Annotated in this window: 88 protein-coding genes and 1 tRNA gene (1 of these 89 running past the window's edge); 40 read left to right on the plus strand and 49 right to left on the minus strand. The window is 73.5% G+C overall.

Annotation, left to right across the window (positions count from 1 at the left end; translation table 11 throughout):
* Positions 1 to 266: 266 nt before the first annotated feature.
* Positions 267 to 2,426 carry an MMPL family transporter gene (locus tag ACIA8O_RS04895; RefSeq protein ID WP_396292127.1) on the minus strand — a complete coding sequence of 720 codons (2,160 nt, stop codon included), beginning with the start codon at positions 2,424 to 2,426 and terminating at the stop codon, positions 267 to 269.
* 369 nt (positions 2,427 to 2,795) lie between these two features.
* Between ACIA8O_RS04895 and ACIA8O_RS04900 the strand changes: the two genes are divergently transcribed.
* Both ACIA8O_RS04900 and ACIA8O_RS04905 read left to right on the plus strand, forming a co-directional pair.
* A complete protein-coding gene (locus tag ACIA8O_RS04900; RefSeq protein WP_396292128.1) occupies positions 2,796 to 3,680 on the plus strand; it encodes a phosphotransferase enzyme family protein in 885 nt (294 codons plus the stop codon).
* Positions 3,681 to 4,166: 486 nt separating this feature from the next.
* Positions 4,167 to 4,751 carry a polysaccharide deacetylase family protein gene (locus tag ACIA8O_RS04905; RefSeq protein WP_396292129.1) on the plus strand — a complete coding sequence of 195 codons (585 nt, stop codon included), beginning with the start codon at positions 4,167 to 4,169 and terminating at the stop codon, positions 4,749 to 4,751.
* A 196-nt stretch (positions 4,752 to 4,947) separates the two neighbouring features.
* On the opposite strand, the gene ACIA8O_RS04910 is transcribed toward ACIA8O_RS04905, so the two are convergent.
* Both ACIA8O_RS04910 and ACIA8O_RS04915 read right to left on the minus strand, forming a co-directional pair.
* The gene (locus tag ACIA8O_RS04910) at positions 4,948 to 5,649 is read right to left on the minus strand and encodes an exonuclease domain-containing protein (RefSeq protein WP_396292130.1); all 702 of its coding nucleotides are present in this window, start codon (positions 5,647 to 5,649) and stop codon (positions 4,948 to 4,950) included.
* A gap of 121 nt (positions 5,650 to 5,770) precedes the next feature.
* A complete protein-coding gene (locus ACIA8O_RS04915) occupies positions 5,771 to 6,994 on the minus strand; it encodes an SAV2148 family HEPN domain-containing protein (RefSeq protein ID WP_396292131.1) in 1,224 nt (407 codons plus the stop codon).
* A 375-nt stretch (positions 6,995 to 7,369) separates the two neighbouring features.
* Between ACIA8O_RS04915 and glgX the strand changes: the two genes are divergently transcribed.
* On the plus strand, positions 7,370 to 9,487 hold the full coding sequence (gene glgX / locus ACIA8O_RS04920) for a glycogen debranching protein GlgX (RefSeq protein WP_396292132.1): 2,118 nt from the start codon (positions 7,370 to 7,372) through the stop codon (positions 9,485 to 9,487).
* Positions 9,488 to 9,494: 7 nt separating this feature from the next.
* On the opposite strand, the gene ACIA8O_RS04925 is transcribed toward glgX, so the two are convergent.
* On the minus strand, positions 9,495 to 10,322 hold the full coding sequence (locus ACIA8O_RS04925) for an SDR family NAD(P)-dependent oxidoreductase (protein WP_396292133.1): 828 nt from the start codon (positions 10,320 to 10,322) through the stop codon (positions 9,495 to 9,497).
* 142 nt (positions 10,323 to 10,464) lie between these two features.
* On the opposite strand from ACIA8O_RS04925, the gene ACIA8O_RS04930 reads away from it, so the two are divergent.
* The 3 genes from ACIA8O_RS04930 (at position 10,465) to treZ (ending at position 15,554) form a co-directional block, all read left to right on the plus strand.
* The gene (locus ACIA8O_RS04930; RefSeq protein WP_396292134.1) at positions 10,465 to 11,055 is read left to right on the plus strand and encodes a TetR/AcrR family transcriptional regulator; all 591 of its coding nucleotides are present in this window, start codon (positions 10,465 to 10,467) and stop codon (positions 11,053 to 11,055) included.
* 82 nt (positions 11,056 to 11,137) lie between these two features.
* Complete coding sequence (locus ACIA8O_RS04935; protein ID WP_396292135.1) at positions 11,138 to 13,801, plus strand: alpha-amylase family glycosyl hydrolase; 2,664 nt, start codon at positions 11,138 to 11,140, stop codon at positions 13,799 to 13,801.
* 28 nt (positions 13,802 to 13,829) lie between these two features.
* Positions 13,830 to 15,554 carry a malto-oligosyltrehalose trehalohydrolase gene (treZ, locus tag ACIA8O_RS04940; RefSeq protein WP_396292136.1) on the plus strand — a complete coding sequence of 575 codons (1,725 nt, stop codon included), beginning with the start codon at positions 13,830 to 13,832 and terminating at the stop codon, positions 15,552 to 15,554.
* Here the strand turns inward: treZ and ACIA8O_RS04945 are convergent, their stop codons facing one another.
* On the minus strand, positions 15,555 to 16,460 hold the full coding sequence (locus ACIA8O_RS04945; RefSeq protein WP_396292137.1) for a transketolase family protein: 906 nt from the start codon (positions 16,458 to 16,460) through the stop codon (positions 15,555 to 15,557).
* A 26-nt stretch (positions 16,461 to 16,486) separates the two neighbouring features.
* The gene (locus tag ACIA8O_RS04950) at positions 16,487 to 17,191 is read right to left on the minus strand and encodes a transketolase (RefSeq protein ID WP_396292138.1); all 705 of its coding nucleotides are present in this window, start codon (positions 17,189 to 17,191) and stop codon (positions 16,487 to 16,489) included.
* A gap of 81 nt (positions 17,192 to 17,272) precedes the next feature.
* Between ACIA8O_RS04950 and soxR the strand changes: the two genes are divergently transcribed.
* From soxR to ACIA8O_RS04975, 5 genes are all read left to right on the plus strand, one after another.
* Entirely contained in the window at positions 17,273 to 17,761 is a 489-nt protein-coding gene (gene soxR / locus ACIA8O_RS04955) for a redox-sensitive transcriptional activator SoxR (protein ID WP_396292139.1), read from the plus strand.
* A gap of 76 nt (positions 17,762 to 17,837) precedes the next feature.
* Positions 17,838 to 18,692, plus strand: a complete 855-nt coding sequence (locus ACIA8O_RS04960) for an SAM-dependent methyltransferase (RefSeq protein ID WP_396292140.1) — start codon at positions 17,838 to 17,840, stop codon at positions 18,690 to 18,692.
* A gap of 100 nt (positions 18,693 to 18,792) precedes the next feature.
* Positions 18,793 to 21,036 carry a hypothetical protein gene (locus ACIA8O_RS04965; RefSeq protein ID WP_396292141.1) on the plus strand — a complete coding sequence of 748 codons (2,244 nt, stop codon included), beginning with the start codon at positions 18,793 to 18,795 and terminating at the stop codon, positions 21,034 to 21,036.
* On the plus strand, positions 21,036 to 23,354 hold the full coding sequence (locus tag ACIA8O_RS04970) for a hypothetical protein (RefSeq protein ID WP_396292142.1): 2,319 nt from the start codon (positions 21,036 to 21,038) through the stop codon (positions 23,352 to 23,354). The genes ACIA8O_RS04965 and ACIA8O_RS04970 overlap by 1 nt, the downstream gene beginning before the upstream one ends.
* Positions 23,351 to 23,722, plus strand: coding sequence for a DUF5955 family protein (locus tag ACIA8O_RS04975; RefSeq protein WP_396292143.1), 372 nt, complete (start codon positions 23,351 to 23,353; stop codon positions 23,720 to 23,722). The genes ACIA8O_RS04970 and ACIA8O_RS04975 overlap by 4 nt, the downstream gene beginning before the upstream one ends.
* 9 nt (positions 23,723 to 23,731) lie before the next feature.
* Here the strand turns inward: ACIA8O_RS04975 and ACIA8O_RS04980 are convergent, their stop codons facing one another.
* On the minus strand, positions 23,732 to 24,436 hold the full coding sequence (locus ACIA8O_RS04980) for a hypothetical protein (RefSeq protein WP_396292144.1): 705 nt from the start codon (positions 24,434 to 24,436) through the stop codon (positions 23,732 to 23,734).
* Between the two features lie 159 nt (positions 24,437 to 24,595).
* Between ACIA8O_RS04980 and ACIA8O_RS04985 the strand changes: the two genes are divergently transcribed.
* Entirely contained in the window at positions 24,596 to 24,916 is a 321-nt protein-coding gene (locus ACIA8O_RS04985; RefSeq protein WP_396292145.1) for a hypothetical protein, read from the plus strand.
* A 15-nt stretch (positions 24,917 to 24,931) separates the two neighbouring features.
* On the opposite strand, the gene ACIA8O_RS04990 is transcribed toward ACIA8O_RS04985, so the two are convergent.
* Positions 24,932 to 25,531, minus strand: coding sequence for an NADPH-dependent FMN reductase (locus ACIA8O_RS04990; RefSeq protein WP_396292146.1), 600 nt, complete (start codon positions 25,529 to 25,531; stop codon positions 24,932 to 24,934).
* Positions 25,532 to 25,689: 158 nt separating this feature from the next.
* On the opposite strand from ACIA8O_RS04990, the gene ACIA8O_RS04995 reads away from it, so the two are divergent.
* On the plus strand, positions 25,690 to 26,541 hold the full coding sequence (locus ACIA8O_RS04995; protein WP_396292147.1) for a helix-turn-helix domain-containing protein: 852 nt from the start codon (positions 25,690 to 25,692) through the stop codon (positions 26,539 to 26,541).
* A 36-nt stretch (positions 26,542 to 26,577) separates the two neighbouring features.
* On the opposite strand, the gene ACIA8O_RS05000 is transcribed toward ACIA8O_RS04995, so the two are convergent.
* From ACIA8O_RS05000 to coaE, 4 genes are all read right to left on the minus strand, one after another.
* Positions 26,578 to 27,147 carry a TetR/AcrR family transcriptional regulator gene (locus ACIA8O_RS05000; RefSeq protein WP_396292148.1) on the minus strand — a complete coding sequence of 190 codons (570 nt, stop codon included), beginning with the start codon at positions 27,145 to 27,147 and terminating at the stop codon, positions 26,578 to 26,580.
* A complete protein-coding gene (locus tag ACIA8O_RS05005) occupies positions 27,144 to 28,232 on the minus strand; it encodes a saccharopine dehydrogenase (RefSeq protein WP_396292149.1) in 1,089 nt (362 codons plus the stop codon). Before ACIA8O_RS05005 ends, ACIA8O_RS05000 begins: the two co-directional genes overlap by 4 nt.
* A gap of 80 nt (positions 28,233 to 28,312) precedes the next feature.
* Positions 28,313 to 29,305: a septum formation family protein gene (locus ACIA8O_RS05010; protein ID WP_396292150.1), complete on the minus strand. Its 993-nt coding sequence runs from the start codon at positions 29,303 to 29,305 to the stop codon at positions 28,313 to 28,315.
* A 120-nt stretch (positions 29,306 to 29,425) separates the two neighbouring features.
* A complete protein-coding gene (gene coaE / locus ACIA8O_RS05015; protein WP_396292151.1) occupies positions 29,426 to 30,019 on the minus strand; it encodes a dephospho-CoA kinase in 594 nt (197 codons plus the stop codon).
* Between the two features lie 130 nt (positions 30,020 to 30,149).
* Between coaE and ACIA8O_RS05020 the strand changes: the two genes are divergently transcribed.
* Positions 30,150 to 30,299, plus strand: a complete 150-nt coding sequence (locus ACIA8O_RS05020; protein WP_396292152.1) for a hypothetical protein — start codon at positions 30,150 to 30,152, stop codon at positions 30,297 to 30,299.
* A 52-nt stretch (positions 30,300 to 30,351) separates the two neighbouring features.
* Here the strand turns inward: ACIA8O_RS05020 and ACIA8O_RS05025 are convergent, their stop codons facing one another.
* Positions 30,352 to 32,568 (minus strand): MMPL family transporter, encoded by a 2,217-nt coding sequence (locus ACIA8O_RS05025; RefSeq protein ID WP_396292153.1) that lies wholly within the window; start codon positions 32,566 to 32,568, stop codon positions 30,352 to 30,354.
* Positions 32,569 to 32,734: 166 nt separating this feature from the next.
* A complete protein-coding gene (gene rpsA / locus ACIA8O_RS05030) occupies positions 32,735 to 34,225 on the minus strand; it encodes a 30S ribosomal protein S1 (RefSeq protein ID WP_345284251.1) in 1,491 nt (496 codons plus the stop codon).
* Positions 34,226 to 34,646: 421 nt separating this feature from the next.
* Between rpsA and ACIA8O_RS05035 the strand changes: the two genes are divergently transcribed.
* The 3 genes from ACIA8O_RS05035 (at position 34,647) to ACIA8O_RS05045 (ending at position 39,059) form a co-directional block, all read left to right on the plus strand.
* A complete protein-coding gene (locus ACIA8O_RS05035; RefSeq protein WP_396292924.1) occupies positions 34,647 to 35,516 on the plus strand; it encodes a class I SAM-dependent methyltransferase in 870 nt (289 codons plus the stop codon).
* Positions 35,517 to 35,519: 3 nt separating this feature from the next.
* Positions 35,520 to 38,024, plus strand: coding sequence for an ATP-dependent helicase HrpB (gene hrpB / locus ACIA8O_RS05040; RefSeq protein ID WP_396292154.1), 2,505 nt, complete (start codon positions 35,520 to 35,522; stop codon positions 38,022 to 38,024).
* Between the two features lie 228 nt (positions 38,025 to 38,252).
* On the plus strand, positions 38,253 to 39,059 hold the full coding sequence (locus ACIA8O_RS05045; RefSeq protein WP_396292155.1) for a HEAT repeat domain-containing protein: 807 nt from the start codon (positions 38,253 to 38,255) through the stop codon (positions 39,057 to 39,059).
* A 158-nt stretch (positions 39,060 to 39,217) separates the two neighbouring features.
* Here the strand turns inward: ACIA8O_RS05045 and polA are convergent, their stop codons facing one another.
* Entirely contained in the window at positions 39,218 to 41,893 is a 2,676-nt protein-coding gene (gene polA, locus ACIA8O_RS05050) for a DNA polymerase I (RefSeq protein ID WP_396292925.1), read from the minus strand.
* A gap of 205 nt (positions 41,894 to 42,098) precedes the next feature.
* Between polA and ACIA8O_RS05055 the strand changes: the two genes are divergently transcribed.
* The 7 genes from ACIA8O_RS05055 to ACIA8O_RS05085 all read left to right on the plus strand — a co-directional run bounded on the left by ACIA8O_RS05055 (position 42,099) and on the right by ACIA8O_RS05085 (position 49,127).
* A complete protein-coding gene (locus tag ACIA8O_RS05055; protein WP_345284262.1) occupies positions 42,099 to 42,551 on the plus strand; it encodes a hotdog fold thioesterase in 453 nt (150 codons plus the stop codon).
* A 118-nt stretch (positions 42,552 to 42,669) separates the two neighbouring features.
* On the plus strand, positions 42,670 to 43,308 hold the full coding sequence (locus ACIA8O_RS05060) for a Tat pathway signal sequence domain protein (RefSeq protein ID WP_396292156.1): 639 nt from the start codon (positions 42,670 to 42,672) through the stop codon (positions 43,306 to 43,308).
* Positions 43,309 to 43,596: 288 nt separating this feature from the next.
* The gene (locus ACIA8O_RS05065) at positions 43,597 to 44,829 is read left to right on the plus strand and encodes an ABC transporter substrate-binding protein (RefSeq protein WP_396292157.1); all 1,233 of its coding nucleotides are present in this window, start codon (positions 43,597 to 43,599) and stop codon (positions 44,827 to 44,829) included.
* A gap of 126 nt (positions 44,830 to 44,955) precedes the next feature.
* Entirely contained in the window at positions 44,956 to 45,885 is a 930-nt protein-coding gene (locus tag ACIA8O_RS05070) for a branched-chain amino acid ABC transporter permease (protein WP_396292158.1), read from the plus strand.
* Positions 45,886 to 45,892: 7 nt separating this feature from the next.
* On the plus strand, positions 45,893 to 47,575 hold the full coding sequence (locus ACIA8O_RS05075) for a branched-chain amino acid ABC transporter permease (RefSeq protein WP_396292159.1): 1,683 nt from the start codon (positions 45,893 to 45,895) through the stop codon (positions 47,573 to 47,575).
* Between the two features lie 8 nt (positions 47,576 to 47,583).
* Complete coding sequence (locus ACIA8O_RS05080; protein WP_396292926.1) at positions 47,584 to 48,414, plus strand: ABC transporter ATP-binding protein; 831 nt, start codon at positions 47,584 to 47,586, stop codon at positions 48,412 to 48,414.
* Positions 48,411 to 49,127 (plus strand): ABC transporter ATP-binding protein, encoded by a 717-nt coding sequence (locus ACIA8O_RS05085; protein ID WP_396292160.1) that lies wholly within the window; start codon positions 48,411 to 48,413, stop codon positions 49,125 to 49,127. The genes ACIA8O_RS05080 and ACIA8O_RS05085 overlap by 4 nt, the downstream gene beginning before the upstream one ends.
* Positions 49,128 to 49,185: 58 nt before the next feature.
* On the opposite strand, the gene ACIA8O_RS05090 is transcribed toward ACIA8O_RS05085, so the two are convergent.
* On the minus strand, positions 49,186 to 49,839 hold the full coding sequence (locus ACIA8O_RS05090; protein WP_345284273.1) for a response regulator: 654 nt from the start codon (positions 49,837 to 49,839) through the stop codon (positions 49,186 to 49,188).
* A gap of 93 nt (positions 49,840 to 49,932) precedes the next feature.
* Between ACIA8O_RS05090 and ACIA8O_RS05095 the strand changes: the two genes are divergently transcribed.
* Positions 49,933 to 50,015 (plus strand) — tRNA-Leu (locus tag ACIA8O_RS05095).
* Positions 50,016 to 50,107: 92 nt separating this feature from the next.
* Here the strand turns inward: ACIA8O_RS05095 and pyk are convergent.
* Complete coding sequence (gene pyk, locus ACIA8O_RS05100; RefSeq protein WP_396292161.1) at positions 50,108 to 51,538, minus strand: pyruvate kinase; 1,431 nt, start codon at positions 51,536 to 51,538, stop codon at positions 50,108 to 50,110.
* Positions 51,539 to 51,811: 273 nt separating this feature from the next.
* Between pyk and ACIA8O_RS05105 the strand changes: the two genes are divergently transcribed.
* Genes ACIA8O_RS05105 through ACIA8O_RS05115 form a run of 3 tightly spaced genes read left to right on the plus strand, consistent with a single transcriptional unit; the run spans position 51,812 to position 55,123 of the window.
* Positions 51,812 to 52,891 carry a hypothetical protein gene (locus ACIA8O_RS05105; RefSeq protein WP_396292162.1) on the plus strand — a complete coding sequence of 360 codons (1,080 nt, stop codon included), beginning with the start codon at positions 51,812 to 51,814 and terminating at the stop codon, positions 52,889 to 52,891.
* A 14-nt stretch (positions 52,892 to 52,905) separates the two neighbouring features.
* Positions 52,906 to 54,537, plus strand: a complete 1,632-nt coding sequence (locus ACIA8O_RS05110; protein WP_396292163.1) for a VWA domain-containing protein — start codon at positions 52,906 to 52,908, stop codon at positions 54,535 to 54,537.
* Positions 54,524 to 55,123 carry a hypothetical protein gene (locus ACIA8O_RS05115; RefSeq protein ID WP_396292164.1) on the plus strand — a complete coding sequence of 200 codons (600 nt, stop codon included), beginning with the start codon at positions 54,524 to 54,526 and terminating at the stop codon, positions 55,121 to 55,123. Before ACIA8O_RS05110 ends, ACIA8O_RS05115 begins: the two co-directional genes overlap by 14 nt.
* A gap of 355 nt (positions 55,124 to 55,478) precedes the next feature.
* Here the strand turns inward: ACIA8O_RS05115 and ACIA8O_RS05120 are convergent, their stop codons facing one another.
* Complete coding sequence (locus ACIA8O_RS05120; protein WP_396292165.1) at positions 55,479 to 58,283, minus strand: LuxR C-terminal-related transcriptional regulator; 2,805 nt, start codon at positions 58,281 to 58,283, stop codon at positions 55,479 to 55,481.
* Between the two features lie 213 nt (positions 58,284 to 58,496).
* On the opposite strand from ACIA8O_RS05120, the gene ACIA8O_RS05125 reads away from it, so the two are divergent.
* The 5 genes from ACIA8O_RS05125 to ACIA8O_RS05145 all read left to right on the plus strand — a co-directional run bounded on the left by ACIA8O_RS05125 (position 58,497) and on the right by ACIA8O_RS05145 (position 63,926).
* Positions 58,497 to 59,165: a LuxR C-terminal-related transcriptional regulator gene (locus tag ACIA8O_RS05125; protein ID WP_396292166.1), complete on the plus strand. Its 669-nt coding sequence runs from the start codon at positions 58,497 to 58,499 to the stop codon at positions 59,163 to 59,165.
* 173 nt (positions 59,166 to 59,338) lie between these two features.
* Complete coding sequence (locus ACIA8O_RS05130) at positions 59,339 to 61,156, plus strand: bifunctional metallophosphatase/5'-nucleotidase (RefSeq protein WP_396292167.1); 1,818 nt, start codon at positions 59,339 to 59,341, stop codon at positions 61,154 to 61,156.
* Positions 61,157 to 61,237: 81 nt separating this feature from the next.
* Complete coding sequence (locus tag ACIA8O_RS05135) at positions 61,238 to 62,164, plus strand: hypothetical protein (protein WP_396292168.1); 927 nt, start codon at positions 61,238 to 61,240, stop codon at positions 62,162 to 62,164.
* Between the two features lie 53 nt (positions 62,165 to 62,217).
* Positions 62,218 to 63,060, plus strand: a complete 843-nt coding sequence (locus ACIA8O_RS05140; protein ID WP_396292169.1) for a hypothetical protein — start codon at positions 62,218 to 62,220, stop codon at positions 63,058 to 63,060.
* Positions 63,057 to 63,926 carry a hypothetical protein gene (locus ACIA8O_RS05145; RefSeq protein ID WP_396292170.1) on the plus strand — a complete coding sequence of 290 codons (870 nt, stop codon included), beginning with the start codon at positions 63,057 to 63,059 and terminating at the stop codon, positions 63,924 to 63,926. The genes ACIA8O_RS05140 and ACIA8O_RS05145 overlap by 4 nt, the downstream gene beginning before the upstream one ends.
* Positions 63,927 to 63,980: 54 nt before the next feature.
* Here the strand turns inward: ACIA8O_RS05145 and ACIA8O_RS05150 are convergent, their stop codons facing one another.
* Together ACIA8O_RS05150 and ACIA8O_RS05155 are read right to left on the minus strand one after the other, a co-directional pair.
* Positions 63,981 to 65,420 (minus strand): MFS transporter, encoded by a 1,440-nt coding sequence (locus ACIA8O_RS05150; RefSeq protein ID WP_396292171.1) that lies wholly within the window; start codon positions 65,418 to 65,420, stop codon positions 63,981 to 63,983.
* A 43-nt stretch (positions 65,421 to 65,463) separates the two neighbouring features.
* Complete coding sequence (locus ACIA8O_RS05155) at positions 65,464 to 65,871, minus strand: DUF3291 domain-containing protein (protein ID WP_396292172.1); 408 nt, start codon at positions 65,869 to 65,871, stop codon at positions 65,464 to 65,466.
* An 87-nt stretch (positions 65,872 to 65,958) separates the two neighbouring features.
* On the opposite strand from ACIA8O_RS05155, the gene ACIA8O_RS05160 reads away from it, so the two are divergent.
* Entirely contained in the window at positions 65,959 to 66,588 is a 630-nt protein-coding gene (locus ACIA8O_RS05160) for a MerR family transcriptional regulator (protein ID WP_396292173.1), read from the plus strand.
* A gap of 7 nt (positions 66,589 to 66,595) precedes the next feature.
* On the opposite strand, the gene ACIA8O_RS05165 is transcribed toward ACIA8O_RS05160, so the two are convergent.
* The 29 genes from ACIA8O_RS05165 to ACIA8O_RS05305 form a co-directional block, all read right to left on the minus strand.
* Positions 66,596 to 67,891 (minus strand): NAD(P)/FAD-dependent oxidoreductase, encoded by a 1,296-nt coding sequence (locus tag ACIA8O_RS05165; protein WP_396292174.1) that lies wholly within the window; start codon positions 67,889 to 67,891, stop codon positions 66,596 to 66,598.
* 16 nt (positions 67,892 to 67,907) lie between these two features.
* Positions 67,908 to 68,627: a 4'-phosphopantetheinyl transferase family protein gene (locus ACIA8O_RS05170; protein WP_396292175.1), complete on the minus strand. Its 720-nt coding sequence runs from the start codon at positions 68,625 to 68,627 to the stop codon at positions 67,908 to 67,910.
* Positions 68,624 to 68,848 carry a hypothetical protein gene (locus ACIA8O_RS05175; protein WP_396292176.1) on the minus strand — a complete coding sequence of 75 codons (225 nt, stop codon included), beginning with the start codon at positions 68,846 to 68,848 and terminating at the stop codon, positions 68,624 to 68,626. The genes ACIA8O_RS05170 and ACIA8O_RS05175 overlap by 4 nt, the downstream gene beginning before the upstream one ends.
* The gene (locus ACIA8O_RS05180; RefSeq protein ID WP_396292177.1) at positions 68,835 to 70,619 is read right to left on the minus strand and encodes an acyl-CoA dehydrogenase family protein; all 1,785 of its coding nucleotides are present in this window, start codon (positions 70,617 to 70,619) and stop codon (positions 68,835 to 68,837) included. Before ACIA8O_RS05180 ends, ACIA8O_RS05175 begins: the two co-directional genes overlap by 14 nt.
* Before the next feature lie 49 nt (positions 70,620 to 70,668).
* The gene (locus tag ACIA8O_RS05185) at positions 70,669 to 72,270 is read right to left on the minus strand and encodes an acyl-CoA dehydrogenase family protein (RefSeq protein ID WP_396292178.1); all 1,602 of its coding nucleotides are present in this window, start codon (positions 72,268 to 72,270) and stop codon (positions 70,669 to 70,671) included.
* Positions 72,267 to 73,874: a PfaD family polyunsaturated fatty acid/polyketide biosynthesis protein gene (locus tag ACIA8O_RS05190; protein WP_396292179.1), complete on the minus strand. Its 1,608-nt coding sequence runs from the start codon at positions 73,872 to 73,874 to the stop codon at positions 72,267 to 72,269. Before ACIA8O_RS05190 ends, ACIA8O_RS05185 begins: the two co-directional genes overlap by 4 nt.
* An 80-nt stretch (positions 73,875 to 73,954) precedes the next feature.
* On the minus strand, positions 73,955 to 81,454 hold the full coding sequence (locus ACIA8O_RS05195; protein ID WP_396292180.1) for a beta-ketoacyl synthase N-terminal-like domain-containing protein: 7,500 nt from the start codon (positions 81,452 to 81,454) through the stop codon (positions 73,955 to 73,957).
* 92 nt (positions 81,455 to 81,546) lie between these two features.
* On the minus strand, positions 81,547 to 88,752 hold the full coding sequence (locus ACIA8O_RS05200; protein WP_396292181.1) for an SDR family NAD(P)-dependent oxidoreductase: 7,206 nt from the start codon (positions 88,750 to 88,752) through the stop codon (positions 81,547 to 81,549).
* 137 nt (positions 88,753 to 88,889) lie between these two features.
* Positions 88,890 to 89,735 (minus strand): alpha/beta fold hydrolase, encoded by an 846-nt coding sequence (locus ACIA8O_RS05205; RefSeq protein WP_396292182.1) that lies wholly within the window; start codon positions 89,733 to 89,735, stop codon positions 88,890 to 88,892.
* Positions 89,722 to 89,976: an acyl carrier protein gene (locus ACIA8O_RS05210; protein ID WP_345284319.1), complete on the minus strand. Its 255-nt coding sequence runs from the start codon at positions 89,974 to 89,976 to the stop codon at positions 89,722 to 89,724. Before ACIA8O_RS05210 ends, ACIA8O_RS05205 begins: the two co-directional genes overlap by 14 nt.
* A 542-nt stretch (positions 89,977 to 90,518) precedes the next feature.
* Positions 90,519 to 91,979 (minus strand): glutamate synthase subunit beta, encoded by a 1,461-nt coding sequence (locus tag ACIA8O_RS05215; protein ID WP_396292183.1) that lies wholly within the window; start codon positions 91,977 to 91,979, stop codon positions 90,519 to 90,521.
* On the minus strand, positions 91,972 to 96,555 hold the full coding sequence (gene gltB, locus ACIA8O_RS05220; RefSeq protein ID WP_396292928.1) for a glutamate synthase large subunit: 4,584 nt from the start codon (positions 96,553 to 96,555) through the stop codon (positions 91,972 to 91,974). The genes ACIA8O_RS05215 and gltB overlap by 8 nt, the downstream gene beginning before the upstream one ends.
* A 417-nt stretch (positions 96,556 to 96,972) precedes the next feature.
* Positions 96,973 to 97,674, minus strand: a complete 702-nt coding sequence (locus ACIA8O_RS05225; protein ID WP_396292929.1) for a VIT1/CCC1 transporter family protein — start codon at positions 97,672 to 97,674, stop codon at positions 96,973 to 96,975.
* A gap of 204 nt (positions 97,675 to 97,878) precedes the next feature.
* On the minus strand, positions 97,879 to 98,814 hold the full coding sequence (gene lgt, locus ACIA8O_RS05230) for a prolipoprotein diacylglyceryl transferase (protein WP_396292184.1): 936 nt from the start codon (positions 98,812 to 98,814) through the stop codon (positions 97,879 to 97,881).
* Positions 98,815 to 98,886: 72 nt separating this feature from the next.
* A complete protein-coding gene (locus ACIA8O_RS05235; protein WP_396292185.1) occupies positions 98,887 to 99,708 on the minus strand; it encodes a DsbA family protein in 822 nt (273 codons plus the stop codon).
* Between the two features lie 82 nt (positions 99,709 to 99,790).
* The gene (locus ACIA8O_RS05240) at positions 99,791 to 100,309 is read right to left on the minus strand and encodes a MauE/DoxX family redox-associated membrane protein (protein WP_396292186.1); all 519 of its coding nucleotides are present in this window, start codon (positions 100,307 to 100,309) and stop codon (positions 99,791 to 99,793) included.
* Positions 100,310 to 100,460: 151 nt separating this feature from the next.
* On the minus strand, positions 100,461 to 100,718 hold the full coding sequence (locus ACIA8O_RS05245) for a hypothetical protein (protein ID WP_396292187.1): 258 nt from the start codon (positions 100,716 to 100,718) through the stop codon (positions 100,461 to 100,463).
* Between the two features lie 353 nt (positions 100,719 to 101,071).
* Positions 101,072 to 101,878 (minus strand): tryptophan synthase subunit alpha, encoded by an 807-nt coding sequence (gene trpA / locus ACIA8O_RS05250; RefSeq protein WP_396292188.1) that lies wholly within the window; start codon positions 101,876 to 101,878, stop codon positions 101,072 to 101,074.
* A gap of 2 nt (positions 101,879 to 101,880) precedes the next feature.
* A complete protein-coding gene (trpB, locus tag ACIA8O_RS05255) occupies positions 101,881 to 103,128 on the minus strand; it encodes a tryptophan synthase subunit beta (RefSeq protein WP_396292189.1) in 1,248 nt (415 codons plus the stop codon).
* Positions 103,129 to 103,188: 60 nt separating this feature from the next.
* Entirely contained in the window at positions 103,189 to 103,338 is a 150-nt protein-coding gene (trpM, locus tag ACIA8O_RS05260) for a tryptophan biosynthesis modulator TrpM (RefSeq protein ID WP_396292190.1), read from the minus strand.
* A gap of 7 nt (positions 103,339 to 103,345) precedes the next feature.
* On the minus strand, positions 103,346 to 104,158 hold the full coding sequence (gene trpC, locus ACIA8O_RS05265; protein ID WP_396292191.1) for an indole-3-glycerol phosphate synthase TrpC: 813 nt from the start codon (positions 104,156 to 104,158) through the stop codon (positions 103,346 to 103,348).
* Between the two features lie 215 nt (positions 104,159 to 104,373).
* Positions 104,374 to 104,823, minus strand: a complete 450-nt coding sequence (locus ACIA8O_RS05270) for a DUF2752 domain-containing protein (protein WP_396292192.1) — start codon at positions 104,821 to 104,823, stop codon at positions 104,374 to 104,376.
* Positions 104,824 to 104,939: 116 nt separating this feature from the next.
* The gene (locus ACIA8O_RS05275; RefSeq protein WP_396292193.1) at positions 104,940 to 105,206 is read right to left on the minus strand and encodes an HGxxPAAW family protein; all 267 of its coding nucleotides are present in this window, start codon (positions 105,204 to 105,206) and stop codon (positions 104,940 to 104,942) included.
* A gap of 244 nt (positions 105,207 to 105,450) precedes the next feature.
* Positions 105,451 to 106,077 carry a TIGR02234 family membrane protein gene (locus ACIA8O_RS05280; protein WP_396292194.1) on the minus strand — a complete coding sequence of 209 codons (627 nt, stop codon included), beginning with the start codon at positions 106,075 to 106,077 and terminating at the stop codon, positions 105,451 to 105,453.
* A gap of 43 nt (positions 106,078 to 106,120) precedes the next feature.
* Positions 106,121 to 107,632, minus strand: coding sequence for an anthranilate synthase component I (locus tag ACIA8O_RS05285; protein ID WP_396292195.1), 1,512 nt, complete (start codon positions 107,630 to 107,632; stop codon positions 106,121 to 106,123).
* 41 nt (positions 107,633 to 107,673) lie between these two features.
* Positions 107,674 to 108,045, minus strand: a complete 372-nt coding sequence (hisI, locus tag ACIA8O_RS05290) for a phosphoribosyl-AMP cyclohydrolase (RefSeq protein ID WP_396292196.1) — start codon at positions 108,043 to 108,045, stop codon at positions 107,674 to 107,676.
* Between the two features lie 59 nt (positions 108,046 to 108,104).
* Positions 108,105 to 108,581, minus strand: coding sequence for a hypothetical protein (locus ACIA8O_RS05295; protein ID WP_396292197.1), 477 nt, complete (start codon positions 108,579 to 108,581; stop codon positions 108,105 to 108,107).
* Between the two features lie 64 nt (positions 108,582 to 108,645).
* Complete coding sequence (locus ACIA8O_RS05300; RefSeq protein ID WP_396292198.1) at positions 108,646 to 109,329, minus strand: hypothetical protein; 684 nt, start codon at positions 109,327 to 109,329, stop codon at positions 108,646 to 108,648.
* A gap of 72 nt (positions 109,330 to 109,401) precedes the next feature.
* A complete protein-coding gene (locus tag ACIA8O_RS05305) occupies positions 109,402 to 110,403 on the minus strand; it encodes a hypothetical protein (protein ID WP_396292199.1) in 1,002 nt (333 codons plus the stop codon).
* A 143-nt stretch (positions 110,404 to 110,546) separates the two neighbouring features.
* On the opposite strand from ACIA8O_RS05305, the gene ACIA8O_RS05310 reads away from it, so the two are divergent.
* The 6 genes from ACIA8O_RS05310 to ACIA8O_RS05335 all read left to right on the plus strand — a co-directional run.
* A complete protein-coding gene (locus ACIA8O_RS05310) occupies positions 110,547 to 111,080 on the plus strand; it encodes a hypothetical protein (protein ID WP_396292200.1) in 534 nt (177 codons plus the stop codon).
* Positions 111,081 to 111,159: 79 nt separating this feature from the next.
* Positions 111,160 to 111,795, plus strand: a complete 636-nt coding sequence (locus ACIA8O_RS05315) for a TIGR03085 family metal-binding protein (RefSeq protein WP_396292201.1) — start codon at positions 111,160 to 111,162, stop codon at positions 111,793 to 111,795.
* Positions 111,796 to 111,884: 89 nt separating this feature from the next.
* The gene (locus ACIA8O_RS05320; protein WP_396292202.1) at positions 111,885 to 112,661 is read left to right on the plus strand and encodes a VOC family protein; all 777 of its coding nucleotides are present in this window, start codon (positions 111,885 to 111,887) and stop codon (positions 112,659 to 112,661) included.
* Positions 112,662 to 112,898: 237 nt separating this feature from the next.
* Complete coding sequence (locus tag ACIA8O_RS05325; protein ID WP_396292203.1) at positions 112,899 to 113,855, plus strand: DUF4129 domain-containing protein; 957 nt, start codon at positions 112,899 to 112,901, stop codon at positions 113,853 to 113,855.
* Positions 113,852 to 114,403 (plus strand): hypothetical protein, encoded by a 552-nt coding sequence (locus tag ACIA8O_RS05330; protein WP_396292204.1) that lies wholly within the window; start codon positions 113,852 to 113,854, stop codon positions 114,401 to 114,403. The genes ACIA8O_RS05325 and ACIA8O_RS05330 overlap by 4 nt, the downstream gene beginning before the upstream one ends.
* 52 nt (positions 114,404 to 114,455) lie before the next feature.
* Positions 114,456 to 115,343, plus strand: partial view of an AAA family ATPase gene (locus ACIA8O_RS05335; protein WP_396292930.1) — the 5' portion only. 165 nt of this gene lie beyond the right edge of the window; only the first 888 of its 1,053 coding nucleotides appear in the window; its start codon is at positions 114,456 to 114,458; the stop codon falls past the right edge of the window.

Genomic DNA, 115,343 nt, shown 5'->3' on the forward strand with positions numbered 1-115,343 from the left:
CCCCCGCAAGGGCTGAAGCAGGGCCGAGGCAGGACTGAGGCGGGACGGCAGGGCAGCGACCCAGGGGCGCGGGGGGGGGGGGGGGGGGGGGGGGGGGGGGGGGGGGGGGGGGGGGGGGGGGGGGGGGGGGGGGGGGGGTGGGGGGGGGGGGCGGGGGGGGGGGGGGGGGGGGGGGCGGCGCCCCCCCGGCGCGCGGGGGGGGGGGGGGGGGGGGGGGGGGGGGCGGGGCCGCCCCCCCCCCCCCCCCCCCCCCCCCCGTCGGTGCGTCAGTGACGCCCGGCCGGCTCCGGGGTCCGCACGGTCCCGGGCTCGGTGCCGTGCCCGGGCAGCTGGGCGTGGCCCGGCCACCAGGCCCACTTGCCGAGCAGCGCGGTCAGCGCCGGGGTGAAGAACAGCGACATCACGAAGGCCGAGACGATGATGCCGAAGGCCACCGAGAAGCCGATCTCGCTGAAGAAGATGTTCCCCGCCAGCAGCATGGTGCCGAAGGTGGCCGCCAGGATGAAGCCGGCCGCCGCGATGGTCGGGCCGCCGTGCCGGACCGCCAACGAGGCGGCGGTGCGCGGGTCGTGGCCCTCGGCCGCCTCCTCGCGCAGACGGGCGATCATCAGGATGTTGTAGTCGGTGCCGATGGCCACCACGAACAGGTAGATGAGCATCGGGAGCATGAACATCACGCCCGCCTCGCCCTGGAGGTGCTGGAACATCAGGCTGGTGGCGCCGATGGTGGCGGTGAAGCCGAGGCCGACGGCCGCCATCAGGTACCAGGGGGCGACCACGCTGCGCAGCAGCAGGCCGAGGATCAGCATGATCAGGACCGCCGCGACCGGGAAGACCAGCGAGTAGTCGCGGGCCATCGCGGAGTTGATGTCCTTGTAGATCGAGGTCACGCCGCCGACCACCGCGTCGGTGCCCGCCGGGGTCTTGGCGTGAGCGACCTCACGCAGGTCGGTCACCGTGTCGATGGCCTCGTTGGTGGCCGGTCCGTCCTTCAGCATGACGGTGAAGTCGGCGACCGTGCCGTCCTTGCTGAGCTCCGGCTTCGGGACGACCAGCGCCACACCGGGGACCTTGCCCAGCTCGGCGACGTACGCCGGGAAGGCGGCCTCGTCGAGCTTGGCGCCGTCCTTGCCCTTGACGAAGACGTGGCTCGGGTCGGCGGCACCGGCTGAGAAGGCCTTCATCATGGTGTCCTGGACGACCATCGACTCCTTGGTCTTCGGCATCGAGCCGGCCGCCAGGTCGAAGGTGCCCTTGTAGCCGAGGGCGGCGGCCGAGAAGGCCAGCAGCAGGGCGCCGGAGGCGACCGCGACGACCACCGGACGGCGCTGCACCAGGCGGCCGAGCGCGGCGAACTTGGCGCTCTCCGGCTCGCGCTGCCAGGCCTTGGACGGCCAGAACAGGACCTTCTCCGGGATCAGCGAGAGGATCGCCGGGACCAGGGTGACGGAGGCGACCGCGGTCACGCCGACCGCGATGGCCAGCGAGGGACCCATGGCCTTGAACATGCCGAGGCTGGAGAGCAGCAGCACGCTGAAGGCCACGATCACGGCACCGGCGGCGGAGGTGATCGCCTCGCCGACCCGGCCGACCGCGTTGACCACGGCCTCCTTCCGGTCGTCACCGGCCCGCAGGCGCTCGCGGTAACGGAACATCAGGAAGAGGAAGTAGTCGGTGCCGACGCCGAACAGCACGATGATCAGGATCGCCGAGACCGAGCTGTCCGCCTTGAGGCCGAAGGCCTTCACCGCGTAGCCGATCAGGCCGTTGGCCACCATCGAGTAGACGAAGACCGAGACCACCGGCAGGAAGGCGATGATCGGGCTGCGGAAGATGATGCCGAGCGTGAGCAGGATGATCACGATCGTGCCGAGGCCGATCAGCGCGTTGGCCAGCTCCGAGGAGTCCTTCTGGTCCAGGTTCTGCGCGACCTGGCCGCCCAGCTGCACCTTGAGCGCGCTGCCCTCGGCCAGCTTCTTGGCGGTCTCGCGCAGATCCTTCGCGGAGTCGGCGGCCTCGGGCGTGTAGGCCTTGTCCTTCTCCATGCCGACCGCCGACAGGGCGTACTTGCCGTCCTTGGACGTGGACTGGTCGCTCACCGGCAGCACGTGCTCGACGAACTTGACCTTCTTGTCCTCGAGACCCTTGACCACCCTGGCCATGGCCTCCTTGTCCGGCCCGGCGAGCGGAGCGCCGTCCTGGCGCTCGAACAGCACGAAGGCGGACGGGGTGAAGCTCGCCGGGAACGCCTCCTGCTGCACCACCGAGGCCCGGATGGACTCGTAGTGGCGCGGCAGGAAACTGCTCTGGTCGGTCTGCGCGGTCAGCTGCGGCGCGGTGCCGATGATGCCCACCGCGGCTACCACCCAGGCGACGATCACCCACCACGCGCGCTTGACGACGAATTGTCCGATCCGGTGGAACATGCTCGCTGAGCCTCCTGGGCATGGTTCACCGCAGCCCTTGGGGGACGGGACACGGGCGACGGCAGGACCGGCTGACGTTGTTAGCCGGTCGGCAGGTAAGTGAGTGTGAGCATCCTACGAGAACCCCCGCCCGACCGGACGGGCGGGTCCTGGTCGATGCACCCCCCGTGGAGACCGCGGCACGGCCCCCGGCCTCCATCCTGACCCCTGACCAGCACCCGTCACCTCCTGCTCCGGTCGGATACGCCTCCCCCTCAGGGTGGAGCTCCACCCTGAGATCGGCCCCCAGCCACCCGACGGACCGTCAGATCCGGAGTCAGGGGCCGGTGGTGCCCGGCGGCGGCGGGAGGGCTGGGCGATGATGCTCGGATGACCGTCTTCGACGCCCACCGTGCCGCCGCCCTGCTCACCCGCGCCTGTGCCGCCGCCGGCCTGCCCGAACCCTCGGGCGCCGAACTGCTCGCGCTCGCGGAGAACGCCGTCTTCGACCTGGGCTCCCCCGCCGTGGTCGCCAAGGTGGGCCGGGGCCCGGAGGTCGTGGGGCGGGCCCGGCGCGAACTGGAGGTCGCGGACTGGCTGGACTCCCGGGGCCTCCCGGTGGTCCGCCCCTGGGCACCCACCGCGTACGAGGTCGACGGACACCCCGTCACCTTCTGGCACCGGCTGGCACCGGCCGTCCGCCCGGCCCGTCCGGCCGACCTGGCCCCGCTGCTGCGGGCCCTGCACGCACTGCCCGCCGCGCCGTTCGACCTCCCCGCCCGCGACCTGCTCGCACCGGTCGACCGCTGGCTGGCCACCGCCGCCACGGCGGTCGACCCCGAGGACGTCGCCTTCCTGCGCGCCCGCCGGGCCGACCAGCAGGCCGCCCTCGCCGAGCTGGTGCCCGCGCTGCCCCCGGGCGTGATCCACGGCGACGCCCTCCCCCGCAACGTCCACGTCGGCGCGGACGGGCCCGTCCTGCTCGACCTGGAGACGGTCTCCGCCGACCTGCGCGAGCACGACCTGGTGGTGCTGGCCCTCAGTCACGACCGCTACGGCGTACCCGCCGAGGAGTACCTCGCCTTCACCGAGGCCTACGGACTGGACGTCCGGGACTGGCCCGGCTTCGCCGTGCTGCGCGGCGCCCGGGAGACCGCCAGCGCCTCCTGGGTGGCGCAGCAGGCAGCCGGGAACCCGGCGGCGCTCGCCGAGTTCACCCGCCGGGTGGCCTCGCTCCGGGAGGGGGCCGCCGAGGTGCGCTGGCATTCCTTCTGACCCCGGCCTTCCGGGCCAGGCCTTCTCAACTCGCCCTTCCGGGCCGGGCCTTCCGACCTTGGCCGGTTCGCGCCGGTGCGGCCCGCCCCACGGAACCCGGGCAGGTGTTCGCCTCGTCCTTCCTGGTGCCTCCCCGCCGGTCCGCGACCCCAGGAGCCACCCGCCATGTGGACACCCCGCCACCGGTTCCCCCTCGCCCTGCTCGTCGCCGTACTGGCCGGCTGCTCCGTCGCCCCGGTGGCCCCCGTGGCCCCGGACCGGCCGACCGGCACGGTGACGGCCCCGGCCCCGGTCTCCCCCGACGCCCCGTCACCGACACCCAGCCGCACGGCCACGCCCACACCCACCCCGAAGCCGTCGAGCCCCCGCCCGCCGTCCCCCTCGAAGCCGGCCACACCCCCGCCCCCGCCGTCACCGTCCAAGCCGCCGCCCCCGAAGCCGAGCACGCCCAATCCTCCTCCCCCGCAAGGGACTTCGACCGAGGTGGTGTCCTCCACCGGGACCGGTCACGGCGTCGCGCTGACCTTCGACGACGGGCCCGGGCCGGCCACCGGCCAGGTCCTGGACCTGCTCTCCCGGTACGGCGTCCGGGCCACCTTCTGCGTCACGGGGAAGAATGCCGCCGCCCACCCGGAGCTGATCCGGCGCATCCGCGCCGAGGGGCACCGGCTCTGCGACCACAGCGTGAACCACCCCCTGCCGTTCGACCGGCTGCCCCGGCCACGGATGGTGGACGAGATCGTCGACGCCAAGGCGATGATCCTCAAGGCGGGCGGGTCCGGAACCCGGGTCCCCTGGTTCCGCGCGCCCGGCGGTGCCTTCACCGACGAGAACCGGTCGGTCGCCGCCCACCACGGCCTGCGGCCCCTCGGCTGGTCCGTCGACCCCCGCGACTGGAGCCGCCCCGGCGCCGACGCCATCCTCGCCCGCATCCAGCACGACCTCCGCCCCGGCGGCGTCGTCCTCCTCCACGACGGCGGAGGCGACCGCACCCAGACGGTGGCCGCCCTCGCCCGCCTCCTCCCCTGGCTGGCGAACAACGGCTACCAACCCGCCTTCCCCGCCACGTGAATGCCCCCCGGGGGCGCAAGGACGTACGTGGTCACCCCGGGGGCGCGAGGAACTGCGCGAGGCGGAAGGCGGCCCACCGGCAACTGAACCACCGTCAGCCAGTTGCATGTGCTGCCTTTCCACAGCGCGCAGTTCCTCGCGCCCCCGGTGTGACCACTTCCGCCAGCCACCGGACCGTGCCGCCGGCTGCCAGCCCTTAGCGGAGCGGCCAGGCCGGGTCTATCTCCGCGTTCGGGTCCTTCTCCCGCCGCAGCCAGGCCTGGAGGTCCGCGGCCCAGGTGCGGTGCCAGGCGATCTGACGGGTGTGCAGCTGGGCCGGCGTCAGGGTGCCGACCTCGGAGGGGTAGCGCTCGCCGAGGGCGACGGCGACGCGGACCGCGGCGAGGGCGTCGCTGCCGGCCTCGTGGGCGTCGGTGAGCTCGACGCCGTAGACCTCGCAGACGTTCTGCAGGGTGCGCGAGCCGCGCCGGTAGCGGTCGACGGCCCGGTCGACGACCAGGGCGTCGATCACCGGGATGACCTCGCCGCCCAGCCGGGCGGCCAGCGAGGGGCGGCCGTACCGGGCCAGCTCGGCGTCGAGCAGGGAGAGGTCGAACGGGGCGTTGAAGGCCACCACCGGCCGGCCGGCGGCCAGCCGCTCGCAGAGGGCGTGGGCTATCTCCTCGACCGCGAGCGCGGCCGGGCGGCCGTCCCGCCGGGCCTGCTCGTCGGTGATGCCGTGGATCGCGGTGGCGTCGGCCGGGACGGGGACGCCCGGGTCGAGCAGCCAGTTGAGCACGCGCTCCGGGCGGCTGCCGGAGGTGTCGACCAGTGCGGCGGTGACGATCCGGGAGGTGGCCGGGTCGGTGCCCGTGGTCTCCAGATCGAAGCCGACCAGGGGCTCCTTCCACCAGCTCATCCGAGATGTCCTTCCGTCGGTGCGGTCGCGGTCACTGTGCACCCCATCATCGCGTGCCCCAGTGACAGCCGGTGCCTCCGGGTCCCGCGGTGGCCCGTCGCGGCCACCCGCGGGGTGGTTTTCACGAGACCGCCCTGGAGTCTCCCCAGCTGTCCTCGAACTCCTCGCGGTAGACCTCCAGCAGCCCCGGTTCGGCGGCGCCGCCGCGCAGCACGAGCGCGGGCGACTCGATGCCCCGGGTGCGCCGCAGGTACGGCTGCACCACGCCGATGTCGCCGGTGCGCCGCCGCCCGGGGGTGCGCGGGCCGTCGACCAGGTAGGCGGTGAAGCGCGGTGTCTCGTCGAAGACCCGGATCTCGAAGGAGGCCTGGTCGCGCAGGTGGGCCCGGACCCGGCGGACGTGCATGATGTTCATCTCGATCGAGCGGGCCAGTTCGCCGCGCCCGAGGCCGAGTTCGCGCTCGCGGCGGCGGACGGCGCTGCCGGCCGGGTTGAGGAAGAGCAGCCGGACCCGGCAGCCGTCGGAGGCGAGGCGGACCAGGCGCTTGCCGGTGTAGTTCTGGCAGAGCATGCCGAGGCCGATGCCCAGGGCGTCCAGCCGCCGGGCGCCGTCCAGCAGGTCCTCCACCGGGAGGTCGCGCTGGAGCCGGACCCGGTCGGCGTGCACCGAGACCACGTCGGCGAAGCGGCCGCCGACCAGTTCCTCGACCACGTCGCCGGGCACCCCGCCGCCGCCCCCGCCGTCCAGCAGGCCGAGCAGCCGGGCGGCGGCCCGTTCGGTCTGGGCCAGCACGGTGGTGGAGAGGCTGCGGTTGCGGGAGACCACGTGCCGGGCGACCTCCAGCTCGTCGAGGGCGAGCTCGACCTCCCGGCGGTCGATCAGGTGCGGTTCGAAGCACGGCCAGTGCTGCACCATCAGCTCGCGCAGCTGCGGGAGGGTGAGGAAGACCAGCGGGTCGTCGTCGGCGGGGTCGAGCAGGTAGCCCTTGCGGCGGCTGACCTCGCGGACCGCGCCGGCCCGGTGCACCCACTCCTCGCCGGCCGGGCCGGCCGCGGCCGTCACCCAGTCCTCGCCGTGGGCGGGCGCGTAGACCGGGCGGAGCACCTCGTCCACCAGGGAGCGCAGGCGCTGCTCGACCAGGTTGAGCCAGACGTACGCCCGGCCGGCCAGCCGGACGCGCTGGTCGGCCAGCCCCCACTGGCCCGCCGTCCAGGCCAGCGGGACGCTCTCCGCCGGCCCGCCCTGGGCCGGGACGGTGGGGCGCCTCGGCGGACCGCCGCGCATCACCACCGTCGGCGCCTCGCTCCGGCCGGAGCCGCCGGGGCCGTCGGCGGGGACCACCATGTGCTACCTCACACCTCTCGGCCCGCTCCCGGTTCCTGCGGCGACGGGGCCTGCCGCGGTCGGTCCGACCGCGATCTGACGGACGATCAAGGGTACTGCCCGCACCGACGGGGGCGCAGCCCCTTCGACCGGCACGACCGCACGGCCCTCGCTCCGGCGAGTGCCCCGCACTCCGTCAAGTGCGCGGGAATGCCCCGGGGACGGACACTCGTTCGGGCGAACCGACGGCCATTCGCTCGTCCGGGGAGCGGCGGCCGGGGAACATCGAGCTGTGCCGTGCGTCACGGTACGAGCCGTACGGGCATGTCCCGGCAGGGTGCCGGGCATCTCGATTGAGGCGTCAATTCCGCTATGTGCCAGGGAAGTTGAGGCAGGATGCAGATCTGGCCTGGGCAGCCGTACCCGCTCGGCGCCACCTACGACGGGGCCGGCACCAACTTCGCGGTGTTCTCCGAGAGCGCCGACCGGATCGAGCTCTGTCTGCTCGGCGAGGACGGCTCCGAGCAGTCGGTGGAGCTGCGCGAGACGGACGCCTTCGTCCGGCACGCCTACCTGCCCGGGGTCCAGCCCGGCCAGCGGTACGGCTTCCGGGTGCACGGCCCGCACAACCCCGGGCTCGGCCAGCGGCACAACAGCTCCAAGCTGCTGCTGGACCCGTACGCCAAGGCGATGAGCGGCCACATCGACTGGGACGAGTCGGTCTACGGCTACCACTTCGGCGCCCCCGAGCGGCGGAACGACCTGGACTCCGCCCCGCACACCATGCACTCCGTGGTGATCAACCCCTACTTCGACTGGGGGAACGACCGGCCGCCGCGCACCGACTACCACCGCACGGTGCTCTACGAGGCGCACGTCAAGGGCCTCACCCGGCTGCACCCCGGCATCCCGGACGAGATCCGCGGCACGTACGCGGGCATCGGCCATCCGGCGGTGATCGAGCACCTGGCCAAGCTCGGGGTGACGGCGATCGAGCTGATGCCGGTGCACCAGTTCGTCCGCGACCACCGGCTGCGCGACCTGGGGCTCTCCAACTACTGGGGCTACAACACCATCGGCTTCTTCGCCCCGCACTCCTCCTACTCCTCCGGCGGCGACCGCGGCCAGCAGGTGCAGGAGTTCAAGTCGATGGTGAAGGCGCTGCACGCGGCCGGCATCGAGGTGATCCTCGACGTGGTCTACAACCACACCGCGGAGGGGAACCACCTCGGCCCGACGCTCTCCTTCCGCGGCCTGGACAACGCCTCGTACTACCGCCTGGCCAAGGACCAGCGCTTCTACGAGGACACCACCGGCACCGGGAACAGCCTGCTGATGCGCAGCCCGCACGTGCTCCAGCTGATCATGGACTCGCTGCGGTACTGGGTCACCGAGATGCACGTGGACGGCTTCCGCTTCGACCTGGCGGCCACCCTGGCCCGGCAGTTCCACGAGGTGGACCGGCTCTCCTCGTTCTTCGACCTCTGCCAGCAGGACCCGGTGGTCTCCCAGGCCAAGCTGATCGCCGAGCCCTGGGACCTGGGCGAGGGCGGCTACCAGGTCGGCAACTTCCCGCCGCTGTGGACGGAGTGGAACGGGATGTACCGGGACACCGTCCGCGACCTCTGGCGCGGGGAGAACGCGACGCTGGCCGAGTTCGGCTCCCGGCTCACCGGCTCCTCCGACCTGTACCAGAACGACGGCCGCCGCCCGATCGCCTCGATCAACTTCGTCACCTGCCACGACGGCTTCACCCTGCGGGACCTGGTCTCCTACAACGAGAAGCACAACCAGGCCAACGGCGAGGACAACCGCGACGGCGAGTCCTTCAACCGCTCGTGGAACTGCGGCGCCGAGGGCCCCAGCGAGGACGCCGAGGTGGAGACGCTGCGGGCCCGTCAGCAGCGGAACTTCATCGCCACCCTGTTCCTGTCCCAGGGCGTGCCGATGCTCTCCCACGGCGACGAGTTCGGCCGCACCCAGCTGGGCAACAACAACGCCTACTGCCAGGACAACGAGCTCTCCTGGGTGCACTGGCCGAAGGGCCCCGGCCCGGAGGCCTCGCTGCTGGAGTTCACCCAGGGGATGATCTGGCTCCGGCGCGACCACCCGGTCTTCCGCCGCCGCCGGTTCTTCCACGGCCGCCCGGTCTCCGGCACCCACGACGACCTCACGGACATCGCCTGGTTCACCCCCGCCGGGGACGAGATGACCCAGGAGGACTGGTCGACCTGCTACGCCAAGTCGCTCTCGGTCTTCCTGAACGGGCACGCCATCTCGGAGCCGGACCGGCGCGGCGGCAAGATCGTCGACGACTCCTTCCTGCTGCTCTTCAACGCCCACTCCGAGCCGCTGGAGTTCACCGTCCCGGCCGACCACGGCGAGGAGTGGCAGGTCGTGGTGGACACCACCCTGGCCACCCTGCCGGCCCCCGGCACCGGTACCCGGGTCAAGGCGGGGGACACGCTCTGGCTGACGGACCGTTCGCTGATGGTCCTCCAGCGGCCCGCCTGAGCCCCTCCTACGCCGCCCGCTCCGCCACCCGCGGGGCGGGCGGCGCGGTCTTCTCGGCGTCCCGGGCCCCGCGCGACATCCGCTCGGCCATCGCCGCCACCAGGGTGCGCGGCCGGCGCGGGGTCAGATGGGCACCGACGAAGTTGGACAGCCCGGGGGTGACGTAGGACCGGCCGCGGTCCAGCGCGCGCAGCGCCGCCCGCACCACCGTGGCCGGCTGGGCGAAGGACCCCGTGACGGCGGCCTTGCGGGTGCCGATCACCTCGAAGAAGCCGGTCTCCACCGGGCCCGGGCAGAGCGTCAGCACCTTGATGCCGCGCCGCCGGTACTCCTGGTGCAGGGCCAGGCCGAAGTCCAGCACGAAGGTCTTGGACGCGCCGTAGACGGCGAAGTACGGGGTCGGCTGGAAGGCGGCGGTGGAGGCCACGTTCACCACCGAGCCGCGGCCGCGCGCCAGCATGCCGGGCAGCAGCTCGTGGGTGAGGCCGACCAGGGCCACCACGTTGACCATCAACTGCTCGTGGTCGCGGCCGGGGTCGTTCTCCTCGAAGCGGCCGCAGGTGCCGAAGCCGGCGTTGTTGACCAGCAGGTCCACCTCCAGCCCCCGGGCGGCCAGTTCGGCCCCGACCCGGCGGGCGGCGTCCGGCTCGGCGAGGTCCTGGACCAGCACGTGGGCGGTCACCCCGTGGGTCTCGCCGAGGCGGCGGGCCAGCTCCGCCAGCCGGTCGGCGGAGCGGGCGAGCAGGACCAGGTCGTGGCCCCGGGCCGCGAGCTGCTCGGCGAACTCCGCGCCGATGCCGGAGGAGGCGCCGGTGATCAGGGCCGTGCCGCGCATGGGGACTCCTTCATGTCGGGGAGCTGACGCTCCGTCATCTGATACAAGAGAGTATCTGATAGCCAAGGAAATGCAACAGCTAAGTATCAGTACTTACGCGGTAACGTCTCCCGGGACGACGACGACCGGTCCGGAGGTAGGGATGAGCACGACGGCGGGACGCCCGCTGCGCGCCGACGCCGAGCGCAGCGTCCGCGCGATCCTGGCAGCGGCGGAGCGGGTGCTGACGGAGCATCCGGCCGCCTCGATGGAGCAGATCGCGGAGGCCGCCGGGGTCACCCGGATCACCGTCCACCGCCGCTTCGCCAACCGGCAGGCCCTGCTGGAGGCACTGGCCACCGACGCGGCCGAGAAGCTGGCGCAGGCCATCGAGGACAGCCACCCCGAGACCGCGCCGCCGCTGGTCGCCCTGCACCGCGCCACCGCCAACGTGCTGCGGGTCAAGGGCGCCTGGGGCTTCGCGCTCGGCCCGGGCGCCACCCTGAGCGAGCAGGCCGCCCGGCGGCACGAGGAGATCGCCCGGCGCTGCACCGCCCTGCTCACCCGGATGCGCGACGACGGCGTGATCGCCGCCGGGACCGATCCGGAGTGGGCCCGCCGGGTCCTCTACGCCCTGATCGGCGAGGCCCTGCACGGGGGCCCGCTCCCCGGCGACGCCGGTCCGGACGCCGTCGCCACCCGGATCGTCGACACCCTGCTGCACGGCGTGGCGCCCCGCCCCGCGGCCGGCTGACGGCGCGTCACGACCTGACACGGCTACGCCGTTCGCACCAACACCGCCATAACGGGCCCGGCGGGCGGGTACCCATCACCCCATGACGTCAGCGCAGCCGCGCCCGCCCACCGCCAGCTACCGCCTCCAGCTCCAGCCCGCCTTCACCCTGCACGACGCCCGCCGGGCGGTCCCCTACCTGGCCGCCCTCGGCGTCTCGCACCTGCACCTGTCCCCGCTGCTGGAGGCCGCCCCCGGCTCCACCCACGGCTACGACACCGTCGACCACACCCGGATCAGCGAGCAGCTCGGCGGTGAGGCGGCGCTGCGCGCGCTGGCCGCGGAGGCGCACCGGCACGACCTGCGGCTGATCGCGGACGTGGTGCCCAACCACATGGCGCTGCCCGTCCCCGAGCAGCTCAACCAGCCGCTCTGGCAGGTGCTCCGGGACGGCCCCGACTCCCCGTACGCGGCCTGGTTCGACATCGACTGGGCCGCGCAGACCGGCCCGGCCGACGCGCCGGAGCGCGGGCGGGTGCTGCTGCCGCTGCTCGGCGGGCGGCTCGGCGAGGTGCTCGACCAGCTGACGGTGGACGGGGCGGTGCTGCGCTACCACGAGCACGCGCTGCCGCTCCGGCCCGGCACCGAGCACCTCCCGCTCGCCGAGCTGGTCCGGCACCAGTGGTACCGGCCGGCCTGGTGGCGGGTGGCGGACAGCGAGCTGAACTACCGCCGGTTCTTCACCGTCAACCAGCTGATCGCCGTCCGGGTCGAGGTCCCCGAGGTCTTCGAGGCCACCCACGCCACCCTGCTGCGGCTGCACGCCGACGGCGTCCTGGACGGCTTCCGGATCGACCACCCCGACGGGCTGGCCGACCCGCGCGGCTACCTGCGCCGCCTGGCCGAGGCCACCGGCGGCGCCTACACCGTGGTGGAGAAGATCCTCACCGGCGAGGAGCGGCTCCCCGCCGACTGGCCCTGCGCCGGCACCACCGGCTACGACGCGCTGCGCCGGATCGACGGCGTGCTCACCGACCACCTGGGCGCCGAGCGCCTGGCCACCGCCTACCGGGTCGACTGTGCGGCGCCCACCGCCCCCGCCCCCGGGCACGCCCCCGCCGACTTCGAGCCCGCCCACCCCACCGGGGCGCCCTGGTACGACACCACCGCCGCGCCCCCTGCCGCCCGCGCCGGAGAGGACCGGCCCGAGGCCGGCACCGGCCGGACCACCGAGCCCGCCGCCCCCGCCCCCGCCCCCGGCACCGGCACCGCCCCCGGCCCCGGCACCGGCACCGCCCCCGGCCCCGGCCCCGGCCCCGGCCCCGGCCGACCGCACGACGTCCCCGCCGCCGACCGGTCCGAGGTGGCCGGCATGCCCGCCGAGATCCGCCGGGGCCGGGCCGAACTGCTCTCCCCCGACGGTGAGTTGTCCGCCGAGCTGAGCCGGCTGGTCCGTCTGGTGGGCCGGATCTGCGCCGCCGACACCGGCCTGGCCGACCATCCGGCCTGGGCGGTCCGGGCCGTGCTGGCCGAGCTGCTGACGGCCTATCCGGTCTACCGGCCCTACGTGGTGCCCGGTGAGCCGGCGCCGCCCGAGGCCGTCGCGGGCGTGAGCGCCGCACTGGCCGGGGTGCCGGCCCGCCTCAGCGGCGCCGCCGGGCTGGTGCGCGCCCTGGCCCTCGGCGAGCACGGGCGCGGCCCGGCCAAGGACGAGTTCTGCGCCCGGCTCGGCCAGACCGCCGCCGCCGCGGCCGCCAAGGGCGTGGAGGACACCGCCTTCTACCGCTTCAACGCCCTGCTCTCCCTGAACGAGGTGGGCGGCAGCCCGGCCCACCCGGGGCTGCGCCCCGAGGAGTTCCACGCCTGGTGCGGCTACCTGGACGGCCGGTGGCCGCACTCGATGACCGCGCTGTCCACCCACGACACCAAGCGCAGCGCCGACGCCCGGGCCCGGCTCGCCGTGCTCGCCGAACTGCCCGAGCGCTGGGCCGCCGAGTGCGCCGCCTGGACCACGGCCGCCGGCCCCTGCCCCGACCGCCCGACCGCCTGGCTGCTCTGGCAGACCCTGGTCGCCGCCTGGCCGATCACCCCCGAACGGCTCGGCGCCACCCTGCTCAAGTCGGTCCGCGAGGCCAAGCTCGCCACCTCCTGGACCGACCCCGACGAGCGCTACGAGCGGGCCGTGCTCGACCACGCCCGGGCCGCCCTGGCCGACCCGTCCCTCCGCCCCCGGATCGAGGGCTTCGTCGACTCGATCGCCCCCTACGCCCGCAGCAACTCCCTCGCCGCCGCCCTGCTCCACCTCACCGGCCCCGGGGTGCCCGACCTCTACCAGGGCAGCGAGGAGCCGCTGCACACCCTGGTCGACCCGGACAACCGCGCCCCCGTCGACCTGGACGCCCTGGCCGTCCGGCTCACCGACTCGGCCGCGCCCCGCCCGGGTGACCCGGCCCGGGAGAAGCTCCACCTCACCACCACCGCCCTCCACCTGCGCCGCGAACGGCCGTTGGGCCCGTACCGCCCGCTGTCCGCCACCGGCCCGGCCGCCGCCCACCTGCTGGCCTTCGCCCGCGGCGAGCACACCGTCACCGCCGTGACCAGGCTGCCGTACGGGCTGGAGCGGGCCGGCGGCTGGCGCTCCACCGCCCTGGAGCTGCCGCCGGGCAGCTGGCGGGACGAGCTGACGCAATGTCGGTTCGGAGGCGGGCGAGTACCGGCCGGGGAGCTGTTCTCCGCCCTGCCCGTCGCCCTGCTGGTCCAGACTTGACGACCACCGCAGCACGAGGGAGTGCCCAGTGACGCAGTACCAGGTCTGGGCGCCGGCGGCGTCCCGGGTGGAGGTCGAGGTGGACGGCACCGCCCACCCCATGGCGCCCTGGCCGGGCCGCCCCGGCTGGTGGCGGGCCGAGGCCCCCGAGGGTGACTACGGCTTCCGGCTGGACGGCGGCCGCCCGCTGCCCGACCCGCGCTCGCCCCGCCAGCCGCACGGCCCGGACGGCCCGAGCCGCCCCGTCGACCACGCCGCCTTCCACTGGTCCGACACCCCGTGGCAGGGGCGGGCGCTGCCCGGGGCCGTGGTGTACGAGCTGCACGTGGGCACCTTCACCCCCGGCGGGACCTTCGCCTCGGCCGCCGAGCGCCTCGACCACCTGGTCGAACTGGGCGTGGACTTCGTGGAGTTGCTCCCGGTCTGCCCCTTCCCCGGGCGGCACGGCTGGGGCTACGACGGGGTCTCGCTCTGGGCGGTGCACGAGCCGTACGGCGGCCCGGAGGGGCTCAAGCGCTTCGTGGACGCGGCGCACCGCAAGGGCATCGGGGTGGTCCTCGACGTGGTGCACAACCACCTCGGGCCCTCCGGCAACTACCTCCCGGCCTTCGGCCCCTACTTCACCGACCGCCACCACACCCCCTGGGGCGCGGCGGTGAACCTGGACGCCCCCGGCTCCGACGAGGTCCGCGACTACCTGATCGGCAGCGCGCTGTCCTGGCTGCGGGACTACCGGATCGACGGGCTGCGGCTGGACGCGGTGCACGCCCTGGCCGACGACCGGGCGTACCCGTTCCTGGAGGAACTCGCCGTCGAGGTGGAGAAGTTGGGCGCCGCCACCGGACGGCCGCTGTTCCTGGTCGCCGAGTCCGACCTCAACGACCCGCGCACCACCAACCCCCGGCAGGCCGGCGGCCTGGGCCTGACCGCGCAGTGGAGCGACGACTTCCACCACGCCCTGCACGCCGCCCTCACCGGCGAGTCCCAGGCGTACTACGGCGACTTCGCCGCCGCACCGCTCGCCGCCGTGGCCAAGACCCTCACCAAGGGCTTCTTCCACGACGGGAGTTGGTCCTCCTTCCGGGAGCGCAGCCACGGCCGCCCGTTCCCCGCCGCGTTCGGCCACCGGCTGCTCGGCTACACCCAGACCCACGACCAGATCGGCAACCGGGCGCTCGGCGACCGGCTCTCCGCCACCCTCTCCCCCGGGCGGCTGGCGGCCGGGGCGGCGCTGGTGCTCACCTCGCCGTTCACCCCGATGCTCTTCATGGGCGAGGAGTGGGGCGCCGCCACCCCCTGGCAGTACTTCACCAGCCACCCCGATCCGGAGCTGGCGGAGGCCGTCCGGCAGGGCCGCCGCCGCGAGTTCACCTCGCACGGCTGGGCCGCCGAGGACGTCCACGACCCGCAGTCCCCCGCCACCGTCCTGGTCTCCACCCTGGACTGGACCGAACCGGGCGCCCGTCACCACGCCGAACTCCTCGACTGGTACCGCCGCCTGATCCGGCTGCGGCGCACCCACCCCACCCTCACCGACCCCGACCTCTCGGCCGTCCGGGTCGACTTCGACGAGCTCGCCCACTGGCTGGTCGTCCACCGCGGCCCCCACCGCCTCGCGGTCAACCTCGCCGACGCGGAGCAGCTCCTCCCCGTCCCCCCGGGCACCCCCCTCGCGGTCTTCGGCACGGCCGAACAGACCCCGGACGGCCTCCTGCTCGGCCCGGACTCCACGGCCCTCCTGGAGATCGACTGATCACCACAGGAACGGCGTGATCCTCGCCCGCAGGCCCGCCGCGTCCAGACCGTACGCGGCCAGGTGCTCCGGGATCGTCCCGTAGTGCCGGTGCTCCTCCTTCGGCACGCCCAACCCCAGGACCCGGTGCGGCAGTTCCGCCAGCGCGTCGTTGGCCTCCGCCACCGAGGTGCCCGCCAGGTAGGGCTCGACCAGCACCACGTTCGCCGGCCCGTCCCCGACCGCCGTCCGCAGCGCCGCCCCGTCGAAGGGCCGCACCGTGGCCGCGTAGAGCACCGTCACGTCCAGCCCCTCGGTGGCCGCGAGCACCGCGTCCAGCATCGGCCCGACCGCCAGCACCACCCCGCGCCGGCCCTGCCGCACCGTCAGGAACCTCCCCGGCGCGACCGGCAGCGCTTCGGCGTTCCGGTGTACCGACAGCCGGACGTACACCTTCTCGTCACCGTCCGCCGCCGCGTGCCGCAGCAGCCGCTCCGCCTCGTCCGGGTGCCCGGGCACGTGCACCGTCCAGCCCGGCAGGGTGTCCAGCAGGGCGACGTCCCCCGGCGCCATGTGGGTGCGGCCGCCGGCCGGCCAGTCGTAGGAGCCGGCCGCGCTGACCAGCACCGCGCCGACGCCCTGGTGTCCGAGGTCCAACTTGACCTGCTCGAAGGGCCGTTCCACCAGGAAGCTGGCGAAGGTGTGGGCGATCGGCCGCAGCCCGGCCAGGGCCAGCCCGCCCGTCACGCCGATCAGCAGCTGCTCCCGGATGCCGACGTTGATCACCCGGTCCGGGTGCCGGGCGGCCTCCGCCTCCAGGCTGGCGGCGCTGATGTCGGCCAGCACCACGGCCAGCCTCGGGTCCTGGTCCAGCAGTTCACCGGTGATCCCGATGAAGCGGTCGCGCATGGTCTCGGTGGTCTCCATCGTTCCCTCTCCCCTGTTCCTCTTCGTCAGTTCTTGGGCTCGACCCGGGCGACCACCGCGTGCGGCCGCCCCTCGTGCGGGGCGGTGAACGCCCGGTGCAGCGCCTCGTGGTCCCGGCCGTCCACCGTCACCGCCGACCAGCCCTCGGCCTCGAAGCGGGAGGCGATCCCGCCCCGCCAGCCGTGCGTGGCCGAGGAGTTGTCGATCACCACGGTGTGCAGCCGGTCCAGCCCGGCCGCCCCGGCGAAGGCCATCGCCTCGTGGTTGCTGCCCTCGTCGAACTCGGCGTCGCCGACCAGCACCCAGACCGCCGGGTCGGTCAGCCCCTGGGCCCGCAGGCCGAGCGCGGTGCCCACCGCCAGCGGCAGGCCGTGGCCGAGCGAGCCGGAGCCGATCTCGGTGCCCGGCACCAGCAGGCGGTCCGGGTGGTGGCCGAGCGGCGAGTCGTAGGCGCCGAAGCTCGGCAGCACCGCCGGGTCCAGGAAGCCCTTGGCGGCGAGCACCGCGTAGTAGGCCATCGGGCCGTGGCCCTTGGAGAGCAGGAAGCGGTCCCGCTCCGGGTCCTCGACGGTCTCCGGGGAGACCCGGAGCACCCGGTCGTAGAGCACCCAGAGCACGTCCAGGGTGGAGGTGGCGGCCGGGCCGTGCTTCTCGGCGCCGGTCATCAGGGCCATCAGGGCGGCCAGGTCGTGGTGTCCGTACTGCTGCTTCGCGGTCGCTGCGGAGGTCATGCACAGAGCCTGCAAGTTGAAGCCGACTTCAAGTCAAGCCCCTCCCGGCCGTGGCCCGCGCGGCCCGTTATGGTTCCGCCCATGGCGCTCTCCCGGCACGACCTCCTCACCATCGGCGAACTCGCCGCCCGCAGCGGGCTGGCCACCTCGGCGCTGCGCTACTACGAGAAGCTCGGCCTGATCCACGCCGAGCGCACCGCCGGCGGCCAGCGCCGCTACGTCCGGGCCACCCTGCGCCGGGTCGCCTTCGTCCGGGCCGCCCAGCGGGTCGGCCTCTCGCTGGACGAGGCCCGCACCGCGCTCGACCGGCTCCCGGCCGAGCGCGCCCCGAGCACCGGCGAGTGGAGCCGGGTCGCCGAGTCCTGGCGGTCCCGGATCGACGAGCAGATCGCCGAGTTGGAGCGGCTCAAGCAGAAGCTCACCGGCTGCATCGGCTGCGGCTGCCTCTCGCTCTCCCGGTGCGCCCTCTACAACGCGGGCGACCGCGCCGCCGCCGCCGGCCCCGGAGCCCGCTACCTGCTCACCGGCGACCCGTCCCAAGGCCCGGAGCCGTCCCCCGAACGGCCCTGAGCCATCTATGCTGCCTCTGGCACAGCCCGGCACCACGGCACCCGGCCGTCTCGAACAGCCACGGGGGAGAACAGACATGACCGACCATCAGGACGTCTCGCTGGACTGGATGTCGGGCGACCAGGACGAACTGCGGCCGCCCACCGACCTGCGCCCCGAGGTGCCGCACCCGGCCCGGATGTACGACTACTACCTGGGCGGCAAGGACAACTTCCCGGCCGACCGGGAGGCCGCCGAGAAGGTGCTCGGGCTCAGCCCGCTGGTGCGGATCAGCGCCCAGGCCAACCGCTCCTTCCTCCAGCGCGCGGTGCGCGAGCTCGCCGCCGGGCAGGGCATCAAGCAGTTCCTGGACATCGGCACCGGCATCCCCACCTCGGGCAACACCCACGAGATAGCCCAGCAGGTGTACCCGGACGCCAAGGTCGCCTACCTGGACAACGACCCGATCGTCCTGGTGCACAGCCGCGCCCTGCTGGCCGCCGCCGGCGCGGGCAACGCCACCGTGGTCCAGGCCGACCTGCGCGACCCGGCCGCGATCCTGGAGGACCCCGAGGTCCGCAAGGTGATCGACTTCGACCAGCCGGTCGCCCTGCTGCTCTTCGCGGTGCTGCACTTCATCGACGACGCCGACGACCCGTGGGCGATCGTCCGCACCCTGGTGGACGCCCTGCCCGCCGGCAGCTTCCTGGCGGTCTCGCACGGCACCGCCGACTTCTCCACCCCCGAGCAGGCCGCCAAGGGCCCGGCCGTCTACAAGACCGCCACCGCCCAGCTCACCATGCGCCCCCGGGCCGACGTGCTGCGCTTCTTCGAGGGCCTGGAGCTGCTGGAGCCCGGCCTGGTCACCGCCCCCGCCTGGCGCCCGGACGAGGCCCCCAAGCCCACCGACGCCGAGACCGCCATCTGGGCGGGCGTGGCCCGCAAGGCCTGACCCGGCCGGTCCGATGTCCTGACAGGCGCCGCCCGGAAACGTAGAGTGCTGCCACCTGACGCATGGGGGGCGGATGGAACCGGGCGGCGCCACAGGGAAGTTGATCCGGCCTCGGCTGCACCTGCTGGCCGCGGTGGTGGCCGTGCTGGGCTCGCCGTGGGGCCGCGAGTCCCTGTACGACTGGGACCCGCCGGGCCCGTTCACCGACTGGGTCAGGTGGCAGCTGTTCTTTCCCGGCTGGTGGATGGAGAACGCGGACAGCGACCTGCACGGGCTGCTCGACCACGCCCAGAGCAGGGTGGTCACCACCTCCGGCACCCTCGTCCTGCTGGCCGCCCTGGTACTGCTGCCCTCCCGGCTGGTGGCCTTCGACCGCGGCCGACCACGGCTGGTGGCCGGCGCCGTGGGCACCGGCGTGCTCGCCGCCCTGCTCTGCCTGCTGGCCGACCTGACCCTGCGGGCCGTGCTCCTGCGGAACGTCGAGTACGCGACGGCCGACCTCCGGCAGGCCCTCCCGCCCGCCGCCGGGTTCGGCGTGCTCCTGGGCCTGGCGCTCGCCGTCCTGCTGTTCAACCTCTCCGCCCCGGCCGCCCGGCGGCCCGCCCGTACGCCAGAACGGAGCGCCGCCTTGACCGAGCCGAAGACCACGACCGCCACCCCGCTCGGCAGCGTCCCGGGCGACGTGACCAGGTACCTGAGCGCCGCCGCCTACACCGACCCGGCCTTCGCCCGCCGGGTCACCGAGGACCTGGTCGCCGACGACTTCGGCTCGGTGGCCACCTCCCCCGGGCTCGACCTCGTCCCGGTGGCGCGGCACGCGCTGGCCGCGCAGACCCTGCGCGGGCGGCGGGACCGGGCCCTGGCCACCGTCCTGGTCGCCGTCCTGCTGGTCGCCCCCTACGGACTGCTGAGCACGCTGGTCGCCCTGGCGGTCCTGGGCCGCTCGGCCCGGCACCGCAGCACCGAGCGGCCGGACCGGGGCCGCAGCCAGGGGGCACCCGCCTCGACACCGTGGAAACTGGCCCTGGGCGTGCTGCTCGCCCTGTTCGCGACCGCCCTGCTGCAACTGCCGGTGGAATCGCTGCGGCCGCGGGGCCTCGGCGCCTGGTTCTTCGGCAGCTACCTCGGCGGAGCGCCCTCCGCCCTGGCCTCGCTGGCCGGCGTGGCCGCCGCCTACCTGCTGACGCTGCGTCACCGTCTGGACGTCGACGCCCGGCTGCGCGGCCTGCTGCGCCGCGAGGTGTTCCGGCCGGAGGCGCCCGTCGAGCCGCTCGGCCCGGACTGGGCGGAGGGCCGGCTGGCCGTCATCGCCGAGGCCCAGCGCGGCAACCTCACCGTCTACAGCGGCTACCGCCCGTTCGTCGGCTTCGCCGAGGCGTACAACAACTGGCAGCTCGCCGTACCGATCCTGGCCACCCACCAGACGGCCGCCCAACCAGCTGGTGAGGTCCGGGAGTTCGACGCCTGGGAGGTGATGACCGCGATCCACGACCGGCTCCGGGAGACCTCCGTCCGGCACTCCGCCGCCCCGCCGCAGCAGGAGGAGGCCAACCTGACCGGACTGCTGCTGGAGAGCCGGGTCTTCGCCAACGGCGCCGCCCTGGCCGGCGATCCGCGCCTGCTGCCGGAGGGCAGCCGCCGCGCCGCCCGTGCGCTCGACGAGGAGCAGGTCCGGCAGATCGCGCTCAACCCGGACGGCGTCGCCCGGCACTACCTGGCCGCCCACCTGCCGCTGTGGGGGGACGACGTGGTGGCCGGCATGTTCCTGCACCTGTCCACCAACGGGAAGACGCTGTACATCCAGGCCGAGGCCCACCTGCTGCAACCGGTGCACGCCCGCTACCACGCCGTCGACCTGCTGCCCGCCCGGCTCACCGACGCCCGCCGGGGCGTGCTCCGGCTGTCCGCCCTGGACGAGAGCGCCCGCGCCCTGCTGCGGGCCCCGTTCGGCGCGATCGACCAGGCCCGCTACGGGCGGCGCCGGGCCCGGCGCCGCAAGCACGAACTCACCGCCATCGGGCAGGATCCGGCCTTCGACTACGGCGCCCGGTTCAGCGTCCGCGAGCTGGCCGCCAGCGAGGTCTACCAGAACTACTTCCAGGAGGTGGACGCCGACCGCGCGCTGGCCACCCTCTACCGCCACACCCTGGCCGCCATCCGGGACTTCCTCGACGACCACGGCGTGGACACCACCCTGTTCAGCACCCAGCAGCAGACCATCCTCAACTACGGCGTGATCCAGCAGGGCGGCGTCAGCGTGGTCGGCAACCAGGCCGTCGGGCCGCAGGCCACCGCCCAACTGACCGCCCCCGCACCGGCCTTCACCAAGCAGGCGCCGAACTGATGGGCGCGGACCGCGCCACCCGCAGGTCGATCCGGCGCAGGGTCCACGTCCTCTGCCTGGCGCTCCTGCTCGTCGGCCTGCCCTGGACCCAGCGCGCACTGCTGGAGGTCGAGTCCGACCTCGGGGTGGTGCGCTGGCTGCTGGCCCAACTCCGGTACCCTGCCTGGCTGGCCGACCACGACCTGTCGGACCCGTACCTGCTCCTGGACCGGGCCGAGAACCAGGTGCTCAGCACGGTGACCACCGCCCTCCTGCTGCTGGCCCTGATCTGGTGGGTGCCCCGGCTGGTGCCGATCGGCCAGGGCCGGTGGAGGCTGCTGGCCGGCTGCACCGGCGTGGCCACGCTCGCCACCGTGCTGACCTCGCTGGCCCACTGGGCCGGCACCGCCCTGATCCTCAGCGGCCCGGAGCTGTCGGCCACCCGGCTGGAGCTGGTCTTCCAACCCACCCCGGGATTCGGCCTGGTGCTGGGGGCCGCCCTCGCCGCGTCCCTGTCCGGCTTCACCGGGTCCCCCCTGCCCGCCGCCTCCGCCGCCCGGCGCCGCCGCGTCCGGCGGGCCGCCCCGCCCTCCGAACGGAGCACCGCGATGTCCGTGCCGTACTCCACCGGCGTGCCGCTCGGCAGCGAGCCCGGCGACGCCACCCGGTACCTGAGCGCCGCCGCCTACCTCGACCCGTCCTTCGCCCGGCTGGTCACCGAGCGGCTGGTGGCGGACGAGCTCGGCGCGGTCGCCGCCTCCCCGGGGGTGGACCTGGTGCCGGTCGCCCGGCACGCGCTGGCCGCCCAGACCCTGCGCCAACGCCGGGACGTCGCGCTCCTGTTGACGGCGCTCGCGGTGCTGCTGGTCAGCCCGCTCTGGCTGCTGCTGACCGCCCTGGTACTGGCCCTGCTCGGCGGCTCCGCCCGCCGGGCCGGGCCCGAGCGGCCCGAGCGCGGGCGGCACGAGGGCGTCACGTCCCGCGGCCTGCTGGTCCTGCTGCTCACCGCACCGGTGGCGGCGGCCGTCCCGGCAGGCACCCTGATGCTGCTGGCCGTGCTCGAACCCACCGGTCCCTGGGCCTGGCTGACCGGCCACTACCTGGCCGGCGTCCCCGCCGTGCTGGCCATGCTCGGCGGGCTGGCCGCCGCGTACCTGCTGACCCTGCGTCACGTCCTGGACGTGGACGCCCGGCTGCGCGGCCAGCTGCACCGCGCGGCCTTCCGGCCGGACGCCCCGGTCGAGCCGCTGGGCCCCGACTGGACCGGCGAGCGGCTGCTAGCCGTCGCCCGGGCGCAGCGTGGCAACGTCACCGTGCACAGCAGCTACCTGCCGTTCCTCGGGTACGGAGGGGCGCTGGCCGAGCTTCCGTCGCTGGTCGTCCCACTGCTCCCGGAGCGCGGCCTGCCCGGACAACCGCCGCTCCCCATCGAGGAGTTCGACGCCTGGGAGCTGATCACCGCCGTGCGCGAGCGACTCCGGGAGACCGCCGACCGGCACGCCGTCGAGCCCCCGGCCACCAGCGAGGCCAGCCTGGCCGGCCTGCGGCTGGAGCACCGGGTGACCGTGCACGGCACGGTGGTCGCCGGTGACCCGCGGCTGTTCCCCTCCGACCTGCTGCACCCCGTCACCCGGCTCGACGAGGAGCAGATCCGGGAGATCGCACTCGATCCCGACGGCCGGGCCCGCCACCACCTGGTCGCCCACCTGCCGCTCTGGGGCGACGAGGTGGTGCCCAGCCTCTTCCTGCGGCTCTCCGTCACCGGGCGAGCCCTGCACATCGACCCGGCGCTCCACCTGCTACCGCCGGTCCGGGCCGCCTACCACGCGGTGGACCTGCTGCCGCGCGGCCTCACGGCCGCCCGCCTGTCCACGCTCCGGCTGCACGCGCTGGGCCTGGCCTCCCCGCTGCTGCGTCACGCCCCCTCGGCCTCCCTGGACCGGGCCCGGTACGACCACCGCCACCGGCAGCGGCTGCGCCGGGGGCTGCTCGCCCTGGAGCACGACCCGGCCTTCGACCACGGGGCGCACCTCAGCGTCCGGGAGGCCGCCTCCAGTGCCGTCTACCTGAACTACTACCAGCAGACCGACGGCCACCGGACCGCCTTCGCCCTCCACCAGCACGCGCTGACCGCCGTCCGGGACTTCCTGGAGGAGCACGGTGTCGACGTCCGCCCGCTGACGGCGCAGCAGCACAGCCTGGTGAACTTCGGCGTCATCCAGCAGGGTGGCACCAGCCACGTCGGCAACCAGGCCGTCGGCCCCGGCGCCCTCGCCCAGTCCTTCCCCTCCTCTCCGTCCCCATCCGCCTCCGATCAACAGCAGAGGAGCCAGAGTTGACCCACTCCGACCCCGGCGCCAACTACGGCGTCCAGCAGTCCGGCGGCCACAGCCAGGTCGGCAACCAGGCCGTCGGCCCGGGCGCCCGGGCCATCGCCCACCAGATCGCCTTCCAGTCCGCCGCCCCGTCCCACCGGATCGAGGAACTCCTCACCACCATCGAGCAGTTGCTCGCCGCGCACGCCACCGAGCTGCCCAACCCCGAGACCCCCCAGGTCGAACTCCGCCGCCTGCGCGAGGAGCTCGCCGAGGACGAGCCCCAGCCCGGCGTCCTGCGCCGCGCCCTCGACCGCCTCACCGCCGTCGCCGTCCCGATCGCCCCGCTCGCCACGGCGGTCGCCGAACTCACCACCGCCGTGCTGGGCTGACCGGGCCCGCTACTCCTCCTCGCGGGCGTGGCGGCCGCCGGTGCCCCGGGTGAAACGACCCGTCAGGCCGGCCGCCACGGCCGCGGTCAGCAGCACCGCGGCCGGGATCGCCAGGTGCACGGCGGGCCGGTACTCCACCAGCCCCTCCGGCAGTTCGACCACCCAGCCCAGCCGCTCCGCCAGGTGGAGCGGGTCGTAGGTGGCGCAGCCGTACGCGACCGCCGCGAAGCCGAGCGCGAAGAGCAGCAGCACCCAACTGCGCTCCCCCGCGCCGAGCAGCAGCAGCGCCCCGGCCGCGACCACCAGCGGGGTGGCCCCGTTGAAGACCAGCAGGTGCGCGGAGGCGGCCCAGGCCGAGGGGCCGCGGAGGCCGTTCCACCCGATCACGGTGAGCACCGCCGCGGCCCCGCCGAGCAGCACCATCCCGGCCACCGCCGGCACCACCCGCACCGGCCGCCCGGCCCGCCGGTAGCGGCGCAGCACCAGCCAGCAGGCCAGCAGCAGCGCGGCCGCCCAGTAGGCCGCCAGCCATCCCGGCCGGGCCAGCACACCCGTCCCCAGCACCCCTCCGGGTGCCCGGAAGACGACGGCCGCGCAGAACCCGTCCGGCACCACCTGCCGGCAGCCCTCCACCGGCACCCGGTACAGCGGCAGCGAACAGCCGATCAGCACCCCGAACAGCGCGAGCACGTACCAGTACCGACGCACGGCCATCCGCCCCGCCCTCCCCTCGAACGATTGCCCGGCAGTCTCCCCGCAACCCGCCCCGCACACAAGGACCCTGGCGTCGACCCTCGGCCGATCCACGAGATTGAACATGTTCAAACTCTCTGTCAGGATGGCTCTGCCAGAGCCGTCCCGTCGGAATCCGGAGTGTGCAGCGTGCTCATCGCCCTGGTCTTGTTCGTGGTGCTGGGATGCGCCGTGGTCGCGGTGCCGGCCTTCGGCCTCGCGATGGTGATCACCATCCCCGGCGAACTGCGCGTCCCGCCGCGTGCCCTGCTCCTCCTGCTGGCCACCGTGCTCCAGGGGGTCGCCTGGGCCGTCGCCCTCCGGGGGAACTTCCTGGCGCTGGCCGCCACCGTGCTGGCGGTCTGCACGACCCTGGTGGTGGGAGCCGCCCGGCTCTGGAAGCTGACCGACCCCGCCCCGCCGGTGCCGGCCTGGTACCCGGCCGCGCCGAACCGGTACTGACGGGCCGGCCGGGCCTCAGGCCGCGAACGGCCGGTCGCGGCGGGCGTCGTGGAGGACCGAGCCCCACCAGGCGAGCTGGTCCAGCATGGACTTGGCCGCCGCCTCCGGGCCCTCCGGGGCGTGCAGGGTGCCGTCCGCCGCGAAGAGTTCGTAGAAGCGCGGGAAGGAGACGTACTCCCGGACCGCGTGGGCGTTCAGCTCGCCGAAGACCTGCCGGAGCTGCTCGATCGCCAGCACGCCGCCGGTGGCACCGCTGTAGCCGACGAAGCCGATCGCCTTCGCGGCCCACTCGCGGTGGTACCAGTCGATGGCCGCCTTCAGCGAGGCCGGGAAGCTGCGGTTGTAGTCGGGGGTCAGCACGACCACCGCGTCCGCCGCCGCCAGCTTCGCCGTCAGGCCCGCCATCCGGTCGGGGCGCGGGAGTTCGGGGTGCATCGCGGGCGGCGTGGCCGGCAGCGCCATCGGGACCTCGTACTCCGCGAGGTCCACCAGCTCCACCGAGAAGGCCCCGTGCTCCACCGCGCGGCCGGTGAACCAGTCGGCGACCACCGGGCCGAAGCGGCCCTCCCGTACGCTGCCGACGAGGACGACCAGATTGAGCTTGTCACCGGACATGGCTGTACTCCTGACGAAGAGTCGGATCTTCCGAACCTGGCCCCCGGCGGGGGCCGCACCACCAATCTGCCCTCCCACCTGCGCCGCAGGGAGACCGTGCCGAGGGTGGTAGTACCAGGGCCACGATCCGCCGCACCCGGGCTGTTAGCGTCTGGGGCATGAGCAGCGACAACGAGTTGGGACTCTTCCTGCGCCTGCGCCGCGAGGCGGTGACGCCCGCCGAGGCCGGACTGCCGACCGGTGCCCGCCGCCGGACGCCGGGGCTGCGGCGGGCCGAACTCGCCACCCTCGCCGGGGTGAGCGTCGAGTACCTGACCCGGCTGGAGCAGGGCCGGGACCGGCGCCCCTCCACCGAGGTGCTCGGCGCGCTGGGCGACGCGCTGCGGATGACCACGTCGGAGCGCGTGCACCTGCACCGCCTGGCCAAGGGCGCGAACGGCTCCTTCAGCTGCGTCGGCCGCGCACAGCCGGGCCGCGCCGTCCGGCCGACCGTCCAGGCCCTGCTCGACCGCCTCGAACCGGGGCCCGCCGTGCTGCTCAACCGGCTCGGCGAGGTGCTCGCGGCCACCACCGGCTACCGCCGGCTCATGGCGCCGCTCGGCCTGTTCGACGAGCCGGACGCCAGCCTCCCGCGCTACGTCTTCACCCACCCGAAGGCCCGTACCGCCTTCCCCGATTGGGGCCTGGTCGCCGACGACCAGGTGGCCGCGCTCAAGCAGGGTCCGGGCCGCTCGGACCAGCATGTCGCGGCGCTGATGGACGAGTTGACCGTGGCGGCCGGCGCCGAGTTCAGCGGACGGCTGCACCGCCTGGCCGGGCTCCCCCGGGCCAGCGGGGTGACCAGGCTGGAGCACCCGGAGGCCGGCGGGCTGCGACTGGCCCACGAGACGCTCGACCTCCCGGCCGACGACGAGCAGCGCCTGGTGGTCCAGCTGCCCGCCGACCAGGCCACCGCCGCCGCCCTCGACCGGCTGACCGGCCGCCGCCCCGGCGCGCTGCGCGCCGTCTGAGCCCCACCCCGTCCTGGCCCATGGGCCGCCCGGGCCTCAGCCCTCCAGCAACGCCCGGGCCGTCCGCACCAGCTGACGGTCCGTCTCCGCCGAAGCCCGCCCGGCCACCCCCGACCGGAACAGCGAGGCACCTTCGACCAGGGCGACGAAGGTCTCGGCCCGGGCCAGGCACTCCGCCACCGGCAGCTCCGGCCGACGGCTGCCGATCTGCCCGGCCACCAGCCGCACGTAGTCCGCGTAGAACGCCCGGACGGCCGCCGCCACCGCCTCGTCCCCCGCCGCCAGGGCCCACAACTCCACGAACAGCCGCACCAGTTCGGCGTCCTGGTGCTGCGCCAGCAGCACCTCCACCAAGCGCTCCGGATCGGCCCCGGGCGCGGCGGCCTCCGCGCCCAGCTGCTCCAGCGAACGGTGCAGCACCCGGGCCAGCAGCTCGGCCACCAGCCGGTCCCGGCTCGGGAAGTAGTACTGCAGGTGCCCGAGCCGCACCCCGGCCGCCTCCGCCACCGCCCGCAGCGACAGGGCCCCGTGACCACCCGTCAGCAAGGTCCGCTCCGCCGCGTCCAGGATCGCCGTCCGCCGCGCGCTCCCCTTCGCCGTGGTCACGCCGCCACCTCCCCGGCCCCCGACGCCTCCTCGACCACCACACCCAGCTCCGCGAGCGCCCCCACCACCCCGCCCGGCACGGGGTGCTGCTCCGGGAACACCGTCCCCACCGGGGCCGGCGCCCCGTCCTCGCCCAGCACCCGCCGCAGCCCCAACAGCGCGCCCACCGCCGTGAGATGGGCCTGCCCGGCCGGATCGGTGACGCTCCAGACCACCCGCCCGCCGGGCCCCTCGGCCGCCAGCCGCAGCCGGGCCGTACCGCCCTCGCCCGGCGCGTACAGCAGCCGCCGCCTGGCCGGCTGCCAGCGCTCGCCCGAGGCCCAGCGGAAGAAGCCGAGCCGGCCGAGCCCGATCAGCGCCGTGGTGGCGCCCACGCTGCTGAAGCCGATCCGGGTGCTCACGCTCGACGCCCCCAGCGTGACCGGGAGGGTGAACTGCTCGGGGGTGTCGATCCGCGCCACCTTGGTGCGCTCGCCGCCCACCTCCACCGTCCGCACGCCGGTCAGCGGGACCACCGACCTGGTCCGCCCGCCCTCGGTCGCCTCGTAGGCGAGGCCGAGCCGGTCCATGAACTCCACCGAATCGGCCCCGGCCCGGTCGGCCAGGTCGTAGCGGATCGCGGTGTCCAGCGACTCCAGCCCGCCCAGCCGCTCGGCGAGCGCGGCCGCCAGCAGCGGGACCACCCCGCCCATCCAGCCGGACGAGAACAGCACCGGCGCCCCCGCTGCACCGCCCGACGAGACCCGGGCGAGGGACCGTTGGAGCCGCGCGGTCCAGCGCGTCACGTCCACGTACGGCACTCCGCCCCGCAGCGCGGCCGCCAGCGCCCGGTCGGCCGGGTCGTTCACCAGCGCCACCACGGCCCGCACCCCGGCGGTGAACGGCTCCGGGTCGGCCAGGTCCCACCGCCGGGCCACGGCCCCGGTCTCCCGGCAGAGCGCCGCGGCCCGCTCCGGGCTGCGGCCGGCCAGCAGCAGCGGCCAGAACGGGGCGGCGGCGCGGGCGAGTTCGGCCCCGACGGTGCCGTAGCCGCCGAGCAGCAGCACCGGTCCGGCGGGGTCGTGGGAGAGCTGATCGAGTGTCATGGAGCTCAATATAGGTCACTCGACCTAAAAAGCGGAGCGGAAAACGCCCCCGCCGGAGATCCGGCGGGGGCGCCCCGCGATCAGGCCTGCAGACCGCCCACCGGCGGCGTCCCCGCCGAGGGCGACCCCGTCGAGCCGGTGGCCAGCCCGAGCGCCTTGCGCACCTGCGCCGCGGGGCCCGTGCTGTCGGAGGAGATCTCGTCCGCCGAGTCCGCCAGGTCCTCCAACTCCTCGGCGTCGCCCACGTGCACGGCCGCCCGCCAGGCCGCGGTCTCCCGGTCCTTGGCGTCCAGCATCCTGCGCATCGGCTCCCTCACCGGCTCCGGCCAGGCCACCGCCCGCAGGGCCTGCGCCTCCCGGTCCGAGGCCTCGGCCATCTGCCGCACCCACTCCTGGAGGTCGGCGCGCTCGACGTCGCCGGAGCCGTAGGACGGGTCCTCGGCGTAGGCCCGGTTGTACGGGTTGACCGCGCGCAGGTACGCGAGCTGGGCCTCGTTCAGCGAGCCGGGCGCGATCCGCACCGAACCGGTGGAGCCGGTCCTGCCGCCGTCGAAGACGCAGATCACCTCCCGCTTCCCGAGCGCCCACTGACGGCTCGACGGGTAGATGTGGGATTCGCCCACGTGCCGGGGCAGCGCCCAGCCGTCCGGGGCGTAGGCGTCCCACTTCGGCGAACAGGCCAGCATGCCCGCGTGCGAGATCTGCCGGTCGGTCGGCTCGGCGCCCAGCGAGTCCTCCAGCCGGACGGTGCCGGCCACCTCGCCCTCGTGCTGCTGCTCGCAGGGGACGGTCCGGAGCCGGGAGACCAGCACCGAGTCGTCCTGGCCGCTCCGCACCCCCTCGACGTAGCACTGCCCGGTCTCCGGGCCGGCCCCGGAGGCGGTCACCTCACGGACCAGGTCGTCCACCTTGACGTAGAACAGCACCCCGGCCACCCCGAGCGAGACCACGACCGCCGCCGCCGTCCCGAGCAGGAACCACGTCCGGTTCCTCCGGGCGGGCACCGCGGCGGGCGGAACGGCCCACGGGTCGGCGGCGGACGGACCGCCGGGGAACGGCTGGTTCTCGGTCATGGCGGTACGACTCCCCCTGGGCGCCCGCGCGTCTTCGCGGGCAGGTGTTCGACAAGATCTCCGAGACCCTAGCCGAACTCCCCGGACGCCCGCTCGGAATACCCTCCCGCCGGGACGCCCTCAGAGCCGCTCGCGCAACTGCTCCCACACCTTCCGCACCTGCGGCGCCAGCTCGGCCAGCGGCCCGCTGTTGTCGATCACCAGATCGGCCACCGCCAGCCGCGCGTCCCTGGTCGCCTGGGCCGCCATCCGGGCCCGGGCCTCCTCCGGCGCCATCCCGCGCAGCCGCACCAGCCGGTCCAGCCGCACCTCGTCCTCGGCGTCCACCACGATCACCAGGTCGTACAGCGGCGCCAGCCCGTTCTCCGCCAGCAGCGGGACGTCGTGCACCACGACGTCGGCCTCCCCGGCCGCCGCCTCCAGCTGCGCGGAGCGGGCCCGCACCAGCGGGTGCACGATCGCGTTCAGCGCGGCCAGCCGCTCCGGGTCGCCGAACACCAGCGCGCCGAGCGCCGGCCGGTCCAGCGTGCCGTCCGGCCGCAGCACCCCCTCGCCGAACTCGGCGACCACCGCGCGCAGCCCGTCCGTCCCGGGCTCCACCACCTCACGGGCGATCAGGTCGGAGTCCACGATCACCGCACCCAGTGCGGCGAACTGCCGGGACACCTCGCTCTTGCCCGCCCCGATCCCACCCGTCAGTCCGATCCTCAGCATGCGGGCCAGGCTACCGCCTCCCGGCGTACGCTCCGCCGCCCGGGTGAGCCGCCATGCCCTCGCTGTCGCACCGGCGTTGTGCAGGGCGCTCCGTACGAACACGCCCCACCCCACCGAGCGAGGAACCCTCATGAAGCTCACCCGCACCCGGCTCGCGCTCCTGCTCGCCACCACCGTCGGCGGCCTGCTGCTCACCGCTGGCCCGGCCGCCGCCTGCGACGCACTGGGCGGACTGGCCGCCCTCAGCGGCGACTTCGGCAACTCCTGCACCCTGCGCTGACCCGCCGTCAGCCGGCCGGTGCCCAGCCGTCCGTTGCCCAGCCAGGCGGTGCTCAGCCGACCGGGACGGCGACCTTCCCGTCCTCCACCGGCGGCGCCTGGGCGGGCAGCACCGGCTGCGGCAGCGACGGCAGCTCCACGTGCTCGGTCAGCCCGAACCGCCGGTGCAGCCGACGCAGCGGCGCCGGTGCCCACCAGTTGAACTCGCCGAACAGCGTCATCGCGGCCGGCACCAGCAGGCAGCGCACCAGGGTGGCGTCCACCGCCACGGCCACCGCGAGCGCGATCCCCATCTCCTTGACCATCAGCATCTGCCCGGCCGCGAAGCCCGCGAAGACGATCACCATCAGCAGTGCGGCCGAGGTGATGATCTTCCCGCTGCGCTGGAGTCCGAGCTCCACCGCGCGCGAGCAGCTGTAGCCCTGGTCCCGGAGCTCCTTGATCCGGGCCAGCAGGAAGACCTCGTAGTCCATCGAGAGCCCGAAGGCGAAGGCGAAGACCAGCACGGGTATGAAGGTCTCCAGCCCGCCGGTCGGCGTGAAGCCGAGCAGACCGCTGAAGTAGCCGTGCTGGAAGACCAGGGTCAGCGCGCCGAGCGAGGCCCCGAGCGAGAGGACGTTCATCAGCAGGGCCTTGACCGGCATCACCACCGAGCCGGTCATCAGGAAGAGCAGCACCAGCGTGCCGACCGCGACCAGGCCCAGCGCCCACGGGCCGCGGCTGACGATCTCGTGCTGGAAGTCCACCACCGAGGCGGCGTCACCGGTCACGTGGGTGGTCATCCCGTCGCGCTGCTCGCGCAGCTCGTTCACCACCCGCTTGGCCTCGGCGCCCTGCGGATCGCCGTGGACCAGCACCTCCACGGTGCTCACCCCCGGCGAGACCGCGGTCACGGCCCGGACCCCGGCGACGTCGGGGAGCTTGGCGACCACCTGGTCCGCGTAGTGCTGGGCGGCGGCCCGGTCGGCCTCGACCACCACCGTCACCGGGGCGGGGGCCAGCGTCGGGAAGCGCTGCTCGACGGTCTCGGCCACCTGGCGGCCGGCCGAGGAGGCGGGCAGCACGGCGGCGCCGGAGCTGCGCCAGTCGGAACCGAGGAAGGGGGCGCCGGCCGCCATCAGCAGGGCCACGCAGATCAGCACCACCGGAACGGCCCGGCGCTGCACCCGCCGTACCGTCCGGGTGAAGAAGCCCTCGTCCGGCACCGGCTCGGTGGGGGTCTTGACCTTGTGCCCGACGAAGCCGAGCAGCGCGGGTATCAGGGTCAGCGCCGCCGCGACGGCGATCACCACCACGCTCACCCCGGCCACCGCGACGGCCCGGAAGACCGGGCTGGTGAAGACGAAGAGGCCGGAGAGCGCGACGGCCACGGTCAGGCCGGAGAACATGACGGTCCGTCCGGCGGTGGCCGCCGTCCGCTCCACCGCGGCGGCGATCACGGCCCCGTGGCCGCGCTCCTCGCGGAACCGGTTGACCATCAGGAGGGCGTAGTCGATGGAGAGCCCAAGGCCCAGCACGGTGGCGATCGGCAGCACGCTGGTGTCGATGTCCATCAGCCGGCTGAAGCCGAACATGGCCAGCAGCGCCCCGCCCACCGAGGCGACCGCCCCGATCACCGGCAGGCTGGCGGCCGCGAAGCCGCCGAAGACCAGCACCATCACCAGCAGCGTCAACGGCAGCGTGACGATCTCACCGAAACGGGTGTCCGCCTCGGTCTGCGCGACCACCTCCTGCTGGGTCACCAGGTCCCCGCCGACGGTCACCTTCGCGCCCGGCGCGTGGATCCCCTTCAGCCCGTCCGTCACGGCCTCGAGCTGCGCGTCGGTCGAACCGTCGGCCATCCGCACGGAGACCAGCGAGGCCTTCCCGTCCGCGGCGCTCAGCGCCCCGTCGCTGCCGTACGTGTCGGCCACCGAGAGCACCCCGGGCAGCTTCCCGATCACCGAGGTCACGTCCGTGACGGCCGACTTCACCGCCGGATCGGTCACCTGTACACCGTCCACCACCGCGGTGACGGTCCCCCGCGAGGGGTCGGCCTGGGCCAGCACGGCCGCGCCGGACGAGGACTCGGAGCCCTTGGCGTCGGTGGCCGAGACGGTGCCCTCGAACACCTTCCCGCCGATCAGCACGCCGAGGAGGAGGACCACCGCCCAGAGGCCGAGCACCCAGCGGCGGTGCCGGAAGCAGAACCGACCGAGGGCCGCGAGCCGTCCGCCGACCTTCTGGTCGTCGGACTGGGAGGGGGGTGCCGCAGTGAGGGTTGTGCGCATGGTGCGTAGGCCTTTCGGGCGGTTCCCCACCAAGCTAGGTGTAAACCACCCAATTCCCTAGAGCACCGCCCCGAGTTCCATCTCACACGAACGGACCCCCCGTCCCGGGAACCGGGACGGGGGGTCCGTCTACGACCAACCCTCAGTTACTGAGGTTCGGCGGTGTTCAGCTCTGGCCGCCGGCCAGCTTCTCGCGGAGCGCGGCGAGCGCCTCGTCCGAAGCGAGGGCGCCGGAGCCCTCGTCGCTGGCCGAGGTGTAGGAGCCACCGGCAGCGGCGGCGACGGCGTCGCCACCCTCGGCAGCGGCCTCGGCGTCGGCCTCACGGCTCTTGATGACCTGAGCCTGGTGGGCCTCGAAGCGGGTCTGCGCCTCGGCGTACTGGCGCTCCCACTCCTCACGCTGCTTCTCGAAGCCCTCGAGCCAGTCGTTGGCCTCGGGGTCGAAGCCCTCGGGGTAGATGTAGTTGCCCGCGTCGTCGTACGAGGCAGCCATACCGTAGAGGGTCGGGTCGAACTCGGCCGCGGCGGCGTCGCCACCGAGGGCCTCGTTGGCCTGCTTCAGCGAGAGGCTGATGCGACGACGCTCGAGGTCGATGTCGATGACCTTGACGAAGATCTCGTCGCCGACCTGGACGACCTGCTCCGGGATCTCCACGTGGCGCTCGGCCAGCTCGGAGATGTGGACCAGACCCTCGATGCCCTCGTCCACGCGGACGAACGCACCGAACGGAACCAGCTTGGTGACCTTACCCGGGACGACCTGGCCGATCTGGTGGGTCCGGGCGAACTGCTGCCACGGGTCCTCCTGGGTCGCCTTCAGCGACAGGGAGACGCGCTCGCGGTCCATGTCGACGTCGAGGACCTCGACGGTGACCTCCTGGCCGACCTCGACGACCTCGGACGGGTGGTCGATGTGCTTCCAGGACAGCTCGGAGACGTGCACGAGACCGTCGACGCCACCCAGGTCCACGAAGGCACCGAAGTTGACGATCGAGGAGACGACGCCGGAGCGCACCTGACCCTTCTGGAGGGTGGTGAGGAAGGTCTGGCGGACCTCGCTCTGGGTCTGCTCCAGCCAGGCACGGCGGGACAGGACCACGTTGTTGCGGTTCTTGTCCAGCTCGATGATCTTGGCCTCGAGCTCCTTGCCGACGTACGGCTGGAGGTCGCGGACGCGGCGCATCTCGACCAGCGAGGCCGGGAGGAAGCCACGGAGGCCGATGTCGAGGATGAGACCACCCTTGACGACCTCGATGACGGTACCGGTGACGATCCCGTCCTCTTCCTTGATCTTCTCGATCGTGCCCCAGGCACGCTCGTACTGAGCGCGCTTCTTGGACAGGATCAGACGACCCTCCTTGTCCTCCTTCTGGAGAACCAGGGCCTCGATCTCGTCGCCGACCTTGACGACCTCGTGCGGGTCAACGTCGTGCTTGATCGAGAGCTCGCGGGAGGGGATGACACCCTCGGTCTTGTAACCGATGTCGAGGAGCACCTCGTCACGGTCGACCTTCACGATGATGCCCTCGACGATGTCGCCATCGTTGAAGTACTTGATGGTCTCGTCAATGGCGGCGAGGAAAGCCTCGGCATCGCCGATGTCGTTGACCGCAACCTGCGGGGTGGTGCTGACAGAGGTGTCGGTGGGGCTCGTCATTAGGAAAAGGGCTCCGGTACGGACATGAAGTCGTAGGTAATGCCACGCGGAGGGCCCGTATCGCTCCCACCGAAAGCCGGACAGCCAAGACGACGGCCCACCCGTCTGGGAAACCAGATGGTGTCCGTCTTGCGACCGTGGGGTCTTCGACAGATGCGAGCGCGACCTGCTCCGTCCGAGGCGCGCAGGCCCGCAGCGCAACTTGTAGCATACGGGGACAGCCGGGCACGGTCAACGTCGAAGACGACGAGACGGTGGAGGCCGGGATGGATCAGGCCATATCCTCCGATTGCGCACCTGGCCGGTGGCAGCCGCAGGGGCCTCTCCCCGGATGCCACGGCCGCGAATCGGACCCCGTACAGGACCGGTCGTGACAGCAGCGCTTCCGCATCCCATACCCTACGCGACGGGCACCGAGACCTTGGCCACCACCCCCTCCTTCCGCGACCCGGACGACCTCGCCCCGCTCGACCTCCCCGAGGAGGACGAGGACGAGGCCCTGCGGCGGGACGCCGAGGCCGGAGAGTCCAGCCGGGCCAGCCGCCACTGGTGGGACCGGAACGCGGACGAGTACCAGGACGAGCACGGCGAGTTCCTCGGCGACGACCGCTTCACCTGGTGCCCCGAGGGCCTGGACGAGGCCGACGCCAAGCTGCTCGGCGAGCCGGCCGCGCTGAAGGGGCTGCGGGTGCTGGAGCTGGGCGCCGGCGCGGCCCAGTGCTCCCGCTGGCTGACCGCCCAGGGGGCGGTGCCGGTGGCGCTGGACATCTCCTACCGGCAGCTCCAGCACTCCCGCCGGATCGACCTCGGCCGGGGTGTCGAGCCGCTCCCGGTGGTGCAGGCGGACGCCGCGGTGCTGCCGTTCGCGGACGGCTCCTTCGACCTGGCCTGCTCGGCGTACGGGGCGGTGCCGTTCAGCGCGGACACCGCCGGACTGATGCGCGAGGTGCACCGGGTGCTGCGGCCCGGGGCCCGCTGGGTGTTCTCGGTGACCCACCCGATCCGCTGGGCCTTCCCGGACGAGCCGGGGGTGGAGGGGCTGACGGCCACCGCCTCGTACTTCGACCGCACCCCGTACGTGGAGCAGGACGCCGAGGGGCGGGCCACCTACGTGGAGCACCACCGGACGCTGGGCGACCGGGTGCGCGAGCTGACCGGCGCGGGCTTCCGGCTGCTGGACCTGGTCGAGCCGGAGTGGCCGGAGGGGCTGGAGCAGGAGTGGGGCGGCTGGAGCCCGCTGCGCGGCCGGCTGATCCCCGGCACCGCGGTCTTCGTCGCCGAACGGGGCTGAGGCGTGCGCTCCGCCGGGCTCGAACTGCCGGTCCGCACCGCCGTGCCCGCGCTCCGGCGGGCGCTGGCCGAGGAGGGCGTGGCGGTGCTCTCCGCCCCGCCCGGGACGGGCAAGACCACCCTGGTGCCGCTGGCGCTGGCCGGGCTGGTGGACGGGCTCCCGGGGCCGCCCCGGCGCGTGCTGGTGGCCGAGCCGCGGCGGCTGGCGGTGCGGGCGGCGGCCCGGCGGATGGCCTGGCTGCTGGGGCAGCAGGTCGGCGAGGCGGTCGGCCTGACGGTCCGTGGGGAGCGGCGGGCGGGGCCCGCGACGGTGGTCGAGGTGGTCACCACCGGGGTACTGCTGCAACGGCTGCAGCGGGACCAGGAGTTGACCGGGGTCGACGTGGTGGTGCTGGACGAGTGCCACGAGCGGCACCTGGACGCGGACACCGCGCTGGCCTTCCTGCTCGACGTCCGGGGCGCGCTGCGGCCGGACCTGCGGATCGTCTGCGCCTCGGCCACCTCGGACACCGCCGCCTGGGCCGAGCTCCTGGGCGGCGCGCCCGTGGTGGAGGCGCACGGCGTCTCGTACCCGGTGGAGACGGTCTGGGCGCCGCCGCCGCGCGGGGTGAAGCCGCCGCAGGGGACCCGGGTGGACCCGCTGCTGCTGGAGCACGTGGCCGGGACGGTCCGGCGGGCGCTCGCGGAGCGCAGCGGGGACGTGCTCTGCTTCCTGCCCGGGGTCGGGGAGATCGCCCGGGTGGCGGGGCAGTTGGGGCCCCTCGGGGTCGAGGTGCTGCAGCTGCACGGGCAGGCGCCGGCCGCGGTGCAGGACGCGGCGCTGGCGGTGGGGACGGGCCGCCGGGTGATCCTGGCGACCTCGGTGGCGGAGTCCTCGCTGACCGTGCCGGGCGTGCGGGTGGTGGTCGACTCCGGGCTGGCCCGGGAGCCGCGCACCGACCACGCGCGCGGGCTCTCCGGCCTGGTGACGGTACGGGCCTCGCTGGCGGCGGCCCGGCAGCGTGCCGGGCGGGCCGGGCGCGAGGCGCCGGGCGTGGTCTACCGGTGCTGGGCGGAGGCGGAGGACGCGCTGGCGCCACGCTTCCCGACCCCGGAGATCGCGCAGGCCGAGCTGACCTCCTTCGCGCTCCAGGCCGCCTGCTGGGGCGATCCGACCGCCGCCGGGCTGGCCCTGCCGGACCGGCCGCCGGCCGGGGCGATGCTGGCGGCGCGTCAGGTGCTGGCCGGGCTCGGCGCGGTGGACGCGGACGGGCGGGCCACCGCGCGCGGGCAGCGGATCGTCCGCAGCGGGCTGCACCCCCGCCTGGCCCGGGCGCTGCTGGACGGCGCGGAGCTGGTCGGCGCCCGGCGGGCGGCGGAGGTGGTGGCGCTGCTCTCGGAGGAGCCGCCGCGGGCCTTCGGCGACGACCTGGCCGAGGTGTGGCGGCAGGTGCGGTCCGGGGCCTCCGCGGACCCGTACGCGCGGCGGTGGAAGGACGAAGTGCGTCGGCTGGGGCGCCTGGTGGAGGGCGAGCGGTCCTCGGTGACGGAGCGCCAGGTGCCGGGGCTGGTCGCCGCGTTGGCCTACCCGGAGCGGATCGCGCGGGCGCGGGCGGCGGACGGGCCCTACCTGATGGCCTCGGGGACGGCGGCGGAGCTGGGGGCGGGCTCGCGGCTGGCCGGGGAGGAGTGGCTGGCGGTGGCGTCGGCGGACCGCCCGGCCGGGGCGCACTCGGCCCGGGTGCGGCTGGGGGCGGCGCTGGACGAGGAGACCGCGCGGCTGGCCGGGGCGGCGCTGCTCTCCGCCCGCGAGGAGGTCGAATGGTCCTCGCGGCAGGGCGAGTTGACGGCGCGACGGGTGTCGGCGCTGGGGGCGGTGGAGCTGGAGACCGCGCCGTTGGCGAAGCCGGATCCGGAGCTGGTGCGGGCCGCCCTGCTGGACGGGCTGGCCCGGGAGGGGGTCGGTGCGCTGCTCCGGTGGACGCCGGAGGCGGTCGGACTGCGCGCCCGGTTGGCCTTCCTGCGGCGGGAGTTGGGCGAGCCCTGGCCGGAGGTGGACGACGCGGCGCTGGCCGGCGGCGGCTGGCTGGAGCCGGAGCTGTCCCGCGCCCGGCGGCGGGCGGACCTCGAACGGATCGACCTGGCCTCGGCGTTGCAGCGGCTGCTGCCCTGGGCCTCCGGCCAGGCGGGCCGGCTGGAGGAGTTGGCGCCGGAGCGGATCACGGTGCCGAGCGGGTCGCGGATCCGGGTGGACTACGCGGGCGACCGGCCGGTCCTGGCGGTCAAGCTGCAGGAGCTGTTCGGCTGGCAGGCGGCGCCGAAGCTGGCGGACGGGCGGGTGCCGCTGACCGTGCACCTGCTCTCCCCCGCCGGACGCCCGGCCGCCGTCACCGGTGACCTGGCCACCTTCTGGCGCGAGGGCTACCGCGCCGTCCGGGCCGACCTGCGAGGCCGCTACCCGCGGCACCCGTGGCCGGAGGACCCGAGCACGGCGGAGCCGACCAAACGCACCAACCCCCGCAAGGGCTGAAGCAGGGCCGAGGCAGGACTGAGGCGGGACGGCAGGGCAGCGACCCAGGGGCGCGGGGAACTGCGCGCTGCGGAAGGCACTGGCCCGTGTGCCGGGTACGGGGCTTCAGTTGCAAGTGCTTGTCCGTACCCGGCAGAAGGGTCTGTGCCTTCCGCAGCGCGCAGTTCCCCGCGCCCCTGACTGCCCTTCGGGCAGTCCGGGCGCGCCCGGCGCGTTAGCATCCGCGGCATGGCGATCTTCGTGCACCTCACCTCGGCGGCGAACGCCGCCCGGATCCGGCGGGCCGGGCTGCGGGCGGACAGTTGGGCACGGACCGGGGAGCGCGGGGTGTACTGCTTTCCGGTGCTGCCCTCGTTCACGGTGACGCACCAGTGGCTGCGGGAGCTGGCGCGGCGCGGCACCCGGGGCGGCGGGATGGTGGCGGTGCACCTGCGGCTGGACGACGACGAGCCGGTGCTGGTCGGGCACTACGCGGGCCGGGGGAAGCACGCCGCGCGGAGCGCGACGGCGGCCGAAGCGGTGCACCGGATCCGGGAGTTGGACGATCCGCGGGGCTGGGAGGTGTTCGTGCCCCGGGCGGTGACGGCCGGGGAGGTGCGGCGGGTGCGGGCGGTGCCGCAGGGGGTGGGCTGGCGGTACTTCCCCGGGGCGCACGGCACCCGGCCGTGCACCTGCTTCGGCTGCCGGGTGCGCGGCGAGTACGGCGGGCGGCGGCTGCGGGAGCGGCTGCCGCACCCCTTGGACGGGCCGGATCCGAAGGTGCCGGTGCTGCTGGAGCGGCTGGCGGCGGCCGGGGAGCCGGGGGATCCGAAGGAGGTGGCCGAGGTGCTGTACTGGTTCGCCCGGCGGCGCCGGGGGCCGGTGGAGGCGCTGATCCGGCTGACGGAGCATCCGGACGCCAGGATCCGGGAGGACCTGGTGTGGGCCGTCGGGGGATGGCGTTCGCCGGGGGTGGGTGAGCTGCTGGAGCGGCTGGCCGGGGATCCGGTGGCGGAGGTGCGGGAGGCCGCGGCTCAGGCCCGGTCCGACGGGTAGCGCCCCCGGGGGCGGGGAGCCGTGCGATCGGCGGTGCGACAAGTCGCCTTCCGAGTCGCGCAGTTCCCCGCGCCCCTGGGGCGCTGCCCTGCCGGGCTTGCTCTGCCGGGCGTGCTCTGCCGGACGCGCCCTTCCGGGTGCGGCCGGCAGGCGGGCCGTCAGTGGGCCGCTTCCTCCCAGTTGGCGCCGATGCCGACGGAGACGTCGAGCGGGGCGCGCAGCGGGTAGGCGTCGGCCATCTGCTCGCGGACCAGGGCCTCGACCTGCTCGCGCTCGCCCGGGGCGAGTTCGAGGACGATTTCGTCGTGGACCTGGAGGAGCATCCGGGTGGAGAGCTTCGCCTCGGTGAGGGCGCGGTCCACGTTGAGCATCGCGATCTTGACGATGTCGGCGGCGGTGCCCTGGATCGGGGCGTTGAGCGCCATCCGCTCGGCCATCTCGCGGCGCTGGCGGTTGTCGCTGGTGAGGTCGGGGAGGTAGCGGCGGCGGCCGAGCAGGGTCTCGGTGTAGCCGACCGCGCGGGCCTCCTCGACCACCCGGTGCAGGTAGTCGCGGACGCCGCCGAAGCGCTCGAAGTAGGTGTCCATCAGGCCCTGGGCCTCGTTCGGCTTGATGCCGAGCTGCTGGGAGAGGCCGTAGGCGGAGAGGCCGTAGGCCAGGCCGTAGGACATCGCCTTGATCTTGCGCCGCATCTCGGCGTCGACCGCCTCGGGGGCGACCTCGAAGACCTGGGAGGCGACGGTGGTGTGCAGGTCCTCGCCGGACTCGAAGGCCTCGATCAGCGCGGCGTCCTCGGAGAGGTGGGCCATGATGCGCAGTTCGATCTGCGAGTAGTCGGCGGTGAGCAGCGCCTCGTAGCCCTCGCCGACCACGAAGGCGCGGCGGATCTGGCGGCCCTCCTCGGTGCGGACCGGGATGTTCTGCAGGTTCGGGTCCTGGGAGGAGAGCCGGCCGGTGGCGGCCACCATCTGGTTGAAGGTGGTGTGGATCCGGCCCTGCGGCGAGACGGTCTTGAGCAGGCCCTCGACGGTGGTGCGCAGCTTGGCCTGGTCGCGGTGGCGGAGCAGGATGACCGGGAGCTCGTTGGTGGTCTGGGTGGCCAGCCAGGCGAGCGCGTCGGCGTCGGTGGTGTAGCCGGTCTTGATCTTCTTGGTCTTGGGGAGGGCGAGCTCGCCGAAGAGGATCTCCTGGAGCTGCTTGGGCGAGCCGAGGTTGAACTCGTGGCCGGCCGCGGCGTGCGCCTCGCCGATCACCCGCTGGATCTCGGCGGCGAACTGCGACTCGATGGTGGTGAGCCAGGCGCGGTCGGCGGCGATGCCGGTGCGCTCCATCCGGGCCAGCAGCTCGGCGATCGGCAGCTCCATCTCGTGCAGCAGCTTGACCGCGCCGACCTGGGCGAGCCGGGTGTCGAAGTACTCGGCGAGGTCGAGCACCGCGCGGGCCTGGGCCATCAGGGCCTGGGCACCGGCGGTGGGGTCGTGCTCGGGGGTGTCGAAGCTGAGCTGGCCGCTCTCGGCCACCTCGGCGGGGGCCAGCGAGCGGGCCAGGTACTCCTCGGCGAGCACGTCGAGGGTGAAGGTGCGGCGGCCGGGCTTGTCGAGGTAGGCGGCGAGCGCGGAGTCGGCGACCACGCCCTCGATCCGCCAGCCGCGCTCGGCGAAGGCGCGCATGACCTGCTTGGCGATGTGCAGCGCCTTCGGGCGGGCCGGGTCGGCCAGCCAGGCGGCGAGGGCGCGCTCGTCGGCCTCGGCGAGCTCGGTGGGGTCGAACCAGGCGGCGGTCTCGCCGGTGGCCAGGGCGATCTGCTCGACCTCGCCGGAGCCGAGGGCCCACTGGTAGAGGGCGGCGACCGCGACGGTGCCGCCGGAGTGCTCGTCGAGCCAGGCGGCGAGGGCGCCCTCCTCGGTGAGCAGGGTGCCCTCGACGGCGATGCCGGGGGCGGGGGCCGCCCCGGCCTCCTCGGCGGGGGCCGGGTCGAGGGCGTAGACCCGGTCGCGGAAGTTGGGGTTGCGGAACTCCAGCGACTCCAGCAGCTGGCCGACCGCCTCGCGGTCGAACGGCTGCCGCTCCAAGTCCTGGACGCCGAGCGGGAGTTCGACGGTGCGGACCAGCTCGGTGAGCACCCGGTTGCGCTTGACCGAGTCGAGGTGCTCGCGGAGCTTCTCGCCGATCTTGCCCTTGACCTCGTCGGCCCGGGCGACCAGCTCGTCGAAGGAGCCGTAGAGGTTGACCCACTTGGCGGCGGTCTTCTCGCCGACGCCGGGGATGCCGGGCAGGTTGTCCGACGGGTCGCCGCGCAGCGCCGCGAGGTCGGGGTACTGAGTCGGCGTCACGCCGTACTTCTCGGCGACCTTCTCCGGGGTGTAGCGGGTCAACTCCGAGACGCCCTTGGTGGGGTAGAGCACGGTGACGTGCTCGGTGACCAGCTGGAGCGAGTCCCGGTCCCCGGTGACGATCAGCACGTCGTAGCCGGCCGCCTCGGCGGCGGTGGCCAGGGTGGCGATGATGTCGTCGGCCTCGAAGCCCTCGACGGACATCCGGGAGACGTGCATCGCGTCGAGCAGCTCGTGGATCAGGCCGATCTGGCTCTTGAACTCGTCCGGCGTCTTGGCCCGGTTGGCCTTGTAGTCGGGGAACTCCTCGGAGCGGAAGGTCTTCCGGGAGAGGTCGAAGGCGACCGCGAGGTGGGTGGGCCGCTCGTCGCGCACCGTGTTGGCGAGCATCGAGGCGAAGCCGTAGACGGCGTTGGTGGTCTGGCCGGTGACGGTGGAGAAGTTCTCGGCGGGCAGGGCGAACCAGGCCCGGTAGGCCATGGAGTGCCCGTCGAGCAGCATCAGCCGGGGACGCTCCCCGGGGCTCGCCGCTGCCTTGTCCGTACTCTGCGTAGCCACGTCCACGTCCGTTCCTGCCGATTGCTCTGCCACTGACCGATCCTAGGGCCCGGCGGGGACATCCCCGTGTCACCGCGAGCGGGCGGCCGTACGATCACGGGAGCAGCACGACGTGATCTCGCAGTGACCCTCGAACGGCAGGAGCACCATGACCGACGCGGCCCCGATCCTGAACGTCCCGCAGGACGTGCTCGACCACTTCGCCAAGCTGGGCGTCGACCCCTCCACCTTCAGCGGCGGCCACCTCGGCGACCGGCTGGGGATCAAGGTGGTGGAGGCCAGCGCGGACCGGGTGGTCGGCACCATGCCGGTGGAGGGCAACCAGCAGCCGTACGGGCTGCTGCACGGCGGGGCCTCGGCGGCGCTGGCCGAGACGCTGGGCTCGATCGGCGCGATGCTGCACGCCGGGCCGGGCCGGTACGCGGTGGGCGTGGACCTGAACGCGACTCACCACCGGTCCGCCACTTCGGGGTTGGTGACCGGCGTGGCCACCGCGGTGTTCAAGGGACGGACCGCGGCCACCTACGAGATCGCCATCACGGACGACACCGGCAAGCGGATCACCAGCTGCCGGCTGACCTGCATGCTCCGCGACCTCTAGAGCCCGGCCCTTCGAGCCCACCCGCGCGTCCGCACGCTCTGGACGCGCGACCCCTGCGCCCCCTTGTTTGGCCACTGCCCGCACCGGGCAGGAGGCAGCCGAACGAGGGGGCGTGGGCATGTCCGGGGACGGGCTCGGGCCGTTGGAGGCCGGGGACGGCACGGTGCGGACCGAGGGCGGTCCGGCCGGCCGACTGGCGCGCGTCCAGAGGGAGTTGGGGTCCCGGCGGCGTTACGCGCTGCTGGCCCTGGCGGTCGCCGCCGGCGTCCTGCTGCTGTTCCGCGCGCTGGAGCGCGACCCGCCCGCCCGGGCCGCGCCGCCGCCGGTCCCGTACCCGGCCCAGGTGGCCAGGCTGACCGTGCCGGCCGAGGGGCGGGCCGAGGGGAGGCACCTGTCGGTGGCGGCCGAGCTCCGGGTGGAGGGGGCCGCGCCGGTGGACCTGCTGGCGGTGGGCCAGCCGTACCCGGGGATCAGCCTCTCCGTCCGCGGCGGGCTGCCGCTCACCGCCGCCGCCGGGCGGCCGCTGCTGCTGCGGCTGGAGTACGACCTGACGGACTGTTCGACCGTACCCGTCGGAGTGGAACTGCCCTATGTCGATGTAACGCTGCGTAACACCCGTGCAATCCAGACCGTGAGTCAGATCCCGGGCGCGCTGTACGCCGAAACATTGGCCCACTGGCTCGACTCGGCCTGTCGGAGTTCCGATATCCGGACGGCTCCGGCCGAAACTGTCTCTCCGGACAGAGGTGTTCGATAGTCGGACGGATTGCCGACCACCTGCATTTCTGGCGGCAATTCAGGTCCACGAGCGGGTCAAGCTCCTGTCAAGGACCCGGGAACAGTGGGCGAACGACCACCATGTGAGATTAATCCGCCGTGTCCTCATAACAAGAGAATCACAGCCTGTCCGCACCCCTGCCCGAGCCGCGAAATGCGCTCTAGAGTCACGGCCAGTCACCGCGCCACACAATCGGGCCTGGCCCCAGCGCGCGACGAGCACCCCGTCACTTCCGGCCCGGTGCTTTTCCTCAGAAAGGGAACCCTCGTGCGTAATCGTTCACTGCTTGTCGTGAGCATCGCAGTCGCCGGAGCGCTCACGGTCTCCGCCTGCGGCTCGCGCGGTGAGAAGAAGGCCGACGAAGGTGCCGCCGGCGGCAGTGTCAAGGTCGTCATCGGCGTCGACGCGCCCCTGACCGGCAAGCTCTCCGCGCTCGGCCTGGGCATCAAGAACTCGGCCGACCTCGCGGTGAAGAAGGCCAACAAGGACAAGACCGTCCCCGGCGTGACCTTCGAGCTGGAGGCCCTGGACGACCAGGCCAACCCGACCTCGGGCCAGCAGAACGCCACCAAGCTGGTCGGCAACAAGGACGTCCTCGGCGTCGTCGGCCCGCTCAACTCCGGTGTCTCGCTGACCATGCAGAAGGTCTTCAACGACGCCAAGCTGGCGCAGGTCTCGCCCGCCAACACCAACCCGCAGCTGAGCCTCGGGCCGGACTGGGGCACCCAGAAGTTCGCCCGCCCCTACGCCTCGTACTTCCGCACCGCCACCACCGACGTGGTGCAGGGCAAGTTCGCCGCGCAGTACCTCTTCACCGAGGCCAAGAAGACCAAGGTCTTCGTCATCGACGACAAGAAGACCTACGGCGCCGGCCTCGCGAACATCTTCCAGGAGGAGTTCAAGAAGCTGGGCGGCCAGGTCGTCGGTGCCGAGCACATCAACCCGGACGACAAGGACTTCTCGGCGGTCGCCACCAAGGTCAAGTCCTCCGGTGCGGACTCGGTCTACTACGGCGGCGAGTACCCCGAGGGCGGCCCGCTGACCGGCCAGATCAAGAAGGCCGGCGCGGCCGTGCCGGTGTTCGGCGGTGACGGCCTCTACGACGACGAGTTCATCAAGCTCGCCAACGGCCAGGCCAACGGCGACCTCGCCACCTCGGTCGGCGCCCCGGTCGAGCAGCTGGACTCCGCCAAGGCCTTCATCGACGGCTACAAGGCCGCCAACTACCCGGAGCCGTACGCGGCTTACGGCGGCTACTCCTACGACGCCGCCTGGTCGGTCGTCGAGGCCGTCAAGAAGGTCGTCGCCGACAACGGCGGCAAGCTGCCGGCCGACGCCCGCGCCAAGGTGATCGACGCGCTCGGCAAGGTGTCCTTCGAGGGCGCCACCGGCAAGGTCTCCTTCGACCAGTACGGCGACACCACCAACAAGCAGCTCACCGTCTACGAGGTCAAGGACGGCAAGTGGGTGCCGGTCAAGAGCGGCACCTACACCGGCTGATCCGGCCGACCCGATCCGGCTGACGCCGGGTCACCCGGCTGACGCCGGAGCACACCATGCAGCACCCGGGCGGGGGCGCCAAGAGCACCCCCGCCCGTCCCATACCCCACACCACGGAGGCCTGCGGTGCACGAACTGCCGCAAAACCTGGCCAACGGCCTGATGCTGGGCCTGATGTACGGCCTGATCGCCGTCGGCTACACGATGGTCTACGGCATCGTCCAGCTGATCAACTTCGCGCACGGCGAGATCTTCATGATCGGCGGCTTCGGCGCACTGACCGCCTATCTAGTCCTGCCGTCCGGAACCTCGCTCTGGCTGGCCCTGCCCATCATGATCGTCGGTGGCGTCATCGCCTCCGTCCTGGTCGCGACCGGTGCCGAACGCTTCGCCTACCGGCCGCTGCGCACCGCCCCCCGGCTCGCCCCGCTGATCACCGCGATCGGTCTGTCGATCGCGCTCCAGCAGCTGGTCTGGGCCTTCTACCCCGACGCCAAGAAGGCCCGCACCTTCCCGCACTTCGAGGGCTCGGCGATCGACCTCGGCGCCTTCACCCTGCAGCGCAACGACCTCTTCCTGCTGGTCGCCGCCCCGCTCTGCATGCTCATCCTGGGCGCCTTCGTCCGGCTCACCCGCACCGGCCGCGCCATGCAGGCCACCTCGCAGGACCCGGACACCGCCAAGCTGATGGGCATCAACACCGACCGGATCATCGTGATCGCCTTCGCGGTCGGCGCCGCCTTCGCGGCCATCGCCGCCGTGGCGCACGGACTCCGGTACGGGCAGGTCGAGTTCACCATGGGCTTCATCGCCGGCCTGAAGGCCTTCACGGCCGCCGTGCTCGGCGGCATCGGCAACATCTACGGCGCGATGCTCGGTGGTCTGGTGCTCGGCGTCGCCGAGTCGCTGGCCACCGCCTACATCCAGCACGTCCCCGGCCTCGACCAGCTCGGCGGCGCCGGCTGGGCCAACGTCTGGGCGTTCGTACTCCTCATCGTCGTGCTCCTGGTGAGACCGCAGGGTCTGCTGGGCGAGCGCGTCGCCGACCGGGCGTGAGGCCGAGATGACCACTTTCCTCCCCGCTTCCGCCGCCCGCGCCGTCACCACGGCCGGCACCGCGCTCACGGCCGCCTCGGCCCTGCTCGCCTGGACCTGGACCGACGAGTTCCCCGGCGACCTCACGTACAACCTCTCCCCGGCCGGCCTGCAGTGGGTCGCGCTGATCGTCGGCCTGATCGGCCTGGCGTACGCGCTCTCCTCCTACGGCCTGCGCGGCCTGCAGTGGCTGGCCCCGGCCGGCGGCACCAGCGCGCTGCGCCTGCTCTCGCTCGCCGCGGTGGCCAGCTCCTGGTTCTCCGTCGGCGCCATCTCCTACCAGCTCGGCGGCCTCGCCAACCTGGAGCCCGGCGGCTGGGTGCTCGCGATCGGCTCGCTGCTCACCCTGGCCGCCTGGCAGCTGCCCGAGGACCGACGGGGCGTCAGCGCGCCCAAGGCGCTGGCCTCCTGGGCCGAGGTGCTGATCATCGTGGCCGCCTTCGGGATCGGCCTGGCCGTCTTCGCCTTCGGCATCGGTGCCGAGAAGGAGCTGTTCACCGGCTTCCTGATCGCGGTCGGCTTCACCGTCGCCGCGCTCAACAAGTCCGGCCTGATCGGCCGGCTCTCGGCCCTCACCTCCAAGCACCGCACGGTCACCACGGCCGGTGCCTTCGCCGCCGCCGCGGCCTTCCCGTTCACCCAGTCCAACGAGCTCTACACGCTGATCGGGGTCAACATCCTGATCTTCGCGACCGTCGCGCTCGGCCTGAACGTGGTGGTCGGCCTGGCCGGTCTGCTCGACCTCGGCTACGTGGCCTTCCTCGGTGTCGGCGCCTACGCCGCCGCCCTGGTCTCCGGCTCGCCGTACTCCGCCTTCAAGGGCCTGCACCTGCCGTTCCCGGTCGCCGTGCTGGTCGGTGCGCTGGCCGCGCTGATCTTCGGCGTGGCGATCGGCGCCCCCACCCTGCGGCTGCGCGGCGACTACCTCGCCATCGTCACCCTGGGCTTCGGCGAGATCTTCCGGATCGCCATGAACAACATGGACGGCACCTCCGGCCCCAACCTCACCAACGGCCCGAACGGCATCGCCGCGATCCCCGACGTCAGCTTGTTCGGCTTCGACTTCGGACAACCGCACGACCTGTTCGGCCTCCAGCTCGGGAAGTTCTCCAACTACCTGCTGCTGATGCTGTTCGTCACCGCCATCGTGGTGCTGGTCTTCAGCCGGGTCTCCAACTCCCGGATCGGCCGTGCCTGGGTCGCCATCCGCGAGGACGAGACGGCCGCCGAGGCGATGGGCATCAACGGCTTCCGGGTCAAGCTGATCGCCTTCGCGCTCGGCGCCACCCTGGCCGGCATGGCCGGCGCCGTCCAGGCCCACGTGCAGAGCGCCGTCACCCCCGAGGTCTACGTCTTCGCCGGGCCCGTCCCGCCGAACTCGGCCTTCCTGCTCGCCGCGGTCATCCTCGGCGGCATGGGCACCATCAGCGGCCCGCTGCTCGGCGCCAGCCTGCTCTTCCTGATCCCGGCCAAGCTGGAGTTCCTGAAGGACTACCAGCTGCTCACCTTCGGCATCGCGCTCATCCTGCTGATGCGCCTGCGCCCGGCCGGCCTGATCGCCGGACGCCGCCAGCAGCTGGAGTACGAGCAGGCCGACATCCCCGCCCAGGCCACGCCCGGCGACACCGTCCTCACCAAGGCAGGGGCGTGAACACCCAGATGAGCACCACCACCACGACCGAGACGGTGCTGGACGCCCGCGGCGTCACCATGAAGTTCGGCGGCCTCACCGCCGTCAACAACGTGGACCTCACCGTCAACGCCGGGGAGATCGTCGGCCTGATCGGCCCCAACGGCGCCGGCAAGACCACCTTCTTCAACTGCCTGACCGGCCTCTACGTCCCGACCGAGGGCAGCGTCAGCTACAAGGGCACCGTGCTGCCGCCCAAGCCGCACCTGGTGACCCAGGCCGGCATCGCCCGGACCTTCCAGAACATCCGGCTGTTCGCCAACATGACCGTGCTGGAGAACGTCCTGGTCGGCCGCCACAGCCGCACCAAGGAGGGCCTGTTCTCGGCCATCCTGCGCGGCCCCGGCTACCACCGGGCCGAGGCGGCCAGCCGCCAACGGGCCATGGAGCTCCTGGAGTTCACCGGTCTGGCCGCCAAGGCCGACCACCTGGCCCGCAACCTGCCCTACGGCGAGCAGCGCAAGCTGGAGATCGCCCGGGCACTGGCCAGCGACCCCGGCCTGCTCCTGCTGGACGAGCCGACCGCCGGCATGAACCCCCAGGAGACCAACGCCGCCGAGGAGTTGGTGTTCGCCATCCGCGACCTCGGGATCGCGATCCTGGTGATCGAGCACGACATGAAGTTCATCTTCAACCTCTGCGACCGGACGGCCGTCCTGGTGCAGGGTCAGAAGATCGTCGAGGGCGACAAGGAGACCGTCCAGAACGACGAGCGGGTCATCACCGCCTACCTCGGTGCGCCGCTGGAGACGGCGACCGGCACCACCAGCACCGACTCGCAGGCGGGAGACGCCGAATGACCGCTCTGCTCGAGGTCCAGGACCTCCGTGTCGCCTACGGCAAGATCGAGGCCGTCAAGGGCATCAGCTTCACCGCGAACCAGGGCGAGGTCACCACCCTGATCGGCACCAACGGTGCCGGCAAGACCACCACCCTGCGCACCCTCTCCGGTCTGCTCAAGCCGACCTCCGGCACCATCACCTTCGACGGGCAGCCCCTGGGCACCGTCCCGGCGCACAAGATCGTCGCGCTCGGGCTGGCCCACTCCCCCGAGGGCCGGCACATCTTCCCGCGGATGACCATCGAGGAGAACCTGCTCCTCGGCGCCTTCCTCCGCAAGGACACCGCCGGCATCACCGAGGACGTGGAGCGCGCCTACACGCTCTTCCCGATCCTCGGCGAGCGCCGCAAGCAGGCGGCCGGCACGCTCTCCGGCGGTGAGCAGCAGATGCTCGCCATGGGGCGCGCCCTGATGTCCCGTCCGAAGCTGCTCATGCTGGACGAGCCCTCGATGGGCCTCTCCCCGCTGATGATGCAGAAGATCATGGCCACCATCGTCGAGCTCAAGGCGGCCGGCACCACCATCCTCCTGGTGGAGCAGAACGCGCAGGCCGCGCTCTCGCTCTCCGACCAGGGCTACGTGATGGAGACCGGCAAGATCGTGCTCACCGGCACCGGCCACGACCTGCTCGGCAACGACTCGGTCCGCAAGGCCTACCTCGGCGAGGACTGACACCGCGTCAACGCGAAGGCCCGCCCCTCCTCGGAGGGGCGGGCCTTCGTCGTCGGGCTCAGGCCTCGGCGGCCTCGGCCTTCTTCTTGTCCTGGGCGTGGCCCTCCTCGATCACGGCCTCCGCCACGGCGGCCATGGTCATCCGGCGGTCCATCGAGGTCTTCTGGATCCAGCGGAAGGCGGCCGGCTCGGTCAGGCCGAACTTGGTCTGCAGGACGCTCTTGGCCCGGTCCACCAGCTTCCGGGTCTCCAGCCGCTGGGTGAGGTCGGCGATCTCCTCCTCCAGCGTCCGCATCTCGGTGTACCGGGAGACGGCCATCTCGATCGCGGGCACCAGGTCGCTCTTGCTGAACGGCTTCACGATGTACGCCATCGCCCCGGCGTCCCGGGCCCGGTCCACCAGCTCGCGCTGCGAGAACGCGGTCAGCATCAGCACCGGCGCCAGGTGCGCCTCGTGGATCTGCTCGGCGGCCGAGAGCCCGTCCAGCACCGGCATCTTGACGTCCAGGATGGCCAGGTCGGGCCTGAGCTCCTCGACCAGCTTCACGGCGGTGGCCCCGTCCCCGGCCTCACCGACGACGGTGTAACCCTCCTCCTCGAGCATCTCCTTCAGGTCGAGGCGGATCAGCGCCTCGTCCTCGGCGATGACAATTCGGGTGATCTGGGGCGAGTCGGTGTCAAGCGGCTGTGCCTGCTCGTCGGCGGTGCTCACGGGGCTCCTCGTTCCGGCGGGGTGCTGCATGGACGAGCCTACCCAGCTGCACCGGAAGGCGCGCACAGGGTATCCTTCTGAGCGCTCACCCCCGCCGGGTTGGTGGAACGGCATACACGGATGTCTCAAACACATCTGCCCGAAAGGGCTTGCGGGTTCGAATCCCGCACCCGGCACCCTTCGCACCGCGCTGGTACCCCGCGCCCGCCGTCCACGGCGTTCACCCCTTCGGGTGGGGCGCGGCCCGGCGGCCACGCCCCACGGGGTGTCAGTTGTCGAGCTCGCCCACGTGGTGGACGCGGACCAGGTTGGTGGAGCCGGCCAGGCCGGGCGGGGAGCCCGCGGTGATGACCACGATGTCCCCCTTCTCGCAGTGCCCCAGTGAGAGCAGTGCGGCGTCCACCTGGGCGACCATCTCGTCGGTGGTGGCCGCGAACGGGCCCAGGAAGGTTTCGGCGCCCCAGGTCAGGGCGAGCTGGCCCCGCACGGCGGCCTCGTAGGTGAAGGCCAGGACGGGGATGGGCGAGCGGTAGCGGGTGAGCCGGCGGGCGGTGTCGCCGGACTGGGTGAAGGCGATCAGGTACTTGGCGCCCAGGAAGTCGCCGATCTCGGCCGCCGCGCGGGCGACGGCGCCGCCCTGGGTCCGCGGCTTGTTCGAGTCGGTGAGCGGCGGGAGGCCGGCCGCGAGCACGTCCTCCTCCACGGCGCTGATGATGCGGGCCATGGTGCGGACGGTCTCGACCGGGTACTTGCCGACGGAGGTCTCGCCGGAGAGCATCACCGCGTCGGTGCCGTCCAGGACGGCGTTGGCCACGTCGGAGGCCTCGGCCCGGGTGGGCCGGGAGGCGTTGATCATCGAGTCCAGCATCTGGGTGGCGACGATGACCGGCTTGGCGTTCCGCTTGGCCAGCTTGACGGCCCGCTTCTGCACCAACGGCACGTCCTCCAGGGGCATTTCGACCCCGAGGTCGCCGCGGGCGACCATGATGCCGTCGAAGGCGTCGACGATGGACTCGAGGTTCTCCACCGCCTGCGGCTTCTCGATCTTGGCGAGGACGGGCACCGACCGGCCCTCCTCCGCCATGATCCGGCGGACGTCCTCGGCATCGGCCCCGCTTCGCACGAACGAGAGGGCGATGAGGTCGGCACCGGTCCGCAGGGCCCAGCGCAGGTCGGCGACGTCCTTGTCGCTGAGCGCGGGGACCGAGACGGCGATGCCGGGGAGGTTGAGCCCCTTGTGGTCGGAGATCAGCCCGCCCTCCAGGACGGTGCAGCGGACCCGGGGGCCGTCGACCTCGGCGACCTCCAGGCAGACCCGGCCGTCGTCGACCAGGACGCGTTCGCCGGGCCGGACGTCGTCGGCCAGCCCGGGGTAGGTGGTGCCACAGGTGTCGCGGTCCCCGACCACGCCCTCCTCGACGGAGATGGTGAACTGGTCACCGCGTTCGAGGAGTACGGGACCTTCGGCGAAGGTGCCCAGTCGGATCTTCGGGCCTTGGAGGTCGACCAGGACCCCGACGCTCCGGCCGCTCTCCTCGGCGGCCTTGCGGACCCGGCGGTAGCGCTCCTCGTGTTCTGACTGGGAGCCGTGGCTGAGATTGAAACGGGCGACGTCCATACCGGCGTCGACCAGGGCCTTGATCTGCTCGTACGAGTCGGCGGCAGGCCCGAGGGTGCAGACGATTTTTGCTCGGCGCATGGCTGAGAGCCTAAACATTACCGGTACGTAACTTCGCCGTTCCGGCCGACTGCACCATGGCAGTTGTCGAACGATTCGGTGAACGGAGTGACACGTCGTTAGTTCTCGCACCGTGAGGCCGAGTTGGTCCTGACGTACCGGAGCCGATGCGGTTCCGTGAAGGCTTGTTCACCCCCGGTTCACCTTCGGTTCGGGCGGCGCTACGGGCCGGGCGGGAATCTCTAGGGCACAGCACTGGGTCCTGAAGTTCCGCTGGTGGGGGAAGGATTGGCGATGAGACGAGTCATCGGCGTGCTTGCGGCGCTGGTGCTGCTGGGCGGGGTGGCGTACGCGGTGCTGCGGCCGGAGTCCGGGCCGGGGCTGACCGAGGTGCGGATCCTGATCGGCTCGGAGAAGGCGGAGTTCTTCAACGACCCGGAGGTGGCCGCCGAGTTCCGGGCCAAGGGCTTCGAGGTGAAGAGCCAGACCATCGGCTCCTGGTCGATGGCGAACGCGAACCTGGACGGCTACGGGATGGTCTTCCCGGCCAGCCGGGGACCGGCCGAGGAGGTGGCCAAGAAGCGGGGGATCACCACCGAACCGGTGCGGCCGTTCTACTCCCCGCTGGTGGTGATCGCGCACGAGAAGGTCGCCGCGCTCCTGCGCGACCGGGGCTACGCCGGCCGGAAGGAGGGCGGGCCGTGGAAGCTGGACATGGCCAAGTACCTGACGGCCGTGGGCTCGGACACCCGCTGGGACCAGCTGGACGAGCCCAAGAGCATCCCGGAGCTGGCCGGGGACGTGTTCGTGACCAGCACCGATCCGGCCACCTCCTCCTCGGGGGCGCTCTACCTGGCCGCGGCCGCGTACGTGAAGAACGGCAACCGGGTGGTCTCCGACCAGGCCGGGGAGCAGTCGGTGGCCCCGCTGCTGCGCAAGCTGACGGCCAAGCAGGGTGACCAGAAGACCAGTTCGGACGGCCCGTTCAAGGACTTCCAGAGCGGGGTCGGCAATCCGCTGGTGCTGGCGTACGAGTCCCAGGTGGCCTCGCTGGTCGCGCACGGGACCACGGTGAAGGACCTGGTGGTGCTCTACCCGGACACCACCGTTTCGAGTGACCACACGGCGCTGGGGTTGACACCCGAGGGGCGGAAGATCGCCGAACTGCTCCGGGACGACCCGAAGTTGATCGGCCTGGCCGCGCTGCACGGCTTCCGCCCGCAGGCCGACCCGGGGGCGTTCTCCCGGGCGCTCAAGGAGCCGAACCCGACGACGGTCTTCGTGCCGGGCCTGGCCGAGGCCGGGATCGTCCAGGCGCAGCCGCCGACGGTCGAGGTGCTGGCCAGGCTGGTCGACATCGCCAAGGGCAAGTGAGGCAGGGGCAGAGGATGAGGGGGGACGGAGTGCTGCGACGGATCGCGCCCGCCGTGCTGGCGCTGGCGCTGGCCGGGACGGGCTGCACGAGCGAGGGCGGGGACGGCGGCGGCGGGACGGAGCAGCCGAAGGACGGCGTGCTGCGGGTCCTGGCGGGGAGTGAACTCCACGACATGGAGGCGGTGTTGGCCGACGCCAGGACGGCGACCGGGGTCCGGGTGGAGTTCACCTGGTCCGGTTCGCTGGACGGGGCCGACACGGTGGCCTCGGGGCAGGCGGACGGCAAGTACGACGCGGTCTGGTTCCCGTCCAACCACTACCTGCGGCTGGACCCGGCGGGGAAGGGCAAGCTGCTCTCCGAGACCCCGGTGATGAGTTCGCCGGTGGCGGTCGGGGTGCGCTCCACGATGCTGAGCGAGCTGGGCTGGGGGGACGGCTCGCAGGTGACCTGGGGGAAGCTCGGGGAGGCGGCGGCCGCCGGGAAGCTCAGCTACGGGATGGCCGACCCGTCCCGCTCCAACTCCGGCTTCTCCGCGCTGGTCGCACTGGCCTCGGCGTTCTCCGGGGCCGGTGCGGCCCTGTCCGACGCCGACGTGGCCAAGGCCGCACCGCAGTTGAAGCAGTTCTTCAGCGGGCAGAAGCTGACCTCGGGCTCCTCGGGCTGGCTGGCGGAGGCGTACCAGAAGGCCGCCAAGCAGAACGAGACCAAGGTCGGCGCCCTGGTCAACTACGAGTCGGTGCTGCTCTCGATGAACCGCACCCTGCCCGCCGAGGACCGCCTGACGGTGATCCGGCCGGTGGACGGGGTGGTCTCGGCCGACTACCCGCTGAGCCTGCTGGCCTCGGCCGGCAAGCCCGCGCAGGACTCCTTCCAGCGCCTCAGCCGGTACCTGCTGCAGTCGAACGCGCAGCAGCGGATCACCGAGGAGACCCTGCGCCGCCCGGTGACCACCGGGGTCACCCCGGCCACCGGGCTGCCCGCCGAGCGGCGCCGGGAGCTGCCGTTCCCCGGCACCCGGGCGGTGGCGGACGGGCTGCTGTCGGCGTACCAGAACGAGCTGCGCCGCCCGTCCCGGACGGTGTACGTGCTGGACACCTCGGGCTCGATGAAGGGCGGCCGGCTGGACGCGCTGAAGGCCGCGATGGCGCGGCTGACGGGGGCCCAGGACCCGCGCGGGCAGCGGCGGTTCCGCCAGCGCGAGGAGGTCACGGTGGTCGAGTTCGCCTCCACCGTGAAGTCGGAGCGGACGTACCGGATCCCGGTCGGGCCGCCGGAGGCGGAGCTGGCCCGGATCCAGCAGGAGGTGCAGGGGCTGACGGCCGACGGCGGCACGGCGGTCTACAGCAGCCTGAAGGAGGCCTTCGAGCTGGTGGGCCGTCAGCAGGCGGCGAGCGGGGACGACCGCTTCACCTCGATCGTGGTGATGACGGACGGGGAGAGCAACGAGGGGCTCAAGGACCAGGAGTTCCGTGCCTGGTACGGCGGGCTGTCCGGAGCGGCGCGGGCGGTGCCGGTCTTCCCGATCCTGTTCGGCGACGCGGCGAAGGGGCAGCTGCAGGGCATCGCCGACCTGACGGGCGGGAAGCTGTTCGACGGGCGGGGCTCGCTGGACGGGGCGTTCGAGGAGATCCGTGGGTATCAGTGACCGGCTGCTGGGGTACCTGGAGTCGCCGCGCAACCTGATCGGCTGCGCGGCGGGCACCGGGGGCCTGGCGCTGTACTTCGCGGGGGCGGCCGGGCCGTGGTGGCCGGCCGTCGTCGCGGGGCTGTACGGGGCGGGCGCGCTGCTCGCCCCGCGGCGCTGGCCCTGGGACCGGCCGAACGGCGCCCCCGACGGCACCCCCGGGGTGGAGACCGCAGGCCCGGCCGGGCTCCCGGCCACGACGGCGGCCGGGCCGGTGGCCGGGCAGGTGGCCGGGGCCGGCCCCGAGCCGAAGGCCGCCAAGCCCGCGAAGCCCAAGGCGCTGCCCGCCGAACTGCGGGCGGAACTGGCGGTGCTCCGCGAGCGGGCGGCGGCCATCGGGCTGCCCTCCTCGGTGGACGCGGAGGGGCTGTTCGCGGCGCTGGCGCGGGCGGAGGCCGGCCAGGCGCGGCAGATCCTCGCCCGCGAGCTGCCGCTCGCGCTGGACGGCTACGTACGGGCCCGCAGCTGGGAGACCCTGGTGCCCGGCGGGGTCGACCCGACGGCCGCCCTCAAGGCGGAGCTGGAGCGGCTGGCCGGCCTGCTCTGACGCGACCCGCCCCACCGCGCGGCCCCCACCGCGCGGCCTCCGCCGGGCCGACGGTCGCCCCCGACGCGGGTCCGGAGCGGCCGGCCTGCTCCGACACGGTCCGCCGCACCGCGTGCGCACGCCGCGGCCGGGCGGAACCGACGACGCCTCGGACCGTTCGCCCGCGGAGGTTACCGGCCGGTTGCCCTCGCGGACATCCGGGTCGTCCCCCGGCAGTGACCGTACGGCCCTGGTGTCACTCCCGTCCCTCCGGGCAGGCTGGGCCTCACCAGCCGACCGGAGAGGACCAGCCCAGGTGACCGCCGCCCCACCGCATCCGCCGGTGCCGACGGCCATCTCCCCCGACCGGCTCCGCTCACTCCTGCGGCTGCTCCAGCACTCCCGCCAGCTCGGCCCGCCGCTTGATGCCCAACTTCCGGAAGCTGTTCGTCAGGTGGGTCTCCACCGTGCGCAGCGCCAGGTGCAGCAGCTCGGCGATCTCCGGGTTGGAGTTGCCCTCCACCGCCAGTCGGCAGACCCGCTGCTCGCCGGCGGTCAGCGCACCCGCGCCGGTCTGCCGCTGCCGGTCGGGCCGCGCTCCGGAGGCCAGCAGCAGGTCGGCGGCGACGGTGCGCAGCCTCACCGCACCGATCCGCTCTGCCCGGCTGACCGCCTCCCGGAGGGCCTCCCGGGCAGCCGCGCGCTGCCCGCTGCCCCCGAGCAGCCGGCCGAGGGCGGTCAGCGCGGGGATGAGCTCGACGTCCAGCCCGTCCGCGCGCAGCATCCGCACCGACTCCTGGACGGTGGCCAGCCCCTGCCGTCCGCCGGTGGCGGCGCCGAGCACCCGCAGGGCCCGGCCGACGGTCCGCGGGGTGTCCCAGACGCGGGCCAGGCGGAGCTCCTCGGCGGCCAGTTCGGCCGCCGGGCCGACCTGGCCGAGCAGCAGGTGGCAGTCGGCGGCGGCCGAGCGCCAGGGGGTGACGATCGGGCTCAGCACCTGGCGTTCCAGCTGGCGGCGCCCGCAGTCCAGCAGGTCGGCCAGTGCCTCCTCGGGCCGTCCGTCGGCGAGCCGCAGCATGCCGCGGGCGTAGACGAGTTCGTTCATCTCCCAGGAGGACGGGCCGCTCGGCGGGCTGTCCTCGAAGCCGGCCGCGACCAGTTGGCGGGCCTGCACCGGGTGCCCGGTCTCGCAGAGGGCGATCACCGCCTGCGAGGTGAGGTGGGCGTTGCCGAGGGTGAGCACGCCGCGCTGGTCGGAGGCGGCCGCCAGCTCCTGCAGCATCAGGGAGAACTGACCGCGCATCATCCGGCTCTCGGCCCGCACGCTCAGCAGGCACTGGTAGGCCGGGTGGAGCTTGGCGCCCCGGTGCGCGGTCAGGCCCTCGGCGACCAGCCGGTCCGCGAGGTCCAGCCGGTCGGCCCACTGGGCCAGGGTGGCGGTGGAGGCGGTGAGGTAGCTGGCGGAGAAGCTGTCCATCGGCTGGGCGGTCAACTCGACCACCCGGCGGGAGACTTCGGCGGCCGAGAGCCGTCCGCTGGTGGCGTCGAACTCGGTCAGCAGCCCGTAGGCGGCCGGGGCCACGCCGGTGGCCGAGCGGGCCTCGATCCGGCGCACGCCGTCCACCACCTGGAGCCAGCTGTCCCCGTCGTGGGAGGCGATCATCGCGGTGGCGGCGTGCACGGCGTGGGCCAGGTCGGAGCGGTCGGCGAAGCGTTCGGCCAGGTCCTCCAGGACGTCCAGGGCGGCGGCGGTCTCGCCCCGGCCGGCCAGTGCCACGCCCAGCGCGTTGGCGGCCTCGAAGACCGCCTCGTCGGAGCGGTGCAGCCGGACCGCCTCGGCCAGGTGGCGGGTGCCGTTGACGGACTCCGGCGGGCCCAGGGCCACTTCCAGGCAGCCGAGTTCGACCAGGACGGAGCCACGGCGGCACTGGCTGAGCGGTTCGCGCAGCGCGCGCCGCAGCAGCCGGACGGCGTACTCGCGGTCCCCGTCGCGCTGGGCCTGGCGGGCGGTGCCGATCAGCACGTCGGCGGCCCACTCGGCGCCGCACACCTCGGTGCGCAGCAGCTGTTCGGCGACCAGGCCGTCCGGCTCGCCGCGGCCGTAGAGCAGGGTGGCGACGCCCCGGTGCAGTTCGGCCCGGCGCTGGTCGCTCCAGCCCGCCAGCAGGGCGGCGGACAGCCAGGGGTGGGCGAACTCCGGCAGGGCGTCACCGTGGCCGGGGCGCAGCAGGCCGAGCACCTGGAGGCCGCGCAGCCAGTCCGGGAGCCAGCTGCCGAGGTCGGCCCCCTCGGGGTCGCCGGGGCCGGTGGCCCAGCCCGGCTGGGCGGCGACCAGGTCGGCCAGGCCGACCGAGCCGGTGCGGGTGCCGCTGAGCTGGGCCAGGGTGCGGGCGGCGGTGGCGGACGGTTCGCCGACGCGGTCGAGCCAGTGGCCGACCGCCTCGCGGAAGGCGCCGGTCGGCACCGGGCCGAGCTCGCCGCCCACCGGGCGGCCGTCCGGACAGGTGAGTGCGGTGAGCAGCAGTGGCAGTCCGGCGGTGGCCCGGTGGCACTCCTGGGCCAGCCGGTCCGGGACGGTGCGTTCGAGCCGGGCCGAGAGCAGGGCCGCGGTGCCGGCCGGGCTGAGCGGGGCGAGGCGGCGGGTCTGCACCACACCGGCCGGCAGCCCGGTGCCGAACGGCGGCCTGCGGTCCGCGGGTCCTGCCTCCCGACGCTCCGTCACCACCAGCAGCACGGGCAGCTGGTGGAGCCGGCGGACGAGCTGGCGCAGCCAGGAGGCGGAGGCCGGGTCGGCGTGCTGCACGTCGTCCACCAGGAACAGCAGCGGGCGCCGCACGGCGGCCTCGCGGAGCAGCTCCCAGGGGGTGCGGCCCTCCTCGTCGGGGACGAACTCCGGGCCGGTTCCGCTGAGCTGACGGGCCACCGCGTACGGGTGCCCGGCCTCGTCGGGGGCGCAGGCCGCCCGGCGCACCGTCATGCCCCAGGAGACCGCCGGGTCCGCCACCGCGTCCAGCAGGGCGCTACGGCCGATCCCGCTCGGGCCGGTGAGCAGCAGCAGGGTGCCGGTGCCGTGCCGGGCCAGGTCGGCCAGCCGGGCCGCCTCGGCCAGGACGGCCTGACGTTCGGTCAGACCGGCCTCCGCCGGGCCCATCACCCCGACGGCCGTGCCACCGCTGTACATCGCTACCCCTCCTACAACCGCTCTCGTCCATTCCACGTGTCGGCACCCTGACCCGGACCCCCCGAACGACCACTTCCCGGTGTGACCTTCGTCTCACCTGACGGATCTCGTGGTGGACCACGATGGTCACCCCGAGGTGCCCGCGGTGAGCATGTGAGCAGTCGGGAGGGGCCAGGGCTGAGCCGTTCCCGCATGTCAGGGCACCGACGAGGCATGAGGCAGGCCACTGTGACGATCCAGTTCGCCGACGAGACACTGCGGCACACCGCCGTGGTCCAGGTCGCGATCCATGCGACCGACCCCATCTCCTACGCGGGTGCGGCCAGCCAGCTGCGCGCCTGCGGCGATCTCCAGGTGGTCTCCGAGGCGGGGCCCGGCACGGTCACCGTGGTGGTGGCCGAGGGCGTGGACAACGCGGTCACCGGGACCATGCGCCGACTGGTGCACCGGGACAGCAGCCGGGTCGTCCTGGTGGTCGACCAGATCCGGGAGGCCGACCTGCTGGAGGCCGTCGAGTGCGGCGTCTCCGCCATCCTGCGGCGCCGCGAGGCCACCGCGGAGCGGCTGGGGCAGGCCGTGCTGGCCGCCGCGCGCGGCGAGGGCGACCTGCCGGGCGACCTGCTCGGCCGCCTGATCGCCCAGATGGGCCGGCTCCAGCGCAGCGTGCAGGGCCTGCCCGGCTACGCCCCGCCCGGCATCTCGGAGCGCGAGTCCGACATCCTCCGCCTGATCGCCGAGGGCTGGGACACCGGAGAGATCGCCGGCAAGCTCTCCTACTCCGAACGGACCGTCAAGAACGTCCTGCACGGCCTGACCACCCGTCTCAACCTCCGCAACCGCGCCCACGCCGTCGCCCACGCCCTGCGCGAGGGCTACATCTAAACCTGGCCACGTATCCCTGCCGCCACAGGGGTACGGGTTTCACGTGCGGGACTTTCAGATCTCACCTGCTGGAAACGTGCCGGGGGGTGTTCCCGGGCGGGTTTTGCGTGCAGACTTCTACGCGCGTCACCGCCTGCCTGCTGACGCCCCGTTCGTTCACGTTGGAGCCCTCCATGTCCCTGAACCGTCGTGACTTCGTCGCCCGGACGGCCGTCACCGCCGCCGGTGCCGCCCTGGCCGGCGGCCTGCCGATGGCCACCGCCACCGAGGCGGCGGCCGCGCCCGCCGAGCAGCGCGGCCGCGAGAAGAAGAAGCAGACGTTCACCGTGATGGGCACCACCGACCTGCACGGCCGGATCCTCAACTGGGACTACTTCACCGACGCCGAGTACGACGACAAGGCGCACAACGACGTCGGCCTGGCCAAGATCTCCACCCTGGTGAAGCAGATCCGCGAGGAGAAGGGCTGCCACCGCACCCTGCTGATCGACGCGGGCGACACCATCCAGGGCACCCAGCTGACCTACTACTACGCCCGGGTGGAGCCGGTCACCGGCCGCGGACGCGGTCCGGTGCACCCGATGGCCGCCGCGATGAACGCGATGAAGTTCGACGCGGCCGCGCTCGGCAACCACGAGTTCAACTACGGCATCCCGCTGCTGCGCGCCTTCGAGCGCCAGCTGGACTTCCCACTGCTCGGTGCCAACGCGCTGAACGCCAAGGACGAGAAGCCCGCCTTCCCGCCGTACGTGATCAAGGAGCTGCACCTCGGCCACGGCCGCCCGGTGCGGGTCGGCGTCCTGGGCCTGACCAACCCCGGCATCGCGATCTGGGACAAGGCCAACGTCCAGGGGAAGATGGTCTTCGCCGGCATCGTCGAGCAGGCCAAGAAGTACGTGCCGCGGCTGAAGGCGGCCGGCGCGGACATCGTCATCGTCTCCGCCCACTCCGGCATGGACGAGCCGTCCTCCTGGGGCGACCAGCTGCCCTTCCCGGAGCAGGCCTGCGTCTCGCTCGCCGAGCAGGTGCCGGACGTGGACGCGGTGCTGGTCGGCCACACCCACAAGGAGATGGCCGAGCGCCGGGTGGTCAACAAGCAGACCGGCAAGGAGGTCGTGCTGACCGAGCCGTACTGCTGGGGCTACCGCCTGTCCTGCTTCGACTTCGAGGTCGAGTTCGCCAAGGGCAAGTGGGAGGTCACCTCGCTGACCGCCCGGGTGATCAACACCAACACGGTGCCGGAGGACCCGGAGATCGTGGAGCTGATCGAGGCCCAGCACAAGAAGGTCGTCACCTACGTCAACCAGGTCATCGGCACCTGCAAGGCCCAACTGTCCATCGCCGAGGCCCGGTTCAAGGACGTCCCGATCATCGACCTGATCGGCCGGGTGCAGGCCGACACCGTCAAGGCCGCACTGGCCGGCGGCCAGTACGCCAACCTGCCGGTGCTCGCCCAGGCCGCGCCGTTCAACCGCACCGCGGTGATCCCGGCCGGCGAGGTCAAGCTGCGCGACGCGGCCGGCCTGTACATCTACGAGAACACCCTGGAGGCCCGGATCCTGACGGGTGCCCAGATCAAGGACTACCTGGAGTACTCGGCGAAGTACTACAACCAGCTGGCCGCGGGCGCCCCGGTCAACCTGGACACCCTGACCAACGCGGGGAACACCCCCGACTACAACTACGACGCGCTGTACGGCCTCTCCTACGACATCGACGTGGCCCAGCCGGTCGGCTCCCGGATCGTCAACCTGTCGTACGAGGGCAAGCCGGTCGACCCGGCGGCGCAGTTCGTGCTCGCGGTCAACAACTACCGGGCCAACGGCGGCGGCAACTTCCCGCACGTCGCGGCCTCGACCAAGGTGTGGGCGAACTCGGACGAGATCCGCAACACCATGATCACCTGGGTGAAGGCCAAGGGCGTCATCGACCCCGCCGAGTTCGGCGGCTCCACCTGGCGTCTGGTCCGGGGCGGCGTCCCGCTGTTCTGACCGTGCCCGAACCGGGCATGTACGAGTTGGCGGCACCGGGCACCGGTGCCGCCAACTCGGCTTTCCGGTACGGGGGATGAGATGAAGCGGATCGTCGTCGCGGCGGTCGCGGCGCTGGCACTGCTCGGCTGCACCAGTGAGCACGGCCCGGTGCCGCGCCCCAGCAGGGCGAGCGGCGCACCGGACGACCCGGTGGCCTCGGCCGCCCGGAACAGGGCGTCGGAGGCGGTACGGGCCTGGGAGCACTCGGCCGCCCACGAGGCCTGGCGGGCCGGGTACTACCCGCTGGACGCGTCCCCGCAGTGGCTGCCGCCCGAGGCCTTCCGGACCCTCGCGGAGAAGGCCGGCTACCTGAGCGGCAGCTTCGACATCGCCCTGTCCATCCCGTCCCCGGACCCGATCGCGGAGGTCCGCTGGTCGGACGGGCGCGCCCTCGGGCTGGTGCCACGCTCCGTCCCGGAGACGCTGCGGGACCTGGCCCGGGAGCACCAGGGCGACTGCGCCGCGGACTGCACCCCGCTGAAGGTCACCGAGATCCGGCAGGCCCGCCGCGAGATCGGCACCAGCCGGGGCCAAGCCACCATCCCGGTCTGGGAGTTCACCTCCCCCGGCTACTCCGAACCCTTCGTGCTGCCCGCCGTCGCCGCCCAGCGCCGGGCCGACCCGCTGCCGCCGACCGGCTACCCCTCGTCGCCGGCCGGCCTGTCGGTGGCGGCCTTCGACGCCCGCACCGCCTCCTGGGACGGCCTCACCGTCACCGGGACGGTCGAACTCCCGCCCTGCCGAAGGGTGTTCCTCAGCGAGGCGGTCGAGACCGAGCACTCCGTGGTGCCGGTGCTGCTGCTCACCGGCACCACCGGGGCCGACTGCGCCACCGCCGAGACCGTGAGCGGCTCGGCCACCGTCCGGCTGCGCGCCCCGCTCGGGGACCGGACCGTCCTCGACCTGGCCACCGGCGAGCCCCGCCCGGTCCGCCCGGTGCCCACGGCCGGTGGAACCGACCGGTGACCGGCCGCGTCCGATCGGCGCCAACTCCGATGTCCGGTACGGGGGATGACCAGATGAGACGAACGACCACGCTGGCGCTCGCAGCCCTGCTGCTGACGGGCTGCGGCACGACCGCCGGCGGTGGCGGTACGGCCACCATCGGGACGGGGGCAGCGCGGGAGCGGGCCGCACAGATCGCCCGGGAGTGGCCCGGCTCGGAGGCGGAGCGGGCCTGGTCCAGTGGGTACTTCCCGCTCAATGAACGGACCGAGTGGCTGCCCTCGAACATCCGGGAGAGCGACAGGAGGGCGTACGCCGACGGGCTGATCGAGCCTCGGATCCCGCTGCCGGCCGCCGACCCCACCGCCGAGGTGGTCTGGCCGTACGGGCAGCGGCTGACCCTGCCGATGCTCTCGCCCCAGCAGGTGCTGGACCGGCTCCGGACGGGCCGGCCCTCGTGCGGGCCGACGGGCTGCGAGCCGCCGATGGAGCTCACCGGGGTGGCCCGGGGCAGCCGCACGGTGGCCACCAGCCGGGGCCAGGCCACCGTCCCGGTCTGGGAGTTCACCATGGCGGGGTACGAGGAGCCGTTCACCCTCCCGGCCATCGCCCCGCAGCAGCAGCCCGCCACCGAGCCGGTGCGCGCCTGGGCCGGGCAGAGCGTGACCTACCGGTCCGTCTCGGCGGACGGACTGACCGTCACCGGTCAGGTGGGGCGCGGCTCCTGTGACCAGGCGCTCGGCACCGAGGCCTACGAGACCGACCAGGTGGTGGTACTGATGGCCGAACTGAAGAAGTCCCAGGAGATGTGCACTGCGGTGCTCGTCTCGGAACCGGTCAGCGTGAGACTCACCCGCCCACTGGACGCCCGGCTGGTGCTCAACCTGGCCACCGGCACCCCCAGGGCGGCCTGGTGAACGCCCGCACGGCCCTGGCCGCCGCCGCACTGCTCCTGCTCACCGCCTGCGCCCCGGCCGGGTCCGGCGGCCCCGCCCCGGGGACACCCGAACCGGCCGATCCCGGGCAGCGCCGCGCCGCGCAGGTGCTGCGGGCCTGGGAGGGATCGGCGGCCGAACGCGGCTGGCGGGAGGGGTACTTCCCGGTCGGGGAACCGAAGCCGAAGTGGCTGCCGCAGGGCGTGAGCAAGGAGCACGAGGTCGCGGTCTTCACCGGCCAGTGGTTCTTCCACGACTTCACCCCCGCCCCGCCCACCGGGAAGGGCACGGTGCGCTGGGCCGACGGACGGCAGGTGGAGGTGCCGCTGCTGAGCGCCAAGGCAGCGCTCGACGAGCACTCCAGGCAGGTGGGCTGTATGCAGTGCCCACCGAAGGTGGCCATCACCGGCGCCCGGCTCTCCACCCGCACCATCCCCACCAACCGGGGCCAGGCGACCGTCCCGGTCTGGGAGTTCACCGTGCACGGCTACGCCGAGCCGTTCGCCTACCCCGCCGTGCTGCCCTCGGGCGGGACGGACCGGCCGACGCCCTCGCCCTCCGTCCTGATGGAGCTCGACCGCACGATCTGGCCGGCCGAACCGGTCGGGCTCGCCCCCGACGGCCTCACCCTCGACGTGGTGGTGAAGGCCGGGGTCTGCGTGCGGCTGGACGCCCTGGAGGCGGTGGAGACCGACCGCTCGGTGGTGCTGATCGCCCGTCAGACCCCGCAGCCGCGACAGGAGGGCTGCACCACCGAGCCGCGCGGCACCGTCCGGCTCACCCGTCCGCTGGCCGGGCGGACCCTGCTGGACCTGAACGACGGCCACCCGCAGCCGCTCCCCGGCTAGAACGCCGAGGGGCCCGGGGAGTCGCACGCTCCCCGGGCCCCTCCTGAGGGTGGGTCAGACGGTCACCGGGGCCGGGGCCTCGGCGGTCTCCACCGGCTCGGCCGGGGCGGCCTTGGGCGGGCGCGGGATGGCCAGGGCGGCCAGCCCGCCGAGGACCACGACCACCACGCCGACCCAGACGGCCGGGTGCAGGCCGTCGGTGAAGGTGGTGGCGTCGCGCATGCTGCCGTTGGCGGTGAAGACGCTGCTCAGCACCGCGATGCCGAGCGCTCCGCCGATCTCGCGGACGGTGGTGTTGGCGCCGGAGGCCTTGCCCCGGTGCTCCGGGCCGACCGCGCCGAGCACCACGGCCGCCGTCGGTGCGATGGCGAAGCCCATGCCCGCGCCGGCCAGCAGCATCGCGCCGACCAGCCGGGAGTACGGGGTGTCCGGGCCGGCCGCCAGGTTGATCCAGGCCAGGCCGCCGGCCTGGAGGAAGAGCCCGAGGGCCATCAGCCGTCCGCCGCCGACCTTGTCGGTCAGCGCGCCGGCGATCGGGGCGATCACCATCGGCATCAGGGTCCAGGCCAGCGTCAGGGTGCCGGCGTGCAGCGGGGTGCGGGGCGGGGCGATCTGCAGGTACTGGGAGAGGAAGAAGATCGAGCCGAAGACCCCGAAGTACATCGAGGCGGAGACCAGGTTGGTCAGGGTGAAGGCGCGGATCCGGTAGAAGCCGAGCGGCAGCAGCGGGTGCGGGGCGCGCCGCTCCCAGGCCACGAAGGCACCCAGCAGCACCACGGCCGCCGCGAAGGCACCGAGGATGGTGGTGTCGGTCCAGCCGTCCTCGCTGCCGTTGACGATGCCCCAGACCAGGGCCAGCAGGCCGCCGGTGGCCAGCAGCATGCCGACCAGGTCCAGCTTGGCCTTCTCGCCGCGGCTCTCGTTCAGCGCCATCAGGGCGAGCGGGACGGCGACGATGCCGACCGGGATGTTGATCCAGAAGATCCACTCCCAGGCGAGGCCCTCCACCACGGCACCGCCGACCACCGGGCCGAGCGCGATGGCCAGGCCGCTGACGGCGGACCAGAGGCCGAGCGCCAGGCTGCGCATCTTCTCCGGCACCGCGTTGGAGAGCAGGGTGAGGGAGAGCGGCATGACGGCCGCCGCGCCGAAGCCCTGGACCGCCCGGGCCAGGATCAACTGCCCGCTGGTGTCGGCCAGTCCGCAGCCGATCGAGGAGAGGGTGAACAGGACGATGCCGAGCGCGAAGACCTTGCGGTGGCCGAAGCGGTCACCGAGCGCGGCCCCGGTCAGCAGCAGGCAGGCGAAGCTCAGCACGTAGGCGTTGACGAACCACTGCAGGTCCTGGGTGGTGGCCTCAAGGTCCACCGCGAGGGTGTGCAGGGCGGTGGACACCACCAGGTTGTCCAGCGCCACCATGAACATCGGCAGGCTGCACGCGACGATCGACAGCCAGAGCGGTACCTTGCGCCCGGCGGGGGCGGGTGCGGACATGGCGGGGATCTCCCTTGTCGGGCGGGGCTGTTGGGGGACGGGCTCAGCCGGCGGCGTCGGTGCGCTGCTGCTCGGCCAGCCGGTTCTTGGCGTCGGGCCAGGTGATCGGGAGCTGCTCGGCGGTGGTGTCCCAGAAGGTGAAGACCGACACCTTGGTCACCTCGCGGAGCGAGGTCATGATCGAGTAGTGCGGTTCGGCCTTGGCGTAGGCGTAGAGCGACTGGCGGTCCTCCCAGGCCGAGAGCGTCCAGAAGACGCCCTTCAGCGGCTGGGCGATCAGCGAGGCGCCGACCGCGCCGGGCGCGGTCTTCACCTGCTTCCAGGCGGCCAGGGACTTGAGGAAGAAGCGCGGCACGTCCTTGAGGGACCGGACCTCCAGCCGGGAGGCCATCACCAGCACCTGGCTGTTCGGGCGAGGGGTGTTGGGGGTGGTCCAGGGCAGCGTGGGCATGAGTCGGCCTTTCGGTGCACTATTGGAGTGTCGCACTATCTATATTAGACAGTGCTGCTACCTAATTTCCAGTGGAGAGCGGAGAAGATGCGGATCTCGGAGCTGAGCCGTCGCAGCGGCGTCCCGGTGGCGACCATCAAGTACTACTTGCGGGAGGAGCTGCTGCCCGCCGGGGTGGCGACCTCCGCCACCCAGGCGGAGTACGACGAGCACCACCTCCGCCGGCTCCGGCTGGCCCGCGCGCTGGTCACCGTGCGCGGGTTGTCGGTGTCCACCACCCGGGAGGTGCTGCGGGGCCTGGACGAGCACTCGACCGACATCCACTTCCTGCTCGGCCTGGCGGTCGGCGCGGTGCCGACCGGTGAGCCCGAACCGTCCGTGGACGGACCGCAAGAACCCTCCCCCGCCGATGAGTTGATCTCCGCCATGGGCTGGGAGATCAGCGACAAGGCTCCTACCCGCGCGGTGGTCACCGACACTCTCGGCACGCTCCGGGAGCTGGGCCTGCCGGCCGACTGGCAGGCCCTGGTCCCCTACGCCGAGCTGGCCGAGCGCACCGCCGCGCTCGACCTGGACAAGCTGGAGGACGTGCCCGACCCGCTGGAGCGGGTCGAGCGCGCCGTCCTGCTCACCATCCTGATGGAGCCCGTCCTGCTCGCCCTGCGCCGGATGGCCCAGGAGAACGAGTCCGCCAAGCGCTACGGCCTCCCCGCCTGACCGGACGTCAGACGTCGCGGTGGCCCAACTCCCGCAGGAGCTGGGCCGCCGCCTCCATGCCGGAGGAGAACGCGGCCTCGTGCGAGCCGATCTGGTCGTGGTAGAGCTGCTTGGAGTGGAAGTAGGAGCCGGCCAGCTTGACCCGGGTGCCCTCGTTCACCTGGTAGATGGTCTGCTGGAGGCGGCGCAGGTCGATGTCGATGACCGGGTGGGAGTACGGCAGTTCGCGGATCACCAGCTCCTCGCGGACCTCGCGCGGGTAGTCCAGGGTGACGAAGTAGTCGGTGGCGGACTCGAAGCCGTGCAGCCGGTTCATGTAGTACGCCACGTACGGGCGGCTGACGCCGTCCACCGCGACCTTGCCGTAGTTCCAGTTGTCCCACCGGCTCCGGTCGGCCGGCATCGCCGAGGCGTCGGTGTGCAGCACGGCCAGCGAGGTGTTGTAGCGGATCTTCTCCAGGGTCCGCCGCTGCACCTCGTCCGGGTTGCTGAGCAGCTCCCGGGCGGTGTCGCCGTGCGTCGCCAGGATCACGTGGTCGAAGCGCTCGGTGCCGCGGCCGGTGAGGACGGTGACGCCGTCCTCCTCCTGGCGGATGCCGGCCACCGGCTCGGCCAGCCGCAGCTTCGGGTCGATCGCGGCGACCGCCTTGCGGACGTAGGAGATCGAGCCGCCGCTGACGGTCCGCCAGTCCACCTTCTGGCCGCCCAGGCCGCCCTCGTCGTGCGCCATGAAGAAGGCGATCACGGTGGTGGCCGGCATCTCCCAGATCAGCTCGGCCGGCACCGACCAGACGGCGGTGCAGAGCAGGATCACGTAGCCGTAGCGGAACTCCCGGCTGTAGCCGCCCCGGTCCAGGTACTCGCCCAGCGGCAGGTCGGTGCGCTTGCGCAGGAAGTCCTTGCGGCCCTCCTCGTGGAAGCGGCGGGCCTCGCGCCAGATGGTCTGGAACTCGGCGCCGTAGCGGCCGGTCACCTCCTCCTCGGGCAGGCCCATCTCGGCGGTGCCGTACTGGAGTCCGCTGTCCAGGTCGAAGAAGTTGAAGCCGCCCAGGTGCTGGCGGGTCTCCACCCCGAGCTCGGCGAAGAACTTGCTGAGGTTGGGGTAGCTGGGCTGGTTGAAGACCACGAAGGCGGTGTCGATGCCGAGGGTGCGGCCCTCGTCCTCCACCTCGATGGTGTTGGCGTGGCCGCCCGGGCGGCCCTCCGCCTCGAAGAGCGTGATCTCGGCGTGCTCGCGCAGCTTGTAGGCGGCGGAGAGACCGGCCACACCGGCTCCGACGACGGCGACACGGGGCTTGGACATCTGGGTGTTCCTCTTCCTACGCGGTGATCCAGGTCTGGTGCAGCCGGCCGGCCGTGCCGTCGGCGACGGCGGTGCCGAGGACGTAGCCGGGTGCGGGGTGGAGCAGGTCGAACTTCCAGTCGGAGTCCGGGAGCCGGAGCGGGTCGTGGAGCCGGATCGGCGGCTGCCAGGGGGCGCTCAGGGCGAAGCCGTCCAGCTCCCGGCGCAGGCCGGTGCCGAGCGCCTTCAGGTAGGCCTCCTTGAGCACCCAGTACGCGGCCACCGCCGCCGCCCGGTCCGCCGCCCCGGCCAGCGCGGCCCGTTCGGCGGGGGCGAACCAGCGCGGCAGGTGGGTCACCGCGTCCGGCCGGGCCGGGGTGGACTCCACGTCCACCCCGCAGGTGCGGCCCTCGGTGACCAGGCAGGCCACCAGGCCGTCGGTGTGCGAGAGGTTGAACCGCAGCCCGTGGCCGTCCGGTTCGGCCTCCGGACGGCCCGAGGAGGCCACCACGAAGCGCCACTCCCCCACCGGGCGGCCGTCCCGGTCGCTCAGCGCGTACCGGGAGAGCAGCCGGGCGCCCAGGTAGCGCCGCCGGGCCCCGGCGGTGCGCTGACGCTCCATCCGGTCCCGCTCGTCCCGGGTCAGCAGTCCCGCGCCGCCGTGGAGTTCGGCGAAGCCGTCCACCGAGCGCTCGGGCAGCAGGTACAGGTGGGCGTCGGCGCCCACGACCTCGGTGCCCGTGGCCGTGGTGGTCACGGCCTGGCCCGGTACGGGGCGGCCGGGCGCCGCTCGGCCGGCTCGGCCAGTGCGGCCAGGCCGACCAGCCGCTTGAGCCACTCGTCCATGGACTGCCGGAAGCCGGTCCGGCAGGGCTCGCAGACCTTGAGGGTGTGGTCCAGCCGCTCCTTGGCGAAGACGCCCTGGCAGCCGTGGCAGACGGCGGTGCGGGAAGCGGTGCGGCGGTCAGCTCTGGGCATGGACGGCTCCGGTCCGGTCGGCGAGCGGGAACTGCCAGTAGGAGAACAGCCGGTTGGCGCGGTGCAGGTGGCGCAGCACCCGCATCACCTCGTCCACCTCGGCCGCCCCGGTGACCACCCGGTGCGGCTCGAACTCCTTGGCGAGGCGCTCCAGTTGGAGCAGCAGCAGGGCGCCGCTGGGCAGCGGGTCGTCCAGCGCGGCGTGCGAGTGGACGAAGGTGTGCACCACCGCGGCGGTGGCGTGCAGGGTCGCGTACTGCTTGGCCAGGTCGAAGAGTTCGGCCGACTGGCCGTACTCCCGGCCGAGCGCGGCCCGCAGCCCGGTGGCCTGCGCGTGCAGGTCCTCCGCCCGGTCCAGCAGCTCGCCGGCCAGTGCGGCCGCGCGCTCCAGCCAGTCGCGCTCCTCGCCCTTGGCGGCGGCCGCCAGCTCCCGCAGCCGCTCCAGCGCGGCCGGGGCGCCCAGCAGCGCGTCGTCCTTGCCCCGGCTGAACAGCTCCTGGTCCCACGGCCGGTAGAGCGGGAGCTCGCGGTCGATGCCGTAGAGCACGGGGGTGCGCAGCTCGGCCTCCGCCCGGGCCGCGGGGTTGCCCGCGGTGGTGAGCAGGCCGTCCAGCTGGAGGGCGATGTTCTTGAGGTTCACCACCGTGTTGCCGTCGGCGAAGATGGCCACCAGCAGGTCGCGGAGCATCTTCTGGTAGATGCCGTAGTGCGGGTGGGCCCGCAGGTAGAGCCGGGCCCCGAGCACGATGTTCAGCTGGGCCATCGAGCGCTCCAGCAGGGTCGGCACGAAGTACTTGGCGACGGAGGACCAGACGCTGGTCTGCTCCGGCACCAGCTGGAGGCTGCGCACCGCGCCCAGGCTGACCGCGTCGGCGGTCAGCAGGTCGGCGAAGACCTCGGTCAACTGCCGCCGGGAGTACGGGATGTCGCTGACCTTCTTGCCGAAGATCTCGCGCTGCTCGGTGAAGTCCAGGGTCACCCGCAGCGCGGTGTCCACCGCGGCCAGCGCCATCGAGCCGATGGTGGTGCGGGCCACCTGGGCGCTCTTCAGCGCGATCTCCAGGCCCTGGCCCTCGTGGCCCAGCCGGGCCGAGTCCGGGACGAAGACGCCGTCCAGCCGGATGCCGCTCATGTCCAGGGCGCGCAGGCCGTGCAGGCGCTCGTTGGGCAGCTCGACCACCGAGCCGGCCGGGGTGTTGCGCTTCTCCACCAGGAAGATGGAGTACCCGGCCGGGCCGCCCTTGGGGTCGGTGCGGGCGAAGACGCTCACCCCGTCGGCCACGGTGGCGTTGCCGATCAGCCACTTCTCGCCGGTGAGCAGGTAGCCGCCCTCGACCTTCTCGGCGCGCATCTCGTTGGCCAGCACGTCGCTGCCGTGGTGACGCTCCGACAGGCCCCAGGCCAGCTTGGTGCCCTGCTTCATCCGGTCGACGACGTACTGCTTCTGCTCGTCCGTCCCGGCGATCCAGGCGGGCATGAAGCTGAGGCTGGTGAGCATCAGCGCGGTGGCCGAGGTCGGGTCGCGGCGGGCGATCAGGCGCAGCAGGTTGAAGCCGACCTCGACGTCACCCGCCTTGCCGCCCTGGGCCGCCGGGATGACGTACTCGTGCACGCCCCAGCGCTGGAGCAGGTTGACGAAGGCGTAGGGGAACTCCTCCCGTTCGTCGTGGGCCAGGATCTGCTCGAAGGGCATGCTGCTGTCGGGGTCGTGCGGGTCGCCGAGCTGCTCTTCGAGCCGGGCGGCGAGCTCGGTCAGGTCTGCCTTCGGCACGGTGGTTCGCTCCTGTGGATCGGTGGTGCCATCGGATTCGGTGGTGCCGTCAGGTGAGGTCGACCGGGACGGCGGAGAACAGCCGCCCCCGCCCGTGCAGGTCCCGGACGGTGGCCAGGGCCGGCAGCAGCTCGGCCTCCCGGCGGCGGACGGGGGTGCCCTCGGCGCGGGAGAGCAGGTAGGCCAGCACCGCGGTCAGCCAGTCCGGACGGCCGAGCACCTCGTTCTCCCGGTTCACCACCCACAGGTGGAGGCAGGCGGCGGCCGCGTGCAGCCAGGCGAACCGCTCGGCCAGGTCGACCAGTTCGTTGCCCTTCGGGTCGGCGGTGGCCACCTGGACCGACAGGTCGGCCAGGTGACGGTGGATCGGACCGGTGTCCGGCAGGCCGGCCGTCACCAGGTCCCGGCCGCGGGCGTTCAGGTCGAGCCGGGCCGGGTCGAACGGGGGCAGCTCGGCACCGAGGTCGAAGACCTCCCGGACCGCCCTCGGGTCCGCCGCCTCGTCCAGCCCCTTCATCAGCGCCGGGAGTTGCCCCGCGAAGGAGCGCAGGTTGGCCACCGTGGAGGTGTCCACCACCCGCACCAGTGCGGCGTCCCGCTGGAGCTTCTGGAACATCCCGCCGCCCGGGCCCTCGGTGCGCAGCACCGAACGGGTGGCCAGCACGGTGGCGCAGCGCCCCATCGCGTCCTCCACCGCCTCGGCCACCACGTGCTTGGCCGCGCAGCCCCAGACGCTGAACTGCTCCGGCACCACGTGGATGCCGCGGGCCGCCGCCAGGGCGACCGCGTCGGCGGCCAGCAGGGCCGCCGAGGCGATCGCCAACTCACGGCGGGGGTACGGGGATTCGATCAGCAGGGTGCGGCCGATCCGGCGTTCGGCGGCGAAGTCCAGGGTCAGCCGCAGCGCGGTGTCGGCACAGCCGAGGCTGCCGGCGGTGCTCATCAGCCGCACCACCTGCTGCGCCTTGACCGCCGCCTCCAGCGCCTCCCCCTGACGGCCCACCAGCTCGTCGGCCGCGACGGGGTGCCGGTCGAACCGCAGGTGCGCGAAGTCGATCCCCCGCATGCCGCCGGTGGGCACCTCGGGGCCGCGCTCCACCCCGTCGAGGTCCGCGAGCACCGCCGAGAACGCCCCGGGCCCCCGCTCCCCGGTCCGGGCCACCACGTAGGCGGCGCCGCTCCGCTGCCCGAGCCCGACCATCCACTTGGTCCCGTCCAGGCGCCAGCCCTCGCCCTCCGGCGTGAGCCGGACCTCGTTGGCCAGCAGGTCGCTGCCGTGGTCGGCCTCCGACATCGCGAAGGCGACGGAGCCGCCGCGGCGGAGGATCTCCGCGACGCGCTCCTGCTGGGCGGTGGAGCCGTGCAGCCGGACACAGGTGGCGGCGGTGATGGAGAACATCGTGCCGGGCATCACGTTCAGGTCCCGCCGGGCGGCGGTGCGCACCAGCGTCAGGCTCCGGTCGAAGCTCTCGAAGGTGCCGCCCAGCTCGCGCGGCAGGTAGTTCAGGTGGAAGTCGTGCTTGCGCAGCACGCCGCACAGCTCCTCCGGGAACTCCCCCTCCTCGTCCCGCCGGACGGCCGCCGCCCACCCGAAGGGGTTCTCCGGGTCGGCCGGGTCACCGAGCTCGCGGTCGAGCTCCTCGGGCGTCACCGCGGCACCGGCCGGTAGTCCCCCGCCGTGGCGGGGATCCGCACGCCGGCCGTGCGCAGCTGCGCGACCCGGGTGTGGAAGGCGGCGCCGTTCATCAGGTGGTGGGCCACGTCGGCCACCCGGCGGTTGCCGGGGGTCTTGAGGTAACTGCCCGTCACCCAGTCGTTGAAGCTGCCCATCGCCGGGCCGCACCAGACCTGGTAGTCCAGGGTGCGGTCCGGGTCGCCGACCACCGACCAGCGGGAGGACATGCCCAGGTACCAGCGGAAGACCAGGGCCATCCTCCGCTTGGGGCTGCCCTCGGCACGGGCCAGCTGCTCCGGGTCGCGCCGCTGGAAGTAGCCGACGCACTCCTGCCAGACGTCCGCCAGCGGGCGGCGGAACACCTGGGTCTCCAACCTCGCCCGCTCCTCCGGCGGCAGGGCCTCCAGTCCGTCGTAGGCCTGGTAGAGCTCGTAGAGCCGCTTGGCCCGCATCGGGAAGAGCGTGCCCTTCTTCAACACCTGGAGCTCGACGCCGAGTTCGAACATGTCTGCGGCGGGGGCCATCTCGCAGTCGGCGATCCCGGCCTCGGCCAGCATCGCCTTGGCCGCCTTGGAGGCGCCGGACTCCACGCAGGACTGGTTGACCGAGCCGGTCACCACGTACGCGGCGCCCATCGCGAAGGCGGCGGCCACCGCGGTCGGGGTGCCCAGGCCGCCGGCCGCGCCGACCCGGATCTGGGCGGGGTAGCGGTGCTCGCGCTGCACGGTGTCCCGCAGCCGCAGGATGGAGGGCAGCAGCGCGGGCAGCGGGCGGCGGTCGGTGTGGCCGCCGGAGTCGGCCTCCACGGTGATGTCGTCGGCCATCGGCACGTGCCGGGCCAGTTCGGCCTGCTCGGGGGTGATCAGACGGTCCGCCAGCAGCGCGCTGACCATGGCGGCCGGAGCGGGTCTCATGAAGCGCTCGGCGGTCTCGGTCCGGGAGATCTTGGCGATCAGCCGGTGCTCGGCGAGCACCCGGCCGTCCGGGCCGGGGCGCAGCCCGGCCAGGCGCCAGCGGACCACGTGCGGGGTGAGCGCCATGAAGGCGGAGGCCTCCACGCAGCGCACGCCGTAGCGCAGGAAGAGCTCGACCGCCTCGCGCTCCAGGCGCTCCTCGCTCGGGCTGTGGATCAGGTTGACGGCGAACGGCAGGCCGGGGATCTCGGTGGCGAAGCGGGTGAGCGCCTGCTCGATGGTCTCCGGCAGCAGGCCGGCCGCGCCGAAGGAGGCCAGGTAGCCCTCCTTGGCGAGCGCGATCACCAGGTCGGCGGAGGCGATCCCGCCGGCCATCGCCCCGGCCAGGTAGGGCTGGCGGACGCCGTGCGCGGCGCGGAACTCGGGCGAGCCGAGCCGGTCGGCGGGCAGCGGCGGGACGGCGGCCAACAGCGGCAGGCCGCCGCCGGCGCCCTGCCGGGTGCCGCGCGCGGCCGGGTGGCCCTCGGCGACGGCGCCGATGCCCTCGGGGGTGCGGACGATGAAGCAGGGGCGGTCCAGTGCGGCCAGGGCCTGGTAGATGCCCGGTGAGTCGGTGGCGGGGTAGCTCTCCCCGTACCAGCGGAGCGGTGTCTCCAAGGTGTCCATGGGTGGGGTCTGTCTCCTAGCTGGGGAAGGGGCTTGCCGGGCCGAGGACCGACCCGGCAAGCCCCGGGTCTGGTGAGCCGTCAGACGGCGTCGGAGCGGACCTCGATGGCCACGTCGGTGAGCTCGTAGATCCGCAGGCCGGGCTTCCACAGCGAGGCGTCGGCGACCACGACCACCCGGCCGGGCTCGCGGCGGATCTCCTTCACGTGCACGTCGAAGCTCAACTCGCGGTCGTGGCGCAGGATCTGGCCGCGGTACTTCCAGCTCATCGGCACGTCCACGGCCGGCCCGAAGCGCGGGTTCTCGAGCCCCTCGGCCAGGCCCTGCTCCAGGGCGAACAGCCGCAGGCCCTGGAGGATCGCCTCCACCCCGAGCGAGCCGGGCATCACCGGGTCGCGGTGGAAGTGGCAGTCGAAGTACCACTCGTCGGGGCGGACCTCGCGGTGCCCGTGCAGGTAGCCGGCCCCGAACGTGCCGCCGCCCTCGACCAGGTCGACCCGGTCCACCAGGGCGTAGTGCTCGCCCGGCAGGTGCAGCCGGCCGCCGGTCGGGTCGGTGAACGCCGGTGCGTCCGCCGGGAGTTCGATCCGCCGCACGTTCCCCGGCTTTGCCTGCTCGATCCACGGGGCCACGTAGGTGCCCGCGTCCAGGCCGACCTGGTTGGCCAGCGCCGCGTCGGAGAAGTAGCCGAACAGCGACTCGCCGACGTAGAACACCTCGCCGTCGGCGGAGAGTTCGTAGCTGAAGTTCTGCAGCACCGCACCGGACATGGCGCTGGTCATCAGCAGCTTGGAGTGGTGCCGGATGGTCTTCCCGCGCAGGTCCAGGTCCTTGACCAGGGTGGCCTTGCCGTCCAGGTTGCGGATCGCGTACTGCTCCTCCGGACGCTTCAGGGTGGCGCCCAGGTAGTAGCCGAGCAGGATGGCGGCCTGCAGCGAGGTCTCCATGTAGACCGCGTTCGGCATGTGCGGGTGGGCGTTCTGGGTGTAGTACCAGGCGTCCGCCGGCGAGTCGTACTCGGTGACCATCTCCGAGCCGGGGTTGAGGTCGCCCCGGGTGCCGTCGAGGCGCATGATGCGGTCGACGAACTGGAAGTCCCCGTTGGGGATGTAGGGCGCCCGGCTGTTCGCGTAGACGTCGAACTCGGGGCCCATCGCGGTGCCCAGGTCGCCCTTGGCGGCGTGCGCCAGGTGCAGCTCGTTGATCATCGCGGGCTCGCCGCTGCGGTTGCGCCGGCCGAGGAAGGCCGGGACGCCGCCCGCCTCCGGGCGGTACGGGGTGCCCTCCTTCTCCCGGATCTGGATGCCGAAGTTGTGCATCCGGATCACCGGCTTGTCGCCCAGGTAGACCAGGATGTCGGCGATCACCGAGGGGCGCGGGAGCAGGGTCAGCTCCATCACCTCGATCTCGTACCGGATCTCGCTGTGCTGCGGGGTGATCTGGCCGCGCACCTGGACCTCGGTCTGCAGGCCGATGATGGTCTGGAAGCGCGCGTCCGGCAGCACCAGGTGCATGCCCTGGTGGAGCAGGTAGGCCTGCAGGGCCTGCACCGCGCCCTCGGCCACCATGGAGCCGGCCAGCACCGGGTCGTCCGGGAAGTGGCACTCGAAGTACCAGGCGTCGGGCTGCAGTTGCTTGCTCGCGGTGAGCAGGCCGAGGCCGCGCGGGCCGCCGGTGCGGTCGATGTGCAGCTGGTCGATCATCCGCAGCCGGGCGTCCGGCAGTCGCAGCGCCGGGTTCATGCCCTCGTCCTGCGCGTGGTGCGGGCCGAACACCTCACCGGGCTTCCCCTGGGCCAGCAGCTCCAGGTCGGCGGCGGTCAGGTCGTCGTGCGCGGTCTCCGCCAGCGGCTTGAACCAGGTCTTCTTCAGCACGGCCCGCTCGGCCTTCTGCTTCTCGGTGATGACGACGCCGAGCGGGGTCTCCAGCTCCTGCTGGCTGAAGAAGCCGGCGCAGGCGTCCTTCAGCTCCAGGATCAACTCGCCGTCGGCGTAGCAGAGGTAGGAGAAGAAGAAGATCGTGGTCTCGCCCTGGGTGACGAACCGGTTGATCGAGATGTCGTAGCGCAGGGTCTGCCCGGCCTTCGGCAGGTCGCCGTGGAAGACCAGGGTGGAGTCGAGCAGGCGGTAGACCCGCTTGCCCTTGTTCTTGAAGTCGATGCCGAGGTAGCTGATCAGCAGCAGGTCGCACTGCCCGGCCTCGATCGCCACGGCCGGCGGCACGCCGCCGTCCACGGTGTACCAGGCGTCCTCGGGGACGTCGTACTCGGTGCGGATGAAGGACGGCTGGTAGACGCCGGTCTCCGCCTTGAGGTCGGTGACCCGGGTGACGAAGTGGTACGGCTCGGCGGGCAGGCGCACCCGCTTGCCGTAGGAGTCGATCTCGGCGAACTCGGCGCCGAAGACCTTGGCCAGGCTGCCGGTGGCGAACTCCAGCAGGTCGGCCTGGTCCCAGATCACGCCCGCGGGCTTGGCGGGGGCCACGGGCTGCGGGGTGGCCGGCTGCTGTGCGACCGGTGCGACGGGCGGCAGCGCGGGGGCCGGGGTCTGCGGGACGGTGGTCTCGATCGCGAAGGCGATCGGCTCGGGCGCCGGGAGCACCGGCAAATCGGGCTGGACGACCGGCGGTTGGGCCAGCAGGGCCTCGGCCCGGCTGAGCGTGGACTCCTGGAGCACCCGCTGGGTCTCCATCACCACCGAGTGGGTGGCGAGCAGCTGCTCGCGCAGCTCGCGGACCAGCCGGCCGGCCGGGCTGACGCCGGGCTGCGGCGCGGTTGCCTGCGGCGCGGCGGCGGCCACGGGCTGCTGCGCGGCCAGCTGGGCCGCCGGGGCCGCCTCGGGCTCGGCCCAGGGCAGGAAGGAGATCGGCTCGCCGTCGAAGGTGATGACCTCGGGGTCGGCGACTGACGGATCGACAGGCATCGGGGGCTGGCCCTCCACGGGAACGGGACCGGACGGTCCGGGGGACGGCGGGACGGCGGCGGACGGCCGCTCCTGCGGGGTGGGCGGGGCGGCGTGCGCGGCGCTCACCGCGGGAGGCCCGGCCATGATCGCGACGGGCGCGGAGGCACCGAGGGCGACCACCTGCCCCGGCTGCGCGGGCGAACCCGCACCGGCCGGAGCGGCAGCGACCGGACCGGCCCCACCGCCCCCACCGAGCCGCGCGGCCGCACCCGTACCGGGCAGGCCGATCGAGGCGGCCGTTCCGCGCGGAGCGGCCTGGCCGGCCTGACCGACCGGCTGAGCCGCCTCGGCCCGGCGCCGCCGGGCGGAGACGGCGGGCGGGGCACTGGACGCGGCGGCGGCCACCAGCGGTGCGCCCGGCGCGATGCCGACGCCCGCGAACGCGGCCGGGGCACCCACCGCACCGCTGACGACCGGCTTCGCCGCGGAGGCCACCGCGGCCGGGATGGACGGGCCGCCGCCGACCGGGAAGCGCAGCCGCTTCCGGCCCTCCGGGGCCGGCAGTTCGCCGAGCAGTCCGGCCAGGTCGAGCGGGACGCCGTGCGCCAGCAGACGGGCCGCCAGTTGGGCGATCGCCTTGGTGGCGGGCACCCCGCGCCGGTCCACCGAGACCGCCACGTGCGGGTGCTCGGCACCCAGCGACTCCTTCACCCAGCGGGTGCAGGTGGAGCTCGGGCCGACCTCGACGAAGTAGCGGAAGCCCTGCTCGTACGCGGTGCGGGTGAGCTTGGGGAAGTCGATGGTGGAGCGGAGCGTGTGCGCGATCCGCTCGGCCACCGTCCGCCGGTCCAGCTCCCCGACCGTGCCGTAGTCGTACGCGGTGAAGAGGTCCAACTCCCCCACCGGGCCGACCGGGTGGTCGTTGAGCTCGGCCAGGCCGGCCAGCTCCCCGTCCACCACCGGGCAGTGCATCACCGAGTTGACGGGCGAGCGGGCCGAGGGGCAGCCGAGCTCGGCGATCAGCGCCTTGCACTGGTCGGGCGCCCCGGCGATCACCACCTCGTTGGGGGTGTTGACGTGGGTCAGGTACACCCGGTCGTACGAGGCCATCGCGGCCCGCACGTCCTCGGCCGCGGCCAGCAGCACGTGGCTGCCCCAGACCGCCGAGTCCGGTGCGTCCTCGGCCAGGCCCCACAGCTCACGGACCGTCCGGCGCGGCCCGCAGAGCCGGTCCTTGAAGAGCGGGGTGGCGCTGATCCGGTCGTCCCGCCGGGCCTCCCGCAGCCAGCCGCCGGTGGCGAACAGCATGCTGCTCTCCCCCAGGCTGTAGCCGAAGGCGCCGTGCGCCCGGACCCCGAGCAGCTCGCGGACCAGGTCGGTGTAGAGGATCGCGAAGCTGGTGCCGGTGGCCAGCATGAACGGCAGGTCGCCGCCCAGCTTCTCCTCCAGCCCCATCAACTCCCGCTTGCCCAGCGGCTGCTGGGAGCGCGGGTGGAGCAGCGCGGAGCGGAACGCCCGGTCCGGCTGCTCGGCCTCGGCCTCGAAGCGGGTGAGCAGGCCGGGGAAGGCGCGGAACAGGTCGCGGCCCAGGCCCGGGTAGGAGTTGAACGCGCCGGGGTAGACCAGCGCGACCTTGCCCTCCGGGCCGATCGGCCGGGCGGTGGCGTAGCTGCCGGCCGGGGTGGCCCACTCCTCGCCCCGCTCGAAGACGCCGGGCAGGTCCCGCCGGGCGGCGGTGAGCTGCGCGGTGAGGCTGTCCGCGTCGGTGCCGACCAGCACCGCACGGACCGTCAGCCCCGGCGTCAGCCGCCTGCTCGCGGCCACCGCCAGCGCGTACGGGTCGGCGTTGACCGAGAGCAGGTCCAGGTGGCGGTCCAGCTCGGCCAGCAGCCCGGCGCGGTCCTCGGCGCCGAGGGCCAGCAGCACCGGGCCGCCGGCCCGCCGCCAGTCCCGCTCCACGGTCGCGCCCCGGGTCTCCGCGGCGGAGAGCACCAGGTGCCCGTGCGCCCCGCCGGTGCCCAGGAAGCTGACCGCCGCGTACCGGCGGGCCGAGCGCTCGGCCCGCAGCCACGGACGGGACTCGCCGGGCAGGTGGAAGCCCGCCGCGGCGAAGGCCTCCGTGTGCTCCTCGGCCGGGCCGCGCCAGTTGGGCACCCCCGGCAGGTAGCCGTGGTGCAGGGCCAGCACGGCGCGCAGCAGCCCGGCCATGGTGGCCGCGCCCTGGGTGTCGCCCAGCTGGGCCTTGCCGCTGCCGAGCGCGGGCTCGCAGGCCCCGGCCGGGTAGACGGCGGCCAGCGCGGTCAGCTCGGCCGCGTCCTGCGCGGGCGTGCCGCCCGCGTGGGCCTCCAGGTAGCCGACCTCGGCCGGGCCGACCCCGGCCAGCGCCAGCGCCTCGCGGGCCGCCTCGGCGAACAGCGCCGGGTCGGCCTCGGGCAGCTCCCCGGCCACCGGGACGGCGTGCCGCACCACGGCGGAGTCCAGCCGGGCGTAGACCTGCCGGTCGCTCCCGGGCCGGGCCACCACCACGGCACCAGCACCCTCGCCGATCCGCCAACCCTGGCTCCCCGCACCGAAGCTGAGTCCGGCTCCGGTCACCGGGGCGTCCCCCCGCAGCAGCAGCGACTCCGGCGAGCCGGCCAGGTCGACGGCGCCGACCAGCACCGCCTCGATCTCCGGGTCGAGCAGCAGCAGCCGGGCGATGTCGAGGGCCTCGGCGGTGCCCGCGCCGTCGGAGGAGATGGTGAAGGAGGGGCCGGTCAGGTTCCACAGGGCGGAGATCCGGCTGGCCATGATGTTGCCGATGTAGCTGAGCACCTCGTTGGCCACGATCGGCTGGTGCACGCCGTCCCGGGCCGCCGCGGCCAGCTGCTCGGTCTGCTGGTCCGTCAGCTCCAGACCGGCCGCCGCGTACGCCTCGCGCAGCCGCCCGGCCAGGCCGTGCCGGGCCAGGTGCAGGTGGGCGCTGGGCTCGATCTCCATCGCGACCACCACCGCGACCCGGCGCGGGGCGGGCACCGACTGGCCCTCGGCCGGGGTGCGGGCGAAGCCCGCGTCGGCCAGCGCCTCGTCGGCCACCTTGGCCATCAGGGCGTGCTGGAGGTTGTAGTTGCGCAGGTCGGCCGGCGGGATGCGGTAGTCCACCGGGTCGATGGCCACCTGGTCGACGAAGCCGCCCTCCGGCACCGGGCCGGACTCCATGCCGCGCCAGCGCAGTTCGGGCAGCGTACGGAACGCGTCGGTGCCCTCGTGCAGGGCCCGCTCGAACTCGGCCACCGTCTCCAGGGTGCCGAAGTGCGCGCCGAGGCCGACGATGTCCAGCGCGGGCGCCTCCACCGGCTGCGCCTCGGCCGCCTGCTCCGCCGAGTTCGACAGCACCACGTGGGCGTTGGTGCCGCCGAAGCCGAAGGCGGAGACCGCCGCCCGGCGCGGGCCCTGGTGCTCGGGCCAGGCCGTCCGCTCGCGCACCAGGGCGCCGCCGACGGTGGCGTCCACCGGGGTGTCCACCCCGACGGTGGGCGGGAGTTCGCCGTGCTGCATGGCCAGGATGACCTTGAGCAGACTGCTCAGCCCGGCCACCGTGAGCAGGTGCCCGATGTTGCCCTTCACCGAGCCCAGCAGCGGCACCTTGCCGTGGCCGCCGAACCAGCGGGCCACCGACTCGGCCTCGGTGGAGTCACCGGCCGGGGTGCCGGTGGCGTGGCACTCCAGGTAGTCGATCGCGGTCGGCTCGACCCCGGCCTCGGCGTAGGCGAGCTGGTAACTGCTGTGCTGCCCGGCCGCGTTGGGGAGCAGCAGGTGACGGCCCGCGCCGTCGTTGGTGAGCCCGATGCCGTCGATCACGGCGTGGATGCGGTCCCCGTCGCGCTGGGCGTCGGCCAGCCGCTTGACCGCGACCATCCCGGCGCCCTGGCCGGTGAGGATGCCGGCCGAGGAGGAGTCGAAGGGCTGGCTGAAGCCGTTCTCCGGGTAGGCGTGCAGATCGGAGAAGGAGAGGTGGATCAGGGTGGGGTCGGGGGCGCAGACGCCGCCCGCCAGCACCAGGTCCGCCTGGCCGGCCGCGAGTTGGTCGCAGGCCAGCTTGAGCGCGTAGAGCGCGGAGGAGCAGGCGGCGTCCAGCGCGAAGCGCGGGCCGCCGAGTCCCAGGGCCGCGCCGGCGACCCGGGCCGGGGCGCCGCTGACCCGGGCGTCGGCGGGCTCGGCGGCGGCCGGCTCGGGCAGGTCGAGGCCGGGCAGGCCCGCCTCGCGCAGACCGGCCAGCACGGCGCGGTCCACCAGCGGCAGGCTGATCTTCGCCGAACCGGGCGTCGGGAACGAGTAGTTGCCCATGATCAGGCCGGTCCGGGCCAGCAGCTCGGGCCTGCCCTCGGCGCCGCTGTCGCGCAGCGCCTCGCGGGCCACGTGCAGGGTCCAGTGGAAGACCCGGTCCAGCCCGGCCAGCCGGTCGGCGTCCAGCAGGTAACCGGTGGGGTCGAAGTCGAAGCCGGTGACGAAGCCGCCCCGGCTGCAGTAGATGCGGTGGGCCGGGTCCTCGTCGCGGGGGTCGGCCGCCGGGCCGAACACCTCCGCGCCGCCCTCCCGGCGGCTGTCCACGCCCGCGCTCAGGTTCTGCCAGAACTCGGCGGGCGTGGCCGCACCGGGGAAGAGGCAGGAGAGGCCGACAATGGCGTACTTGCTCATGGAAGCTGTGGTCCTTTCCGGAGCCTGGACGGGCCCTGGTCCGGCCGGCCGCCCGTTGTCGGACGGCCGGCCGGACCCGGTTGCCAGGTACGTCAGTTGGCGGCGAACTTGGCGGCCAGCTGCGGGGTGGAGACCAGGCTGATCCCGCCGAAGCGGGCCAGCACCCGGCCGCCGGGGGCGCAGGCGGTGACCGTCAGGGACGCACTGACCCCGTTGGCGGAGACCGGCTCGACCACGATCAGGAAGGGCTCACCGTCCGGCAGGGCCTGGAACAGCTCGGCACGGGCCACCGAGAGCGGCAGGCTCGCGGTCGAGCGGTACAGCCGCATCCACACCAGGGCGGCCTGCAGCAGCAGGTCGGCGGTGCCGGGGCCGTACAGCGAGGCACCGAACGCGCCGTTCCCGGGCCGGAGTTCGGTCAGCGCCGCCTCCAGCACCAGCCGGGACTCGTCCTCGGCCAGCACCCGGCGCAGACCGCGCAGGGCCTCGCCGTGGAAGAGCGTGCCGTCGGCGTAGAAGCCGGCCGCGTCGCGGCCCTGCCCCAGGGCGGGCAGCCCGGCCATGCTCGGCCGGTTCACCTCGCCCGCCGGGTCGGCGCCGAGCACCACCCCGGCCGCGTAGTGCGGACGGACCGCACCGTCCTCGCCGACCGAACGGATCACCACCTCGGTGGTGGCACCGTCGCCGGCCGGGGAGGCCGCCAGCTGGAAGCTGCCGTGCTCACCGCCGTCGAAGGTGACGCCCTTGTGCACCGCGAAGTCCCGGACCTGACGGACCGTCCCCCCGCTGAGCCGCTCCACCGCACCGACCGCCCAGCCGAGCGCGACGGCGGCCGGCAGCACCGGCACCCCGCCGATCACGTGGTCGGCCACGATCGGGTCACCGGCCAGCACGTCCAACCGGCGCTCCAGCACCGTCGCCTCCGGCACCGACTGCTCGCGGACCGAGAGCGGCGTCGTCGGGCCCAGCACCGTCACCACGTCCTGCCCGCGCTCCGGCGCGAACTGACCGGTGAACAGGGCCGTGCCGACCTCCTCCGGGATCAGCGTGATGCCGCGCTCCCGGAACACCGCCTTGATCTGCGGCGAGACCATCCCGCTGTCCCAGGCGCCCCAGTTGAGGGCGGTCACCCGGGCCTGCGGGTGCTTGCGCTTCCAGCCGGCCGCCCAGGCGTTGAGCGCCTCGTTGGCCATCGCGTAGTCGGACTGGCCGCGGTTGCCGAAGAACCCGGCCACCGAGGTGAACAGCACCACGTGCTTGAGCCCGTCGGCGGGCAGCGCGTCCAGCACCGAGCGCAGCCCGGCCAGCTTGGGCGCGAAGACCCGCTCGATCTCGCTGGCCTTCTTGGCCCCGATCAGCTGGTCCGCCAGCACACCAGCGCCGTGCACCAGACCGGTCACCTTCGCGGCGTACGGGGCCAGCGCCTTGGCGGTGGCGGCGGCGTCGGTGATGTCCACCGCCAGGTACTCCGCCGTACCCCCGGCCGCCTGCACCTCGGCCAGCGTGCGACGGATCTCCCGCTCGCCCACCACGGCCTGGTACAGCTGCTCGACCCGCTTCGGGGTCGGCTTCTCCCCCGCCGTCCGCAGCTGTGCGACGGCTGCGGCCTTCAACTCGGCGTCCCCGGTGATGCCCTGGGCCCAGGCCGGCTCGCCGGCCAGCGCGGTGCGGCCCAGCAGCAGGAAGCCCGGCTTGTGGGCGGCGGCCAGGTCCACCACGCAGCGCGCGGTGATGCCGCGGGCTCCGCCGGTGACCACGATCAGGTCCTCGGAGGTCGGCGCGGCCACCGGCTCGGTGGTGGCGGGCAGCTGATCGGTGGTCAGCAGCCCGAGGGTCACCCGGCGGGTGCCGTCGTGGCCGACCTGCACCGGCTCGGCGGCGGCGTCCAGCAGCTCGTCCAGCAGCAGCTCGACGGCGGCGGCGTCCGACAGGGCCGGGGCCAGGTCGACGGCCCGGCAGAACAGCTCCGGGGCCTCCACCGCGAGGGTCTTCACCAGGCCGCCGTAACCACCGGACGGGGCCAGCGCCTCGTCCACGCCCGCGAGGCCGAAGCCACCGTCGAGCCGGGTCACGGTGGCGAAGCAGGCCCGGCCGCCGTCGGCGGCCCGGGTCAGCGGCTCGACCAGGTGCTTGGCGGTGAGCAGCGCGTGGGACAGCCGGCGCACGCCGTCGGCCCAGTCGCCGTCCCGGCGCACGGCCAGGTTGACGGCCAGTCGGACCTGGGTCAACTCGTCGATCCGGTCCGCCAGTTCGTTGACGCCCCAGCTGTTCAGCACCAGGTTGCGGACACCCGCGACCTCCCGGCCGACACCGGGCAGCCGGAGCACCTGCACCTGCCAGCCCTCGGCGGCCAGCCGCTCGGCCAGCACCGGGGTCAGCTCCCCGCCGTCGTCCACCAGCAGCGCACCGGAACCGGCCGGGTAGGCACCCACCAGGCGGTCGGGCAGCGGCAGTTCGGTCAGCGTGGCGTGGGTCCGGCCGAGCCGACCGGGCAGCACGGTGGCGACCGGCGCGGGCGCCTCCACCGGAGCGGCCACGGGCTGCGGCGCGACGGTGCCGGACATGAACTCGACGATCTGGCCCAGCGTGCGCAGCTCACCGAGCTGCTCCGGACCCATGTGCGTACCGCTCGGGAACTGCTCGGACAGCACGCCCAGGATCTCGACCCGCTTGATCGAGTCGATCCCCAGGTCCGCCTCGACATCCATCCCGAGGTCGAGCATCTCCACCGGGTAACCCGTCTTCGCCGAGACGACGGCGAGCAGCGCACCCGCCACGTCTGCGGCGGGAGCAGCCGGCGCGGCAGGGGCGACCGGAGCCGGGGCCGGGACCGAAGCCGGAGCAACGGCGCCGGACATGAACTCGACGATCTGGCCCAGCGTGCGCAGCTCACCGAGCTGCTCCGGACCCATGTGCGTACCGCTCGGGAACTGCTCCGACAGCACACCCAGGATCTCGACCCGCTTGATCGAGTCGATCCCCAGGTCCGCCTCCACGTCCATGCCCAGGTCGAGCATCTCCACCGGGTAACCCGTCTTCGCCGACACCACCGCCAGCAGGGCCGACGCCACGTCAGCACTCGGAGCGGCCGGAGCAGCAGCAGGAGCAGCAGCCACCGGAGCGGCAGCGCTCATGAACTCCACGATCTGGCCCAGGGTCCGGAGCTCACCCAGCTGCTCGGGGCCCATGTGGGTATCGCTCGGGAACTGCTCCGACAGCACACCCAGGATCTCGACCCGCTTGATCGAGTCGATCCCCAGGTCCGCCTCGACATCCATGCCCAGGTCGAGCATCTCCACCGGGTAACCCGTCTTCGCCGAGACGACGGCGAGCAGGGCCGACGCGACGTCAGCGGACGGGGCCGCCACCGGCGCGGGCGCCGCAGCTGCCGGAGCGGCGGCGCTCATGAACTCGACGATCTGGCCCAGCGTGCGCAGCTCACCGAGCTGCTCCGGACCCATGTGCGTACCGCTCGGGAACTGCTCCGACAGCACACCCAGGATCTCGACCCGCTTGATCGAGTCGATCCCGAGATCGGCCTCCACGTCCATGCCCAGGTCGAGCATGTCGATCGGGTAGCCGGTCTTCGCCGACACCACCGCCAGCAGGGCCGACGCGACGTCAGCGGTCGGGGCCGCGACCGGCGCGGGCGCCGGCGGCGCCACCACGGGTGCGGGGGCCGCCGCGACGGGCGCGGGAGTGGCCACCGGCGCGGGCGCCGGGGTGGCGACCGGCGCGGGCGGCAGCGCGGCCACCGGCGCGGCCGGCGCGGGGGCGATCTCCCGGACCGGGGCCGGAGCCGGTGCGACCTGCGCGACCGGGGCCGGGGCGGAGACTGCCACCGGCGGGGCCACGGGCGCGGCGAAGGCGGCCGGAACCACAGGGGTGGGCGCCGGGGTTCCGCCGAGCTCCAGGGCGGCGAGGTCGCGGAGGATCTCGTTGGCCCGCAGGTGGGTGCGGCCGATGGCGAGGCCGTGCTCCTTGACGGCGGTCACGCCGCCGAGCACCTCGGACAGCCGGCCCTGGCCGACCGCGTTCTCCAGCAGACCGGCGAGCCGCTCGGCGCTCTGCATCTGGCCGTTCATGTAGTCGTCGTGCAGGGCGAGGTGATCGCTGATCAGCTCGGACAGCCGGTCGGACCGGCGTTCGTGCTCCACGGGTGCTGCCTCCTGGGCAGGTGCGGGGACTGCCGGGGGTATGACCGGCGGGGTGGGCGGCACGGCCGCCGCCACCACCGGAGCGGGCCGCACGGCCACCGGGGCGGCCACGGGCGCCGGGGCGGGCGTCACCGCGACGGGCGGCGCCACCGGGGCCGGGACCACGGCCGAGGCCGGGAGCACGGCCGGAGCCGGGGCGGGCGTCACCGCGGGCACGGGCGCGACGGCCGCCTGGGCCGCCGGGGCGGACGGAGCCGTCGAGACCCGGTAGCCGTTCTCCAGCGCCTCCTTGTACGCGGCCTTGCGCTGCTCCGAGACGTGGTTGATGCCGTTCAGCGGCACCGCCATGCCCTTCTTCCCGTCCTCCTCCACCGCCTCCGCCGCCACGTACGGGTCGGCCGCGGTGAGCGGCATGCCGAGCACCAGCAGCTGCGCCACCGCGCGCTTCAGCGCGACGTCGGCGTCACCGCCCGGGCCCGGGTCCAACTGGACGGCCTGGTGCGGGCGTTCGCCGAGGATGCGGCGGACCAGCTGGGTCAGCACGCCCTTCGGGCCGAACTCCACGAAGGTGCGGAAGCCGGCCGCGTACATCTCCTCGACCCGGTCGGCGAAGTGCACCGGGTTGACCAACTGCTCGGCCAGCACGGCCCGGTTGGCCGCGACGTCCGCGCCGTAGACCGCGCCGGGGGTGTTGGCGTACACCGGGCCGCGCGGCTCGCGCACCTCGACCTGCTCCACGCTCGCCCGGAAGGCCTCCACCGCGTGCGCCACGTAGGGGGTGTGGAAGGCGGCCGAGACCGGCAGCCGGCTGGCCCGCACGCCCGCCGCCTTCGCGGCCGCGACCAGCGCCTCGATCTCCGCCGTGCCGCCGCCGACCACGATCTGGTCGGCCGCGTTGCGGTTGCAGACCACCAACCCGTCACGGGCGGCCAGCAGTTCGGCGACCTGCCGGTCGTCCGCGCTGAGCGCGGCCATCGCGCCGGGGTCGAAGCCGGCCTCGGCGGGCGGCGCCATCGCCGCGCCGCGGGCCCGGGCCAGGCCGAAGAAGGCCTCGTCGTCCAGCGCGCCGGCCGCCCAGAGGGCGGTCAACTCGCCGAAGCTGTGGCCGAGGTGGCCCTCGGCCGCGAAGCCGAGGTCGCTCAGGTAGCGGAACTGGCCGGCCGCCAGCGCACCGATCGCGGGCTGGGCGTACTCGGTGCGGCGCAGCGCCTCCTCCTGGCCGCTCCGGGAGGCCGGGTCGAAGGCCGGCGGCGGGAAGGCCACCCGGGAGAGCGGCTCGGCGCCGGTGAAGCGGCGGTTGGCGGCGTCGAAGGCCGACCGCAGCGGCGGGACGGCGAGCACGGCCCGGTGGCCCGGGTTGACGTACTGGCTGCCCTGGCCCGCGAAGAGCGCGCCGACCTTGCCGAACTCCCCTGCAGTGGACCGGAAGTAGACACCCTTGGGGTGGGCCCACTCGGTCACGCCCGGCTTGGCGGCCAGCTCGGCGGCGGCCAGCGCGCGCAGCTCGGCCAGCTCCTCCCGGGTGCGGGCGACCAGCGCGATCCGGGCGTGTCCGGCGGGGGCCGCCCCGGCCGACTCCGGGCCGTTCAGCGCTCCGGCCAGCTCGCCCGCGGTGGCGGCGTGCCAGTGGTGCACCCGGGCGACCGGGAAGAGCACCTTGAGGTCCTCGCCGTCGCCGTACTCCTCCAGCACCACGTGGAAGTTGGTGCCGCCGAAGCCGAAGGAGGAGATCGCCGCCCGGCGGCGCTCGCGCTCCGGGTCGCGGATCCAGGGGCGGGTCTCGGTGTTGACGTAGAACGGGCTGCTCTCGAAGTCGATGGCCGGGTTGGGCTCGTCCACGTTGATGGTGGGCGGCAGCAGCTTGTGGTGCAGGGCCATCGAGAGCTTGATCAGACCGGCCGCGCCGGCGGCCGCCTTGGTGTGCCCGATCTGGGACTTGACGCTGCCGACGGCGGCGAACTGCCGGGCCTCGGTGGACTCGGCGACCACCGCCGCGAGGGCGGAGAGCTCGGTGGCGTCGCCGACCGCGGTGCCGGTGCCGTGCGCCTCGAACAGCTCGATGCTCTCGGGGGTGCAGTCGGCGTCCTGGTAGGCCCGCCGCAGGGCCGTCATCTGGCCTTCCTTGCGCGGCGCGTAGATGGACTTGAAGCGGCCGTCGCTGGAGGCGCCGATGCCCTTGATCACGGCGTAGATGGTGTTGCCGTCCCGCTCGGCGTCGGCGAGGCGGCGCAGCGCCAGCATGCCGATGCCCTCGCCGATCAGGGTGCCGTCGGCCTCCTTGTCGAAGGGCCGGATGCGGCCGGTCTTGGAGAAGGCCGGGGTCTTGGCGAAGCAGAGGTACATGAAGATGGTGTTCTCGGCGTCGCAGCCGCCCACCAGCATGGTGTCGGCGCGGCCCTCGATCAGCTCGCTGACCGCCGACTTCACCGCGCCGAGCGAGGAGGCGCAGGCGGCGTCGATGGTCATGTTGATGCCGCCGAGGTCGAGGCGGTTGGCCACCCGGCCGGCCACCACGTTGCCCAGCATGCCGGGGAAGGAGTTCTCCTCCCAGGGCGCGAAGGCCAGCTTGAACTTCTCCGCGATCTCCTCGGCGTCCTGCTCGGAGAGCCCGACGCTGCGGGCCACCTCCTTGATGACCGGGGTCTGCAGGCGGGCCGAGAGCGGCTGGGTGAGCTGATTGGCACCGGTGACCCCGAGCACCACGCCGGTGCGGGCCGGGTCGTACCAGTCCTGGTCGGCACCGGCGTGCTTGAGCAGGTCGCGGGCGACCATCAGGCTGAGCAGCTGGAGGACGTCGGTGACCTCCAGGGTGTTCGGCGGCAGGCCGAACTCCAGCGGGTTGAACTCCACGGTGGGGATGAAGCCGCCGTGCCGGGAGTAGGTCTTGTCCGGCGCGTTCGGGTCCGGGTCGTAGTGCTCGTCCAGGTCCCAGTGGTCGGCCGGAACCTCCTCGATGCAGTCGGCCGCCGCCACCACGTTGGACCAGAACTCCCGCAGGTCACGGGACTTGGGGTACAGGGCGGACATGCCGACGATGGCGATCGGGTCGTTGGCGAGCCGGCGGTCGAGCTCGCGGTCGCTCGGTCTGCCGGCTTCGAGGGGAGTGTGCTTCGGGGAGTGCGCTGGCTGCGAAGGGTTCACGGCGGGGCTCTCTTGGTCGGATGGCCGGGTCTGCCGCCCGGCCCCCGGGCCCGGCGAGGGGCGGGGGTGGGGCGGTTGCGCGGTCGGGTACGCGGCGCGGGGCGCTGGGCGGGTGTGGTGCCGGGGCAGCGCGGCGCTCAGAGGCTGAGCAGGCGGGCGACGGCCCGGGCGGCGTCCGGTCGGGTGAGCATCGTGTAGTGGTCTCCGGGGACCACCGCCAGGCCGAGCCCGCGCGGGGCGAGCGGCTGCCAGCCGAGCGTGGGGTCCTCCGGGATCAGGCTCTGCTCGGCCTTGACCAGGACCAGCGGGACGCTCGACGGCTCGGGCCGGTGCGGGGCGGTGAGCCGGTTGTTGCGCAACAGGCCGTCCACGTAGGTGTCGTAGAGCTTGCGCAGGCCGGGCAGCGGGGTGTCCGGCAGCAGGGCACCGCTGCCGGTGGCGGCGTCCAGGACGAGGGGCAGGCCCTGGTCCGTCCCGAGGCCGGCCAGCGCCCCGGGGTCGAGCGGCACCGGGCGGCCGCGCTTGGCCCCCAGGTACATGGCGAACCAGCCCAGCAGGAGCAGCGGTTCGAGCGCCTCGTCCGGCTGCTGGTACTCCTCGGTGGGGGCGATGCTGTCCAGCAGCACCAGCTGCTCCGGCCGCCGCTCGGCGGGTAGCAGCTCCACCATCGCCTGGGCCACCACACCGCCGAACGACCATCCCAGCAAGGTGACTTGACGATCTCCCAGCTCGGCGGCCAACCGCTCGGCGAGGGCCCCGACGGTGGTCTCGGCCCGGCCGCCGGTGAGGGCGGCCTCGCCGTACTCGGGCAGGGCGGAGAGGTCCAGAACGGTCAGCCCGGTCCCGTCCGGCAGGGCCTCGGCCAGGGTCCGGTGCACCTGGGCGGCCAGCGCCCCGGGGTGCACCAGGTGGACGGTGCGGCCGCCCGGTCCGGCCGGGCGCAGCGGCAGGACCAGGGCGGGCCCGCTTCTACGCGGCTGCACGCCGGCTGCACTCCTCCGCGATGTGGGCCGCCAGGTCCTTGATGGTCGGGTGGTACCAGAGCGTGGTGGTGCCGAGCTCGAAGCCCAGCCAGCTCTCCATCTCCCCGGCCAGGATCAGCGCCTCGGTGGAGTCCAGGTCCAGCTCGTCGAAGTACTGCTCCGGCGAGACCTGGTCCGGCGTGGAGCCGAGCCGGTGGGCGATCTTCTCGATCAGCCAGTCTTGAGCCTCAACTGCCGTCACTTGAGCCACAGTTGGTCCTTCCTTTCGGCAACGGCCGGAAATGGACCGATGCCGCTTTGACGTGTTTCGGATACGCTGGACCGCCCGATTCGGCGGGGCAGGTCCGGATGCGGTGACAGGACTCGGGCGTGGGGCACCGAAAGGAAGTGGCAGCGTGGGCCGTTGAGTTCGAACCCGGCTCGCTCACCACTGCAGCCCATCAGATCCGAAAGCAACCTGACATTCAACCGTCAACTAACTTGACCAGCCGGAATCTGACGAACCAGCAATTGTCCGTACGTCACATCGGGAGCGAACCCGGGAAGGGTACGGCGGTCGTCGTCAGGTCCGTGTGCACATCCAGCGAACGTCCAGCTTCTACCTGTCATTAACCTGGCGGAAACGCAAAGAACGGCGCCTGCTCCCAACTTGGTCGGGGAGAGAGCAGGCGCCGTCGAGACCGCATGAGCCCGGCGGCTCTGACGGGCAGGCGGTTAATGCAGCCGAACGGAAGGCGTCCGGCGGTTTCTGGTGAGGGATTTGAAGGTGACCACCGGAAGTGGTCAGACCACCAGCGGGCGGTCGGTCGGGCGGATCGGGGCGGGCAGCGGGGTCTTGCCGCCCAGGTACTTGTCCACCGCGGCGGCGGCCGAACGGCCCTCCGCGATGGCCCAGACGATCAGCGACTGGCCGCGGCCGGCGTCGCCGCAGACGTACACGCCGTCCACGTTGGTGGCGAACTTGGCGTCCCGGTTCACGTTGCCCCGGGCGTCCAGCTCGACCCCGAGCTGCTCGACCAGGCCGTTCTTCACGTCCGTACCCGTGAAGCCCATCGCCAGGGTGACCAGCTGGGCCGGGATCGACCGCTCGGTGCCCGGCACCGGCTCGAACCGGCCGTCCTTGAACTCGACCTCCACCAGGTGGAGTTCGGCCACGTTCCCGTCCTCGTCGCCGGTGAAGTGGGTGGTGTTGACCGCGTAGACGCGCTCACCGCCCTCCTCGTGCGCGGAGGTGACCTTGTAGGTCATCGGCATGGTCGGCCAGGGCTGGCCGGCCGGCCGGTCGTCGCTGGGGCGCGGCATGATCTCCAGCTGGGTGACCGAGGCCGCCCCCTGGCGCAGCGCCGTGCCCAGGCAGTCGGCGCCGGTGTCGCCGCCGCCGATCACGATGACGTGCTTGCCCTTGGCCGAGATGGGGGGCTCGACGAAGTCGCCCTCCTGCACCTTGTTGGCCAGCGGCAGGTACTCCATCGCCTGGTGGATGCCCTTCAACTCCCGGCCGGGGACCGGGAGATCACGGGCGGTGGTGGCACCGGCGGCGACCACCACGGCGTCGAAGCGCTCGCGCAGCTGCTGGCCGGTGATGTCCTCGCCGACGCTGACGCCGGTGCGGAAGCGGGTGCCCTCCGCGCGCATCTGCTCGATGCGGCGGTTGATGTGGCGCTTCTCCATCTTGAACTCGGGGATGCCGTACCGCAGCAGACCGCCGATCCGGTCCGCGCGCTCGTACACCACCACGGTGTGGCCGGCCCGGGTGAGCTGCTGGGCCACGGCCAGACCGGCCGGGCCGGAGCCGACCACGGCGACGGTCTTGCCGGACAGCCGTTCCGGGACCTGCGGGGTGACCCCGCCGTTGTCCCAGGCCTTGTCGATGATGGTGACCTCGACGTTCTTGATGGTCACCGCGTCCTGGTTGATGCCCAGGACGCAGGCCGACTCGCACGGCGCGGGGCACAGCCGCCCGGTGAACTCCGGGAAGTTGTTGGTCGCGTGCAGGCGCTCGATGGCGCCCTTCCAGTCGTCCCGGAAGGCCAGGTCGTTCCACTCGGGGATGAGGTTCCCGAGCGGGCAGCCGTTGTGGCAGAACGGGATGCCGCAGTCCATGCAGCGGCCGGCCTGCTTGGTGATGATCGGGAGGAGGCTGCGCTCGACGTAGACCTCGTTCCAGTCCCGCAGACGGACGTCCACGGGACGGCGCTCGGCCAGCTGCTTGGGCGTGGTCAGGAAGCCCTTGGGGTCAGCCATGTGCCGCCTCCATCATCTTCGCGGTGGTGTCGGCCTCGGAGAGGCCATCGCGCTCAGCGGCGTCCTTGGCGGCGAGCACTGCCTTGTAGTCGGTCGGCATGATCTTGGAGAAGCGGGAGACCCCGCTGCCCCAGTCAGCCAGGAGTTCGGCGGCGACGGTGGAGCCGGTCTCCTCGTAGTGCTGCTGGACGGTCTCGCGCAGCCACTCGCGGTCGGCGGCGGAGGGGGCCTCGATGCCCACCATGCCGTCGTTCACGTTGGCCGGGCGCAGGTCCAGCACGTAGGCGATGCCGCCGGACATGCCCGCCGCCAGGTTGCGGCCGGTCTCGCCCAGGATGACGACCCGCCCACCGGTCATGTACTCCAGGCCGTGGTCGCCCACGCCCTCGACCACCAGGGTGGCACCGGAGTTGCGGACGGCGAAGCGCTCGCCGGCCTTGCCGCGCAGGTGGATCCGGCCCGAGGTGGCGCCGTAGCCGATGGTGTTGCCCGCGATCACGTGGTTCTGGGCGTCGGCGCCGATGGCGGCCGCGTCCCGCGCCGGGCGGACGATGACCACGCCGCCGGACAGGCCCTTGCCCACGTAGTCGTTGGCGTCGCCCTCCAGACGGAGCGTCACGCCCTTCGGCACGAAGGCGCCGAAGGACTGGCCGGCCGAGCCGGTGAAGGTCACGTCGATGGTGCCCTCGGGCAGGCCCTCGCCCCGGTAACGCTTCGTCACCTGGTGGCCGAGCATGGTGCCGACCGTCCGGTTGACGTTGCGGATCGGGAGCTGGATGCGGACCGAGTCGCCGCGCTCCAGCGCGTCCTCGGCCAGCTCGATCAGCTGGTTGTCCAGCGCCTTGTCCAGCGCGTGGTCCTGCGTGGTGGTGCAGTGCAGGGCCGCGCCCTCGGGCAGCTCGGGCACGTGGAACAGCGGGGCCAGGTCGAGACCGGCCGCCTTCCAGTGGGTGATCGCGTCGGCGGCGTCGATGTGCTCGGCGTGGCCGACCGCCTCCTCGATCGAGCGGAAGCCCAGCTCGGCCAGGATCTCCCGGACCTCCTCCGCGATGAACTCGAAGAAGTTCACCACGAACTCGGGCTTGCCGGAGAAGCGCTCGCGCAGCACCGGGTTCTGGGTGGCGACGCCGACCGGGCAGGTGTCCAGGTGGCACACGCGCATCATGATGCAGCCGGAGACCACCAGCGGGGCGGTGGCGAAGCCGAACTCCTCGGCGCCCAGCAGCGCGGCGATGACCACGTCGCGGCCGGTCTTCAGCTGACCGTCCGTCTGGACCACGATCCGGTCGCGCAGACCGTTCAGCAGCAGGGTCTGCTGGGTCTCGGCCAGGCCGAGCTCCCAGGGGCCGCCCGCGTGCTTGAGCGAGGTCAGCGGGGAGGCACCGGTGCCGCCGTCGTGGCCGGAGACCAGCACCACGTCCGCGTGCGCCTTGGAGACGCCCGCCGCGACCGTGCCGACGCCGACCTCGGAGACCAGCTTCACGTGGATGCGGGCCGCCGGGTTGGCGTTCTTGAGGTCGTGGATCAGCTGCGCCAGGTCCTCGATCGAGTAGATGTCGTGGTGCGGCGGCGGGGAGATCAGACCGACACCCGGGGTGGAGTGCCGGGTCTTCGCGACCCACGGGTAGACCTTGTGGCCGGGCAGCTGGCCGCCCTCGCCGGGCTTGGCGCCCTGGGCCATCTTGATCTGGATGTCGTCCGCGTTCACCAGGTACTCGGAGGTGACGCCGAACCGGCCGGAGGCGACCTGCTTGATCGCCGAGCGGCGCTCCGGGTCGTACAGGCGCTCCGGGTCCTCGCCGCCCTCACCGGTGTTGGACTTGCCGCCGAGGCGGTTCATCGCGATGGCCAGGGTCTCGTGCGCCTCCATCGAGATGGAGCCGTACGACATGGCGCCGGTGGAGAAGCGCTTGACGATCTCGGAGACCGGCTCGACCTCGTCGATGGAGATCGGCGTGCGGCCCAGGCCGTCGAACTTGAACAGGCCACGGAGCGTCATCAGCCGCTCGGACTGGGCGTTCACCCGCTCGGTGTACTGCTTGAAGATGTCGTAGCGGCGCGAGCGGGTCGAGTGCTGCAGCCGGAAGACCGTGTCCGGGTCGAACAGGTGCGGCTCGCCCTCGCGGCGCCACTGGTACTCGCCGCCGATCTCCAGCGCGCGGTGCGCGGCGGAGATGCCGGAGGCCGGGTACGCCTTGGCGTGGCGGGCGGCCACCTCCTTGGCGATCTCGTCCAGGCCGATGCCGCCGAGCTTGGTGGTGGTGCCGGCGAAGTAGGCGTCCACGGTGGCCTGGTCGAGGCCGATGACCTCGAAGACCTGGGCGCCGCGGTAGGAGGCGACGGTGGAGATGCCCATCTTGGACATCACCTTGAGGACGCCCTTGCCGAGCGCCTTGATCAGGTTCTTGATCGCCTTCTCGGACTCGATGCCCTGGATGAAGACGCCCTGCTCGACCAGGTCCTCGACCGACTCCATGGCCAGGTACGGGTTGACCGCGCCGGCGCCGTAGCCGATCAGCAGCGCGACGTGGTGCACCTCGCGGACGTCACCGGCCTCGACCAGCAGCGACACCTGGGTGCGCTGCTTGGTGCGGATCAGGTGGTGGTGCACCGCGGAGGTGAGCAGCAGCGAGGGGATCGGCGCGTGCTCGGCGTCGGAGTGACGGTCCGACAGCAGGATGATCCGGGCGCCGTCGGCGATCGCCGCGTCGGCCTCGGCCGCGATGGCCGCGAGCCGGGCGGCCAGCGCCTCGCCGCCGCCGGAGACCTTGTAGAGGCCCGACAGCGTGACGGCCTTGAGGCCCGGCTGGTCGCCGTCCTGGTTGACGTGGGTCAGCTTGGCCAGCTCGTCGTTGTCGATCACCGGGAAGGTGATGCCGATCGAGCGGCAGTGCGCGGAGGTGGTGGAGAGCAGGTTGCCCTCCGGCCCGAGGTTGGACAGCAGCGAGGTGACGAGCTCCTCGCGGATGGCGTCCAGCGGCGGGTTGGTGACCTGCGCGAACAGCTGGATGAAGTAGTCGAAGAGCAGCCGGGGCTTCTCGGAGAGCGCCGCGATCGGGCTGTCGGTGCCCATCGAGCCGAGCGCCTCGCCGGCGGTCTTGGCCATCGGGGCCAGGATGACCCGCAGCTCCTCCTCGGTGTAGCCGAAGGTCTGCTGACGGCGCGTCACCGAGGCGTGGGTGTGGTGGATGTGCTCGCGCTCGGGCAGTGCCTTGAGCTCGATCTGCCCGGCGGCCACCCACTCCTGGTACGGGTGCTCGTCGGCCAGCGCGGACTTGATCTCCTCGTCCTCGACGATCCGGCCCTCGGCGGTGTCGATGAGGAACATCTTGCCGGGCTGCAGGCGGCCCTTGCGGGTCACCTTCTCCTGCTCGATGTCGAGCACGCCGACCTCGGAGGAGAGGACGACGAGGCCGTCCTCGGTGACCCAGTACCGGGCCGGGCGCAGGCCGTTGCGGTCCAGCACCGCGCCGATCTGGGTGCCGTCGGTGAAGGTCACGCAGGCCGGGCCGTCCCAGGGCTCCATCAGGTTGGAGTGGTACTGGTAGAAGGCGCGGCGGGCCGGCTCCATGGTGGCGTGGTTCTCCCACGCCTCCGGGATCATCATCAGCACCGAGTGCGGCAGCGAACGGCCGCCGAGGTGGAGCAGCTCCAGGACCTCGTCGAAGGAGGCCGAGTCGGAGTGGTCCGGGGTGCAGATCGGGAAGATCCGGTTGAGGTCGCCCGGGATCAGGTCGGTGGCCAGCTGGGACTCACGGGCCGTCATCCAGTTCCGGTTGCCCTTGACGGTGTTGATCTCACCGTTGTGGGCGACGAAGCGGTACGGGTGGGCCAGCGGCCAGCTCGGGAAGGTGTTGGTGGAGAACCGCGAGTGCACCAGACCGATGGCGGAGGCGAACAGCCGGTCCGACAGGTCGGGGAAGAACGGCTCCAGCTGACCGGTGGTCAGCATGCCCTTGTAGACGATGGTCCGGGCGGAGAGCGAGGGGAAGTACACCCCGGCCTCGCGCTCGGCGCGCTTGCGGACGACGAAGGCGACCCGGTCCAGCGCGATCCCGCTCTTGCCCTCGCCGGCGACGAAGAGCTGGCGGAAGCGCGGCATCACGGAGCGGGCGGTGGCGCCGAGCAGGTCGGGGGTGACCGGCACCTCGCGCCAGCCGAGGACGGTCAGGCCCTCCTCGGCGGCGACGGCCTCGATCTGCGCGACGGCGGCCGCGTCGGCGGCGTCCTCGTCCGGCAGGAAGGCGATGCCGACGGCGTAGGAGCCGGCCTCGGGGAGCTCGAAGGAGACCTTGGAGCGCAGGAACGCGTCCGGCACCTGGGTCAGGATGCCCGCGCCGTCACCGGAGTCCGGCTCGGCGCCGGTGGCACCGCGGTGCTCCAGGTTGCGCAGGACAGTGAGCGCCTGGTCGACGATCGTGTGGTCGGCGATGCCGGTCAGCGTGGCGACGAAACCGACGCCGCAGGCGTCGTGCTCGTTACGCGGGTCGTACAGGCCCTGAGCAGTGGGTCGCGCATCCGGAACGAGCGCGTACGGCCGTGCTGCGGCCTGACCGGGCTCGTTGGCGGAGTGCATGGATGCAGACAGCATCGGCTCTCCCGTCGTCGTCTCTGGCAAGTGCTTGGTGCAGTAGGGACGACGTTGGCCCTCATGCGATTTCGTGCAGGTTACATGATGTCGGATTGACCGGACAGTGGGATTTCTCGTCCACAGTGCGGACAGTCCGCCCTGGTCAGGGCGCTCAACCTGACGGATCGGGGACGGGCCGAAAGCTTGTTCGCGGCCGCGTGCCCCCACCAGTGTGCCCCCTGCACCCGGGGGCGAAACAGGGGCGTAATCCCCTGTCCACATACTGAGAACGGGCGCCCTGCGAATCCTGCGCCGATCGGCGAGCACGGCATGAGATTCTGCGGCCGGACCACGGATCAGCCGGGATCTGCGCAGGTCGGGCCGCGAAACCATGTGTGCAATGTCATAACCATGCTCGCCCGGTCAGCCGATCCGGCCGCCGATCAGCGCGCCCAGCCCGTAGGTCACGGCCGCCGCGGCGCCGCCCAGCACCAGCTGGCGCAGACCGCTGAACCACCACGTCCGGGCGGTCACCCGGGCCACCACCGCACCGCACAGGAAGAGCCCGATCAGCGAGAGCACCAGGGCCGGGGCCAGCGAGGTGGCGCCCAGCAGGTAGGGCAGCAGCGGGAGCAGCGCGCCGGCCGCGAAGCAGGAGAAGGAGGAGACCGCCGCCACCATCGGGGAGGGCAGATCGGTCGGGTCCACCCCGAGCTCCTCGCGGGCGTGGATCTCCAGCGCCTGCTCCGGGTCGGCGGAGAGCTGCCGGGCCACCTCCCTCGCCAGCTCCGGCTCCACCCCGCGCGAGACGTAGAGCTCGGCCAGCTCGGCCAGCTCGCCCTGCGGGTTGCGGCGCAGCTCCAGCCGCTCGGCCTCGATCTCGGCCTCGACCAGTTCGCGCTGGGAGGCCACCGAGGTGTACTCCCCCGCCGCCATCGAGCAGGCGCCGGCCGCCAGGCCGGCCAGCCCGGTGATGATCACCGTGCCCGGCGAGGCGGCCCCGCCGACCACGCCGGTCATCAGCGCGAAGTTGGAGACCAGGCCGTCCATGGCACCGAACACCGCCGGGCGCAGCCAACCCCCGTTGACGTCCCGGTGGTGCCCCTCGGCCGGGATCCGTGGCATCGGGTTCTCCTCGGCGATCGGTTCGGCAATGATCGCGGCCATGGCGAACGGCCCCCCTTCGGAAGGTGGTTGCGGTCTCCTCGTGACGATTTGAAAGGTAGTCCGATGTATCGGGGCTTTCCAGCAAAGTAAGGCTTCCCGAACACGACTTCGGCCGCCCGGCACCAAGCGGTGCGGGCGGCCGAGGAGTTGGGAAGGCGCAGGTCAGGACTTGTGGTCGGACTCGGGTCGGTCGGAGTCGGCGGGCGGCTGCGCGTCCTCCGCAGCACCGTCGGCGGAGTCCGGTGCGGACACCGTCAGTTCGCCCACGTTCGAGGCCGGGTCGATGCTGTCCGGGGCCTCGCGGCCGGGGCGCAGCCGGCCGACCACCACCAGGTAGACGATGGCGGCGACGAAGGTGAGGATCGCGGTCCACTCGTTGAGGCGGAAGCCCAGGAAGTGGTGCGCCTCGTCGATCCGCAGGCCCTCGACCCAGAACCGGCCGACGCTGTACGCGGCGACGTAGACCGCGAAGGCCCGGCCGTGGCCCAGGGTGAAGCGCTTGTCGGCCCAGATCACCAGCAGGGCGACGCCGACGCACCAGAGCGACTCGTAGAGGAAGGTCGGGTGGAAGACGCCCTGCACGACGGTGCCGTCGGCCTCCACCTTGTCGATCTCCAGGCCCCACGGGAGGTCGGTGGCCCGGCCGTACAGCTCCTGGTTGAACCAGTTGCCCCAGCGGCCGCAGGCCTGGGCCAGCGCGATGCCGGGGGCGATCGCGTCGGCGTAGGCGGGCAGCGGGACGCCCCGGCGGCGGGCGCCGATCCAGGCACCGACGGCACCGAAGGCGATGGCGCCCCAGATGCCGAGGCCGCCCTCCCAGATCTTCAGGGCGTCGACCGGGTTCCGGCCCTCCCCGAAGTAGAGCTGGTTGTCGGTGATCACGTGGTAGAGGCGGCCGCCCACCAGGCCGAACGGCACCGCCCAGACGGCGATGTCCCCGACGGTGTGCTTGGCGCCGCCGCGGGCGACCCAGCGCTTGCTGCCGAGCCAGACGGCCACGACGACACCGATGATGATGCAGAACGCGTAGGCACGCAGCGGGACCGGCCCCAGGTAGAGGACGCCCCGCGACGGGCTCGGAATGTATGCGAGATCCATGGCAGGGTCGACGCTACCCGACCCCGCCCGGCACACCGGTACCGCGCGGGGTCACAGCTTCCGAACGTTCCGCTACTGGGCCGGGCTCGCGGCCGGGCTCGCCACCGTGCCGAGCTGCTTGCCGGCGTTGGCCGCGTCCACCCACTTCACCAGGTTCTCCGGGGAGATCTGCTCGCCGGCCGCGTTCTTCGGGTAGATCGGCTGGCCGTTGAGCAGCACCGTCGGGGTCGACTTGTAGCTGGACTTGTCGAAGTCCTGCTGCACCGCCGAGACCCAGTCCGCGTACTTGTTGTCGTTGACGCAGCTCTCGAAGGCCGGCGAGTCCAGACCCGGCACCTGCTTGGCCAGGTCGATCAGGGTCGACTTGGTGCCGAAGGTGTCGGCGGTCTCCTCGGGCTGGTTCTTGTAGAGCAGGTCGTGGTACGCGCGGAACTTGCCCGCGTCCTGCGCGCAGCCCAGCGCGTTGGCACCGTACTTGGAGCCCTTGCCGCCGAGCGAGCGGTCGATGAAGGAGACGATGTGGTAGTTCCCCTGGAGCTTCCCGGCATCCTCCAACTGGTCGACCGTGGAAGCGAATTCACGCTCGAAGATGCCGCAGGCGGGGCACCGCGGGTCCTCGTAGACGGTGAGCGTGGAGGGGGCGTTGGACGGGCCGTCCGGGATGATCAGGTTCTTCTCGCCGATCGTCCCGGCCGGGTGCGCGACGGGGGTGTCCGGCTTGTCGCGCTGGTTCTGCACCACCACGCCGATCACCACGCCGGCCGCGATCACCGCGAGCACCGCGCCACCGGCGATCAGCTTCTTCTTCCGCTTGTCCCGGGCCTCCTCCGCGGCCCGCTCCTCCAGCATCCGCTCGCGGGCGGTGCGCTTGCCTTCTCGGTTCTTCTCGCTCATGTCTCGGTACGTCCAAGGTGGGGGCCGGGTGGGCGGGGAAAGTCGTCGGGAGTCCGTCAGGTCCGGGGCGGGCGCGGGCCGTTCAGGCGTTGAGCCAGGCGTCGGCCGAGAGCTTGGTCCTCGGCCGCCAGACCAGCCAGGCAGCCAACAGCAGGAAGCCGGTGTCACGCGCGATCTCCTGCGCGTACTCGGTCTTCGAGGAGTCGACCGCACCGCCGCCGCCGAAGCAGCCGCAGTCGATCGAGATGCCCCGGGCCCACGCGGAGGCGATCCCGGCGATGAAGGCGAGCAGCAGCAGGGCCGAGACCACCGCGACGATCCGGGTGCCCAGACCGATCAACAGCAGCAGGGCGAGCGTCACTTCGAGGAACGGCAGCCCGTAGCCCACCGGCTTGACCAGGGACTCGGGCAGGATCTCGTACGCCCGCACCGCCTGGGCGGCCTCCGCCGGATCGGCGATCTTCGCCAGCCCGGCCCAGGCCCAGACCACCGCCAGGCCGAGCCGGACCACCAGCCCGAACCACTCGCCGGGCAGGCCGTCCACCGCCCTGCGCAGGGCGGTGCCCCCGCCCGGACGCTCGGCGGTCTGCTGACTGGCCATCGGGTGTCCTCCCCCATCGGTGCGTCGTGACGTGGCTTCCGCTCACGCTTCCTGATGAACCGTAGGGGATGAATGGCGGTTACTCCACATTCGCACCTTAAGCCGAATGAGTGATGGAATAGTGCGTATGTCCGATCTCTCCGACGGTGCGTCAGCGCAGCTGACGGCAGCGCAGCCGCTCGGCCGCCGCCCGGTCCAGCGGCGGCCGGCCCTCGGGCTGCGAACGCCCGGCCCGGGCCGCCGAGTCCGCACTGGCCAACTGGCCGCAGCGGTACGCCTCGTGCTCGGCCCGCTCCACCCCGCGCCGGGCCATCGCCGGGCCGACCGTCGCCTCCGCCCCCATCGCCACGCCGAGCACCAGGGCGGCGACCGCTGCCCGGAGCAGGACGGCACGGTGGAAACAGGGCACTGGATGGACTCCTTCGGTCGGGAACGGTCCGTACCGCACACGAACTCGTCCCTCCACTCAACGCCGGTCAATCCCCACCGATGCGTGGCAGCCCGGTACTTCACCCGGACGGGGCAGCTCACCGGGGTGTCGTCCCTGACGCGGCACACCGGGGAGCGCCCCGCAGGGGCGCGGGGAACTGCGCGCAGGGGAACGGCAGCACGTGCAACCGGCTCACCTGCCCCGACCTGGCCCTGGTCCGCCTTCCGAACTCGCGCAGTTCCCCGCGCCCCTGCGGGGCGCTCCCCGGGGGTGACGAAGGCCCGTGCGTACCCAGGGGGTTCGCACGGGCCTCGGTCGGGCGGGTGGTGGTGTCAGCGCTTGCGGACGCCCTCGGCCAGTTCGGCGGCGAGCGAGCGGACCGCGTCCAGCGCGGCCGGCTCGCCGTCCGCGTCCAGGATGCGCTGGACGAAGGCGGAGCCGACGATCACGCCGTCCGCGAAGCCGGCCACCTCGGCGGCCTGGGTCGCGTTGGAGACCCCGAGGCCGACGCAGACCGGCAGCTCGGTGGTGGCCCGGGTGCGGGCGACCAGGTCCTCGGCCATCGAGCCGACGGCGGCCCGGGTGCCCGTCACGCCCATCACCGCGGCGGCGTAGACGAAGCCGGAGCCGGCCGCCGTCACCTCGGCCAGGCGGGCGTCCTTGCTGCTCGGCGCGACCACGAACACGGTGTCCAGACCGTGCTCGGCCGCGGCCGCGCGCCACTCGCCGGACTCCTCCACCGGCAGGTCGGGCAGGATGCAGCCCGCTCCCCCGGCGGCCGCCAGGTCGGCCGCGAACCGGGCCACGCCGTAGCGCTCGACCGGGTTCCAGTACGTCATCACCAGGACCGCGGCCTCCGGGTGGGCGTCGGCCACCTCGGCGACGGTGCGGATCACGTCCTTGATCTTCACGCCGCCGCGCAGCGCGATGTCGTCGGCGGTCTGGATGACCGCGCCGTCCAGCACCGGGTCGGAGTGCGGCAGGCCGACCTCGACCACGTCGCAGCCGCCCTCGATCAGCGCCTTCACGGCGGCGATCCCGCCGTCCACGGTCGGGAAGCCGGCCGGGAGGTAGCCGATCAGGGCCGCGCGGTCCTCCGCCTTGGCGGCGGCCAGCACGGAGCTCAACTTCGAAGCCATGGTCACTTGCCCCCGTTGCTGTCGTTCTGCGCGGCGTCGTACAGGCCGAAGTACTCGGCGGCGGTGTGCATGTCCTTGTCGCCGCGGCCGGAGAGCGAGACCAGGATGGTCGCCTCCGGGCCCAGCTCGCGCCCGAGCTTGAGCGCCCCGGCGAGCGCGTGGGCGCTCTCGATGGCCGGGATGATCCCCTCGGTGCGGGACAGCAGGCGCAGCGCCTGCATCGCCTCGTCGTCGGTCACCGGGCGGTACTCGGCCCGGCCGGTGTCCTTCAGCCAGGCGTGCTCCGGGCCGACGCCCGGGTAGTCCAGGCCGGCCGAGATCGAGTGCGACTCGATGGTCTGGCCGTCCTCGTCCTGGAGCACGTAGGTGCGCGAGCCGTGCAGCACGCCCGGGTCGCCCTTGGTCAGGGTGGCCGCGTGCTTCTCGGTGTCCACGCCCTCGCCGGCCGCCTCGCAGCCGATCAGCCGGACGCCCGCGTCCGGGATGAACTCGTGGAAGATGCCCATCGCGTTGGAGCCGCCGCCGACGCAGGCCACCACCGCGTCCGGGAGCTTCCCGGTCCGCTCCAGCACCTGCTCGCGGGCCTCCACGCCGATCACCCGGTGGAAGTCCCGGACCATGGCCGGGAAGGGGTGCGGCCCGGCCACCGTGCCGAACAGGTAGTGGGTGTCGTCGACGTTGGCCACCCAGTCGCGGAAGGCCTCGTTGATGGCGTCCTTCAGGGTGCGGCTGCCGGACTTCACGGCCACCACCTCGGCGCCGAGCATCCGCATCCGGGCCACGTTCAGCGCCTGGCGCTGGGTGTCGACCTCGCCCATGTAGATGGTGCAGTCGAAGCCGAACAGCGCGCAGGCGGTGGCGGTGGCCACGCCGTGCTGGCCGGCGCCGGTCTCGGCGATGATCCGGGTCTTGCCCATCCGGCGGGTCAGCAGCGCCTGGCCCAGCACGTTGTTGATCTTGTGCGAGCCGGTGTGGTTGAGGTCCTCGCGCTTGAGCAGGATCCGCGCCCCGCCGGCCTCGGCGGAGAACCGGTGCACGTCGGTGAGCGGGCTCGGGCGGCCGGTGTAGTCCTTCAGCAGCGCGTCCAGCTCGGCCGCGAAGGCCGGGTCGGCCTTGGCCTTCTCGTACTCCTCGGCGACCTGCTCGACGGCGGCGACCAGCGCCTCCGGGATGAAGCGGCCGCCGTACGCCCCGAAGTACCCCCGGGCGTCGGGGACCTGGGTGCCTGGCAGGTAGTCCTTCTCGGACATGGCAGTTACGTCCTCGTGAATCGGTGAAATGGCAGGTGAGACGTGCGTGCTGACGTTGCGTCAGCCGTGCGTCCGTCGCCATCGCCGGCCGGGCACCTGCCCCGGCTCACAGCCGATCACGTACCGCACCCGCCGCCCCAGCACCCGGCGCGCGGGCGCGCGGCAGCCGCGCGGGCGGCAGCCGGGGGCGAGGCGGGCGGCGAGGGTCATCGCGAGGTCAGCCCCGCCCGTTGTTGCGCAGCGCCGGGTGGGCACCGGCGGCCACCAGGTCGGCCACGGCCGCCTTGGGGTCCTTGCCGGTCACCAGCGACTCGCCGACCAGCACCGCGTCGGCGCCGAGGTTGGCGTAGGCGATCAGGTCGTGCGGGCCGCGCACGCCGGACTCGGCCACCTTCACGATGTGCGCCGGGATGGCGTCCACCACGTTGCCGAAGGTGTTCCGGTCCACCTCAAGGGTCTTGAGGTTGCGGGCGTTGACGCCGATGATCTTCGCGCCGGCGTCCACCGCGCGCGCGATCTCCTCCTCGTCGTGCACCTCGACCAGCGGGGTGAGCCCGATCGACTCGGCGCGCTCGATGAGCGACACCAGGGCCGGCTGGTCCAGGGCCGCCACGATCAGCAGCGCGAGGTCGGCGCCGTGGGCGCGGGCCTCCCAGAGCTGGTAGGCGGTGACGATGAAGTCCTTGCGCAGCAGCGGGGTGTCCACCGCCGCCCGGACGGCGTCCAGGTCGGCCAGCGAACCGCCGAAGCGGCGCTGCTCGGTCAGCACGCTGATCGCGGCGGCACCGCCGGCCGCGTAGTCGAGCGCCAGGGCGGCCGGGTCGGCGATCGCCGCCAGGGCACCCTTGGACGGGCTGGAGCGCTTGACCTCGCAGATCACCCGGACGCCGTCACCGCGCAGCGCGGCCACCCCGTCCTTGGCGTCGGGGGCCTTCGCGGCCAGCTCCTTGAGCTGGTCCAGGGAGACCCGGGACTGCCGCTCGGCGAGGTCCTCCCGGACCCCGTCGATGATCTCGTCGAGCACACTCACGCGGGCGCCCCCATCATTCCGCCGGGCGCATGCCCGGCTCGTCGGGTGTTACACCGCGGGCGGCGGACTCCGTCCTGCTCCGTCCTGCTGAACGGCGCGGAACGTCCGGCCCCCGTCGGCTCCTCGATGGTATCGGGCGCGGGGGGCGCGAACCGCATCCGCCCGGCGCGCGTCTCGCGGAGCGGACCTGGCCACGCGCCGTGAACCGGACTCCGTCAGACCACCGGAGGTGCCAGCGCGGCCCCCACCGGCAGGTTGCGGTAGACCATGAACACCGCCAGCACCAGCAGCAGGAGCACCGCCTGCGGCACCCCGAACCGGACCCTCGGCGCCCGCCCGCCGGTCAGCGCGGCCCAGAGCCAGCCGCTCCACAGCACCCCGGCGACCACCGCCAGCACCACCACCAGCAGGTTGTCGTGCGCGGCCGTGGCCAGGTCCCCGTGGGCCAGTGCGTGCACCGCCCGCAGACCGCCGCAGCCCGGGCACCACCAGCCGGTGGCGGCCAGCACCGGGCAGACCGGGTAGTGGCCGGGGGTGTTCGGGTCGACCGCGGCCACGTAGAGGGTGGGGATCGCCACCGCCGCCAGCGCCAGCAGCGGACGGGCCGCGCGGCGCGCCCGGGAGGGCGGGGCGGCGGCGGGCTTCGGCTGCGGGGCGGCGGTCACAGGGCCGATTCTGCCCCCGGGGCCGGGGCGCACCCCTCAGCCGGGGGTGCGTGTCATGCGAACGGGAGCGGCGGGGCGCTCCGCGCGCCCCACCGCTCCCGTTCGTCGAAGGTGACTCAGACGCCCGCGGCGGCCTTGGCGGCCAGCTCGCGACGGGCGATGGTCTCCTCCGGGGTGGCGAAGTACTGGCTGGGCTGCTTGCCCATGCCCGCCATCGACATCGCCTTGCCGACGACGCCGCCGAGCAGGACCACGCCCAGGCCCACCCAGAAGAGCCAGACGGCGGGGATGATCATCGCAACGCCGCTGACCGTGAAGCCGATGAAGGCGATGGTCGAGCCGGTCCAGGCGGCGGGAGTGTGGCCGTGCGCGGTTGCCGACATCTGATGGTGCTCCTTGAATCTGCGGGGCCCGGCCGGGCTGCGGGCGCCCGTCGGGTTGACTCGTCCATTGTGCCGGGCCCACACACCCGACCCCAAGCGGGGGTCCGCCGCGATGGCTACACCGGGGGCGCGGGGAACTGCGCGAGTACGGAAGGCGGACCAGAGCCAGATCGGGGCAGGCGAGCCAGTTGCAGGTGCTGCCGTTCCCCTGCGCGCCGTTCCCCGCGCCCCTGCGGGGCGCTCCCTAGGCGGTCGGGTCCTCGCCGCGGTCCAGGGCCTGCCAGATGTCTGCGGGGGTGCCGCTGCCCTTCGTCTTCGGCGCGGCCTTGCGGGCCGGGGCCTCGTACCGGGAGCCCATGGCCGGCCAGGACCGCCCGTGACGGATCGTCAGGGCACCCGCCACCGCCAGCAGCAGCCCACCCGCGAAGGCCACCCACGGCCAGGCGGTGTGGCTCACCTGCTCGGCCGAGGCGCTCACCAGGGCCAGCTTCCCGGCCGCCGCCGCGTGCAGTGCGGCGCTGTCGGTGGCGCCCAGCACCGCGGCCACCGCCGCCCCGAGCCCGGCCAGCGTCAGCAGCGCGCCGACCACCAGCTTGCCGACCCCGCGCACCGCGAACACCGCCACCGCCGAGGCCAGCCCGACCAGCGCCAGCCCGCCCGGCAGCCCCGACACCGCACTCCCGGTCGCCTCCACCGCCAGCTGCCCCCCGGCCGTCCCCTCGGCCCACACCCGGCTCACCGCGGTCAGCACCAGTACCGCCCCCACCACCGTGCACCCCAGCATCACCCCGAGCATCCGCCGCCCCTTCGGGCTCGGAGCAGCGGTCTCGACGGGTTCGGCGGTACGGGGCGAAGGCAGCTCGGTGGTCACCCGTCCACTATCCCCGAGCCGTACACCGACGGTTCACCGGGGGTCAGCCGGAGGCCTTCAGCGTGTTGGCCGTGGCGACGGCGCGCAGGACGGCGGCGGCCTTGTTGCGGCACTCGGTGTCCTCGGCGTGCGGGTCGGAGTCGGCGACCACACCGGCGCCGGCCTGGACGTAGGCGGTGCCGGAGCGCAGCAGGGCGGTGCGGATGGCGATGGCGGTGTCGGAGTCGCCGGCGAAGTCGAGGTAGCCGACGCAGCCGCCGTAGAGGCCGCGGCGGGTGGGTTCGAGCTCCTCGATGATCCGCATGGCGCGCGGCTTGGGGGCGCCGGAGAGGGTGCCGGCCGGGAAGCAGGCGGTGAGCACGTCGAAGGCGGTGCGGCCGGGGGCCACCTTGCCGGTGACGGTGGAGACGATGTGCATCACGTGGCTGTACTTCTCGATCGACATGAAGTCGACCACCTCGACGCTGCCCGGCTCGCAGACCCGGCCCAGGTCGTTGCGGCCCAGGTCGACCAGCATCAGGTGCTCGGCCCGCTCCTTGGGGTCGGCCAGCAGTTCGGCCGCCAGCTCGGCGTCCTCGTGCGGGGTGGCGCCCCGGTGCCTGGTGCCGGCGATCGGGTGCAGCATGGCCTGACCGTCCGTCACCTTGACCAGCGCCTCCGGGCTGGAGCCGACCACGTCGAAGCCGCCCTCGGCGGTGCCGTCCGGGCCGGGGAAGCGGAACAGGTACATGTACGGGCTGGGGTTGGTGGTGCGCAGCACCCGGTAGACGTCCAACGCACCTGCGGCGCACGGTACTTCGAAGCGCTGCGAGGGCACCACCTGGAACGCCTCGCCGGCCCGGATGCGCTCCTTGACCTCCTCCACCGCGGCCCGGTAGGGCGCCCCGCCGAACGGCGAGTGCGCGTCCACCGAGGTCGGGGTGAAGGTGGCCAGGCCCGGGTCGACCGGCCGGGCCAGGTCGGTCTGCATGGCGTCCAGCCGGGCCACCGCGTCCGCGTACGCCTCGTCCACGCCGGAGGCCAGGTCGTTGTGGTTGACCGCGTTGGCGATCAGCACCACCGAGCCGTCGGCGTGGTCCAGCACCGCGAGGTCGGTGGCCAGCAGCATGGTCAGCTCGGGGAGCTTGAGGTCGTCCGGGGTGAGGTTGGGCAGCTTCTCCAGCCGCCGCACCACGTCGTAGCCCAGGTAGCCGACCAGGCCGCCGGTGAGCGGCGGCAGGCCGTCGTCGTCGTGGCGCGGGGTGTGCAGCGCCTCCAGGGTGGCGCGCAGCACCGCGAGCGGGTCGCCGGTGGTGGGGATGCCGACCGGCGGGGTGCCGTGCCAGCGGGCGTTGCCGTCCTGGTCGGCGGTGAGGGTGGCCGCGCTGCGCACCCCGACGAAGGAGTAGCGCGACCAGTTGCCCTGCTCGGCCGACTCCAGCAGGAAGGTGCCCGGACGCTCCCCGGCCAGGCTGCGGTAGAGCCCGATCGGGGTGAGGCCGTCCGCGAGGAGCCGACGGGAGACCGGGATGACCCGGGTGTCCACTGCGAGTTTGCGGAAGGTCTCGAGATCCATGGGGCCTGGCACCGTTCGGTCGGAGGGGGAGGGTCGGTGGTTCAGGAGAGCGGGAGCACGTCGGCGTCGAAGCAGGTACGGGCACCGGTGTGGCAGGCCGCGCCGGTCTGGTCGACCTTCACCAGCAGGGTGTCGCCGTCGCAGTCCAGGGCGACCGACTTGACCGCCTGGACGTGGCCGGAGGTGTCGCCCTTGACCCAGTACTCGTTGCGGCTGCGGCTCCAGTAGGTGCAGCGGCCGGTGGTGAGGGTGCGGTGCAGCGCCTCGTCGTCCATCCAACCGAGCATCAACACCTCGCCGGTGTCGTACTGCTGGGCCACGGCGGGGAGCAGGCCGTCGGCGGTGCGCTTGAGCCTGGCGGCGATCGCCGGGTCGAGCGCGGTGCTGCCGGGGACGGCGGGAGTGATCGACATGGGCCCCATTGTGGCAGCTCGGCCCGGCTCGTCCGGCCGCCGTCCGAGGGGTGTGCGGCTCACTCCGCCGACGGGCTCTCGCACCCCGCCGGCCAGACCACCTCCACGTACAGCCCGGCCCGGCGGGCGGCCGCCACCAGCTCGGCCGGGGCGCCCGGGGTGACGCCGTCCCAGACCGCGATCAGCTCGTCGACCATGCCGACCACCGCCGTGCAGGTGTCGTCGCCGAGGCCGCCGAACTCCTCGGGTGCCAGTCGGTGCACGGCGTTGGCCTGGTTGAGCAGGGCCCGGACGGTGGAGCGGCCGGGGCCGGCGAAGGCGCCCGCCCGGGAGGCGGAGGCGGAGAGGACGACCTCCAGCTTGCCGCCGTGGTCCAGCACCGACTGGGCGAACCAGCTCTCCGGGCCCTGCCCGAGGCAGCTGACGCCGACCAGGTCGTGCGGGGTGTGGGAGGTGACGAGGCGCCAGAGCTCGCCCCGGACGAGCATCTCGCTGAGATCGGACAGGCCCTCGTGACCGGTGATGCCTACGCGCATGAGTGTGTGACCCCTCGGGTGCAGGGTCGTGCCGCAGGCAGGGTACCGGCCGGGCTCGGCCGGGTCAGCTCCAGGAGATCCTGACCCGGCGGGCCGGGCGGTCCAGCCAGGGGCCGAAGACGTTGTTGGCCACGAAGGCCCCGGCGGCGCTGAGCAGGGCGACCGCCACCGGGAGGGTGGGGGCCTCCAGCAGCAGGTACAGCGGGGACTCGGGGATGACCAGGCCCCAGACCGCGAAGGAGAAGGCGGCCATGAAGGTCTCCGCGGCCGGCCCCCGCCGGTCGCGGCCAGGTACGGGCGGCGCGGACGGCGCCGGCTCGGCGGGTGGCGCGGCGGCGGGGCCGTCCACCCCCGGCGGCTTCTGCGGATCGGCCACGACGGCCTGCCGGGAGGCGTCCGGCGCCTTGTCGAGGGAGTACGCGAGCGGGACGGCCAGCACGGTGGCGAGCACGCAGCCCCCGTAGAGGCACCACCGCAGCGGGAGGTAGCTGTCCCGCGCGTCGGCCGCCAGCACGCTGGTGAGCACGCCGAGCACGGTGGTGTAGAGCGCCACCACCTCCACCGGGACGGTGTTGAGCAGCGAACTGATGTCGGCGGTCCGGCCCTTGGCCTCCGGGGTGGCGGCGCCCTGCTGGGGGCCGGCCGCCCGGAGCGTGACGGTCTTCGTCCCGGGCGGGCCGGGGACGGGCACGGCGGCGGCCTCGGTGCGGAGGCGGGCCGCCCTGGCGATGCTGGGGATGGTGCTCATCGGGTCCTCCGGGTGGAGTGTGCACCGCGTCAGCGGGTTCGGCGGGGGCGGGAGGTCTCGTCGGCGGTCCCGTCAGAGGGACACGTCCGGCCCGTCCGGGCGGTCGAGGCAGGCGCGCAGGTCCTGGACGTAGCAGTGGTCGAAGGCGTGCGGGACGGTCACCGTGCCACCGACGAGGTGGCCCAGTACGCGGCCCCGGTGGGGACCGGAGTCGACCATCACGAGGCTGCCGGAGTCGCCGTGCCCGAGCGGGCCGGAGGTGGCGACCTGCCAGACCGTCAGCCACTGCCGGTCGGCGTCGCCGAGCTGGTCGAGCGCGCCGGTGACGGTGCCCCGGCAGCGGCCGGCCCGGCCGCCGTAGACGGAGACGGCGAACGGTCCGCCCGGCGGGCCGGACGCGGGCAGCGGGCCGCGGTGGGTGACGGTGGCGGTGCCGTCCGGCGGAGTCACCCGGACCACCGCGTAGTCGTAGCCGCCGGCCGGCCCGAGGCCCAACGGGTCGTGCCAGTCGACCACTTGGCCGCTCACCCAGCCGAGCGGGGCTCCCCGGCCGGTCGCCGCCACCCCGCCCCGGCCGACGGCCGCCACCCCGTCCCCGCCGGTGGCCGCGACCTCCACCCGGCCGCCGCTGCCGGAGACCAGGTGACCGGCCGTCAGGAAGGCCGGTGCGCCCCCGTGGGTGCAGGTCAGGCCGACGGTGGCCAGGCCACCGGGCGGGGCCAGCACCTGGTCGGTCGGATCGACCCGGGCGGCCGGGACCGGACGGCCGGTCACGTCGATCCAGGTCCGGGGCGGCAGGCCCCAGCGGTCCAGCTCCTCCGCCACCGGCGAGCGGAGCCGGCGGAACTCCTCCCAGCGGTAGCGGCCGGGTCCGGCCTGACCGGTCTCCGCGGCGTTCACCACCAGCAGCGGGTGGGTCCACCGGCCGTCCGCCCCCGGAGCGCTGCCGACTCCCCAGACCAGCGGCTGCCGGAACGGCTCGACACGCCCGAGCGCCGCCCGCAGCGGGGCCAGCAGACCGTTCACCTCCCCGTGTAACCGCACCGTCTCCGGATCCGTGGGCTCCCACCACATGGCCGCCTCCGGTGGCTCGTCCTCCCTCCATGCTGCTGCCGCCCGGTCCAGGCCGCGCGGCCTGGACCGGGTCGGCGAATGTCCTGACGGGGCGGGGTGCGGGCGGACAGAATGTGGGCTCCGGGAGAGCTGAGGGGGCTGGGATGAGGCGGCGTCGGGTGGTGGCCACGGTGGTGGCCGTGGTGGTGCTGGTGGCCGGTGTCGTGGTGCTGCTGTGGCCGGAGCCGGAGCGGAAGAAGGTGGCGGCCCCGCCGCCGAGCCCGAGCGCCTCGCCGTCGCCCAGCCCCTCGCCGACCCGGGAGCGGCTGCCGTACCCGTTCTTCTGGCCGGGCGAGTGCTTCGACCACCCGCAGCTCAGCAAGGTGATCACGCTGCCCGAGCTGCGCCCCTGCGAGGCCCCGCACGACGGCGAGGCGGTGGCCGTGGTCAAGCTCCCCGAGGGCCTGGCCGACGACGCCGACATCGCCAAGGCCCTGCGCGAACTCTGCCGTCAGCCGGCCACCGACTGGCAGGCCCGGCAGCCCTCCGGCGGCCCGTACTTCGGCTACCCGATCGGGCCCTCGGTGAAGTTCTACGGCCAGGGGCACCGCGACGCCTCCTGCACCCTCTCCGCGAGCAACAGCCAGCAGGGCCGCAAGCTCACCGGCCACCTCACCGGAGCGACCGCCTCCCCCTGACCCCGGCCGTCGGTGACCGAGGAGGGGCCTACGAGGTGGACGGCTCAACGCCGCGAGCCGGTCGGTCTAAGGTGGCCGCATGACGAGCTTTGCGCGCGGGGAGCGGGAGCGGCTGGCCGGGTTGCTGGAGTCGGCGGGGCCGGAGGCCCCGACGCTCTGCGTCGGGTGGACCACCCGGGACCTGGCGGCCCATCTGGTGCTGCGGGAGCGGCGGTTGGACGCGGCGGCCGGCATCCGGATCGGGCCGCTGGCGGGGTGGACGGCCCGGGTGCAGGAGCGGTACCGGGCCCGCCCGTACGAGGAGCTGCTGCGGCTGGTCCGCACCGGCCCGGGCCTGTCGCCGTTCGCGCTGCCGGGGGTGGACGAGGCGGCCAACCTGGTCGAGTACTACGTGCACGCCGAGGACGTCCGCCGGGCCGGGCCCGGGTGGAAGCCGGAGCCGGTCGCCCCGTCGATGGCGGAGCTGCTGTGGAAGCGGCTGCCGCTGCTGGTCCGGCTGGAGGCCGGGCGGCGGCTGCCGGTCCTGCTGGTGCTGCGGCGGCCGGACGGCCGCTCGGTGGCGGTGGGCCGGCAGGGCGGGCCGGCGGTCGAGGTCCGGGGCGAGCCCGGCGAGCTGGTGCTGTTCGCCTTCGGGCGCGGCGAACGGGCGGCGGTCGAGGTCGCCGGGGAGCGCGAAGCGGTGGAGGCGCTCCGGGTGGTCCTGCCGTTCGGGTGACGGTCCGTCAGGCCGGGCGGGCGGTTGTCGGTGGGCGGTGGCAGGCTGGGCGGGTCCCGGGCCATCGTCCTCCGAGGGAGCGCTCCGCCATGCTCAGCACCGACTTCCGGACCGGTTCGCCGAACTGGCTCGACCTGGGCAGCCCGGACACTGCGGCGGCCGCCGCGTTCTACGGGGCGGTGTTCGGCTGGTCCTTCGAGCCCTCCGGGTACGGGGCCGGCGGGTACGGCTTCTTCCGGCAGGACGGGAGGACGGTCGCCGCGCTCGGCCCGCTCACCGAGGAGGGCGCGCACTCCGCCTGGACGGTGTACTTCGGGACCCCGGACGCGGAGGGCACCGCCAAGGCCGTCGAGCAGGCGGGCGGCACCGTGCGGGTCTCCCCCGACGACGTCTCCGACGCGGGGCGGCTGGCGGCGTTCACCGATCCGGCGGGCGGCCGGTTCGCGGTCTGGCAGCCGGGCGGCATCGCGGGGCTGGAGGCCACCACCGTCCCCGGCACCTTCTGCTGGGCGGAGCTGCACACGCCCGACCCGCAGGGGGCGCAGGGCTTCTACGGCGCGCTGTTCGGCTGGCGGTACGAGCGGGTGGAGGTGCCGGGGATGACCTACACCGTGCTCTCCACCGCCGAGGGCGAGGACCAGCAGCGCGCCTCCTTCGGCGGCATCGCCCCCGCCCAGCCCGGCCACGACGAGGCCGTCTGGCTCCCCTACTTCGAGGTCACCGCCCCGGACGCGGCCATCGACCGCGCGACGGCCTCCGGCGGTGCCGTCCTGCTCCCCGGCATGGACGCCCCGGGCATCGGCCGGATGGCCTGGCTCACCGACCCCTTCGGCGCCCGCTTCGCCATCATCCGCAGCGAGGACTGACACCCGGGGACGCCCCGGACACCCCCGGACGCGCGGCACCCCTGCCGGACGGCCCGTCAGGGCGGGTCGGCCGCCCCTGCCCGGACGGGCACGGGGTGGCGACCACCCGGGCAGCAGAAGGTGCCTGACGCCTCCTCAGTCACCCCGTCACGGTGATCCGGCTGCTGACAGCGCGACCACTCGTGTGCGAAGCTGCACGAATTCGCTGCACGGGGGACGTACGGGGGAGGCACCGCCATGGGCGGACGTGTGCCCGGGCCAGGGGGGCGGCTGCGGCCGGTACTGGCTCTGGTGGCGGTGGGCTGTCTGGCCTTCGCCGCGTTGGCGCTGCGGCCGTCCGAGGGGCCCGGCCTGCTGGCGGCCACCGGGCCGCTGGCGCGCTACGGCTGGCTGCTCGGCCTGGCCTTCGGGGTCGGCGGGATCGTGCTGGCCGCCAAGGACCGGGCCGTACTCCGCGAGGCGTGGCAGGGGCAGCTGAGCCCGGTGGCCGAACGGCTGGCCGCGGCCGCCACCACGGTGCTGCGGCTGACGGTGGTCGTCCTGCCGCTCTTCCTCCTCCTGCTCGCCGCGAAGTCCTGCGACCACGCCGTCCCGCCCGAGCCCGCCCCGACCCCCTCCCCCTCGCTGAGCCGGGCGGCGGACCCGGGGCGTCCGAGCACGGACACCTCCTGGGTGGAGGTCCTGGTGCTGCTGATCGCGCTCGCCCTGCTGCTGGCGCTCCTGGTGATCGTGGTGGTGCAGGTGGTCCGCTGGTTCCAGGACCGCCGCCGCCGTGGGCGCCGCGCCCGTCTCGGGGCCGGTGCCAAGGCCGGGGCGATCGGCGAGGAGGCGCTGGCCGAGGCGGTCGCCTCCGGCCGCCGGGCGCTGACCGGCAGCGACGCCCGGACCGCCGTGATCGCCTGCTACCTGGCGATGGAGACCTCGCTCGCCGAGTCCGGCGTGGCCCGGCACCACTCGGACAGCCCGGCGGACCTGCTGCACCGGGCCGCCCTGGCCGGGGTGGTGACGGGCCCTCACCCGCAGGCGCTGGCGGCGCTGTTCCGCGAGGCGCGGTACTCCAGCCACCCGATGGGCGAGGAGCAGCTGGCCGGGGCCCGGGCCGCCCTGGACGCCATCGCCGCCCAGCTCGGCCACCCCGCCGCCCCGGCCGTACCGAGCGCCACGTCGACCGCACCGACCGAGGAGGCCCGATGACGGGCCGCTACGCCCAGGGCCGCCCCCGGCCGGACCGCCACGCCCCGGCCGGCCCCCGGCCGACCCGCCGCCGGTCCGTGGGCGCGTGGTCGCTGGCCGTCCTGGCCGGGACGGCGGCCGCCGCCGAGCTCCTGTTGGCGCTGACCGCCGGGGCGGCCGCCGCGACCGCCGGGGCCGTGGTGTTCACGGTGGCCGCGCTGGTGACCGCCCGGTACGTGGCGGGGGCCGAGTCCGAGGACGGCCTCTCCTCGCGGACCCAGCGCATGGTCGAGCAGCGGGTGGCCGGTCTGGGCGACTGGCGCCCGGCGGTGGAGGGTGCGCTGGCCGGCCACGAGGAGGACGTGGCGCTGCTCCGCGCGCGGCTGCTGCGCCTCTACGACGCCCGGCTGACGGAACGTCACGGCGTCTCGCCGCACCAGGACCCGGAGGCGGCCGCCGCCCTGGTGGGGCCGGGCGTCTGGCGGCTGATCGCACCGGACACCGAGTTCGAGGGCCCGGTGCCGCCCGCCCTGCTCCGCTCCGCCGTGGACGGTCTGCACACCGTCTGACCCGCGCCGCCCCACCACCGACGACGACCAGCCATCGAGGAGTCCCGTGACCATCACCGAAGCCGCAGCCCCCGCCGGACCGGTCCCCGCGCTGACCCCGCGTCAGGCCGGGGCGCTGGCCCGCGAGGTGCTGGACGAGGTCGGCAGCGCCGTGGTCGGCAAGCCGGAGGCGCTGGAACTGGTGATGCTCGGCGTGCTGGCCGGCGGCCACGTGCTGATCGAGGACCTGCCGGGTCTGGGCAAGACCCTGCTGGCCCGCTCCTTCGCCACCGCGCTGGGTCTGGACTTCCGGCGCATCCAGTTCACCCCGGACCTGCTGCCCTCGGACGTCTCCGGTGCGCCGTTCTACGACCAGTCGAGCGGCGAGATGGTCTTCCGGCCGGGCCCGGTCTTCACCCACCTGCTGCTGGCCGACGAGATCAACCGCACGCCCCCGAAGACCCAGGCCGCGCTGCTGGAGGCGATGGCCGAGGCCCAGGTCTCGGTGGACGGGGTGACCCGGAAGCTGCCGGACCCGTTCGTGGTGATCGCCACCGCCAACCCGATCGAGTACGAGGGCACCTATGGCCTGCCCGAGGCCCAGCTGGACCGCTTCCTGCTCCGGGTCCGGATGGGCTACCTGGCCACCGACCAGGAGGCGGCCATGCTCCGCGCCCGGCTGGACCGTTCGGCCCCCGAGCCCACCGTGCGGCGGCTCACCGACCCGGCCCAGGTGCTGGCGATGCGCGCCGCCCTGGAGCGGGTCGAGGTGGACGACGACCTGGTGGCGTACGTGGTGGCCCTGCTGGACGCCACCCGCTCCCACCCGCAGATCCAGGTGGGCGCCTCGCCGCGCGGCGGCCTGGCGCTGGTGCAGCTGGCCCGGGCCCGGGCGCTGCTGGACGGCCGGGACTACGTGGTGCCGGAGGACGTCAAGGGCCTGGTGGTCCCGGCCCTGGCC

The organism is Kitasatospora sp. NPDC051853, assembly GCF_044452665.1.
Classification (GTDB): domain Bacteria; phylum Actinomycetota; class Actinomycetes; order Streptomycetales; family Streptomycetaceae; genus Kitasatospora.

Excerpts from the sequence above, each read along its gene's own strand:
- ACIA8O_RS04895 (WP_396292127.1), bottom strand. The coding sequence starts at position 2,426 with ATGTTCCACCGGATCGGACAATTCGTCGTCAAGCGCGCGTGGTGGGTG.
- ACIA8O_RS04900 (WP_396292128.1), top strand. The coding sequence starts at position 2,796 with ATGACCGTCTTCGACGCCCACCGTGCCGCCGCCCTGCTCACCCGCGCC.
- ACIA8O_RS04910 (WP_396292130.1), bottom strand. The coding sequence starts at position 5,649 with ATGAGCTGGTGGAAGGAGCCCCTGGTCGGCTTCGATCTGGAGACCACG.
- ACIA8O_RS04915 (WP_396292131.1), bottom strand. The coding sequence starts at position 6,994 with ATGGTGGTCCCCGCCGACGGCCCCGGCGGCTCCGGCCGGAGCGAGGCG.
- glgX (WP_396292132.1), top strand. The coding sequence starts at position 7,370 with ATGCAGATCTGGCCTGGGCAGCCGTACCCGCTCGGCGCCACCTACGAC.
- ACIA8O_RS04925 (WP_396292133.1), bottom strand. The coding sequence starts at position 10,322 with ATGCGCGGCACGGCCCTGATCACCGGCGCCTCCTCCGGCATCGGCGCG.
- ACIA8O_RS04930 (WP_396292134.1), top strand. The coding sequence starts at position 10,465 with ATGAGCACGACGGCGGGACGCCCGCTGCGCGCCGACGCCGAGCGCAGC.
- ACIA8O_RS04935 (WP_396292135.1), top strand. The coding sequence starts at position 11,138 with ATGACGTCAGCGCAGCCGCGCCCGCCCACCGCCAGCTACCGCCTCCAG.
- ACIA8O_RS04945 (WP_396292137.1), bottom strand. The coding sequence starts at position 16,460 with ATGGAGACCACCGAGACCATGCGCGACCGCTTCATCGGGATCACCGGT.
- ACIA8O_RS04950 (WP_396292138.1), bottom strand. The coding sequence starts at position 17,191 with ATGACCTCCGCAGCGACCGCGAAGCAGCAGTACGGACACCACGACCTG.
- soxR (WP_396292139.1), top strand. The coding sequence starts at position 17,273 with ATGGCGCTCTCCCGGCACGACCTCCTCACCATCGGCGAACTCGCCGCC.
- ACIA8O_RS04960 (WP_396292140.1), top strand. The coding sequence starts at position 17,838 with ATGACCGACCATCAGGACGTCTCGCTGGACTGGATGTCGGGCGACCAG.
- ACIA8O_RS04970 (WP_396292142.1), top strand. The coding sequence starts at position 21,036 with ATGGGCGCGGACCGCGCCACCCGCAGGTCGATCCGGCGCAGGGTCCAC.
- ACIA8O_RS04980 (WP_396292144.1), bottom strand. The coding sequence starts at position 24,436 with ATGGCCGTGCGTCGGTACTGGTACGTGCTCGCGCTGTTCGGGGTGCTG.
- ACIA8O_RS04990 (WP_396292146.1), bottom strand. The coding sequence starts at position 25,531 with ATGTCCGGTGACAAGCTCAATCTGGTCGTCCTCGTCGGCAGCGTACGG.
- ACIA8O_RS04995 (WP_396292147.1), top strand. The coding sequence starts at position 25,690 with ATGAGCAGCGACAACGAGTTGGGACTCTTCCTGCGCCTGCGCCGCGAG.
- ACIA8O_RS05005 (WP_396292149.1), bottom strand. The coding sequence starts at position 28,232 with ATGACACTCGATCAGCTCTCCCACGACCCCGCCGGACCGGTGCTGCTG.
- ACIA8O_RS05010 (WP_396292150.1), bottom strand. The coding sequence starts at position 29,305 with ATGACCGAGAACCAGCCGTTCCCCGGCGGTCCGTCCGCCGCCGACCCG.
- coaE (WP_396292151.1), bottom strand. The coding sequence starts at position 30,019 with ATGCTGAGGATCGGACTGACGGGTGGGATCGGGGCGGGCAAGAGCGAG.
- ACIA8O_RS05020 (WP_396292152.1), top strand. The coding sequence starts at position 30,150 with ATGAAGCTCACCCGCACCCGGCTCGCGCTCCTGCTCGCCACCACCGTC.
- ACIA8O_RS05025 (WP_396292153.1), bottom strand. The coding sequence starts at position 32,568 with ATGCGCACAACCCTCACTGCGGCACCCCCCTCCCAGTCCGACGACCAG.
- rpsA (WP_345284251.1), bottom strand. The coding sequence starts at position 34,225 with ATGACGAGCCCCACCGACACCTCTGTCAGCACCACCCCGCAGGTTGCG.
- ACIA8O_RS05045 (WP_396292155.1), top strand. The coding sequence starts at position 38,253 with ATGGCGATCTTCGTGCACCTCACCTCGGCGGCGAACGCCGCCCGGATC.
- polA (WP_396292925.1), bottom strand. The coding sequence starts at position 41,893 with ATGCTGCTCGACGGGCACTCCATGGCCTACCGGGCCTGGTTCGCCCTG.
- ACIA8O_RS05055 (WP_345284262.1), top strand. The coding sequence starts at position 42,099 with ATGACCGACGCGGCCCCGATCCTGAACGTCCCGCAGGACGTGCTCGAC.
- ACIA8O_RS05060 (WP_396292156.1), top strand. The coding sequence starts at position 42,670 with ATGTCCGGGGACGGGCTCGGGCCGTTGGAGGCCGGGGACGGCACGGTG.
- ACIA8O_RS05075 (WP_396292159.1), top strand. The coding sequence starts at position 45,893 with ATGACCACTTTCCTCCCCGCTTCCGCCGCCCGCGCCGTCACCACGGCC.
- ACIA8O_RS05080 (WP_396292926.1), top strand. The coding sequence starts at position 47,584 with ATGAGCACCACCACCACGACCGAGACGGTGCTGGACGCCCGCGGCGTC.
- ACIA8O_RS05085 (WP_396292160.1), top strand. The coding sequence starts at position 48,411 with ATGACCGCTCTGCTCGAGGTCCAGGACCTCCGTGTCGCCTACGGCAAG.
- pyk (WP_396292161.1), bottom strand. The coding sequence starts at position 51,538 with ATGCGCCGAGCAAAAATCGTCTGCACCCTCGGGCCTGCCGCCGACTCG.
- ACIA8O_RS05105 (WP_396292162.1), top strand. The coding sequence starts at position 51,812 with ATGAGACGAGTCATCGGCGTGCTTGCGGCGCTGGTGCTGCTGGGCGGG.
- ACIA8O_RS05110 (WP_396292163.1), top strand. The coding sequence starts at position 52,906 with ATGAGGGGGGACGGAGTGCTGCGACGGATCGCGCCCGCCGTGCTGGCG.
- ACIA8O_RS05120 (WP_396292165.1), bottom strand. The coding sequence starts at position 58,283 with ATGTACAGCGGTGGCACGGCCGTCGGGGTGATGGGCCCGGCGGAGGCC.
- ACIA8O_RS05125 (WP_396292166.1), top strand. The coding sequence starts at position 58,497 with ATGAGGCAGGCCACTGTGACGATCCAGTTCGCCGACGAGACACTGCGG.
- ACIA8O_RS05130 (WP_396292167.1), top strand. The coding sequence starts at position 59,339 with ATGTCCCTGAACCGTCGTGACTTCGTCGCCCGGACGGCCGTCACCGCC.
- ACIA8O_RS05135 (WP_396292168.1), top strand. The coding sequence starts at position 61,238 with ATGAAGCGGATCGTCGTCGCGGCGGTCGCGGCGCTGGCACTGCTCGGC.
- ACIA8O_RS05140 (WP_396292169.1), top strand. The coding sequence starts at position 62,218 with ATGAGACGAACGACCACGCTGGCGCTCGCAGCCCTGCTGCTGACGGGC.
- ACIA8O_RS05150 (WP_396292171.1), bottom strand. The coding sequence starts at position 65,420 with ATGTCCGCACCCGCCCCCGCCGGGCGCAAGGTACCGCTCTGGCTGTCG.
- ACIA8O_RS05155 (WP_396292172.1), bottom strand. The coding sequence starts at position 65,871 with ATGCCCACGCTGCCCTGGACCACCCCCAACACCCCTCGCCCGAACAGC.
- ACIA8O_RS05160 (WP_396292173.1), top strand. The coding sequence starts at position 65,959 with ATGCGGATCTCGGAGCTGAGCCGTCGCAGCGGCGTCCCGGTGGCGACC.
- ACIA8O_RS05165 (WP_396292174.1), bottom strand. The coding sequence starts at position 67,891 with ATGTCCAAGCCCCGTGTCGCCGTCGTCGGAGCCGGTGTGGCCGGTCTC.
- ACIA8O_RS05175 (WP_396292176.1), bottom strand. The coding sequence starts at position 68,848 with ATGCCCAGAGCTGACCGCCGCACCGCTTCCCGCACCGCCGTCTGCCAC.
- ACIA8O_RS05190 (WP_396292179.1), bottom strand. The coding sequence starts at position 73,874 with ATGGACACCTTGGAGACACCGCTCCGCTGGTACGGGGAGAGCTACCCC.
- ACIA8O_RS05195 (WP_396292180.1), bottom strand. The coding sequence starts at position 81,454 with ATGAGCAAGTACGCCATTGTCGGCCTCTCCTGCCTCTTCCCCGGTGCG.
- ACIA8O_RS05215 (WP_396292183.1), bottom strand. The coding sequence starts at position 91,979 with ATGGCTGACCCCAAGGGCTTCCTGACCACGCCCAAGCAGCTGGCCGAG.
- gltB (WP_396292928.1), bottom strand. The coding sequence starts at position 96,555 with ATGCACTCCGCCAACGAGCCCGGTCAGGCCGCAGCACGGCCGTACGCG.
- ACIA8O_RS05225 (WP_396292929.1), bottom strand. The coding sequence starts at position 97,674 with ATGCCACGGATCCCGGCCGAGGGGCACCACCGGGACGTCAACGGGGGT.
- lgt (WP_396292184.1), bottom strand. The coding sequence starts at position 98,814 with ATGGATCTCGCATACATTCCGAGCCCGTCGCGGGGCGTCCTCTACCTG.
- ACIA8O_RS05235 (WP_396292185.1), bottom strand. The coding sequence starts at position 99,708 with ATGAGCGAGAAGAACCGAGAAGGCAAGCGCACCGCCCGCGAGCGGATG.
- ACIA8O_RS05240 (WP_396292186.1), bottom strand. The coding sequence starts at position 100,309 with ATGGCCAGTCAGCAGACCGCCGAGCGTCCGGGCGGGGGCACCGCCCTG.
- trpA (WP_396292188.1), bottom strand. The coding sequence starts at position 101,878 with ATGGCTTCGAAGTTGAGCTCCGTGCTGGCCGCCGCCAAGGCGGAGGAC.
- trpB (WP_396292189.1), bottom strand. The coding sequence starts at position 103,128 with ATGTCCGAGAAGGACTACCTGCCAGGCACCCAGGTCCCCGACGCCCGG.
- trpM (WP_396292190.1), bottom strand. The coding sequence starts at position 103,338 with ATGACCCTCGCCGCCCGCCTCGCCCCCGGCTGCCGCCCGCGCGGCTGC.
- ACIA8O_RS05275 (WP_396292193.1), bottom strand. The coding sequence starts at position 105,206 with ATGTCGGCAACCGCGCACGGCCACACTCCCGCCGCCTGGACCGGCTCG.
- ACIA8O_RS05285 (WP_396292195.1), bottom strand. The coding sequence starts at position 107,632 with ATGGATCTCGAGACCTTCCGCAAACTCGCAGTGGACACCCGGGTCATC.
- hisI (WP_396292196.1), bottom strand. The coding sequence starts at position 108,045 with ATGTCGATCACTCCCGCCGTCCCCGGCAGCACCGCGCTCGACCCGGCG.
- ACIA8O_RS05295 (WP_396292197.1), bottom strand. The coding sequence starts at position 108,581 with ATGCGCGTAGGCATCACCGGTCACGAGGGCCTGTCCGATCTCAGCGAG.
- ACIA8O_RS05300 (WP_396292198.1), bottom strand. The coding sequence starts at position 109,329 with ATGAGCACCATCCCCAGCATCGCCAGGGCGGCCCGCCTCCGCACCGAG.
- ACIA8O_RS05305 (WP_396292199.1), bottom strand. The coding sequence starts at position 110,403 with ATGTGGTGGGAGCCCACGGATCCGGAGACGGTGCGGTTACACGGGGAG.
- ACIA8O_RS05310 (WP_396292200.1), top strand. The coding sequence starts at position 110,547 with ATGAGGCGGCGTCGGGTGGTGGCCACGGTGGTGGCCGTGGTGGTGCTG.
- ACIA8O_RS05315 (WP_396292201.1), top strand. The coding sequence starts at position 111,160 with ATGACGAGCTTTGCGCGCGGGGAGCGGGAGCGGCTGGCCGGGTTGCTG.
- ACIA8O_RS05320 (WP_396292202.1), top strand. The coding sequence starts at position 111,885 with ATGCTCAGCACCGACTTCCGGACCGGTTCGCCGAACTGGCTCGACCTG.
- ACIA8O_RS05325 (WP_396292203.1), top strand. The coding sequence starts at position 112,899 with ATGGGCGGACGTGTGCCCGGGCCAGGGGGGCGGCTGCGGCCGGTACTG.
- ACIA8O_RS05330 (WP_396292204.1), top strand. The coding sequence starts at position 113,852 with ATGACGGGCCGCTACGCCCAGGGCCGCCCCCGGCCGGACCGCCACGCC.